The following is a 93,504-nucleotide window of genomic DNA, read 5'->3' as shown; positions in this document are numbered from 1 at the left end:
CTTACTGCATTTCCTCGCCCCGTCAAATTCCCTTTTCGTGGAATCTTCGGAGTTGAGGACCCTCCTATCCTAGGCACATTTCGGAGGCGGTTTAAACCGCCTTCTTGTGAGCCCGGGATCGCTGCTCCCCGTGGGAACGGCCACCGGATTTGACCCGCGGTGTCCGCTGCTCGCTCGGAGGCAACTTCGCAAACTTAGCGGAGGCTTTCTCGCCCGTCAAACCCGCTCTCACGGGATCTGGGCTTCTGCCACCTCCCCAGGCGCGACGAGTCGACGGCAAGCCGTCGATGTGTCTGTCTGGGGTGCTCCTCCGTGGGACCGGCCACCGGGTCTTCGACCTGCGGTGTCCGTTGCTCGCTCGGAGGCGGCTGGAATAACTTAGCCCACCGGTCGGGCCTCGTCAAAAGCCCTGGAGAGGCCCACCCCGGCGCCCGATACGCGGGTTTTGCGGCCCTTTCCCGCGCGACTCTGCGCCGGCGCCTCAGCCGCGCACGGGCATCGGGCCCGAGCGAAGCCGCGCGACCGCCGTCACGAAGGTGATGACCACAGCCGCGGCTGCCGCCGCGACGGCTGTCGCATCGGAGGCCGGCGGCCCGTCGAACCGCGCGGCGGCGATCCACCCGAGCCCCCACACGATGGAGGACGCGACAGCGAGGCGGCCGCGGCCGTAGACCGCAAGGGCGACCCCCAGCACGGCCACGAGCGTCAGGACAGCCACGGCCCACCCGGTCGCGGCACTCCCCCCGTCGACTCCTGCGCCGCGCAGTGCCGCGGCCACGTTGGCGCACACCGCCACGCACACCCACCCCAGGTAGAGGCCCAACGTGCCGTCGGCGACGACGGCCTCGACCCGCCCCCGCGGCCGGGTGGTGACGAGCCGCCGGAAGGCCTCCGCGAGGACCGCGAGGAGCACCACGATCACCACGACGCTCAGCGGCACCGCGCCTGCCTGCACCACGGCGATCCACGCGGCGTTGAGCACCAGCGAGGCCGCCACGAGCCAGGCGATGCGCCGGGAGTCGCTGGCGTCGAACCACTGCCACACCGTGTACGCGCCGAGCCCCGCGTAGATGAGGCTCCAGATCGAGAAGGCGCCGGGCCCCGGGGCCAGCAGTGTGGCCTCGCTGGAGAGCAGGCCATCGGCGGCCTCCGCGATGGGCGTTCCGCCGAAGGCGCCCGAGCCGATGAACGAGCCCAGCACGCACAAGGCGAAGACGGCACTGACCACGATCTGGCGCACGCGTGCGGAGCGGGCCGGCGCCTTGGCCCCACCAGGCGCCACCACCTCATCTGCCGAGCTCGGCATGCCGTCCTCCCCTGGTTGGGCTCCCGACTTTCTGACCCTGCCGCCTCACCGCCGGCGCGCCGCGGGTCCAGCATCCCGGCGTTCGGCCGTCGACGCGCGCTGGGCCGTGGCACGGCGTCGTGCCCCTTACGGTCATCGGGTGCCTCACCACGACCTCACCGAGTCCGCACACGCCCAGCTCGCCGAGTGGCAGCCGCCCGACGACCGCCAGGAGCGCCTGCGCGTCCAGTACCTCGCACACCTCGAGTCCCACGGCAGGGCCGCGCTGTCGAAGGGCGGCCCGCCTGAGCACCTGACAGCCAGTTGCGTGGTGCTCTCCGAGGACCTCGCCGAGACGCTGCTGTGCTTCCACCGGAAGGGCAAGTTCTGGGTGCAGTTCGGGGGGCACCTCGAGGAGTCCGACGCCTCGTTGGCCGACGGCGCCCGGCGCGAGGCCCGCGAGGAGAGCCAGGTCGCGGCTCTGGAGCTGCTCGGCGACGTGCCGTTCGACCTCGACAGGCACGCGCTCTCCGGCGGGTGGACGTGCGCGGAGCACCTGGACGTCGGGTTCGTGGCCGTGCTCCCCCGCGCGGCGGCCTTCGCCGTCACCGACGAGAGCGAGGCGCTCGCGTGGTGGCCCGTGTCGGCGATCCCGGAGGACTCCGCGGATGGGCTGGCTGATCGCGTCGCTCGTGCGCGCCGGCATGCCGCACTGCTCCTCGAAGGGCGGGCGTCGCACGAGCAGGCGTCCCGGTAGGCATCCCCGCACGCGTCCCACCTGGCGTCTCACCGGGCTGAGCCTGCTCCACCTGCCCATGGGCCCGCCGCCGCCTACCGTGGACTGATGGCGATGCTCGCGTCAGCGCTTGTGCAGGCGGCGACCACCCGCACCGGGCATGCGTGCGAGGAGGGCTCCGGGCTGCTGCACGAGCCGGTGTCCACCGTGACCAGCCTGGCGTTCGTGGTGGCCGGCGGGCTCATCCTGGCGGGCGGCCGCCGGGCCAGGCAGGCGGCACCTGAGGGGCCCGCCGCGCCGGTGCCCACGGCGGCGCCCCACCGGACGGGAACACCGCCGGACCCGACAGGCTCACCGCAGGCGGCGCGGCAACGGTCGACGGCCGCGTACGCGGCGCTGGTCGCCTCGATCGGGGTGGGCTCAGTGGTGCAGCACGGCCCCGACCCGGCCTGGTCGGATGTCGCCCACGACCTGCCGCTGCTCGCCACCCTCGCCTTCGTCGCCGCCGACTCGGTGGCCGACCTGACCGGCCGGCGCCGGGCCTGGTGGTGGTGGGCGGCGCCCAGTGTCGCGCTCGTCCCGCTGATCGCCGCCGCACCGGTGTCCGGTGATGTGGCGCAGGGCGTGGCGGCGACTGCGGCCGTGGGGCTCACCCTCGCCCGGGCCGTGGCAGTCCCCCGACGGCGCGCGCGCATCGCCTGGAGCATCGGGCTGTTGGGGGTCGGTGGCGTGATCGGCGTGCTGACCCGTGCGGGCGGGCCCTGGTGCGCGCCGGGCTCACTGTGGCAGGGGCACGGCGCCTGGCATCTGCTGGCGGCGACGGCGCTAGTCGTCCTGGCCCCCGTCATCGGCGACCGGGAGCCACCCGGCACCGGTCAGCGGCGTGCGGCGCCGTCGTCCACGCGCGACGCCGCCTGACGCGCGGCGGCCTCGACCCGGGCGTGGTGCTGCGCCCACCCGTCGGCGCCGCGTCCCGCCACGTTCGCGTCGCCGGCGCGCAGTCCCGCCGCGCCGTCGATGAGCTCGCGGATGATGTCGGCGTGGCCGGCGTGACGGCTCGTCTCCGTGCCCATGTGCACGAGGATCCGGTGCAGGGTGACCGCCCGGTTCTCGGGCCGCCACCACGACACCTCGCCCACGGCGTCCAGGGGCAGGGCCCGGATGGTCGCGTCGCTGTGCTCGGCCGAGTAGTGGTGCAGGTCGACGATGTCCGCGCGGGACTCGTCGGCGGCGGCCCACATGTCCGCCTCGGGATCGGAGCCCTCGGCGTACCACGGGAGGTCGCGGTCGGCGGGGCGGCCGAACACCTCGCCGAAGTAGCCGAGCTGCACGCTGGCCACGTGCTTGACCAGGCCGAGCAGGCTGGTGCCCGTCGGGGTCATCGGACGGCGGATGTCGTACTCGCCGAGCCCGTCGAGCTTGCCGAGCAGGTCGGCGCGGCTGCTCTGCAGTGACCGGAGCAGGGTCTCCTTCTCATCCATCCCGACACTATGGCGGAGGCGGGGCTCCCCCGTCTGCGCCAGAGCTGTGCGAATGCGACGGCTGCGAGCCCCGCGGCCAGCGCCGCCGCGAGCGTGGAGGTGGCCGTGGTGGCCAGCGTGTTTCCATGTCCTGACGCCCCACGTCCAGGGGCGCGGAACAGGAACAGGCGCAGATGACCACCACCCTCATTCAGGACGTCCGCCCGTGGGGCGGGGCGCCGAGTGACGTCACCCTCCAGGACGGCGTCATCACCGCCGTCTCCCCCGCCGGCGACGGCGCGACGACGCCCGGCGCGACTGTCGTCGCGGGCGCGGGACGACTGCTGCTGCCGTCGTTCACCGACACGCACGTGCACCTCGACTCGACCCGGATCGGCCTGCCGTTCCGCCCGCACAGCGCCCAGCCCGGCGGGCTGTGGAACCTGATCGACAACGACCGTCAGAACTGGCGCCAGGCCGAGAAGTCGGTGGCCGAGCGCGCCACCCTGACGCTCGGCGGCGCCATCGAGCACGGGATGACCCGGGCCCGCGCGTTCGCGCAGGTCGACGCCGACTGCGGCCTGGAGCGCCTCGAGGGGGTCGTCGCCGCGCGCGAGGCCCATCGCGACCGCGCCGACGTGCAGATCGTCGCGTTCCCGCAGGCCGGCATCCTGCTCGAGCCCGGAGTGCCCGACCTGCTCGACGCGGCGCTGCGCAACGGCGCGGACGCGATCGGCGGCCTCGACCCGTGCGGGCTCGACCGCGACCCGGTGCGCCACCTCGACGTGGTGTTCGGCCTCGCCGAGAAGCACGGCGTGCCGATCGACATCCACCTGCACGAGGGCGGGACGCTCGGCGCGTTCACCATCGACCTGATCCTGGAGCGCGTCGCGGCACTCGACATGCGCGGCCAGGTGACGATCTCGCACGCCTTCGCCCTGGCGGACCTCGACGCGCAGGCCGCCGATGCCATGGCCGCCGCGCTCGCCGCGCACGACGTCGCCGTGGCGACCATCGCCCCCGGCGGCAACCGGGTGCTGCCGATCCCGGCCCTCGCCGCGCATGGCGTGCGGATCGGGCTGGGCCAGGACGGCCAGCGCGACTACTGGTCGCCCTACGGCAACACCGACATGCTCGACCGCACCTGGCAGCTCGCGTTCACGCGCAACCTGCGCCACGACGAGCTCATCGAGCACTGCGTCGCCATCGCGACGGTGGGCGGCGCGAGCCTGGTCGACCCGTCCGCGACCCGCCTCGGCGGCGTCGCGGACCGCCCCGGGCTGGCCGTCGGCGACCCGGCCGAGCTCGTGCTCGTGCCGGGAGAGACCGTCACCTCGGCCGTCATGGACCGTCCGGCGGGGCGCACCACGATCCACGCCGGCCGCGTCGTCGCGCACGACGGGACGCTCGTCTAGCACGAGCGCGAACGCCACACAGGCCGGCCGGCCGTGCCGGAGCACGGACGGCCGGCCTGGCGGGGCGCAGTGCCGGGGCGGGGCTCAGATCCGCCCGAGGCCCTGCCCGTCCAGCACGCGGTGCACGGCAGCGCGCTCCGCGTCGTCGAGCGACTGCAGGGGCGCCTGCAGCAGATCGTGGTCGATGATGCCGCGGTAGGCCTGCGCCGCCTTGAACGCCCCGATGGTGGCGCTGAACCCGCTGATGCGCCCGGCGGCGATCTTCGCGATGAGCCGCAGCGCGTGCAGCCGCTCCTGCACGATGCGGGCGGCCTGCCAGTCGCCGCGCACCGCCGCGTCGTACATCTCCACGAAGCCGTGCGGGTCGATGTTCGCGACGCCGACGATCAGGCCGTGCGCGCCCTGCAGGATCGCGGCGTCACCGGTGATGTCGGATCCCGTGATGACGGAGAAGCCGGGCAGGTCCCGCGTGTTCTCGATGATGAAGCGGAACCCGTCCTCCTCCCCGCTGGTGTCCTTGACGCCCGCGATCACACCGTCGTGGGCCAGCTCGACGGTGAGGTCGGCGGGGAGCTTGACGCCCGTGAACAGCGGGATGTCGTACGCGTACAGCGGCAGCTCGGAGGAGGCGGCGATGGCCCGGAAGTGGGCGTCGAGCTCGACGCGCGACACCGAGCCGTAGAACGCGGCGGTGGAGACGAGGGCGTCCACGGGGTACTGGGTGGCGATCTCGACGTTGGCGAGCACCTTGGCGGTGCCGATGTCGCTGACTCCGGCCAGCACGGGGATGCGCCCGGCGACGGTGTCGGTGACGGTCCGCAGCACGGTGTGCTGCTGGTCGTCGGTGAGGTAGGGCCCCTCGCCGCCGGTGCCGAGCGCGAAGATCGCGTGCACGCCGGCGTCGACCTCGAAGTTCACGAGGCGCTCGAGCGAGGGGACGTCCACTGTCCCGGTGGGGGTCAGGGGCGTGATGATCGGGGGGATGACGCCGCGGAGCGGCTGCGTGGAGGACAGGGCAGTCATGGTGCTCACTTCTTCTGGGTGGTGATCAGACCGGCACTTCTGGGTGGGGATCAGGGCGCGCCGCAGGGGCACGTCAGCCCCACTGGGCCTCGGTGACGGGGCGCAGGGCGGTCTCGAGGATCCGGAAGTGACGCGGGCGGGTCAGCACGAAGCCGATGAGCTCGGCCACGTCGTCGGGCCGCATCATGCCCTGGAGCTGGTCGGAGCCGTCGACCCGGCCCCGCTCGTCGTCGATCGCGAAGTTGGTCCACACGCCGCCGGGGGCGATGTTGGACGCGCGGATGCCGGACTCGCGCAGCTCGTTGTCGAGCGCGCGCGTCAGGCCCACCTGCGCGAACTTGCTCGCCGAGTACACGGCCTCGCCCGGCAGCCCGCGCCGGCCGGCCTCACTGGCCACGGTGATGAGGTCGCCCCCGCCACGGGCCACCAGGTGCGGCACCGCAGCCCGGTAGAGGTGGATCGTGCCGAGCACGTTCGTCGCGATCATCTCGTCCTCGTGCTCCTCGGGGACGTCGAGGAACTCGCCGTAGGAGCCGACGCCCGCGTTCGCGACGGCGATGTCCAGCCCGCCGAACTCCGCGACGGTCCGCTCGACGAAGGCCGCCACGGCGGCGCGGTCGGCGACGTCCACGGCGCCGGTGATCGACTCGGGCAGGCCCAGGTCCTTGCCGGAGCGCGACAGCAGGCCGAGCTTGACGCCCTGGGCGCTGAGCAGCCGGGCGAGGGACTCGCCGATGCCGGAGGAGGCGCCGGTGATGATCGCGACCTGGCCGCGGAGGTCGTTGATGGCGTACGTCATGGTGTGTCCGTCCTGTTCAGTGAGGGGGTTGAGGGGTTCAGAGGGCGATCGCGTGGCGGTCGAGGTACTCGCGGTCGAACACCAGGCCGTTGCCCGGGCGGTCCGACGGCACGTAGAACCCGTCCACCTCCGTGCCGGCCTCGGAGACGATGCCGAGCTCCTGCCAGCGGCCGCCGTCGGTCACCTCGGCGTAGGAGATGTTGGGGACCGCGGCGAGCAGCGACGCGCTGAGCTCGAGCACGAAGTGCGGGGTCATCGGCAGGTTGTGGGCCCGCGCCACCGTCGCGATGTCGAGGTAGCCGGTGATGCCGCCCACCCGCCCGAGGTCCGCCTGCACGAAGTCCACGGCGCCGCGCTCGATGTACTCGGTGAACTGCGGGAGGTTGTAGACGTTCTCCCCCAGCCCGATCGGCGTGCTCGTGCGCTCGCGCAGCCGCACGTGGCCGGTGATGTCGTCCGAGGGCAGCGGCTCCTCGATCCACAGCAGGTCCAGGTGCTCGAAGCGCTTGAACGCCCGCAGCGCCTCGGGGAAGCTCCAGCCCTGGTTCGCGTCCACGGCCAGCGGGAACGCGCCGATGGCCTCGCGGATCTTCGTGAGGCGCTCGACGTCCTCCTCGAGGTCCGGCTTGCCGACCTTCACCTTGCCGGCGGCGTAGCCGAGCGCCTGCCAGCGGCGGGCCTGGTCCACGACCTCCTCGACGCTGCGGTTGAGGTTGATGCCGCTGCCGTACAGCGGCACCCGGTCGCGCACCCGGCCGATGAGGTCCACCAGCGGCACGCCCAGGCTCTTGCCGAGCAGGTCCCAGCACGCGATGTCGATCGCCGAGAGCGCGTGGGTCGTGACGCCGGCGCCGCCGATGTCGTGCACGTAGCGGTAGCTCGAGTGCCAGATGCCCTGCGGGGACAGCGGGCGTCCAACGACGTTCGGGATCATCTCGCCCACCAGCGCGGCGATCGTCGCCCCGCCCATGCCCGACGTGTGGCTGAAGCCCGTGCCGACGAGCCCGTTGTCGCCGTGCACGTCGACGAGGGTCACCTCGATGTCGGTGACGTGGTGGATCTGGTCGCCCCACGGCCCGTCGGGCAACGGCACGCGGGAGGCGCTCAGCTCGATGGACTCGATGCGCGGGATGCGCGAGCCGGTGATGGTCATGGCGTTCGTTCCGATCTGTGAGGTGCTGTGGTTCGAGGTGGGGCGGGCTCAGCCCTTGACGGCGCCGGCGGTCAGCCCGCTGATGAGCTGGCGCTGCACGACCATGAAGCCCGCGAGCACCGGGATGGCGGCCAGGACGCCGCCAGCGGTGAGCAGGTCCCACCGGATCTGGTACTCGCCGATGAAGAGCTGCAGCCCGACGGGGATGGTCTGGGCGGCGGGCGTCGAGGTGAAGGTCAACGCGTAGAGCAGCTCGTTCCACGCGAAGATGAAGATGTACGTCCCGGCGGCGGTGAGGCCCGGGCGCATGAGCGGCAGCAACACGTGCCGCACCATCTGCCACGGCGAGCAGCCGTCGATCGACGCCGCCTCGTCGAGCTCCAAGGGCAGGCCGTCGAGGAAGTTCTTCAGCAGGAACGTCGCGAACGGGGTGGCGAACGTCGAGTAGACGAGGATCAGGCCCCAGCGGGAGTCGAGCAGCCCGACGGTGCGCAACTCGGCCTGCAGCGGGATGACCAGCAGCACGGCCGGGAAGAGCTGGGCGATGAGCAGCGCGGTCAGCATCGAGGTGCGGCCCCGGAACCGGAACCGCGACAGGCAGATGGCCGACGCCATCGCCACGAGCAGCGAGAACGCCACGGTGCCGAACGCCGTGAACACCGAGTTGCCCAGGTAGCTGAGGAACTGCGTGGTGCGGAACAGCTCGACGTACGCGTCGAGGGTGAACGTCTCGGGGATCGGGTTGACCCCCGGGGTGAGCAGCTCCCGCTCGGAGGTGAGCGACGTCAGCAGCATCACCAGGTACGGGCCGAGCGTCGCCGCCAGCCACAGGGCGACGGCGCCGTGGACCAGCGAGCTGCCCAGCCGCACACGGGGGCGGCGCGGAATCGGGACCGGGGCGGGCGCCGGGGCCGCCGCAGGCGCCAGGGGACGATCGAGCACAGCGGACATCACGCGCTCCTGTCTCTCGTGAGGCGGATGTACATCACGACCAGGACGGAGAGGATCGCCGCCTGCACCATCGCGTAGGCCGCGCCCTGCCCGAAGTCCCCGCCCTTGTACGCCGTCAGGTACGACAGCAGCGGCAGGGTGGTGGTGGCGCGAGCCGGCCCGCCGCCGGTCAGCACGTAGGCGAGGTCGATGTAGTTCGCCGTCCAGATGAGCCGCAGCACCAGGGTGATGAGCACCGTGGGCAGGATGTGCGGGACGACGACGTTGCGGAAGACGCCCATCGGGCCGCAGCCATCAGTGCGCGCGGAGTCCTTGAGCTCCTGCGGCACGCTCTGCAGCGCGGCCAGGATCATCACCGCGAAGAACGGGATGCCCTGCCAGGCGTCGATCGCGATGAGGGTGGGCATCGCCGTCTCCGACGTGCTGAGGAACGCCACCGGCTTGTCGAGGATGCCGAGCCCCACCAGGACGCCGTTGACGATGCCGCGGTTCGGGTCGAGCATCCACAGCCAGATCAGGGCGACGAGCACGCTCGGGGTGGCCCACGGGACCATCGCGAGCCCCCGGGCCAGGCCGCGCAGCGCGAACCGCTGGTTGAGCAGGAACGCCCCCGCGGTGCCGAGCACGAGCTGCAGCCCCACCGCCCCGAACGTCCACGCCGCCGAGTTGCGCAGCGCGTTCACGAAGTGCGGGTCGGAGAGGATCGCCTGGTAGTTCTCGATCCCCGTGAAGCCGATGATGCCGCCGAGGAAGCTCGTCTCGTTGAACGAGAACCAGATGGCCCGCAGGAACGGGTAGACGATGAACGCCGCGAACAGCGCCAGGCTCGGAGCGAGGTACACCAGCGGCATCAGGTTGACGCGGCGCCGCGGCGCCCGCTGTGCTGCCCGACCTGCCGGGAGTTGCTCCCGGCGCGGCAGCGCGGTCAGAGGTCCGGCTGTCATCTCACTTCCCCGCCAGCACGGTCGACAGCTCCTCAAGCGCCTCGGCGCTGGTGACCTTGCCCTCGAAGGCCGACTGGAGCGTGGGCACCCAGTCCTTGTTGACCACCGTCGACGTGCCCGGCAGCAGGGGCCACGTCCGCGCGGTGGCCTGCGCGTCGAGCGCCACCCGCAGGCCCTCGTCGTCGCTGAACGGCGAGCCCTCGGCGACGGACGTGAGGACGGGGAGCTGGCCCTGCGGCGAGGTGCTCATCGTGAGCATCGGGTCGTGGGTCAGCAGCCAGGACACCCACTCCCAGGCGAGGTCCTGCTTGTCGGAGGCCCCGAACACCACGTTGCCGCTCATCGAGCCGAGCGTCGTGGGCTTCGCGGGATCGGCCGACGGCATCGGGATGACGCCGACGTCGTCGCCGAGGCCCTCGCGCACAGCGGCCAGCGAGCCCGCGTGGTGGATCATCATGGCCGTCGTGCCGTTGAGGAAGTTGCCGCGCACCGCGGCGAAGTCCGCGGTGATCGAGCCCGGCGGCGTGGCCTCGAGCTCGCGCAGCAGGTCGAGGTAGTCCTGGTTCGCCGCGACGCCCACCGGGTCCGCCAGGGTGACCTTGCCGGACTCGTCGACGAACTGCGCGCCGGCCGAGTACATCCAGGCGGCCCACTGGTCCTGACCGCCCACGCCACCACGGACGTCGATCGCGAACTGCCCCGCGTCCGCCAGCGTCTTCGCGGCGGCCATGACGTCCTCATGCGTGCGAGGCGCCTCGAGCCCATGCGCCGCGAAGATGGCCTTGTTGTAGTACATGTACAGCGTCGTGTACTGGTGCGGCATCAGGTAGATCTCGTCGTCGCCCGGCACCTTGCCCGCGTCCAGCAGGGCCGGGACCACGTCGTCCTTGCCCTCCCAGCCGGCGATCCGCTCGCTCAGCGGCGCGAGCGCCTTGGCCTGCACGAACTCGCCCAGCCACACGTCCTTGAACCGGGCCGCGTCGGGGCCGCCACCGCTGCTGAGCGCGTTGAGCAGCTTGTCCTCGTACTGCGCGAGCGGGATGACCTGCACCTCGACGGTGCCGCTCGTGCTCTGCTCGTTGAACTCCGCGACCAGGTTGGTCCACGTCGGGTCCGTCGAGTCGTCCTGCCACAGCCAGTACGTGAGCGTGGCGTCTCCGTCGTCGGCCGCGGCGCTGCCGCCTCCGCAGGCGGAGAGCAGCAGGGCGCCGGCGAACAGCCCGGCCGCGACGGGGGCGAAGCGCGTGCGCGAACGTTGCCTCATTGCAATGTCCTTTCTGGTGGCCCGGGGGCCGGTGGGGGGATGCGGTGGCTCTAACCGGCTGGGGTGGGCGCCGGCGTGGTGCGGGACGCGGCGCGCTGATGGGTCAGCCGGGTCCGGACGTCGAAGAAGTGCACGTTGAGCTGGTGCACCGCGAGCTGGGTGTCGCCGGCGCGGAGCGCGTCGACGATGCGCGAGTGGCTGCGGGCCGACTCGACGAGGTCGCGGCCCGTGGTGGTCTCGGGCGACATCCGCTCGAACATCTGCCAGAACGCGGTGAGCAGGCTCTCCAGCGTCGCGTTGTCCAGATGGGCGTAGATGGCGTGGTGGAACGCCTGGTCGTCCTCGATGAACGCCCGGCCCTGCTCGGCCTTGGCGTGCATGCGGTTGGTGACCTCGCGCAGCTCGCCGATCTTCTTGGCGGACATGTTCGCGACGGCGGTGGGGAAGAACGCCACCTCCAGCACGCGCCGCACGTCGAGCAGCTCGATCAGGGCGTCGGTGGTCGGCTCCATCATCTCGGTGAGCCGCAGCACCACGGCCGTCATGTCGAAGCGCCCCAGGCTGCGGCGCGCGCCCTGCCGGGAGACGACGATGCCGAACCCGTCGAGCACCGCGAGCGCCTCCCGCAGCGCGGCGCGGCTGACGTCGAGCCGCGCGGCGAGCTCCTGCTCGGTGGGGAGGTCGTCGCCCGGCTCCAGGCCGAGCTCGCGGCACACGTCGAGGATGCGGTCCTGCAGGTTCGCTGGCTTCATTGCCACCTCACATTTGTCGGACAACATTGACCGGGAAACGTTGGGGTCTTGTCGCGAACGTACGTTCTGCCAGTTCAGGCGGCAACAGTTCGGACAACTTTGGGGTCACTTGTCAGACAACCGAGCGCTGCGCCCGCACAGGCCCGCACAGCAAGAAGCGGCCATGCTCGGGCATGGCCGCTTCTCGCGGATCAGTCGCTGCTCTCAGGCTGAGGTCAGAGCGTGACCGTCACGCCGCTGGAGAAGGGCGAGTCGTGCAGTTCCAGCGATGTGATGGCCACATCCACCGGCATGTCGAACACGATCGTGCCGTTGACGGTGTTGCCAGGGTTGATCTCGTTGAGGAACGAGTTCGCGTCCTCGAGATAGATCGGCGCGGTCGCGTCGGGTGAGAACTCGCGCCCCTGGGCGTCGAACGCCTTCTGCGACCCGCCGTGGAAGAAGACCGCCTCGTCCCCGATGTTCTGCACGGTGACTCGGACAAGGACGAACTGGCCCTGTGCCTTCTGCCCGAACGCGTCCGACCCGAGCGAGGCCACCCCCGGCTCGACGGCTGTCACGGTGAACTCGAGCTTGCCGTCCCGAACCGGCGCCCCAATCCCCGCGGCTGCCGGCTGCTCGACGGGCGCGTCGGCAGCCTCGGGCTCGGCGACGGGCGCCGGGGCCACGTCTCCCGCCGCCTGGCCGGCGTCGCCAGAGGGCTCGTCCGCCCCACCCCCGCCGATCGCCGAGACGACGATGACGAAGACGACGAACGCCCCCAGCCCGGTCAGGATCTTGTGCCGGGCGAACCAGCTGCGCCGGACAGGCTCAGGCCGTCGCGGCGACCCGGTCCGGTCGCTGCGACGGCCTGAGCCTGTCCGGCGGCGCGCCCACGCGGCATCCGCCGACCGGCCACACCGTCATGCCCGATCGGGCATAGCCGCTGGCCGGATCGTGCCTGATCAGCCGACGAGGAATGTCGGCGGCTGCTCCTACCCTCAGAGACATGCCAGCCGCCGGAACGCAGAGGGTCGCGGGCCCCACCAGGCCGGCGCATCCCCTCCCTTCCACCACACCGCCGTACGCCCACCCCCCGTTCGGCCAGGGCCCTGTCCCGGTGGTGTTCGACGCGACCCGTCGTGGCCGCCGCCAGGCGGGGACGGTCGGGGCCGTCGTGGTCGCGGCGTTCTCCGCGCTGGTCGCCTCCTCCTTCGACTCGAACGCGCGTGACGCCAGCGGGGAGCCCATGCTCGGGCTCACCCTGGTGGCGATGCTGGCCGGCCTGGGCATCGCCGGGCTCCTCGTCTGGCGCCGCAATCAGCCCGTGCGGGTCTGCCTCGTCGCGAGCGCGGCGGCGGTCATCCTCCCGCTGGACTCCTTCGCCGCGCTGCTGTCGCTCACCTGGGTCATCGCGAGCGCCCCGCGCCGCACCGCCTGGCTCTGCGGCGCCGCGACGACTGCGGCCACTGCCATCGCCCTGGGTCGCGACGCGCTGCGCGACCCCGCGTACATGGTGATGTCGTCGACTAGCTCTGCCACGGGCCAGTTGTCGTACTTGACCACCGAGGGGTTCTGGGTCATCGGAGCCCTCTGCGTGGCAGTGGCTGTCGGCGTGGGCCTAGCCCGGCGCTGGCAGAGAGTCGCGGCGGCTGCCGTTGCGGACAAGGACGCCCAGTCCGCCACGACCAACCAACTTCGCGACAAGATGACCCGGCAGGAAGAGCGCGACCTCATCGCACGCGAGGTCCACGACACCGTCGCCCACCACATCTCCCTCATCTCCCTGCAGGCGTCGGCCCTCGAGGTCGATCGGGCGGCCTCGTCGGCCGAAGTGCGAGCAGCCACCCAGCAGATGCGCACCTCCGCCCAGCAGGCACTCGCAGAGATGCGAGGCCTGGTCGCGACGCTGCGCACCGGCGCAGATGACGACCATTCCCCGGGGGCCACCCTCGAAGACCTCGCTGGCCTGCTCGACAACGCACGCCTGCACGGGAGTTGGGTCGCCAGTGCCGTCTACGTCGCAGACGCCCATCTGGCGGCGCCGGCACTGAACCGCGCGGCGTTCCGCATCGTGCAAGAGTCCCTCACCAATGCGCTCAAGCATGCGCCAGGGCATCCCGTGGAGGTCGATGTGCGCGCCGGTCGGCAGATCGGCGTCACGATCCGGGTCGCCAATCCTCTCGGCTCGCTCGACCGTCCCCCGCCGGCTCGCTCCGGCTCCGGGATCCTCGGCATGCGGGAGCGTGCCGAGCGGGTCGGCGGATGGCTGGACGTCCAGGTCGACGGCGGTTGGCACACCGTCACAGCCCATCTGCCCTGGGCGCAGGCCGACTGACGTCATGGCGTGTGGGCGCAGGCCCGTACGCTCACCGCGTGACCAGAGTCCTCGTCGTCGACGACGACGCGCTCGTGCGCCAGCTGCTGACCAAGATCCTCACTGACCAGGGCATCGAGGTCGTCGGTGACGCCGCGGACGGAGACGAGGTGGTCGCCGCGATCCACGCCCATCGCCCCGATGTCGTGCTCATGGACCTGCACATGGCGCGGGTCGGCGGAGTCGCCGCCATCACGGAGGTCCGTCGCCTTCCCCACCCCCCAGCCGTCATCGCGCTCACCTCGTTCGGCACTGATGAGACCGTCCTCGAGGCGCTCCGTGCTGGCGCACAGGGCTTCCTGACCAAGGACGCCGACCCCGGGCAGATCGCCGACAGCATCGAGAAGGTCGCAGGCGGTGGCGGTGCGCTCGACCCCAGTTCTGCTCGTGTGGCGATCCGCCATGTGGCCGACGGCCGTGACAGTCGCAGGTCCACCGCGCGGCTGGCGCTCGCCCGGCTCACAGAACGCGAGCTCGAACTCGCCCAACATCTTCCGTCTGGACTGACGAATGCCGAGATCGGCGTGGTGGCCTTCTGCTCCGAGTCGACAGTGAAAGCCCACCTCTCCCGAGCGATGGGCAAGCTCGGAGTCGCCACACGCACAGAGCTCGGTGTGATCGTGGACCGTGCGGACCTCTCTCTGCGCCAGCCGGAGGCCTGAGCGGGTTGCGCCGTCAGCGCGGCCTGACGGTGGGGAGCCACACCCGCATCGTCGAGGGGCCGCGCTCGGCCCACGAGTGGTACGGCGTGAGCCGCAGCTCGACGGACTCGCGCGCGGGCGCCGACGCCTGCCGCCGGCTGTAGGGCAGCGCCCCGGCGCCGTCGGTGTGCGTCACCACCTGGGCCCGGACCACGGCGCCCGAGAGACCCCCGGAAGCGGCGACTGGCGCTATCGACGCGTCGAGCCGCACGTCGTCGAGGTCCACCCCCACCGGCAGGTCGACGGATTCCAGGCAGAGCACCCGGGGTCCGGCCTCGACGGCCACGCAGCCGCGCACGGCGTCGATGCGCTCGTCGGGCCAGGTCAGGCGTGGCTCCATGGGCAGCGTGAGACGGACCTCCTCCCCCACTGCGAGCAGGCGCTCGACGTCCACCAGGCCCGGCTCGACGGGCCGCTCGCCGCCGCCCTCGGAGAGCACTGCGCCGTGCGCCCACTCGGGCACGCGCAGCCGCAGCCGCACCGGGCGGTCGGGGGCCTCGGTGACGCGCACCGTCACGGTCCCCGCGTCGGGGTAGGCGGTGCTGACGTCGAAGCCGAGCACGCCGCCACCGTCGAGCTCGACGCGCAGGGCGCCCGACGCGTACTGCAGCAGCGTCAGCCCGTCCGGCTCCGCGACGGCGGCGTAGGACTGCCAGGTCGCGAGGGTCCGCGCGAGGTTGGTCGGGCAGCAGGAGACGTCGAACCAGGGCGCCCGCTGGCCGCCCTCGGCGCGCGGGTTGACCTCGTCGGCCACGGAGCCCTCGGCGGGGGTGCGCTGCTGCAGCGGGTTCGCGTAGAAGAAGGCCTTGCCGTCGGCGCGCGGGGAGGTCGCGATCACGTTGTAGAACGTGCGCTCCATCAGGTCCGCGTACCGCTCGTCCCCGGTGGCCAGGAACAGCCGCCAGGAGACCATGTTCGACGCGATGCCCGCGCACGTCTCGCAGTAGGCGCGGTCGGGCGGCAGCACCCAGTCGTCGCCGAAGCCCTCGTCCTGATGGTGGGACCCCATGCCGCCGGTCAGGTAGGTGCGCCGTGCCACGGTGGCGGTCCACTGCCGCTCGAGCACCGCGAGCAGGTCGGCGTCGTCGCGGTCCACGGCGAGGTCCACGGCGGCGGCGGCGAGGTACAGCGCGCGCACGGCGTGGCCGCGCCACACCGTCGCCTCGCGCACCGGCACGTCGTCCTGGAAGTACGCGGGCCCGAATTGGACGGGCCCGAGCAGCCCTCGCCCGCGGCGGTCCACGAACAGCTCCGCCTGCGCCAGGTACCGGGGCTCGTCGAGCGCGCGGCCCAGCTCGGTGAGCCCGACCTCGATCTCCGGGTGCCCGCAGATCGCCTCCCGTCCCCCGGGGCCGAACTCGCGGCACACGTGGTCGGCGGCGCGGCGCGCGACCTCGACGAACGCGTCGACGCCCACCGTGCGCACCCGGGCCACAGCAGCCTGCAGCAGGTGGCCGGTGTTGTAGAGCTCGTGGCCCATCTCCAGGTCCGAGTACCGCGGCTGCTGCGTGCCGTGGCCGAAGCAGGTGTTGAGGTACCCGTCCGGGTCCTGCGCGCGGGCGACCCGCTCGGCTAGCCGAGTGAAGGTCTCGTCCACGTCCGTCGAGCCCGTGCGGCCGTGCTCCCAGGCCAGCGCCTCGAGGAGCTTGTAGAGCTCCGAGTCGGCGAACGACCAGCCCGGGCGATCGGGCCCGATCGTCCCGTCGGCCACCCGGTCGAAGCTCGCGATCCAGCCGAGCCGCTCCATCCACTCCTCGCAGTGCGCGAGGGTGGCCGCCGCGTTGGTCTGCTGGAGCGTGGCCCAGAAGCCGTCGGTGAGCGCGATCTCGGCGAGCCCGAGCGGGCGCCTGGACCCCCGCGCGGGCGACACGGGCACGCCGCCTGCGCGGTCGCTGCCAGGTCCTCGGCGGACGTCGATGATGGTGGGGAGCACGGCGTCTACTTTCTTCGTCTGCGAATCACGAGCGGGGCCTTCAGGCCGTCAGGGGCGCAGCGGGACGCTGGACCCCTCGCGGGTGAACACCGGGATGCGCTCGAGGGGCGCGTCGGCCTCGATCGTCTGGCCGCCCTCGTGCACGTCGCCCGTGGCGGCGTCGACCCAGCGGGCCCCACGCGGCAGGTACACGGCCCGCGAGCGCTGGCCCGCACGGGAGATGGGCGCGACGAGGATGTCGGGGCCGAACAGGAACTCGTCCTCGACCTCCCAGGCGCCCGGGTCGTCCGGGTGGTCGACGAACAGCGGGCGCATGGGCGGCAGGCCGTCCGACGAGGCGAGGCTCATCTGCTCGTGGATGTACGGGCGCAGGCGCTCGCGCAGGTGCAGCAGGTCCGCGATGATCTCGTAAGCCTCGTCGCCGAACGACCACACCTCGTTGGGCCCGCCGGTCTGGGCGTACGACGTGGGGGTGCGGGGGTCGCGGTCGCCGTGCAGGCGGAACAACGGGCAGAACACGCCGTACTGGAACCAGCGGATCATCAGCTCGCGGTACGCCGGGTCTCGGGAGTCGCCGCCGTGGAAGCCGCCGATGTCGGTGGTCCACCACGGGATGCCGGAGATGGCGATGTTGAGGCCCGCGCGGATCTGCTGCTCGAGCGAGAGCCACGTCGCCGGGATGTCCCCCGACCACACGGCCGCGCCGTGCTTCTGCGCGCCGGCCCACGCGGAGCGGCACAGCAGCACCGTGGGCTCCTGGCCCGCGGCCGCCATGCCCTCGGCGAAGAGCCGGGCGTTGTCACGCGGGTAGATGTTCGCGACCTCGGCGCCCGGGCCGGCGTACAACGTCAGGTTGCCGGGGTGCGCGGGGTTGAGCTCGGGCTCCGACGCGTCCAGCCAGAACACCTTGATGCCCAGGTCCAGGTAGTTGCGCCGCACCAGGTCCCACACGTACTCCCGGGTGCGGGGGTTCGTCGGGTCGTAGAACGCCAGCGGCATGGGCGTGGTCATGCCCTTGTCCTGGATGGTCTGGTGGAACTCGACGCCCTGGTCCGAGCCGACCAGCAGCCCCTGGTCGCGGTAGTCCGCGAAGTTCTCCGACAGCGGGGAGATCGTGGGCCAGATGGACACCATGAGCTCGATGCCCAGATCGTGCAGCTCGTCGACCATGGCCTGCGGGTCGGGCCACTCGGCCTCGTCGAAGCGGAAGTCCCCCATCGCCGACCAGTGGAAGTAGTCCGTCACGATCACGGACATGGGCAGCCCGCGCCGCTTGTGCTCGCGGGCGACGCCCAGCAGCTCGTCCTGGTCGAGGTAGCGCAGCTTGCACTGCCAGAACCCCGACGCCCACTGCGGCAACTCGGGCACGTGCCCGGTCGCGTCGGCGTACCGCGCCATGATGTCGGCGGGCGTCGGCGCGGCCGTGAACCAGTAGTCGATCTCCCGCGCTTGGCCCACGCTCCACCGCGTCGCGTTCTGCGCGAACTCCACACGCCCCACCGCCGGCACGTTCCACAGCAGGCCATAGCCCCGGTTGGACAGCACGAATGGGATGTTGACCTCGGCGTTGCGCTGCACCAGGTCGAGCGACAGGCCCTTGATGTCGAGCCGGCCGTGCGTGCGCTGGCCCAGGCCGTACAACTTCTCGCCGTCGTACGCCGCGAACTGCTGGTGGATCTCGTAGGCCCCCGCGCGGTTGCCCTGGTACGAGCGCGCGCCCGGCATCCAGAAGTGCTCGCGGCTCTCCGTGAGCAGTTCCTCCCCCGTGCTGGTGCGGCGGAACGTCAACAGCGGCTCCGGGTAGGCGGCGCCCAGGTCGAAGTCGACCTCGACGGTCAACTCGCCATGCCGGAACGTCGCCTGCGCGTCGCCTGCCTCGATCGACGGGGCCGGCGAGGCGGGCGCCTCGTCGAGCGCGCCCTGGCTCTCGGCGGGGATGCGGTACTGCGCCGCGCGGACGCGGACGCTGTCGACCCCCCACGCCTCGATGGTCAGCACCTCATGGCGGTGGCGGATCTCGAGGGACGTGGCGGACGGGTGGAAGGTCACCATGGTGCTGGCACTCCGGTCTTGCGGAAATGGACGGTCGGGGGTGGGGCTCAGTCCTTGACTGCCCCTGCGGTGACACCGGCGGCGACGTACCGCTGGGCCACGACGAGCAGCACCGCGGCGGGGATCGACGCGACCACGGCGGTCGCCATGATCGAGTTCCACTGCGTGGTGTTGTTGCCGATGTACTTGTAGATGCCGAGCGTGATGGGGATCAGGTCCCCGTTGCGGTTGAGGGTCGAGGCGAAGATGAAGTCCGACCACGACCACAGGAACGCGAACAGCGACGCGGTGATCATCGAGTTGCGGCTCACCGGCAGCACCACCGACCAGAACGTGCGCCAGGTGCCCGCGCCGTCGACGGTGGCGGCCTGGATCAGCTCGCGTGGGATGCCCTGCATGAACGTGGTCAGCAAGAGCACCGCGAACGGCACCGCGACGGTGGAGTCCGCGACGATCAGGCCCCACACCGTGTTGAGCAGGCCGAGCTTGATGTAGATGGCGTAGAAGCCCATCGCCATGATCACGCCGGGGATCATCTGCGCCACGAGCAGCACGAAGTTCAACGTCTTGCCGCCGCGCAGGTTGAGCTGCGCCAGCGAGTACGCCGCGGGGGCCGCGACGACGAGCGTGAGCACCACGGTGCCGAGCCCGATGAGCATGCTCGTGCCCAGGTGCGGCAGCTGGTGGTCGAGGACGTTGCGGTAGCCCTCGAGCGTGGGGTTCCACGGGAACCAGTGCGGGGGGTCCGAGCGCATGTCGCTGGTCTTGGTGAGCGAGACGTTCACCATCCAGTAGACGGGGAACAGCATCAGGGCGGTGAAGAAGACGCCCAGGGCTGTCTTCCACCAGGGACGGTGGCCGGTCATGACTGCTCCTGTCGGCGCTGGAGGTGCAGGTACACGAACCCGAAGGCGAGCGCGATGAGGATCAGCAGGTTGCCGACCGCCGCAGCGGGCGAGAAGTCGGGCTGGCCGGTGCCGAACGCCTCCCGGTAGGACCACACGGCGAGGGTCGTCGACGAGCTGCCGGGGCCGCCGGTCGTCATGATCCAGATGATGTCGACGACCTTGAGCGTGTAGATCAGCCCGAGCAGCAGCGTGATGATCGAGACGGGCCGCAGCAGCGGGAACGTGATCTTGCGGAACTGCTGCCAGGCGCTCGCGCCGTCGAGGCTCGCGGCCTCGTACACGTCGCCCGGGATGTTCTGCAGCCCCGAGTAGAGGATCACCAGGTTGAACGGGATGCCCAGCCAGATGTTGGCGAAAATCACCGACACCAGGGCCCACTCGGGCGAGGTCAGCCAGTTGACCTGGCCGACGCCGAAGGCGCCCAGCACCGAGTTGATGATGCCGTTGTCGCTGTTGAGCATCCACGACCACGTGGACGCGGACACGATCAGCGGCAGCAGCCACGGGATCAGGAACATCCCCCGCAGCACCCCCGAGAGCCGGAAGTTCTGCCGGAAGAAGACCGCCAACGCCAGGCCCAGCACGTACTGGAACGCGATGGACACCACCACGAACAGCGCGGTGTTGCGCAACGCGGGCCAGAACGTCCGCGAGCTGAGCACGTCGGAGTAGTTGTCCAGCCCCACGAACTCCGCGTTGCCCTGCACGAACGCGCGTGGCGTGTAGTCGTGCAGGCTCAGCTCGATGTTCCGCCAGAGCGGGAACGCGTAGAACGCCACCAGGTAGACCACGAGCGGGGCGGCGAATCCGACTGCCGCCCATCGGGTGGATCGCGACCGGCGGCTCGTGGTGCGGCCGGACGGGGCGGCGACGGCACGCGCCGCCACCCCTTCCGGCGCCGCCGCGCCGGCCCCGACCGATCTGGTCTGGGTCATCTTCATCAGGTCAGTTCCTCAATGCTCGGTGCAGCGGCGGTGCCAGGTCAGCCGATCGCGGCTTCAGCGGCCTCCTGGGCCTGCTGCAGCGCGACCTCGGGCGTCTCGACGCCGGAGAGCGCCTCCTGCACTGCGGTCCAGAGCTGCTCCGAGACCTTCGGGTAGTCGGTGCCGAGGTCGTCGCTGGTCCGGCCCTTGGCGGCGTTGACGGCGTCGACCCACGGCTCCAGGTCGGCGTTCTCCGCGAGGATCGCGGCCTGGCCGTCGGCCGTCGGCGGGATGTAGTACGCGAACGTGGTGCCGGTCTCGACGAACCCGTCAGTGGTCGTCATGCACTCGACGATCTTGCGGGTCGTGTCGTAGCGGGCCTCGTCCTTCTGCACGGGCATCGTCACGAACTCGCCGCCCGTGGGGGCCGCTGCCGAGCCGCCCTTCTGGCCGGGGATCGGGATGACGCCGGTGGCGAAGTCGGCCTCCGCGGCGCTGTTGATCTGCCACGTGCCGTTGACCACGAACCCGAAGTCACCGGTGAGGAACTCCTCCCAGGTGGTGTTCTGGGAGTTGCTGATGACCGAGTTCGGCGCGTACCCGTCGGCCAGCCAGCCCGTCCACAGCTCGAGCGCCGCGACGGCCTGCGGCGAGTCCAGCTCGCGCAGGTCGGCGCCTGCGCCCCAGAACCACGGCAGGAACTGGAACGAGCCCTCCTCGGTGCCGATCCCGGCGAAGGTGATGCCCTTCTTGCCCGACGAGGTGACCTTGGCCAGCGCGTCCGTGAGGGAAGCCCAGTCGGTGATGCTCGCGGTGTCGACGCCCGCGGCCGTCAGCACGTCCTGGTTGTAGAACAGCGCGAGGGTGTTCGCGCCGATCGGGATGCCGAACGTGTCGCCGTCGATCTGGCCCGCGGCGATGAGGTTCTCGTCGATCGCGGAGGTGTCGAAGCCGAACTCCTCCATCGTGTTGAGCATGCCGGTGTCGGCGAGCGTGGACACGGCGGGGTTGTCGAGCAGGATCACGTCGGGCGACGTGCCCTCCTGCGCCGAGAGCATCGCCTGGTTGGTCAGGGCCGTGGTGTCGTACGCGGTGCGCTGGACCGTGACGCCTGCCTCGACGCCGCACGCCTCGACGCGCTTGCCCCAGTCGGACGCCGCGTCGTGCTGGGGGTACGGGTCCCACCAGGTGTAGGAGCTGCCGGCGTCGCCGCCAGCCTCGCCGTCCGACGAGCAGGCCGTCAGGCTCACAGCAGCGAGCGTGACCGCCCCCAGCACGCCCATGCTGCGGATGGTTGTCTTGCGCATCACGTCATTCCTCCTTGAACAGGTGATTGCGGGGCGGCAGTGCCCCAGGGAGCGGTGTTGCTAGGGCCGGACGTCCGGCGGGGACACGGGCGGCGCCGTGCTCCCCCGGTCGACCAACTCGGGTGACACGAACCGCACGACGTGCGGGTCGGTCGGGTCCTGCTGCTCGATTCGACGCACGAGCTGGCGCACCGCCATCCGGCCGAGCCGGTCGGGTGCGCTCTCGATCGAGGAGAACGGCAGGGAGAAGGTGCGGGCGAACTCGTCGGAGTACTGCCCGATCACGGAGAGGTCGCGGGGCGACTGGATGCCGCGCGCGTGCAGCACGGAAGGCAGCGCGGCCGCGGCGGCCTCGTTGTGCAGGAGCAGGCCGGTGGCCTGCGGGTGGCGGTCGAGCAGGTCGTCGAGGAACCGCCCGACGGCGGGCTGCTGCGACTCGCCGTACTCGGCGTGCAGCGTGATCCCCCGCGCCTTGGCCTGCGCGAGGGCGGCGTCCCGCAGCCGCCAGACGTACGCGCCGCCACGCTCGACGACGTGCTCGGGCTGGGAGACGAGCACCAAGTCGCGGTGCCCCAAGTCGGCGAGGTGGTCGACCATCGTGCGGCCGGCCTCCTCGAAGTCGAGGTCGAAGACATCCAGGCCAGCGCAGTCGCCGGGGAGCCCGACGAGCGCGCCGGGGACGCCCGAGGCCCGCAGCACCGGCAGGCGCTCGTCGTCGTCGGCGACGTTCATCAGCACCACGCCATCGACCATGCGGGAGTCGGTGATCCGCTTCAGGGCCTGGGAGCCGTCGGGCTCGGTGACCATGAGGATGTCGTAGCCGAGCTCACGGGCGACGTTCGAGACGCCGAGCATGTACTGCAGCATCGCCGGGGCGAACTCGTCCTCGAGGAACTGGACGAGCAGGCCGAGCACCTTGCTCTGCGACGTCGCCAGCGCGCGGGCGCCGGCGTTCGGCGTGTAGCCGAGGTCGCGGACGGCCTGCTCGACGCGCCGACGCACCTCGAGCGAGGTGGTGCGCTTCCCGGTGAGCACGTAGGACGCCGTGCTGCGGGAGACTCCCGCAGCCTTGGCCACATCGCCGATCGTCGCCATTGTCGCCTCTCCGGATTGTCGCTGTGCCCTGTCCCCCGCGAAGTGGTGGGACTGACAACTAGCGAACCGGTTCGCAACATATAGGCACTGTTCAGCGCAGCGCAAGGCGGATTCATGGGCCAGCATACGAACCGGTTCGCAAGATGGGATCAGATCACCGCGAAGCGCCCCTCCGGCGCGCCACCACATCCCTCGCATGGGCGACCACGGGATCGATCCGCGCCGCATGCGCCCCGTGCCAGTACACGTGCCCGCACTCCACGCACCGGGCGAACTCCGCGTACGTCCGGGACGTGCCCGGACGCACCTCGGCCGCCACCTCCCGGGCGTCCACCACCGCGAGCGCTCCCCCGCACGCGGTGCACCGCGTCCACGGCGCCAAGGGCGGGGCGAACCTGTCGAGCACATCGTCGAGCTGGTCGCCCGTGGCCGACCCGCGCACCAGCGCGCCCTGCGGCAGGCTCCGGCGACGCAACAGCCCGCGATCCCGCGTGAGCAGCACCCGGCCCTCCGCCGCGGCGATGCGCACCAGCTCCGGGTCGTCCGCCTCGGGGCGGTAGGCGGCGGCCACTCCCAGCAGCCGCAGGCGGCGCACCAAGCCGCCCAGGTGCACGTCGAGCAGGAAGCGCGGCGGCCAGGCAGCCGTGGCCTGCGGCCGCGCGACAGGCGCCACGTGGAGCAGCCCGTCAGCAGCCTGCGCCGACGTCGCGACGGTGGCGTCGCCCACCGTGAGCGCCCCGACCTCCGTGAGCGGCACACCCACCGACTCGACGACATGCCCCCACGTGTCGGTGTCCGCGGCAGCCGCCGTGAAGTGCCCACCCCGACGCCCCGGCCGCAGCAGGAACCGCAGCGCGGGGTCGATGTCCAGCCGGACTGCGCGCACCCTCCCAGGATGCGCGCCCCTGGGGGTGATGCCCCACCCCGCATGCTTGCGGACCCCCGGCATGTCAGGCTCGGCAGACCAGACGAGGGGACGTATGGACACCGATGACGTCATGGCTTGGGCCGCCCGCTACGAGCAGGCCTGGCGCGCGCAGGACACTGCCGCCGTCGAGGACTTGTTCACCGAGCAGGCGGTCTACCGGCGCGGCGCATACGACGACGGCCTGCGCGGGCACGCCGCCATCGCCGAGTTCTGGCCAGACCCCACGCCGTTCACAATGCGCGCAGAGCCTGTCGCCGTCGCGCCGCCCACGGCGGTGCTGCGCGTCGAGGTGCAGTACCTCGGCGACCTCGGAGACCAGCCCCGTGAGTTCCGCGACCTGTGGATCGTGCGGTTCGCGCCCGACGGGCGCGCCGAGCACTTCGAGGAATGGGCGCACTGGCCCGGACTGGACTACGGGGGCTCCACCACGGACTGAGCGCGCCTGCCCCGTCCCAGGGGCGGCGCGGCGCCCGCGAGGCCAGGATGGCAGGGTGCTCCTCGCCGACGTCGCCGCCACCTCGGCCGCTCTGGCCGACACGCGCTCGCGCCTGGCGAAGCGCGCGCTGCTCGTCGACCTGCTGCGCCGCACAGCGCCCGACGAGGCGCCCGTGGTCGCCCGCTACCTCGCCGGGGAACTGCGGCAACGCCGCACCGGCCTGGGCTGGCGCTCACTCGCCGCGATGCCCGATCCGGCCACCGAGCCCACCCTCGACGTGCTGGCCGTCAACGCCGCCTTCGAGCAGATGTCGCGACTCTCCGGCCCCGGCTCCTCCACCCAGCGGACCGCGCTCGCCACTGACCTGTTCGCCGCCGCCACCGCCGCCGAACAGCGCCTGTTGCGCGGGCTCGTCACCGGGGACCTGCGCCAGGGCGCCCTCGACGCGCTGCTGCTGGACGCCGTGGCAGAGGCGGCCGGCGTGCCCCCGGACGCGGTGCGCCGGGCCGCGATGCTCGCCGGGGCGACAGAGCCGGTCGCCTCGGCGGCCCTCGGCGCCGGGTCCCCCGACGAGGCCCTGGCCGCCCTCGCCGAGTTCGGCCTGGCCGTCGGGCGGCCCGTCCGCCCCATGCTCGCCGCGTCCGCCCCCGACATCGCCACCGCTGTCGCGGGCTTCGCCGGGCGGCCCGTCGTCGTCGACGCGAAACTCGACGGCATCCGCGTGCAGGCCCACCGCGACGGGGACGACGTGCGGATCTTCACCCGGAGCCTCGACGACGTCACCGCCCGCGTGCCCGAGATCGTCGCCGTGGTCCGCTCACTGCCCGTCCACACCGCCGTGCTCGACGGCGAGGCGCTCGCCCTCGGCCCCGACGGCCAACCCCGGCCCTTCCAGGAGACCTCCGCGCGCAGCGCCACCCAGGACGCCGAGCTCGCAGCCGTCACCACCCTCAGCCCGTTCTTCTTCGACGTGCTGCACGCAGACGGCCGCGACCTCCTCGACGCGCCGCTGCTCGAACGCCTCGCCGTGCTCGACGCCGTCGCCGGCGGGCACGTCGTCGAGCGGATCGTCACCGACGACGCCGACGCCGCGCAGGCCGCCTTCGCCCGATGGGTGGCCGCCGGCCAAGAGGGCGCCCTCGTCAAAGACGCCGCCGCGCCCTACGAGGCGGGCCGACGCGGCTCCGCGTGGGTCAAGGTCAAACCCCGGCACACCCTCGACCTCGTGGTGCTCGCCGTCGAGCGCGGCTCCGGGCGGCGTGAGGGGCTGCTGTCGAACATCCACCTCGGAGCCCGCGACCCCGCAGGCGGCTTCGTCATGCTCGGCAAGACGTTCAAGGGCATGACCGACGAGATGCTCGCGTGGCAGACCCAGCGATTCCGCGAGCTCGAGGTCGCCGACGACGGCTGGACCGTCACGGTCCGGCCCGAGCAGGTCGTCGAGATCGCGTTCGACGGGCTGCAGCGCTCGACCCGCTACCCGGGAGGGCTGGCGCTCCGGTTCGCCCGCGTCCTGCGGTACCGCGACGACAAGTCCGCCGCCGAGGCGGACACGATCGATACCGTCCGCGCGTTGGTGGCCCCGACGTGACGACGTCTGCCAGGCTCGGCGCATGTCAGACGACGTCCTCCGCGTCGCGGACCTCCGCGCCGCGCTCGCTCTCGCCCTAGACGCCTTCGTGGCAGAGTTCGGGCCCGAGGTGCCGCTCGACCACGACCACTACTGGCACCTGCCGGTCGACGCCTCGTTCGACCTCTCGCGAGAGCCGCAGGAGCGCACGGTCGGCCAGATCACCGACGACCTCATCGAAGCCCGAGGCATGCTCGCGGACGGCGACGCGTTCCCGGCGTGGCACGCGCTCAACCATGCCATCGGGCTGCTCCGCCTCGTGGAGCACGCTGCGCGTCCCTGAGGGTCGCCCGTCATCGCCTTGCCGGCAAAACGTGAAAGGCATGACCGACGGGATGATCGCCTAGCAGACCCAGCGGTTCTGCGAACGCGACGCTCCCACGCTTCCTGGACGCCTGGCGGCTGTGGCCTCTTCGCGCGTGCAGGGTGGAGGCGGCGACCAGGAGAGCGCGACATGGAGGCTCTTCGCGGAGTTGATCGTCGCGGCGACGGGATACGAGTGAGGCGCCGCCCCGACAAGACCGCCGCCCAGGCCGACACCGTGGACAGGGCCCGGGCCGTGGCGGCCTGGGCCTGAGCGATGTCGGGCTGGACGGCGGGTGAGATCGCGCCGGGTCAGGCCTGGACGGCGACGGGGTCGGTCTCCTCGCCGCGGACTGCAGTGTCGACGAGCCGGTCGACCTCCGCGTCGCCGAGCGACAGGGATAGCGCCAGCTCCGCGAGGACGGGCTGGCGGGCGCTCTGGAGCATCTCCTTCTCGCCCGTGGACAGCCCTCGCTCCTCCTGGCGGCGGGTGAGGTCGCGGACCACTTCGGCGGTCATGGCGAGCTCGCCGACGCGCAGCTTCTCCTGGTTCGCCTTGAAGCGCCGCGACCAGTTCTCCTCCTGCTCGCCGGAGGGCGCCCGCAGCACGTCGAGCAGCTGCTGCGCCTGCGCCTCGGCGAACACCGGCCGCAGGCCGACCTCCTCGGCGGTGTCGAGGGGCACTGCGACCTCGAGGCTGGTCTGATGCACCTGCAGGTGCACGTACTGCCTGCTCGTTCCGTTGATCGTGCGCTCGACCATCTGCGTGATGGTGGCCGGTCCGTGGTGAGGGTGGATGACCGTCTGACCCTCAGAGAACTGCATCCTGAGCTGTGTCCTTCGCTTGCGATCGGCACCGCACCCGATCGCGCCGGAGGCTGAGCCCCAGAGCGCCTGATCGCCCCGTCGTCCGAGCCGCGCCCGTGGGTGGGGCAGTGGGCGGCGAGGACGCCGGGAGCACAGAGGTCGGCCTGGCCATGCGGATGGGCGGGCCCTCGCTCTGCGAGCCGGTCCTTCCATTGTCCCACTCGTCGCCTGCGCGTCCGGGCAGTGAGACCCGTCACACGATCGGGGGCCTGTGTCAGCCGTCGGCCGGCACGAGCCGGAGGGTCACCGCCTCCGCGTCGGGCCCTGTCACGGTGCCGACGATCGCGGGGCCGAACTGGTCGTACTTCTCGTGGTAAGCGGCGGTGATGGCCGCGGCCTCGTCGGGCGCCGCGTCCTCGAAGACGACGTCCCGCTCCACCCCGCCGGACCGGATACGGCCTGTGCCGCTGGCCTTCGCCCGGACGTACCACCCGTTGTCCGGCCCGTAGGCCGACCGGACGTAGACGTCGTTCCCGACGCGCACGTCCCACATCGTCACGTACGGCCGCAAGGTCCCGTCCGGGCGCCTCGACGCCAGGTGCATGAGCTCCGTGCCGCCGATCCTCGACAGCTCGTCCTCGGTCCAGCCCGCCATCGCGCTCCTCCTTCTCAGGTCTGAGGTCCCGCCTGGAGCCCAGCCTGTGCCGCCGCGCCGCCGCCGGTCAGGCGTCGTACTGCGCGTCGGTGACCGCCTCGCCCCACTCGGTGTCCGGGCCGCCGTCGGCCGCGCCGATCTCCCACATCGCCAGGTGCGTCATGAACGCCCCGGGCGCCGCGCCGTGCCAGTGCCACTCCCCCGGCGGCGTCCACACTGTCTGCCCGGGGCGCACCTCCAGCACCGCGCCGTCGCGGGTCCCGATCCGGGCGACACCCTCGGTGACGTGCAATGTCTGGCCGTTGGCGTGCCGGTGCCAGTGGGTGCGGGCGCCGGGGGTGAAGTGCACGGCGTTGACCCGCAGCCGGGACGGATCGGGCGGCACCGCCACCACGTCGATCCACACCTCGCCGGTGAACCACTCAGCGGGCCCCTGGGCGCTAGGAGCCTCGGGCGCGGTGGGCAGGATCTGCATGCGGCTGCGCTCCTCGTCGGACGCTTCGCTGGGGGCGGCGCCCCGCGGTCGCCCTCCCACTCTGCGACCCGGCAGGCGATCCGGCAAGGGATGGGCCCGCGCACGGCGGCCTCGATGCGAGGACCGGACGGTCCTGCCCGACAGGGGTGGGGCAGGACCGCCCGGCCGTCTGAGCCGCGCCCGCTCGCTCACAGAGGCGGGGGCGCGGGCAGTGCTAGACGCGCACAGCGCCTTGCCACACGGCCTCGAACGGCGCACGGCCTCCGACGCGCCCTTCGATGCCGGCGGTGACGAAGCTCTTCGCGTGCGCGACGGCCTCGGCCACGTCGACGCCCTTGGCGAGTTCGGCCGTGATGGCGGCGGCGAGCGTGCAGCCGGCGCCGGAGACCCGCTCCTGGCCGATCTTGGGCGTGGACAGGATGGTCACGTCGTCTCCGTCGACCAGCACGTCCACGGCGTCGTCGCCGGGCAGGTCGACCCCGCCCTTCGCGACGACGTAGCGCGGACCCAGCTCTTGGATGCGGCGCGCGGCCTCGGTGAGCTGCTCGACCGTCTCGATGACGTCCATGCCGGACAGCGTGCGGGCCTCGAACAGGTTGGGCGTGACGACTGTCGCCAGCGGCAGCACCTGCTCGCGCAGGGCGTTGTCGGTGTCGAGCGCGGCGCCGGCTTCCTGGCCCTTGCAGATCAGCACCGGGTCGAGCACCACGTGCCGCCACGGCTGGCGGCGCAGCCCCTCGGCGACGACGTCGATCGTCGCGGGCGTGCCGAGCATGCCGACCTTGACGACGTCCAGCGCGTAGGCGGCGGTGGCGGCCTCCATCTGCGCGGCGATGACCTCGGCGGGCACCGGGAAGAACCTGTGGCCCCAGCCGTTGGCCGGGTCGAACGAGACGATGCACGTCACCGTCCCGAGCCCGAAGACCCCCAGCTCCTGGAAGGTCTTCAGGTCCACCTGGAGGCCGGCGCCGCCGGTGGCCTCCGATCCGGCGATGACGTACGCAAGGTCGACCACGTCAGTGCTCCTCTGGATGTCCGCGTGCATACCGCAGAGCCTTTCATGACCTGATGGGGACGATGCGCGGACCTGCCGTCCGAGTGCTGGGCAGGCCCGCGATCGCCGCGTTGTCAGCCGCGGGTGAGGTCCACGCCGGAGCGCGCGGCGATGACTCGCACAAGCGCCGACGCGTTGAGGTTCCCGAACCCGGCGAGCATCGCCGCGTCGAGGTTGCGCGCCACGGCGTCGGTGGCGGGCAGGTGCACGCCGAGCTGCCCGGCGAGCTGTCCGATCAAGCCGACGTCCTTGCGCATGAGGTGCAGCGCGAACGCCTTCGAGTAGTCGCCGGCGAGCACCGCCGGGCCGACACCCGTGTAGATCGGGGTGCGGAAATCGGTCACGGCGACGACGTCGAGCACCTTGTGCAGGTCGAGCCCGGCCGCCCCGGCGAGGGTCAGCGCCTCCCCGAGGGACTGGAGCTGCGCCGCCACGAGCAGGTTGCCGACGAGCTTGGTGCGCGCCCCGGAGCCGGCGGGCCCCATGTGGTGCACCGACTCGCTCACGGCGTCGAGCATTGGGCGCACCCGCTCGACCGTCGCGTCGTCCCCGCCGACGACGACCCACAGGCCACCGGCCTCCGCCTCGCCCTTCGAGCCGAAGACGGGGGCGTCGAGCATCGCGACCCCGCGGGCGGCGAAGGCGGCGTGCTCCTCGTCGCTCAGCGCGACGCTGATGGTCGACATGTCGACCACGACCGTGGAGTCCTCGACGTGCTCGAGCACACCGCCGTCGCCGAGGGCCACGGCCCGCACGGCCGCATCGTCAGACAGGCAGTACAGGACCACGTCGCGGCCGCGCACGGCGTCGTCGATCGACGACGCCGTGCGCGCGCCCGCGACCTCGGCGGTTGGGCCGCCGGTGCGGTTCCACACCGTCACCTCGAACCCGGCACGGATGAGGTTGGCGGCCATGCCGCGCCCCATCGTGCCGAGCCCGAGGACGGCGACGGAGGCCACGTGGGTCACGCGTTGGCCTTCTGCCAGGACTGCAGGAACCGCCACATCGCGGTGGCGCCCGGGTCCTGCAGGCCGATGCTGCGCTCCTGCAGCCAGGACGCGCGGCCCCGGCGGGACTGCAGGTCACGGGTCTCCACGACGGCCTTCTCGGCGGCGTCGATCGCCGAGGCCAGCCCGGCGGTCCCGTCGGGAGCCGCGGCGAACGCGTCGGCGGCCGGCATGATCGCGTCGAGGATCGTCTTGTCCCCAAGCTGCGTCTTGCCACGCTGGGCGATGTTGTCGCCCGCCGCCTGCACGAAGCGCGCCACGGCCGAGACGTCGACGTCCTCCACGTCGGCCCAGGACTTCGAGCCGGCGAGCAGGCCGCCCGCGACGAGCGCCGCCATGGTGGACGGGTTCGCGTTGGCGAAGGCCTTGGCCGCGGCCCGGGCGATCTCGGCGGGGGTGGACTCCGCCGGGATCGCGTCGAGGGCCTCGATCACGGCGTTCGCGCCGAGGGAGACCGTGATGCCGAGGTCGCCGTCACCGAGCGCCTGGTCGAGGTCGCGCAGCTCGTCCGCGTGCGTGACGAGCTCCGAGAGTCCGCGCTGGATCGCGCCGACAAGCTCTGCTGAGTGCATGGGTCAGACCTCCTGGAAGAACGGGGACACGGCGGGCGCGTCGAGCAGGGCGAGGCGGGCGTCGTCGAGCTTGAGCAGCGAGATCGAGGCCCCGGCCATCTCCAGGCTCGTCGCGTACTCGCCGATGTACTTGCGCTCGATGCTCACGCCGATCTCCGCGAGGAGCTGGTGGACACGGCGGTACATGACGTACAGCTCCTCGAGCGGCGTGGCGCCCATGCTGTTGACCAGCACCGCGACGCGGTCGCCATCGACGAGGCCCAGGTCCTCGACGAGCGCGCCCACGAGCCGCTCGGTGATCTTGTCGGCCGGCTCGAGCGGGCCGCGGTGGATCCCCGGCTCGCCGTGGATGCCGATGCCGATCTCCATCTCGCCGTCGGGCAGGTCGAAGCTCAGCGCGCCGGTGGTCGGCAGGATCGTCGGCGCGAGGCCGATGCCCATCGTCGCCGTGTGCTCCACGACGTCCTCGGCCACGGCCGCGACCTCGTCGAGGTTGTCCCCGCGCTCGGACGCAGCACCGGCCGCCTTGTACGCGAAGAAGATGCCCGCGACGCCGCGACGGTCGAGCTTGCGCTCGTTCGGCTGGCTCGCGACGTCGTCGCGGCCCAGCACCGTGCGGGTCTCGATGTCCTCGAGCTCGGCCAGGTCGGCCGCGAGGTCGAAGTTGAAGACGTCGCCGCCGTAGTTGCCGTACAGGTACAGCACGCCCGCGCCGCCATCGACGGCCTTGGTCGCCTCGAAGCACTGCTGCGAGCTCGGCGAGCTGAAGACGTTGCCGATCGCGACGCCCGAGCACAGGCCCTGGCCCACGTAGCCCTTGAACAGGGGCAGGTGGCCCGAGCCGCCGCCCGTCACGATGCCGACCTTGCCCGCCACCGGCGCGTCAGCGCGCACGAGGATGCGGGGGTCGTCACCGGGGGTCTTCACCTTGTCGGGGTGAGCGAGGAGGATGCCCTCGATCATCTCGTCGACGAAGTCAGCGGGGTCGTTGATGATCTTCTTCATGACGTTCCTTTCGTGAAAATCCAGGGGGTGGGCGTCAGGAGCTCACGGCGGCGGCACGCCGCGCCCGAGGTCGCCATCGCCACTGGACCTGGTCGATGACCATGACCGCGATGAGGATGACCCCCTGTGCGATCGAGTACTGGAAGGCCGACAGCCGCAGGGCTGTGAAGCCGCTGGAGACGATCTGCAGCGTCAGCGTCGCGAGCACCACGCCGAACACCGTCGCGAACCCGCCGTTGGGGTTGGTGCCGCCGAGGACGGCGATGACGATGACGAGCAGCACGTACGAGGCGCCGTAGTCCGCCGAGGCGGTGGGGTTCCGGGCCAGGAACAGCACACCGGCGATGCCGCCGAGCGTGCCCGTCAGCAGGTAGGTGCTCATGAGCACCGCGCGGCTGTTGATCCCCGAGTAGCGGGCGGCCGTGGGGTTGGCGCCCTGCAGCGTGACCTTCAGGCCCAGCGGGGTGCGCTTGACGACGATGCCCACCAGGACCGCCACGATGACGAACAGGACGAACAGCGTGGGCACTCCCCCGACGGTCGACTGGCCGATCGAGGTCAGCGCCGCCGGCGAGCCGTACAGCGTCTTGCCGCCCGTCCACGCCACGGCGATGCCGTTGTAGATCTGCATGGTGCCGAGGGTCGCGAGGATCGGCGTGATGCCGAGCCGGGAGACGAGCAGCCCGTTCACCGCGCCGCCCAGCAGGCCCACCACGAGCCCGACGAGGACGATCAGCGGGAAGAGCTGCTCGGCCTGGTCCGGGTTGTTCACCGCGATGGCCGTGAACATCGTCGACATGGTGATCGCCGACAGGTTCGCGATCGACACCAGCGACAGGTCGATGCCGCCGGTCAGCATCGCGAGCATCATGGCGATGGCGATGACGCCGATCTCCGGCGAGGAGATCGCGATGTTCTGCAGGTTGATGCCGCTCAGGAACACCGACGGCTTGAGCGCCGCGAAGATCGCGAACGCCACCACGACGAGCAGCAGCATGCGGCGCGCGCTGCGGTCCACGTGCAGCCGCTCGACGAGCCCCGTCCAGCGCGAGTCGACCTCGGCGTTGACGCGCTTCAGCGGGTTCTTCTCCTGGACGGCGTTCATGCCGTCACCTCCTGCGCGTCATGGACGAGCGCGGCTCGTCCGGAGCCACGGGCCGTCACCGCCTGGATGCCGACACCGACGAGCAGGAGCACGCCGACGGCGGCCCGCTGCCACGCGCTGGGGACGCCGGCGAGGATGAGGCTGTTGTTGATGACCTGGACGAGGAAGACGCCGAGGACGGTCCCGAGGACCGAGCCGCGCCCGCCGAAGATCGACGCGCCGCCGAGGACGACGGCCGCGATGATGTCGAGCTCGCCGCCGACGAGCTCCTGGGGGCTCGCGGACCGGCCCATGATCATGTAGATCATTCCGCCGATGGACGCCATCATCCCGACGATCACGTACAGCCAGACCTGGGTCCGCACCACGCGGATGCCGGCCCGACGGGCCGCCTCGGCGTCGCCGCCGATCGCGTAGATGCTGCGCCCGAACATCGTGCGGCGCAGCACCCAGGCGAGCAGCAGGGTCAGCGCGATCGCGGGCACCACCATGACGTGCAGGTACGCGCGCCCGGTGTCGGTGGTGACCTCGATGAGGTTGGTGGTGGAGACCCACGACATCGCGTCGGGCAGGTCGGCGATGTACCGCGAGCCGACGTACGTGAGCAGCACGCCCTTGAAGATGCCCTGCGTGCCGAGCGTGACGATCAGCGTCGGCAGCCGGAACCTGGCGATCAGGAACCCGTTGATGGCCCCGAGCAGCGCGCCGATGACCAGCGCCATCACGAACGCCCCGATGAGGCCGAGGTCGATCGCCCCGCTTCCGTACACCCGCACTGTGGTGTAGGCGGCGAACACCGCGATCGCGGCGAACGACACGTCGATCCCGCCGGAGATGATCACCAGCAGCACGCCGAGCGCGAAGATCAGCGGCACGATCGCGCTGCGCATGATGCTGAACGCCGTTGGGAGCGTGAAGAACACGGGGTTGGCGATCGACATCCCGATGATCAGGACCAGCAGGATGAGGGCGAGCACCCCCTCGTTGTTGGGCCCGCGCAGGCGGCGGAGCCGGTCTGCGAGGTCCGAGCGACCCGCGCTCATGCGGCCACCTTCTTCCGGATGTTGTCGACGTCGACGTCGTCACCCTCGAGGACGTCGACGACGCGGCCGTGCCGCACGACGAGGACCCGGTGGCAGCAGGCGACGAGCTCGGGGGCGTCGTCGGAGATGACGAGGATGCCCATGCCGTCGGCGGCCTCTGCCCGCAGGATGTCGAGGATCTCCGACTTGGAGCCGACGTCCACCCCGACGGTCGGGCCGTTGAGCATGAGGACCTTGGGGCGGCGGGCCAGCCACTTGGCGAGCACCACGCGCTGGGCGTTGCCGCCCGACAGCGAGCGCACGGGCGCCTGGACGTTCGGGGCCTTGACCCGCAGCCGCGCGAACAGCCGCTGGATGGTCTCCCGGACGGCGTTCTTGTCGAGCGTGCCCAGGCGTGCGCGGTGCCCGTCCATCGAGGCCGCGATCATGTTGTCGGCGATCGACTTCTCCAGGAACAGGCCCTGGGTCAGGCGGTCCTCGGGGACGTACCCGATGCCGGCGGCGATCGCGTCGCCGATGCTGCGGAGCCGCACGGGCTTGCCGTCGACCTTGACCGTGCCGCTCTGGGGCGGCAGGACGCCGAACAGCGACTCGGCGATCTCGGTGCGGCCCGAGCCGAGCAGGCCCGTGACGCCGACGATCTCGCCGCGGCGCACCGTGAACGAGACGTCGTGGTAGGCGCCGGGGAGGTCCATCTGCTCGACCTCGAGGACGGCGGGGCTGTCCGGGTCGAGGGGCGCGACGTGGCGCGACTCGTCGAGGACCTTGCCGGTCATGTGCTCGGCGATGGATCGGGGGTCGAGCTCGGAGGCCGGGCTCGTCACGACGTTCTTGCCGGAGCGCAGGATCGCCACGCGCTGCGAGATCGTCAGGACCTCGTCGAGCTTGTGGGACACGAAGATGAGGCCGACGCCGCGGGCTCGCAGGCGTTCGACGATGATGAAGAGGCGGTCGACCTCGGTGCGGGTCAGCGCCGTGGTCGGCTCGTCCATGATGATGACGCGCGCGTCGTCGACCAGGGCCCGGCAGATCGCGGTGAGCTGCTTGTCGGCGACCGAGAGGTTCTCGACGCGGGCGTCCACGTCGAGCGTGAGGCCGAGGTCGTCGATGATCGCCTGCGCGGCGGGCCGGGCGGCGCCCTGGTCGTAGAGCTTGCGCCGGGAGGCGATGGCGGAGGTGAGGACCACGTTCTCGGCGACCGTGAGGTTCGGGAAGAGCGAGAAGTCCTGGTAGATGACCTGGATGCCGCTCTTGATGGCATCGGTCGTGTTCATGGAGGTGAACGGCTGGCCGTCGACCAGGATCGTGCCCGAGTCGGGCTTCTCCGCTCCGGAGATGATCTTGATCAGCGTGGACTTGCCGCAGCCGTTCTCACCCGCGAGGCAGAGCACTTCGCCGGGGAGCAGGTTGAGCGAGACGCCCCCGAGAGCGGTGACGCCGCCGAACCGCTTGACGATGTCGCGCACCTCGAGGAGAGGAGCAGGGGTGCCCACAGGGGCAGGGTGTGTCATGTCGGGCGCCTTTCAGCGCCGGTGCGGGGCGGGCTCAACGCGCCGCCCCGCACCGGGACCGGTCAGAAGTCGTACGAGCTGGCGGCCTTGGCGTCCGCTGCGATGGCGGCGTTGCCCGCGTAGACGTTGTCGTAACCGTCGACCTTGACGAGGCTGTTGTAGCCCTCGATGCCGAGGTCGGTGCCCGCCTCGATCTTGCCGCCGTCCGCGAGGATGCGGGCGATCTCGAGCTGGGCCTCACCCGCGAGGGCCGGGTCCCAGAAGAAGATCTTGTCGATCGAGCCGGTCGCGAGGTACTTCGCGGCGGCCGACGGGATCGAGGTGCCCATGACGCACACCTGGTCCTCGAGGCCTGCCTCCTCGATGGCCCGCGCGATGCCCGGGACGTCGTTGCCGGCCGAGCCCTGGAAGCCCTTGATGTTGGGGTGCTTCGCGAGGATCTCCTTGGCCTTCTCGTAGGCCGCGGTCTCGTTGTCGGTGCTCTCGATCGGGTCCTCGACCCGCTTCATGTTCGGGAACTCCGCCGTCTGGAACTCGTGGGCCGCCTCGACCCACTCCATGTGCGTCTTGGCCGTGAGGCCGCCGACGAACTGCACGTAGTCGCCCTCGCCGCCCATGCACTCGCCGAGGTTCTCCATGATGGAGACGCCGTAGTCGGCGTTGTCGAAGGCCTCGATGTCGATGTCGACGTTCTCGATGCCGGTGGCCTCGTGAGCGACGACGATGATGCCCTGCGCCTTGGCCTGCGCCAGCACGGCGGAGAGGGCCTTCGGCGAGTTCGGGACGACGGTGATCGCGGTCGGCTTCTGCGCGATGAGGTCCTGGATGATTTGGATCTGCTTCTCGGGCGAGACGTCGTCGCCGCCCTCGGTGCGGGTGTCGATGCCGGTGCGCTCGCCGTAGGCGACGACGCCGACGTCCATGCGGTCGAACCAGGCGATGCCCTTGACCTTGACGACCGTCACCATCGTGCGGTCGGACGAGGACGAGCCACCTGCGGTGCTCTCGCCTCCGGCGGCCGAGCCGCCGTCATTGACCGAGCCACAGCCAGCCAAGAGCAGCGCTGCCAGGCCCGAGGCCACGACCGCCGCTGCACGCGTGTTCTTCATACGTCACTCCCTCGTGATCGTGCGCCAAGACGCCTGGTTATGTGCATCGGACTCCCACGTCCGTGCGTCAGTGTCTCTGGCTGCGCACACACTAGGGCGCGAACGCGCGAATGTCTAGCGAACCGTGCAACAATCTGCCTGCGATAAGGCACATCGATGCACGTTTTCGCGCATGAACCCCTGCTAGCCTTGCCCAGAATCAGCGGAAGGGTCCCGGATGTCGCGACACCAGCAGATCGTCAAGCTCATAGAGCAGCGTGGATTCAGCAGCGTGGCCGCTCTCGCGCGCCACTTCGCCGTCGACGCCTCCACGATCCGCCGTGACCTGGACAAACTCGCCGCCGAGGGCCAGGTGGTCCGCACGCATGGCGGCGCCGCCGCCGTGGTCGCCGACAGGCACGCCGAGTCGGCCGTGGGCCCGGACACGAACGACCCCCGCCTGCCCGAGAAGCGCGCCATCGGCGCCGCGATGGCCGAGCGCATCCACGAGGGCCAGACGATCCTCATCGACGGCGGCACCACCTGCCTCGAAGTCGCCCGCCACCTCGACCACTCACGCCTGACGGTCGTCACCCACGACCTGCACGTGGGCCTCGAGATCTCGACGAAGCCGCAGATCAACCTCGTGTTCATCGGCGGCGAGCTGCTCCCCACCAGCACGTCCATGTGGGGGCCCACGTCGATCCAGCAGCTCGAGAACATGCGGGTCAACGTCGCCGTCTTCGGCGTCGGCACCGTCATGGACGACGGCATCTACGCGAGCTCGAGCTACTCGATCGAGCTCAAGCGCAAGATGCGCTCGATCGCCTCCGAGGCGTTCTTCGTCGCCGACAGCACCAAGTTCGGACGCGAGGCGCTGTTCCGCGTCTTCGGCTTCGAGGACTTCACCGCCGGCATCACCGACGCGACGCTCGACCCGATCCGCGCGGCCCGGTTCCCGGTCCCCGTCATCCGCGCCACACCCGTCGACGCCTGACGGGGCGCGGGCCGCTCACGACGCGGCGGCCTCCACATCCGACGCGGTGTGCGGCGCCGGGCGCCCGGTGCGCGGCATCGCCAGCGAGACGAACGCCATCGCCAGGGCCGCGATCGCGACTGCGGCGAACACCGCCGTCGACGCGCCGCCGAACGCCTGCGGGTCGGCTGACGCGTCAGCCCCGCCCATGCGGGAGTTGACCAGCGCGCCGAGCGCGGCCACGCCCACGGCGCTGCCCATCGACCGGGCGAACATGTTGGCGCCGGTCACCACGCCGCGCTCCCCCCACCCGACGCTGGCCTGCGCCGCGATGAGGCTCGGCGCCGCGACCAGGCCCAGGCCCAGGCCGATGAAGAAGCACGACAACCCGACGGCCAGGACGGACGGAGTCGTCGAGGTCCACGCCAGCGCCGCCGTGGAGAGCACGACGATCACCACGCCGATCAGCACCGTGGTGCGGAACCCCCACCGCAGGTAGAGCCGCCCGGCCTGCGAGGCCGAGATGGGCCAGCCGATCGTCAGCATGGCGAGTGTGAGCCCGGAGACCAGCGGCGACGTGCCGAGCAGCGCCTCCAGGAACGTCGGCACATACGTCGTCACACCCATGAGGATGACGCCGACCCCCACGGCGATGAGCGCTGTGACGCCCAGCAGCCGGCGGGACAGCACCCAGGGCGCCAGCACCGGCTCGGCGGCCCGCCGCTCCACCGCCACGAACACCGCGAGCAGGGCCACTCCGAGCCCGAGCGCGCCGAGGCTCTGCGGCGACGCCCACGCCCACGCGTTCCCACCCTCGAGCAGCGCCAGGATGATCAGGCTCGTGGAGACGGTGAGCAGCGCGCCGCCCGCCCAGTCGATGCGGTGCGAGTGACTGGGCACCGTCTCGTGGAAGTGCCGCACCAGCAGCCAGCCGGCGGCGATGCTCAGCGGGATGTTGACGAAGAAGATCCAGTTCCAGGTCAGGTACTCGGCGAACAGGCCGCCGAGCGTCGGCCCCACCACCGCCGACACCGCCCACACGCTCGCGAGGTAGCCCTGCACCTTGGCCCGCTCGGCCAGGGTGTAGATGTCACCGACGATGGTGATGGCCATGGGCTGCACGGCGCCCGCGCCGAGGCCTTGGACGGCTCGGAACGCGATGAGCGCGGGCATCGACCAGGCCAGCCCGCACAGCACCGAGCCGAGCAGGAACAGCCCGACGCCGATCAGGATGATGGGCTTGCGGCCCACGGTGTCCGCGAGCTTGGAGTAGATCGGGACGCTCACAGCCTGGGTGAGCAGGTAGATGGAGAACAGCCACGGGAAGCTCGAGAAGCCGCCCAGGTCGGCGACGATGGTCGGGATGGCCGTCGCCAGGATCGTCGAGTCGATCGCGACGAGCCCGGTGGTGACCATGACCGCGATGAGGACGGGTCCGCGCTCGGAGCGGAAGCCGATGCTCGCCCGGGTGGGTGATGTGGCGCTCAGGGTCGGGCCTTTCCTCGCATCGGGATGTCAGCAGGGCCAACCCGCCGGGGGCCGCGGGCATTCCTGGGCGCCGGCTGGGCGCGTCGGGCTGCTACGCCTGCAGCACCGACAGCATCGTGCGCGCGATCACGTCCGGGGCCTCGGCGGCGTCGAGCCGCCCGTTGTCGATCTCGTTGGCGGCGGCGTGCAGCACGGCGTGGAAGACGGTCATGAGCCATGCGGCGGAGAGGTCACGGCGGAAGGCGCCCTGATCCTGCGCGGTGGCGATGAAGTCGCGGACCCGCTCCTCCAGGCGGCCCGTGTGGGCCTGGAGGACCGTCTCCGCGGGCAGCGCCCGCTCGGCGGCGACGAGCAGCCGGCCGGATCGCATGGTCACCTGCCACGTCGCCTGGACGAGCCGGGTGAACGCGGGCGCGGCGTCGCCGCTGAGGTTGACGGCCTCGAGCGCCGCGTCGGCCTTGGCGAGCACGCGCCGGACCACGGCCTCCACCAGCGCGGGACGTGAGGCGAAGTGCCCGTACACGGTGACGCGCCCGAGCCCGGCCGCCGCCGCGATGTCCGCCATGCTCGCGTCGGGGTCGCGCGCCAGGCACGCCTCGGCGGCGTCGAGGATCCGCTCGACGTTGCGCCGGGCGTCGGCCCGCTGTGCCCGCTCGATCCCCGCGTCGCTGGTCATCGACCCTCCTCGTCGTTCACAGACACCGTAGTACGACTTGATTGACCCGCTCATCTTGAACAGCAGTGTTCAGGATGCTAACTTCCATAAGTCAGACACCCATGTATGGGTTCAGGTGAGGACCGCCCCGAGGGAGCTGGACATGCCGGAGATGACTGCCACACCCCCACCGAGGACCGCGACGCCGCTCGAGGTGGCGCGCCGCCACTGGGGAGCGCTGGTCGGGGTCGGCTTCGCCGCCCTCGTCGCCGCCGACCTGATGCACGGGGTCGACCTGGCCCCCATGCTGGCGGCCTTGGCGGTGATCTACCTCGGCTCCGCGGCGCTGCGGAGCCGGGCCGCCGCATGGCCCCTGTTCTTCGTCATGTTCGTGGTGGTCTTCCTGGTCAGGCTCCTCTTCGACGGCGTCGACCCGACGTGGGTCCTGATCGGCGTCGGGGCCCTGCTCGCCGCCTACGGCCTGGCCTTCCGCGACGCCCAGCGCCCGGCGCACGGACTGCCGCTGCAGGGCCTCGCCCTGCTGGTGCTCGGGGCCGTCGCCGCCGTCGCACCGTCCCTGCCGAACGACCCCGCCGGGTACCTGGTCGCCGCCGGACTGCTCGCCCACTCAGCCTGGGACTGGCATCACTACCGCACCGAGCGTGTCGTCTCCCGCTCGCTCGCCGAGTTCTGCATGGTGCTGGACGCGCTGCTGGCGGTCGCGATCGTCCTCGTCACGGCGATCCCCTGAGCCCACCCCTGGCCGCCCCCGGCACCGCGGTTGACTTGCCCCGCGAGGTGGGCCATGGTCGAAGTCAACAGCGTTGACTTGGTACGCGGCGGGCAAGGGAGCCCGTCACGCCCGCCCCGCCACCGGCCAGACGCTGACCCGGCGGGCGCCCGCCCGCCGGAGCCGTTGACACGGTCTGGAGGCACAGGCGATGAAGGCAGTCATGGTGACAGGTCCCGGTCAGGTGGAGATCGCGGACGTCCCCGAGCCGACAGCGGGCCCCCGCGACATCCTCGTCCGACCCCGGGCGTGCGGCGTGTGCGGATCCGACGGGTTCTACATCTCCATCGGCGGGATCCCACCGCGCCAGGGCGCCACGATCCTCGGCCATGAGGCGGCCGGCGAGGTCGTGGAGGTCGGCGCCGAGGTCGAGGGCGTGTCCGTCGGCGACCACGTCGTCGTCAACCCGATGGCCGAGCCCACCGGGATCATCGGCAACGGAGGCGCCAGTGGCGCGCTCGCCGAGCTGCTCGTGCTGCACGACGCCGTCGCCGGCAAGAGCTTCGCCGTCGTCCCGAAGGACCTGCCATGGGAGGTCGCCGCGCTCAACGAGCCGATGGCCGTCGCCCGGCACGCCGTCAACCGCGCCAACCCGAAGGCCGGCGACAAGGTCGTCGTCTTCGGCGCCGGACCCATCGGGCTGGGGGCCGCGATCGGCTTCAAGTCCCTCGGCGCCTCGCATGTCGTCGTCGTGGACGTCGTCGCCTCCCGGCTCGAGCGGGCCCTGGCCATCGGCGCGGACGCCGTCATCAACTCCGCCGAGGAGGACGTCCGCGAGCGCCTGCTCGAGCTGCACGGCGAGACCGGCGGCGGGTACCACGGCACCAAGCCCGGCACCGACATCTACCTCGACGCCGCGGGCGTCCCGTCGGTCATCGACACCGTGCTCGCCAACGCCAAGCACGGCGCGACGCTCAGCATCCCGGCCGTGCACAAGAAGCCCGTGGAGGTGGACTTCGGGGCCCTGCTGACCTCGGAGATCACCATCGTCATGGCGATGGGCTACCCCACCGAGATCTTCGAGGTCACCGAGGACATCATCGCCAACCAGGACAAGTACGCGAAGATCATCAGCCACCCGGTGCCCTTCGAGGACGTGCTCGAGGGCATCAAACTCGCCTCCACCCCGGGGGCGGCCGACAAGGTCGTCATCACCATGGGCTGAGGCCATGACCCCGCAGGAGGCGTGATGGCCGCCAGACGTTCCGCCGCGGCGACCCGCGAGGAGATCCGCGCCGCCGCGACGCGCCTGTTCCGCGAGCGCGGGTTCACCGGCTCGTCGGTGCGGGACATCGCCGCGGCGGCGTCGAGCGACCCGGCGCTGGTGATCCGCCACTTCGGCTCCAAGGAGCTGCTGTTCCTGGAGACGATGCAGTTGTCCTTCGACGACGATCGCCTGCGCGACGTCCCGCTCGGCGCCCTCGGGGAGCGGTTCGTCGAGGCGCTCCTGGCGACGGATGACGACACCCGGCGGGTGTTCCTGGCCCTCATCCAGGCGAGCGGCGAGCCCGCGGTCGCCGCCCGCCTGGCCGAGCTCCACGACGCGAATTTCGTCGCGCCCTTGCGTGCCCGGCTCACCGGGACGGAGGTCGACGCGCGCGCCCGGACGGCGGGAGCGCTGCTCGCCGGGCTGCTCTACTCGCTGTGGGTCGTCGACGACGGCGCCGCTCTCACCGCCGACCGCGACGGCCTGGTGCGCCGGTATGGCGCGCTGCTCCAGGCAGTGATCGACGGCTGAGCGGCACTCACGCCGCGGATCAGCGCGAACGGGTGGCGGCTGGCTGCGCGACGCTGTCGTACCAGACCACCAGCGCGGGTCCCGGGTCGCTGATCCGCCGACGAAGGGCCGAGCGTCGCAGCAGGATCGGCCGGAGCCGGATCCAGCTCGCCTTCCCCATCCCGGGCACTCCGCTCGGGAGGCGCACGTGGTCACGTCGCGCGCTGCGGTCCTGCGAGGTGAACGCGGCCACCGTGCACGTGCGCCCCGCGACGGCGAGGACCAGCACGGGCCGGTCCTTGCTCCCGGGACGGTCCTCGAACGGCACGTCTGCGAACCAGACCTCGCCGGGACGGGGCCGTGGGCCGGGGCGCAGCCACCGGCGGAGGCCTGCCAGGATCGCGCCGGCGATGACGACGAGGCCCACCACCGCTGCCTCGGGCTGCGCGTCCAGCAGCGCGTTCACGACGTCCATCATCGAGCCCTCCGTCACTGCCAGTGGTTCGCGCAGACCGCAGGGCCCGCTGGGGCACCATGAACGCTCCAGGCTAGCCGCGGGGGCCAGTGCGGACGACCATCTTGCCGGTGCTCGCCCCGCGCATGAGGTCGAGGAACGCGTCGACGGCGTGGTCGATGCCGTCCACCACCGTCTCGTCGTGGTCGATCTGTCCGGCGGCGAACCACTCCCCCATGTCGCGCGCGAAGTCCGCGTAATGCCGCATGTGGTCGCCGAGCGTGAACCCGCGCAGCGTGAGGCCCTGCGTGATGACCTTCGCCATGTTGTCGGGGCCGGGGACCCGGTCGGTGGTGTTGTACCCGGCGATCGCGCCGCACAGGGCGATGCGCCCGCCGCGGTTCATCACGTCGAGGGCGGCCTCGAGGTGGTCGCCGCCCACGTTGTCGAAGTAGACGTCCACGCCGTCGGGCACCAGGGCGGGAAGTTGCTCGCGGACGGGGGCGTCCTTGTAGCAGAGCGCCGCGTCGTAGCCGAAACGCTGGGTGACCAGGGCGACCTTCTCGGCGGAGCCGGCCGATCCGACGACCCGGCCGGCGCCCTTGAGCCGGGCGATCTGCCCGGCGGCCGTGCCGACGGCGCCCGCGGCGCCCGAGATGAGCACGGTGTCGCCGGGCTGCATCTGCGCGATCTCGAGCAGGCCCACGTACGCGGTGAAGCCCGTCATGCCGAGGATGCCGAGGTGCGCCGACAGCGGCACGCCGGGGAGCTCGGGCACGACGCGGAACGCGGCGGCCGGCCCCTGGGCGACGTCGCGCCAGCCGAGCTGGTGCAGCACCACGTCGCCGACCGCGATGCCCTCGGCCGTCGAGGCGACGACGCGGCCGACGGCGCCGCCGGCCATGGTCTCGCCGAGGGGGTACGGCGGGGTGTAGCTCTTCACGTCATTCATGCGTCCGCGCATGTACGGGTCGACGGAGACGAACTCGTTCTGGACGCGCACCTCGCCTGGGCCAAGCTCCGGCAGGTCGACGATGACGGTGCGGAAGTCGTCGTGGGTGGGCCAGCCCTGCGGCCGGGCGACGAGCTGGACCTGGGTGCTGCGCGTGGGGGTGGTGCGAGTGGTCATGGGGGGTCTCCGATTCAGGTGGTGCAGGGGGGGTGCCGGCTGGGCCTAGGCGATGAGCGCGGCCACGATCGCCACGACCGCGAGCGCGGGTGGGATGAGCTGGATGAGCGCGGAACGCGCCTTGTCGGGTGAGGACGCCAGCAGGACGACGCCGGCCAGGGCCATGGACCCCGTGCCAGTCAGGACGAGCGTCAGGCCGACCGTCGGGGCGCCGGCGGCGGTCACGACGATGCCGACGATCACCGCCACCGCGAGGAACAGGTTGTAGAAGCCCTGGTTGAAGGCCATCTCCCGCGTGGCGGCCGCCTCCTGGGGTGAGGCGCCGAACGTCCGGCGCGTGCGCTCAGACGTCCAGGTGAGCGACTCCATCGTGAAGATGTAGACGTGGATGAGGGCGGCCACTGCCGCCAGCACGAGCCCTGCCACTGTCATGCCACTGCCCCTCGCCGATGCCCAGATTTTCTGGACCAGTCGTTCCACTATAGGGTGGAAGCCTCAACGCACACGATCGGCGGTGGTCATGGGACGGCATCCGGGCTTCGATACCACACAGGTGGTCCAGGCCGCCCGCGACGTCTTCTGGGACAAGGGCTACGACGGCGCCTCGGTGCCCGACCTCGAGCAGGCGACAGGCCTTGCCCGCTCGAGCCTGTACCACGCGTTCGAGAACAAGCGCGGGGTGTTCGACGCGGCGGTGCGCGACTACCTCGACACCGTCGTCCGGCCACGCCTGCGGGTCCTCACCGCCGAGCCCGGCAACCCTGACGCCGTGCTCGTCTACCTGCGCGGGCTCGCCGACGCGCTCGCGCGGCGCACCGAGGACGCCGCGCGGCGCGGCTGCCTGCTGATCGACAGCACCGCGGGCCTCGCGGCGCGCGACGACGCGCAGCGGGCGGTCGTCGACGCCTACCGCGCGGAGCTCGTCGACGCGTTCCGGCACGGCCTCTCCACGCGCTACCCCGCGCTCGACGGCGCCGAGGCGCTGCGGCGCGCGCGGGTCCTCACGTCACTGAGCGTCACAGCGCTCGTCGTGGCGCGCACCAGCACGTCCGGCGCCGTCGAGACGCTCGAGGCGGCGCTCGGCCAGGTCGCCGAGTGGGACGGGGCCGCTCCGCGCGCCGACTAATGTGGGGGGCGTGACGACGCGCGAGCCCGAGGACGACGCCGCCGCCGCACCCCCTCGACGCCGAGGGCGCCCCCGCGACCCAGAGCTCGAGGACCGCGCGCTGCGCGCCACCCTCGACGTGTACGGCGAGAAGGGCTGGTCGGGCCTCACGATCGACGAGGTGGCCAGCCGCTCGCGGGTCGGCAAGTCGTCGGTGTACCTGCGGTGGCCCGACAAGGAGAAGCTCCTCACCTCAGCCCTGCGTCGCATTCAGGGCGGCGACGAGCTGACCGCGCCGACAGCCGCCCCCGACGACCAGGACGCCGAGCCGAGCCCGCCCCCGTCGCTGCGCGACTACCTCATCACGCACGCCAATGAGCGCGCCGAGCTCTACCTCGGCCCGTACGGGCTGGCCATGCTCCGCCTGTACGTCGAGTCGCGGGCCTACCCCGAGGTGTTCTCGGACATCCGGCGGGAGGCCATCACCGACTTCGTGCTCTCGCAGCGTCGGCGCGTGGAGGCGGCGGTGCAGTCCGGCGAGCTCCCCCCGGGGGCGTCGGCGATCCAGCTCCTGGACGCGGTCGAGGGCTCGGTGCTCATGCACGTGCTGGTCACGCCCCCGCACCTGGTGGACCGGGTACGCCAGACGGTGCCCCGGTACATCGAGGAGATGGTCGACCGCCAGCTCGCGGCCGAGGGCTACGCCCGCCGGGCGCCCGAGTCACCCGGGGCGCCCGTCGAGCCCGATCTCACCCCTCCCGGAAGCTGACGCCGAACCCGCCGCGCGGGTAGCGCCACGTCAGGGCGCCGGGCGGGGCGACCGCCAGGCAGGTGCCGCACTCCAGGCACGCGGCGTAGTCGGCCAAGATCTCGCCGTCCTGCTCGCGGTACACCCCGGCGGGGCACACCGCGATCAGCGCCTTGCCGGCGCCTGTCGCCCGGCAGGCCTCCTGGTCGATGACGATGTGCGACTCCTCCTCGTCGAGGACGAACCGATTGCGGGCCAGCCGCTCGGGAACCGTGGTGCTCACAGCGCTCTCACTCCCGCCCATCCATCACTGACCAGCTGGCGGATGCCCACCGGGGACTTCTTCAGCGCGGCCCGGGCCGTCGAGACCAGGTGCCGCCGAGGGGCGCCGTCGAGGGAGAAGACGTCGTGGAACACGCTCGCGGCGAGCTCCCCGTACGCCCCGTACATGCCCGTCCGCTCCAGGAACCTCGGCGCGCGGGCGTAGGTCTTCATGTCCTGCAAGACGAAGCCCTCCTCGAGCCGCCGCCGGTACCCGGCGAGCCCCGCGCGGGACAGGTCGCCCGCCGCCACGGCCTCGACGATGGCGTCCGCCGCCGCGATGCCCGATCCGATCGCCAGGTCCATGCCGCGCACCGTCAGGCCGCTGTTGATGGTCAGGCCCGCGGCCTCGCCCACCACGACCAGCCCGTCGGTGGCGACCTCGCCGAACATGTCGTAGCCACCCTCGGCGACCAGGTGGGAGCCGTACTCGATGACCTTCGCGTCCCGCAGGTAGGGCGCAAGCCCGGGGTGCGCGAGGTAGCGCTCGAACACGTCGGCGGCCGTGCGCCCCGAGCGCAGCAGGTCGTCGAGCCGCAGCACGACGCCCACGGAGAGCGACTCGGTGTTGGTGTACAGGAAGCCGCCTCCGCCGATGCCCGCGGTGCAGTCGCCGACGATCGCGTGGGCCGCGCCCTGGTCGCCGCTCACCCCGAACCGGTCCTCGATCACCGTGCGCGGCAGGGCCATGACGGCCTTGACCCCCACGGCCATGTGGTTCGTGGGCTCCTGGTGGCGCAGGCCGATGCTGCGCGCCAGGAACGAGTTCACGCCGTCGGCCGCGACCACCACGCGCGCCCGGAGCTGGTCCTCGCCCGCCTGCACGCCGACCACCCGCGTCCTGCCGTCCGGGCCGGGCTCGGTGAGGAGCCCGTCCACGCGCACGCCGGCCATCAGGTAGGCCCCGGCCTCCTCGGCCTGCGCGGCCAGCCACGGGTCGAACTTCGCCCGCAGCACTGTCACGGCGTTGACCGGGTCGGCCAGACCCCGGCCGGAGTAGTCGATGCCGACGGCCGAGTCGGCGGTGAGGAAGGTCGTGACGTGCCGGGTGATGCGGCGCTCCACCGGCGCCTGGTCGGCGAAGCCGGGGAAGAGGCCGTCGAGCACCCGCCCGTACAGGACGCCGCCCGAGAGGTTCTTGGTCCCGGGCGCCTCCCCGCGCTCGATCATCGCCACCGACAGCCCGGCCCGGGCCAGCCGGTACGCGGTCACCGCGCCCGCCGGGCCGGCCCCGACGACGACAACGTCGAAGTCCGGCTCGACGGCCTCGGCGCTCATGCCCCGGCCCGCAGCGCGGCGGCGAGCGCCGGCACCACGTCGTACAAGTCGCCGACGATGCCGTAGTCGCACTGGGCGAACACGGGCGCCGCCGCGTCGCTGTTGATCGCGACCACAGTCGTGGCGTCCCGGACGCCGACCATGTGCTGCAGCTGGCCGGAGATGCCGATGGCGACGTAGAGCGCGGGGGCGATGTGCTGGCCCGAGATGCCGATGTAGCGCTCCTTCGGCACCCAGTCGACCCCTTCGGCGAGGGGCCGCGAGCAGGCGACCTCTCCCCCGACGGCGCGGGCCAGGTCCTCGATGAGGGCCAGGTCCTCGCGCGCCTTGAGCCCGCGCCCGATGCCGACCACCGTCGAAGCCTCGCCCAGGTCGACACCGACCTGCTCCTTGGCGCGCACCTCGGTGGTCCGGGCGCCCGGCAATGGCTGGGACAGGACCTCCTCGATCGCGCATCCGGCGCCGGCGGGGACGCTCGCACCCGGCAGCACCGCGAGGACCGCCGGCCCGCCGCTCACGGCGGTCCGGTGCTCGGCGATGCCGCCCAGGACGCCGTGCGTGACCACGACGGCCCCGCCGTCGAGCTCCACGGCGGCGATCCCGCCGAGCACCGGGGCGCCGAGCCGTGCGGCCACGGCCCCGAGCAGGGCGCGGCCAGCGGCTGTCGTGGCGCCCACGACGGCCCGGGGAGCAGCATCGGCGACGAGCCGCGCGACGTCGGGCGCGAACGCCTCGACCGGGTTCTCGCCCGGGTCGCCGAGCCACAGCACCCGGTCGACGGCCGGGGCGACGGCAGCGGCCACGCCCTGGCCTCCCGCGACGACTGCCACGACCTCCGTGCCGAGCGCCCGGGCCACGTCGACCAGCCCGCTGACAGCCGGGTCGCCGGCGACCAGGACGAAGGCCTGGGTTGAGACGTCCATGGTTCCTTCTCTCTACAGAACGCCGGCCAGGCGCAGCGCGCCCACCAGCTCGGTTGCGGCGGTGGCGGCGTCCCCGTCGAACAGGACGGCGCCACGGGTGGGCTCGGCCGGACGCGATGTGCCCAGCGTGCTGAGGGCGACCCCGGCGGGCTCGACGGCGAGGTCGGCCAGGGCCAGCACCTCGACCGGCTTCTTCGCGGCGCCCAGGATGTCCTTCATCCCGGGCACCCGCGGCACGGCGGCGTCGCTGGTGGCGGCGAGCACCGCGGGGCCGGTGAGCAGCAGGGTGGTCATGCCGGTCGGCAGGTCCCGCTCGACGACGAGCCCGCCCTCGGCGGGCGCCACGGACGAGACGGCGCCGAGCGCGAGCCAGCCGAGCCGGCCCGCGAGGGTCATCGACACCTGGCCCTGCGCCACGTCGACCGACGAGTCGCCGGTGAGCACCAGTCCCACGTCGCCGATCGCGGTGACCGCCGCGGCGAGCACTGCCGCGAGACGGGTCCCGTCGGCGCCGGCCAGGGCGTCGTCGGCCACCATCACCAGCCGGTCCAGGCCCCGCGACAGCGCGGCCTTGCGGGCCAGGGGCGTGTCGATCGAGCGGTCGCCGACAGTGAGGCCGACCACCTCCCCGCCCGTGGCGTCGGCGAGCCGGCGGGCCAGCTCGAACGCGACCGGGTCGTACTCGCTGACGGCTGCCTTGGCGCGGGACAGGTCGACGGTTCCGTCGGGGCGGACCTCCGCGTCCTGGGGGTTCGCTGCCCACTTGTAGGCGACGACGATCTTCATCGGGGGTTCTCCTTCTCCGGACGGACGGCTCAGCTGTGGTCCTTGACGATCTGGCGCCCCGCGATGTGGACCATGATCTCGTCGGTCCCCCCGCCGAACCGGTGGCCGCGCAGGTCGCGCCAGAGCCGTGAGACGCGGGTGCCGACGGTCACGCCGACGCCGCCGAAGATCTGCATGGCCTCGTCCGCGACCTCGAAGGCCGCCATCGCGGAGTAGCGCTTGCACAGCGCGCCCTGGCTCTTGAGCGGCAGGTCCTGGTCGACCATCCACGCCGTCTTGTAGACGAAGTTGCGGATGTTCTCGAGCTTGATCGCCATGTCGGTGAGCTTGAGCTGGATGAGCTGGAACGAGCCGATCGGCTTGCCGAACTGGACCCGCTGGGCGGCGTACGTGGCCGCGTCGTCGAAGGCGCACTGGGCCATGCCCAGGCAGTTGGCGGCGATGACCAGGCGCTCGAGCTCGAAGTTGCGCATGAGCTGCTTGAAGCCGTTGCCCTGGACGCCGACCAGGCAGCTCTCGGGGAGCGTGACGTCGTCGAGGAAGATCTCGCAGGAGTCGGAGATGTGCCACACGATCTTGTCGAGCCGGTTGGTGGTGACCCCCGGCGCGTCCATCGGCACCAGGTACATCGAGATGGCCCGGCGCGGGTCGTCGCCGCCGGGGTTCTTCGCCATGAGCAGCAGGTACTTCGACTGGAGCGCGTTCGTGATGAGCGTCTTGGTGCCGTTGAACGTCACCATCCCGTCGTGGTGGACGGCGGTGGTCGCCATGGCCGCGTTGTCGGAGCCGGCCCCGGGCTCGGTGAAGCCGAGGGCGAAGGGCACCTCGCCGGCCGCGAGCAGGCCGAGGATCTCCTGCTTCTGCTCGTCGGAGCCGAACTCGAGGATGTCCATGGCCTGGAGGAGCTCGAGCCCGTAGCCGTTGTTGAGGCCCTGGCGGGCGACGCGCTCGGCCAGCATCACGAGGGTCAGGGCGTCGCTGGGCGTGCCGCCGAACTCCTCGGGGAATCCGAGCGACCCGAAGCCGGCCTCGTTCATGGCCTTGCGGAACGTCGTGGGCGGCTGGTGGGTCAGGTCGAGCTCGGCGATGTACGACTCGGGACAGTCGCGCTCGAGCAGCTCGTCAAGGCTCTCGAGCAGGAGCTGCTGCTCGTCGGTCAGTCCGAAGTCCATGGTCGTACGCCTCTCCATCGGGGCTCGCCACCACCTGCGTGAGGTGTGTGCGACGGCGGCTCTGCTGGCCGCTGCGCACCATCGTGGGGGCTGGGCACCGCCCGGATCTCAGGACGATGGTCCTGATTCCCGACGCATGCCGTCCGCAATCGTTGCGGTTGTTCGGCGGACCAGCCGACAGTTGCGTCGAGGGAGACCAGCAGATGGCCCACGTGATCACCGCGGCCCAGGCCGCAGAACTCGTCAAGGACGGTGACGCGGTCGCCCTGAGCGGATTCGGGCTGTCCTGCGTCAACGAGGAGGCTCTCGCTGCGATCGAGCGGCGGTTCCTCGAGCACGGCGCCCCGCGCGACCTCACGGTCATGCACGCCAGCGCCGTCGGCAACCGCCGCGACAAGGGCATGAGCCACCTCGGGCACGAGGGCCTGATCAAGCGCTGGATCGGCGGCATCGCCATCGCCTCCCCCGCCCTGGCCAAGCTCATCGAGGCCGACGGCTGCGAGGCGTACAACCTGCCGCAGGGCGTCATCACCCAGCTCTACCGCGAGATCGCCGCCAAGCGACCCGGCGTCATCACCAAGGTCGGCCTCGGCACGTTCGTCGACCCACGCGTCGAGGGCGCCCGGATGTCGCCGTCCTCGGTGGACGACATCGTGCAGGTCGTCGAGCTCGCCGGGCAGGAGTGGCTGTTCTACCCCTCATTCCCGCTCAACGTCGCGCTGATCCGCGGCACCGTCGCCGACGAGGACGGCAACCTCACCCTCACCCACGAGGGCCTCAAGATGGAGGTGCTGCCCATCGCGCAGGCCGTCCACAACTGCGGCGGCATTGTCATCGCCCAGGTCGAGTCCATCGCCGCCCGCGGCACGCTGGACCCCAACGACGTCAAGGTCCCCGGCATCCTCGTGGACTACCTGGTGGTCTCCGAGCCCGAGAACCACTTCCAGACGGAGAACACCCACTACAACCCGTCGTTCTCCGGCCAGCTGCGGATCCCGCTCTCCGACGTCGCGCCCATCCCGCTCAGCGAGCGCAAGATCATCGCCCGGCGCTGCGCGATGGAGCTCGCCCTGCACACGGTGCTGAACCTGGGCGTCGGCATCCCCGCCGACGTGGGCACCGTCGTCGCTGAGGAGGGCGTGAGCGACCAGATCATGCTCACCACCGAGGCGGGCGCCATCGGCGGCGTCCCGGCCGGGCTCAAGGACTTCGGGCACGCCTACAACCCGCAAGCCCTGATGGACATGCACGCGCAGTTCGACTTCTACGACGGCGGCGGCCTGGACGTGGCGGTGCTGGGCCTGGCCCAGACCGACGCCGCCGGCAACGTCAACGTGTCGAAGTTCGGCTCACGGGTCGCCGGCTGCGGCGGGTTCATCAACATCTGCCAGTCCGCCAAGACGCTGGTCTTCGCGGGCACCTTCACCGCTGGCGGCCTCGAGGTCGAGGTCGTCGACGGGGCGCTGCGGATCACCAACGAGGGCCGCGCGCGCAAGTTCCTCGACCAGGTCCAGCAGATCACCTTCAGCGGCCCGTTCTCCGCCGCGCGCGGGCAGCGGGTCCTGTACGTCACCGAGCGGGCCGTGTTCGAGCTCAGCCCGGACGCCATGACCCTCATCGAGATCGCGCCCGGGATCGACTTGCAGGCCGACGTCCTGGACCAGATGGACTTCACCCCCGCCATCTCCCCCGACCTGCGGCTCATGCCCGCGGGGATCTTCCGTCAGACCTGGGGCGAGCTCGCCTCGCACCTGAGCACCACCCACACCCCCACCGCGCGGACGACGACGCCCGCGCCTGTCGGAAAGGCCTGACCATGTCCACACCGAGCACGACGATCAACAGGTGGGCGGTGCTGTGGGGGTCCGTCGCGATCCTCATGTGCACGGGCGCGATCTACTCGTTCTCCGTCTTCGCGGGCCCGCTCAGCGGGCTGCGCGGCTGGACGATGCCCGAGGTCATGATGGCGTTCACCATCAACGCGGCCATCGGGCCGATCCCGATGATCCTGGGCGGCTGGATCGTCGACAAGGGCGGCGCGCGGATCTCCATCCTCGTCGGCGGCCTCATGTTCGCCGGCGGCTTCGTGCTCGCCGGGGTCGCGACCAGCACGACCATGCTGTACCTGAGCTACGGCCTGCTGGCCGGCCTCGGGCAGGGCCTGGCGTACTCCGGCTGCCTCAACAACACGATGAAGCTGTTCCCGGACAAGCGGGGCATGGCCGCGGGCCTGATCACAGGTGGCATGGGCGCCGCCTCGGTCATCGCCGCGCCTGTCGCGCAGGCGCTCATCAAGAGCTCGGGCGTCGACCGCGCGTTCCTGACCATGGGCGCCGTCTACGCGGGCGTCGTGGTCGTCGCGTCGCTCTTCCTGCGCGCCGCGCCGGTCGGCTTCACGCCCGCCGGCTGGACCCCGCCCGCGGGCGCGGGCCCGGCGGTCAACCTGCCCTGGACGGGCATGGTCAAGACCCCGCAGTTCTTCCTCATCTTCCTGATGATGGGCGTCGGCGCGTTCTCGGGCCTCATGATCGCCTCGCAGGCCTCCGGCATCGGGCAGAGCGCCATGTTCGGCCTCAGCGCCGGAACCGCGGCGGTGTTCGTCTCGATCTACGCCGCGTGCAACATGCTGGGCCGCATCGTGTGGGGCGCGGTCTCCGACCGGCTTGGCTACACCAACGCGCTGATGATGATCTACGGCACCGTCGCGCTGTCGATGCTCGTGCTGGTGCTCGTCTCGTCGACGGTGGGCTTCGCCATCGGCATCATCGGCCTGGGCCTGTGCTTCGGCGGCGTCATGGGCATCTTCCCGGCGCTGACGATGAAGAACTTCGGTCCCAGGTTCCAGGGCATCAACTACGGCATCGTGTTCACCGCGTACTCGATCGCTGCGTTCTTCGCCCCCCGGATCGCCGCCAGCATGGGCGCCGAGGGCGACTACACCAAGCCGTTCGTCATCGCGATCGGCGCCGCCGTCGTCGGTCTCGTGCTGACGCTCGGCTTCACCCGGCTTCCCGCCAAGCACACGGGCAGCCGCGTCCCCGCGGAGGCGCCGGTCGCCGCGGACTCGAAGGCCTGACCTTCCGCTCGACAGCCGTGGTGCGCGGCAGGCCCCTGCCGCCGCGCACCACGGCCCACCACCCGGGTGGCGCCGCCACCCGCGGCCCCACACGAGGGGTGAGGCATTGATGGGACCGGACCTGAGCCCGGCCAGCGCCTTCTGGCACCTGGTGCGCCGCGATCCGCAGGCCACCTCGATCGTCGACGAGCGCACCGCGCACACGTCTGCCGAGGTGCAGCGCGCCGCGTCGGACCTCGCCGTCCGGCTCCTCGCCGACGGCGTCCGCCCCGGCGACCGGGTGGCCTTCGCCGGCCGCAACAGCGCGGCGTTCCTGGTCACCCTGCTCGGCGCCGCGTGCGTGGGCGCGGTCTTCGTTCCCGTGAGCTTCCGGCTCGCGCCCGCCGAGGTGCGCACGCTGCTGGGCCACTGCGACCCGCACACCGTCGTGGTCGACAGCGAGCTCGCGGCCGCCTACGCCCGCCTCGTGGCCGACCATGCCCATCGGAACTGGCTCGACGCGCGCATCGCCATGCCGCTGGCCGACCCGACCGGTGCCGAGCGGTCCGGGGACCTGGAGCCCGTCCGGCTCTCCGCCGACGACCTCGCCGTCATCATGTACACCTCCGGCACCTCCGGAACCCCCAAGGGCGTCATGCTGACCCACGGCAACCTGTGGTGGAGCGCCCGCAACATCGACCAGGTGCTCGACACGCGCGACGACGACGTCGCCCTGGCCGTCGCGCCGATGTCCCACATCGGCGGCCTGAACGCCTTCACCCTCCGCACGCTGCTCCGCGGCGGCACCGTGCTGTCACGGCGGGCGTTCGACGCCGCGCGCACCCTCACCGACCTGTCCGCCGGCGTGACCTGCCTGTTCGGCGTCCCCGCCATGTTCGCGGCCATCGCACGCTGCCCGGGGTTCGCCACCGCTGACCTGTCGGGCGTGCGGGCCGCGACCATCGCCGGATCAGCCGCTCCCCCATCGCTGCTGCGGGCCTATGTCGAGCGGGGCCTGCACCTGCAGCAGTCCTGGGGCATGACCGAGACCGCGCCGAGCGCCACCTACCTGCCGCGCCGCTGGACCGTGGAGAAGGCCGGCTCCTGCGGCCTGCCGCTCCCGTGGACCGACATCCGGCTGGACGACCCCGCGACAGGCGCCAGCGTGACAATTCCCGGCGCACCCGGCGAGATCGTCGTCCGTGGCCCCCATGTGACCCCGGGCTACTGGCGCGCCCCGGAACTGACGCGCGCCGCCACCACCCCCGACGGCTGGCTGCGCACCGGCGACCTCGCCGTCCGGGACGAGGACGGCTGCCTCACGGTGGTCGGACGGTTGACGCAGATGATCAACACCGGCGGGGAGAAGGTCTTCCCCTGCGAGGTCGAGCGCGCGCTGTCCGAGCTGCTGGGCCCCGACGTGCACGATCTCGCGGTGCTCGGCCTGCCGGACCCGGAGTGGGGCGAGACGGTCGTCGCGGTGCTCGAGACCACCGGCGCATGCCCCCCGCTCGATCAGGTGCGCGAGCTCGCCGCCCGCGCCATCGCGCGGTTCAAGCTGCCGACCCGTGTCGTGGCCGTCGCCGAGCTGCCCCGCAACGCGACCGGGAAGATCGACCGGGCGGCCCTGCGCGCGCTTGTCGAGTCCACGCCAGAATGCCCGCGCGTGGAGCGCGGCGCCGCTGCGCGGTGACGCCCGGCCGACCGTCCGCGGCCACCGCCCACCGACAATGCGCGGATCGCGGTGGAAACACTGGACGCGTGCACGGGATGGGACTGCGCCTCGATAGGATTTGTCGAGACAAAGCCACATCGGGCACTTTTCCTCGTAGGGACATCCATGCTGGTCACACCCCCCATCGCCCGAGCCGCGACATCGCCGCGCGGAACCTCGCGCGTGGTCCCCACCGGCGTGGAACGCCCCTACGGGCGCGAGGAGATCATCGTCTCCAAGACCGACACCAAAGGGGTGATCCGGTACGCCAACGACATATTCCTGCGGGTGGCCGGATATGACGAGTCCGAGATCATCGGAATGCCCCACAACGTGATTCGGCATCCCGGGATGCCGCGCGCCGTCTTCCAGGTCATGTGGAACACCATCAGCGCCGGCGAGGAGCTGTTCGCCTATGTCGTCAACCTCGCCGCCGACGGCGGGCACTACTGGGTGCTCGCACACGTCACCCCGACGTTCGACACGACGGGCGCCATCGTCGGCTACCACTCGAACCGCCGCTGGGTCGAGCCGGAGATCCGCGACGAGGTCGCCGCCGTGTACGCGCGGGTCCTGCACACCGAAGCCGCGCAGCGGAGGACGTCGGACGCGATCGCCGCCGGGGTGGCGGCGCTCACCGACGAGCTGGCCTCGGCGGGCCACACCCTCGACACGTGGGTGTGGGCACTGGCTGGCAGGGACATGGCCGGGAACCAGACGGCCGGGCGCCAGATGGCCGGCGCTCGGTGAGGCGCCGCCCGCGCCCCGAGCCGACCGTCGAGACCGCAACCGAGCAGGTGCCCGCGGGCACCCTCGAGTCGCTCACCACCATCGCCGCCTTCCTCGACGGCGTCGCCGAGGGCAACTTGGAGGACCGCCTGCCCGCCCTGGCTGGCGCCCCGCAGGCCGTGGCCCTGCGCACGTCGATCAACCGCACCGTCGATGTCATGGACGCCTACGTGCGGGAGGCGACCGGCGTGCTGGCCGCGGCCGAGCAGCAGCGCTTCCACCGCCGGTTCCTGGTGCGGGGCATGCCGGGGCGGCTGCGCGGAGACGCCGGGCGGATCGACGCCGCGCGCGAGGCCCTGGCAGCCTCAGCCGCGCGCGTCGCCCAGGAGCAGTCGGCCCGCGAGTCGCTCGGCGACCGGATCACCGAGGTGGCCACGAGCGTCGCCAGCGAGTCGGGCGGCCTCGCCGACGCCGCCGGCGCGCTCACCGCGGCATCGCGCGAGACTGCGACGGCCGCGCAGAACTCGATGGAGATCGTCGCCTCACTCGAACGCTCGTCGGTCGAGATCCAGCACGCGGTCGAGGTCATCACGCGGATCGCGTCGCAGACTCGGCTGCTCGCGCTCAACGCGACGATCGAGGCCGCGCGCGCCGGGGCCGCCGGCAAGGGCTTCGCCGTCGTGGCGAACGAGGTCAAGAACCTCGCGGACGAGTCGGCGGCAAGCTCGGAGCTGATCAGCGTGCAGGTCGAGGCCGTGCAGGCCGCGGCGGCGCAGTCGGTGGCCGCGCTCGAGCAGATCAGGGCGCGCACCGCCGAGATGGACGAGCAGGTCGCCCGGATCTACGCGGCGGCCGGCGGGAACGGGCGGCATGACGGCGGGCTGGCCGCGCTCGCCGGCGAGCTCCGCCAGGAGATCCAGGCGTTCGTCCGCGCCTGAGCCGCGCGGAAGTCGCCCACCGGGTGTTCTGACTCCCGCTCGAAGCCATCGACTGCCACGTCAGGGCTCCGCGAGAATCGCCTCACACCGTGCCCGCAACCGCGCGACGGGGTGGCCCATGGTCGCGCGCACGATCTGTGGGTCGAGCTTGTCGTAGTGATGGCCGATCAAGTCACGCATTCGCGCGACATCAGACCAGGGGACGTCACGATGACGCCCAGGGGCCTCGGCTGCGGGGCCGGAGGTCGCCTACCGGGTGTTCTGACGGCGTCCGCCCGACGGGGCGGGGCGTGCTCGGGCGTAGCGGTCGGCGAGCACCGTGAACGCGTCGGCGAGCTCAGCCGGCGCGACGTCCTCGATGTCGGCGTCGAACCTGCCGAGGGAGGCGGCGAGCGCCACCCACGACCACGACCCGGCCGTGAGCCGGCAGCGGCCGTGGCCCAGGTCGGTCACGACGCCGTCTCCGATGAACGGCGCCACGTCGCCGACGGGCAGGGCCAGTGTCGCCTCGCCGACGCACGGCCACGTGTTCGCCTGGTCGGAGCCCTTGAACCTGGCGGCCACGTACTCGGCGACGTCGCCGCCCGGCACTTCCCGCCGTCGAGGCGGAAGATCCGCCACTCGTCCTTGCCCAGGTCCCAGGCCACGAGGTGCCACCGCCCCGACGAGGTCACCACGTGGTGCGGCTCGACCCGCCGCCCGGGATGGTCGTCAGCGTCAGACGCGTAGTCGAAGGCGAGGACCTCCTGCTGGCGGATGGCGGTGCTGACGGCCACCAGCACGTCCGGGGAGACCGTCGGGGTCGGCGCCGCCCCGGTGGCGGGCACCGCTGTGACGTCGAGGGAGTCGATGCGCCGCCGCAGCCTGGCCGGCATCACCTGCCGCACGGTGGCCAGCGCCCGGGCGGCCGCCTCGTCGACGCCGATCCCACTGACCGAGGTCGCCTGGAGCGCCACCGCCAGGGCGACGGCCTGCTCGTCGTCGAACAGCATCGGGGGCAGCTCCGAGCCCGCGTCGAGCCGGTACCCGCCGTCGGGCCCCTTGACGGCGGTGACCCGGTAGCCCAGCTCGCGCAGGTGCTCGACGTCCCGGCGCACGGTGCGCGGGCTGATCTCCAGGCGCTCTGCCAGCACCTGGCCGGGCCAGTCGCGCCGGGTCTGCAGCAGCGACAGCAGTCGCAGCAGCCGGGAGGTGGGCGTCGTCATGGTCGCCAAAGTAGTCGAAGTAGAGGCCACGATCTGGCCGCTACTCCTGGAAGTCTCGGTGGCATGCCCCGAGAGCCTCGGAGGCCATCAGCCCATCCACCGAAGGAGCCACCCATGTCCGTCAACGTCACGCCGCACCTGAACTTCCGCGGCCAGGCCCGTGCCGCGCTGGAGTTCTACCAGTCCGTCTTCGGCGGCGACCTGGCCGCCGTCACCTACGCCGACACGGGGGCCGTCACCGCAGCCGAGGAGGCCGACCAGGTCATGTGGGGCCAGGTCGCCTCCGACGCCGGCGTCCGCGTCATGGCCTACGACGTGCCCTCCCACACCGCCTGGGAGCCCGGCACCATCCCGTTCTTCGTCTCCGTCCGGGGCGCCGACGCCGAGGAGGTCACCGGCTACTGGAAGAAGCTCGCCGAGGGCTCGACCATCGCCGTGCCGCTCGCCCCGGCCGCGTGGGCGCCGCTGTACGGGATGCTCACCGACCGCTTCGGGGTCACGTGGGTCCTCGACGTCGAGGCCCAGTGGGACGCGAGCTGACCAAGGCCAACGGCAGAGGCCCTCTCGATCTGATGATCGAGAGGGCCTCTGTACTGCCACTTCACAAGTAGCGGGGGCAGGATTTGAACCTGCGACCTCTGGGTTATGAGCCCAGCGAGCTACCGAGCTGCTCCACCCCGCGTCGGTGTCTTCACAGTACGGCACAGGTGGGACGACAGCCAAATCGGGCTCTGCGCCCCTGCCTCGGACGCACCGCACCCGGACGCACCGCGGGGCGGTGGCTCATATGTCCACCGCCCCGCGCCGCCCATCGTTCGGGCCTTAGCCCTGGTCGAGCTGCTGCTCTGCGGCGATGGCCGCCGAGAGCGCGGTGTCGAGCCGCTTCTGCGCCTCACCGTATGCCGCGAAGTCGCCTGCGGCCAGAGCCGCCTGACCGTCCTTCATGGCCTGGCTCGCGTCGGCGAGCGCCTTGTCGAGCGCCGCCCGCGCATCCCCGGTCGGAGCGTCCGTCGGCTCGGGCGCCGGGGTGTCCGTCGGCGCCGGGGCCGGAGCCTCGGTGGCGCCGTCGTCGGGCACGGGCTGCTCGACGCCGGCCTCGGGGTCGGTGCCCACGTCGCCGGCGTTGGTGCCGGAGTCGCCGCCGAACACCTGGTCCAGCGCCTCGTCGAGCGTCGGGGCGAACCCGATCTGGTCGCCGAAGGCCACGAGCACCCGCTGCAGCAGCGGGAACTGCGTGCCGCTGGAGGACTGCACGTACACGGGCTGCACGTACAGCAGGCCGCCACCGACGGGCAGGGTCAGCAGGTTGCCGCGCACCACTGCGGAGTTCGCCTGCTGCAGCAGGTTGAGCTCGCGGGAGACGGTCGGGTCGGAGTTGAAGTTGTTGTTCACCTGACCGGGGCCCGGGACCGTCGAGTCACGCGGCAGCTCAAGGAGCCGCAGCTTGCCGTAGCCCTCCGCGACCTTCCCGGCCTCGGATCCCGCCTCCGCGTCGACCGCCAAGAAGCCGGTGAGCACGTTGCGCTGGTTGGTGCCGGCCGGGATGAACGTGGACATCAGCGAGAACGTCGCCTCGTCCTGGTCCGGCATCTTCAGCGTCAGGTAGTACGGCGGCTGGGCGACCTGCTGGTCGCCCAGCGTCGGGTCGTTCGGGTTGGCCCAGAAGTCGCCACCGGAGAAGAACTGCGTGGCGTCCTGCACGTGGTACCGGGTGAGCAGGTTCCGCTGCACCTTGAACAGGTCCTCGGGGTACCGGATGTGACTCATCAGCTGGCTGCTGATGTCCTCGACGGAGGACAGCGACGTCGGGAACACCTTGTTCCAGGCCTGCAGCACCGGGTCCTCGGTGTCCCACGCGTACAGCTTCACCGAGCCGTCGTAGGCGTCGACGGTGGCCTTCACCGAGTTGCGGATGTAGTTGACCTTGGCCGGCTCGAGCGCCTCGATGGACGCGGAGCGCGCGGTCAGCGAGTCCGTGGTCGCGTCCTCGAGGGAGCGCGACGCGGCATACGGATACTGGTCGGAGGTCGTGTAGCCGTCCACGATCCACACCACGCGCCCGTCGACCACGGCGGGGTACACCCGGCCGTCGATCGTCAGGTACGGGGCGACCTTCTCCACACGGGTGCGCGGGTCACGGTCGTAGAGGATCTGCGACTCGTCGGTCACTCGGTCGGAGAAGACGATCTGCTCGGAACCGAACTTGATCGCGTACAGGAGCTGGTTGAGCGGGGTGCCGATGCTCGGGCCGGCGTCGACCTCATCCGTCGGGAAGCTGGTGTTCACCTGGCCGCCGGGCGCCGAGTCGTCCGGGTAGTCGAGCTCCCACTCCTGGTTGTCGGGCGAGCCGACGATGGAGTAGTCGGGCGACTTCGGGCTGAAGTAGATCCGCTCCTCGTACTCCCCCATCTCGCCGGAGGACGGGATGCCGCCCTCCCAGAACGCGGGGGCGCCACGGGCGCCGGTCGTGTTGCCGTAGGCGGCCACCACGCCGAAGCCGTGCGTGTACACGGTGTGGTCGTTGATCCAGTTGCGCTGCGCGTCGTTGATGCCGCTGAGCTCGAGCTCGCGGACGGCGATCACGGTGTCGCGGCTCTCGTCGTTGATCGTGTAGCGGTCCACGGACAGCGTGTCCGCGAAGGAGTAGTAGCCCTTGTTCTGCTGGAGCTGCTTGAACGACGGGCTGACGATCTGCGGGTCCAGGAGTCGGATGGACGCCGTCGTGTCCGCGTCGGAGCGCAGCGCGCCCTTCTCGGCGGTGACCTCGGCGTCGTACTCCGCGACCTCCACGCCGTCGAGCGCGAAGGCGTCGAGCGTCGCGTCGATGTTGCGCTGGATGAACTCCGCCTCGGCGTCCTGCTGGTTCGGGGTCACCTGGAAGCGCTGGACGATGGCCGGGTAGACGCCGCCCACGGCGATCGCGGACACGACCATCAGCCCGACGCCGATCGCCGGCAGGCGCCACGTGCCGCGCACCGCCGTCACGATGAACAGGATCGCCACGAACACGGCGACGCCCGCGAGGATGCCCTTAGCGGGGATGACGGCGTTGACGTCCGTGAACGACGCGCCCTCGAACTTGTCGCCCTCACGGGTCAGCACGGAGTACCGGTCGAGCCAGTAGTTCGCGGCGATGAGCAGCATGAGCGCCGCGCCGGTCACCGAGACCTGGATGCGCGCCGCGCGCGTGGTGCGGGCGCCGTGCCCCGCCCCGCCGATGCGCAGGCCGCCGTAGAGGTACTGCGTGGCGACGCCCGCGATGCCGGACAGGATGACCACGGCCATCAGGAACGACACGATGAACCGCAGGCCCGGCAGCGTGAACAGGTAGAACGACAGGTCCATCCCGTACTGCGGGTCCGACTTGCCGACGTGGACGCTGTTCATCCAGAGCTGGATGGTGGCCCACTGCTGCGAGGCGGCGCCGCCCGCGAACAGCCCGAGCACGGCGGGCGCGGCGATCATCACGACGCGGCGCAGCGGCTCGATGGCCTCGCGGTACTGGTCGAGGTTCGCCTGCTCCTGCGTGGACGGCGCGTACACCGGGCGCGAGCGGTAGGCGAACCGCAGGCTCGCGAAGACCGCTCCGCCCATCACCAGGAAGCCGAGCAGGAACAGCACCAGGCGCGAGCCCCACTCGGTGCGGATGACCTCGACGTACCCGAGCTGCTGGAACCAGAGGAACTCGGTCCAGACGTTGGCGGCGATCAGCAGGAGGACCACCAGAACAGCCAGCACGATGATCGTGGGCACCAGCGGCCCACGGCGTTCCCGTGGTGGTTGAGGTCGGCCCGGACGGGTGGGCGGATGAGCGAAAGTCACTGGATCAGGGTCCTCGTCGTCAGCTGAGTCGGGTGTGCACGTTGCTCCGTGAACGACCCAGGCGGCCCACAGGTTCCCATGGGCCCGCTCCTAGGCTCCCACGCGAAGATGGGACGATGGCGGTATGACTGACGCCTCTCCCGTCGCTGCCCAGCTCGCGCTCGCCGACGCCGTCCGCGAGATCGAGCGCCACGTCGCCACCGGTGGGTGGGACGGGCCCGCCCGCGTCTTCGCGCTCGTTCGCACGGCCCGGGCCCTGGAGGCGGAGCCGGGCCTCGCGGAGCAGCTCCCCGCCGAGGTCGTGGCCCGTGCGGCCGACGAGCCGCAGCACCTGACGTCGGTGGAGCAGGAGGGCCTGCCCGCCGCCGAGGACCTCGAGGAGCTGCTCGGCGGGATCACCTGGCCGCCGACGGTGGACGGCGCCGCGGTGACCGTCGAGCGCGTCGTGCTGCCCCCGGCGGCCGAGGAGGGCATGCCCGCAGACCCCGACGAGGCGCTCGCCTACCTGATGGGCCACCCGGACCGCCAGGACGTGCGCATCGCCGTGGGCGTGCTGCGCGACGGCCCGTCCTGGTGCGCGGTGCGCACCCGCGCGAACGACTCCGATGACGCGGTCGGCGAGGGCTCCGACGTGGTGCCCGGCCTGGTGGAGGCGCTGCGCTCCACGCTGGAGTGAGCTAGCCGCCCGCGCGCGTGGGCCGCGGCCTCAGCTCAGGAGCCGCACGTCGGCAGGTCGTCGCCCTGCCCGGCGCCGATGGCGACGACCGCCTCGCGCGCCTCGTGCAGGGTCTCGACCTTGACCACCCGCAGGCCGTCCGGCACATGCCCGACCACCTCGTCGCAGTTCGCGGCGGGCGCCAGGAACCACTCCGCGCCGTCGCGGCGGGCGCCCGCGAGCTTCTGCTGGATCCCGCCGATGGCGCCGACCCGGCCCACCGCGTCCATGGTGCCGGTGCCCGCGATCACGGCGCCGTTCGCCTCGTCCTCGGGCGTGAGCTTGTCGATGATCCCCAGCGCGAACATCATGCCGGCGCTCGATCCGCCGATGTCGTCGATCTTGATGGACACGTCCACCGGCAGGTCGAACTGCGGGTCGATGTACACCCCGAGCTGGCTGCCGCCGCCCTCGCGCTCCGAGGTGACGACGTCGAGGTCGAGCGGCTGGCCGTCGCGCAGCACGCCGAGCCGCACCGTGGAGCCCGGCTCCGTCTCGAAGAGCCGGTCCACGAGCTGCGAGTACGTGGTCAGCGGCTCGCCGTCCATCGAGACCAGCACGTCGCCCTCCTGCACGATCCCCGCGGCGCCGCTGTCCTCCGTGGCGCCGGCGATCGTCATGGTGGCGGGCACCTCGTAGCCGAGCTCCTCGAGGGCGGAGACCGTGGCGTTCTCCTGGGAGGAGACCATCGCGGCCTCGTTGCTCTGGTCGAACTCGTCCTGGGTGATGTCGGGCGGGAACACCAGCTCGGCGGGGCGCACCGCCGTCGCGCCCTGGAACCACCCCGTGATGACGCTCAACAGGTTGGACGGGTAGTCCGGCCGGCCCGTGGTGGACACGGTCGTCAGCAGCAGCTCGCCGGTCGCGTCGTAGGTCTGCGCGCCCGTGATGGTGATGAGCGGCTCGCCCGCGTGCTCGCCCAGCGTGTCGCGGGTGGGCCCGGGCGAGCTCACGGCGTAGGGCGCGGGCAGCAGGGCCAGCACCGCCAGCAGGACAGCGGAGGCCAGCATCGCCACCGACAAGGTGAGCGATCGGTTGCTGGGCGCGGCCGGAGCGTTGATCGCCGGGTCGGTCAGGCCGTCCGATGCGGGAGTGGGCTCGTCGTGCACCGGCACATCATCCCCCACGCTCCCGAGAGCCGGGGTGCTGGCCGCGATCTGGCTCAGGGGCGGCGGCGCGCACGGGCCCTGCGCCAGACCGCCGCAGTGCCGATCATGGCGACGGCTGCCCCCGCCGCGCCGACGGCCGCCGCGTCCCGGGCGCCGAGCCTGCGGCCCGCGAGCGCGGTGCGGCCCTGCACCCCCTCGAGCAGCACGTCGAGGCACTGCGTCGCCGACCAGCGGGGCTCCCACCCGGCGGCGAGCAGGCCGGCGCCGGTGACGGTCCACGGGTAGACGGTGTAGGCGAGCTCGGAGGCGGGCGCCGGCAGCGCGCCCACCCGGTGCAGCCGCTCGGCGGCGCCGAAGGCTGTGACCGCGGCCAGCTCGATGCGGCGCATCCCGGCGGCGGCCTCGACCTCACGCGCGGTGAGCACGTCGGGGTGTCCGACGGTGAACTGCCCGCGCAGTCGCTGATCGAGCACCAGCGCCACCGCCGATCCCACGTCGTCCACATGCGTGAACTGCCACTCGCGCTCGACGCCGCGCACCGTCAGCAGCCGGGGCGCCTCGAAGTGGCGGGTGAGCATGGTGTCGACCGCGGGCCCGACGACCGCCGCCGGGCGCAGCACCGTCACCAGCGGCCCGCTGCGGCGCCGCGCAGCCCGGCCCAGCAGCGCCTCGACGGCCAGCAGATCGCCCACCACGCCGTCACCGGCCTCGGCCGCGCTGATCAGCGGCGCGTCATCCGCCAGGGGCGCCTGCCGCGGGGCGGCGCCGTGGACCATCGCGGAGGTGATCGCCACGACGTGCGGGACGCGGGCGGCACGGGCGCCGGCCAGCACCCGCTCGACATCGGCACGGCGGCGGCGCGACGCCGTGCCGGCGGCTGGGCCAGCACCGCGCCGAAATCGCCCGTGTGCGCGACCAGGACGACCGCGTCCGCGCCCTCGAACGCGTCGCCGGGATCCCTCTCGGGGGCGGCGTCGAGCATCCGGACCACACCGCCCGAGCGCGCCGAGAGCCGCTCCGAGAGCACCGCTGCGACACCGACGGCCACCGGTCCCTGGCCCACGACGACGACGTCGCGCGGCCCCTGCCGATCCTCGCCGGCGAGGCTGCGCCCTGAGCGAACCTGTGCCTGCACCGTCCCTCGATCCCTGCGGGGTGTGGTTACCGTTGACGGACACCTCGGCCTATCGTCCCAGGAGCACGCCGATGAGCAGCGAACGCCCCGCCGGTCCCTTCCCCGAAGGCGAGGGCGCGCCCGAGTGGGAACAGCTCCTGCGCCAGATGTTCGGGTCCGACTCCGAGGAGGCCCTGCGCCAACTCCGCGCCCAGGGCATGGACCCGGCCGCGCTGGCCGCCGCCTCCGGGCTGCCGAACGACCCACAGCTCCTCGGCCAGGTCCTCGCCCAGGTGCAGCGCCTGCTCGCCGCGTCCGGCGACGGCCCGGTGAACTGGGACCTCGCGCATGACGTCGCCCGCCAGGCGGCCGTCGCGGAGGGCGACCCGTCGCTGACCACGCAGCAGACCCGGCAGGCCACGGAGGCCCTGTCCGTCGCCGAGCTGTGGCTCGACGCGGCCACCGAGCTGCCGCCCTCCGGCGGCCCGGCCCGCGCCCTGAGCCGCTCCGAGTGGGTCGAGCTGACCCTGCCGGCGTGGCGCAACCTCACCGAGCCCATCGCGTCCTCGCTGACCGAGGCCCTCGTCGGCGCGCTGGCGGACTCGCTGCCCGAGGACCCTGAGCCGGGCATGCCCCGCGCCCTCGGCCCGCTCGGCGACGCCGCCGGACCGCGCCAGATCATCCACCAGCTCGGCTCGGCGGTGTTCGGCATGCAGGTCGGCCAGGCCTCCGGCACGCTCTCCCGCGAGGTCTTCGGGCTGACCGACATCGGCGTGCCGCTGGTGCGCGAGCCCTCCACAGCGCTCGTCCCCAGCAACGTGGACGCCTTCGCGGAGGGGCTCGACGCCCCCGTGGAGGAGGTGCGGCTGTTCCTCGCGCTGCGCGAGGCCGCCCACGCCCGGCTGTTCACGCACGTCTCCTGGCTGCGCGGCCACCTGCTCAGCGCCGTCGAGGCCTACGCGCGCGGCATCAGCATCGACGTGGAGAGCCTCGACGAGGCCGTCCGCTCGATCGACCCCACCGACCCCGCCGCGCTGCAGGCCGCGATCTCACGCGGCGTGTTCGCCCCGCAGACCACCCCCGAGCAGCAGGCCGCCCTGGCCCGCCTCGAGACGGCGCTCGCGCTCGTCGAGGGCTGGGTCGACGAGGTGACGTCCGTCGCCGCCCTGCCGCACCTGCCCCACGCGATGGCGCTGCGCGAGATGATCCGCCGCCGCCGCGCCGCGGGCGGCCCCGCCGAGCAGACCTTCGCGACGCTGGTCGGCCTCGAGCTGCGCCCCCGTCGCTCGCGGGACGCGGCAGCGCTGTGGGCCGCGATCTCCGCCGACGGCGGCCCCGAGGCACGTGACGCGGTCTGGGAGCACCCGGACCTGATGCCGACCACCGACGACCTCGACGACCCGCAGGGGTACACCCGGCGCCGGGCCGAGCGCACCGACGAGCACGCCGACGTGGACCGCGCGCTCGCGGAGATCTTCGGGGAGGCCGCCGCCCAGTCGGAGGCCGCCTCCGACGCGGAGCCCGACGCAGACGACACCCAGGACCCGGACGCGCGGGACGACCGGGGACCGCAGGGCGCCTGAGCGGCGCGTCAGCCCTGGCGCGTCAGTTCTGGCGCGTCAGTTCTGCTCGTGCGGCCCGACGTCGGCGGGCGCCTCGTCGTCCACGACCGGCACCGCCGTGGGCCGCCCCTCGCGGAGGTCCTCGGCGTGCTCCTCGCCGAACGAGTACCCCTCCAGGAACCCACGCGCCCGAGCCGTCCGCGGGTAGGCGTCGAGCTCGGCCCAGAACTCCGGCCCGTGACCGGCATGCAGCAGATGCGCCAGCTCGTGCAGCAGCACGTAGTCGAGCACCCAGCTCGGCATGCCGCGCAGCCGGTCGGAGATCCGGATCGACCTGTCGGACGGCGTGCACGAGCCCCATCGGCGGCCCTGGTTCGAGGACCACACGACGCTGGCCGGCTCCGCGAGCCCGGACAGGTAGCGGGTGGACAGCTCGACGGCGCGCTGCATCAGCTCCTCGTCCGACGGCCGGCGGCGGCGCTCCTGGTTCGCCAACCGGGCGAGCATCCGCCCGACCCACTCCCGCTCCTGCGCGCGCGTGAACCGCGCCGGGATCGCCACGATGGTGCGGTCGCCCTCCCGGTACGCGGTGACCGTCCGCAGCCGCTTGCGCGAGCGCCGCACCTCCACCGGGCCGTGGGCGTCGAAGAGCGCGGCCGCTGCAGGCCCGACATCGGGTGCGCGGCCGGCGCGGGGACGCACCTGCTCTGCGGGGTGCTCGCTGGACGGCTGCACGACCAGCACCGTAGCCGTTGCGACGCCCCGGGCGCCCTTACTCACCATGTTCTGCCCGTTGCGGGCACTGATAGGCGGTTCGTCACACTCCAGGTGGGCGATGCGCGCGGCGCGCCTCCGGGAACAGCCTTTCTGGGGCAACGTGACGGTTTACTGTGGCCCTGCTCGCGCCGAGGGTTCCCCCAAGTACCGGCCGGGCCGCCGGGCCTGCGCCTACCGCCACCGGTGACCAGACATCGCGAGGAGACCTGTCATGGCCGAGAAGTACACGGGCGAGTTCTACTGCGTGAAGTGCAAGGAGAAGCGCGAGACCGAGGGGGACGTCGTCGTCTCCGAGTCGGGCCGCAAGATGGCCAAGGGCATCTGCCCGGTGTGCGGCACCAAGCTGAACCGGATCCTCGGCAAGGCCTGAGCACCACCCCTGCGCCTTCACGGGGCGCCGTCCTTCGGGACGGCGCCCCGTTCGCGTCCGGGCCCGGGCGGCAGTCCCTGTGGATGACGGTTGCGGGGCCGTCCCCCATGCCAGGGTGGGCCCGGCCCGACGGCGGGCCCGGCGCGGGCCACGCCCGCCGGCAGGGGACGACATCTGAGGAGAGCGCATGCGGCTGCGTCCCGGACTGCGGGTGCTGCGCCGCGGCCCCTCCGAGGTGCAGGTGGGCGCCGACCCGCGTTGGGCGGTGCGGCTGGTGGACCTCCGCGCGGGCGAGGCAGACCTGCTCCTCGAGCTGGACCACGGCGGGGACCTGGACGTGTTGGCCCGCGAGGCGAGCCGGCACGGGGTCACCGCCGCGCGGGCGGGCGAGCTGGCGGCCGCGCTGCGATCCGCCCGAGTCGCCTGCGACGGCGCGCGCCGCAACGGTCCGCCGCTGCGCCCCGGGGCCGGCGCGGAGGTGGAAGCGTGGACGCTGCTGCGGGACGACGGCGACGGCGCGGCACAGGTGCGGGCTCGCGCGAACCGGTCGGTGGGCATCGTCGGCTTGGGGCGCACCGGGCTGGGCGCGGCCCTGACGCTCGCTGCCTCCGGGGTGGGGACGATCCTGCTCGACGACGACACCTGGGTGACGTCGCTGGACGTCGGCGCCTCCGGGTACCGGGTCGGCGACGTCGGCGGTCCCCGCTTGGCCGCCGCCGCCCGCGCGCTCCGCGACATCGCCCCCGAGGTCGAGGTGTCACTGCCGCCCGGGCACCGGCCGGACGTCATCCTGCATGTGGAGCGCGGCGCCGCCGATCCCGCGACAGGTGTGGCGCTCGTCGCGAGCGGCGCCGCCCACCTGTCGGTGGTGCTCCGCGAGGCGGACGCCTGCGTCGGGCCGTTCGTCGTGCCCGGCTCCGGCCCGTGCCTGCGCTGCCTGGACCTGCACCGCACCGACCTGGACGACGCCTGGCCCACAGTGGCCGCGCAACTCGTCACCGCGCCGCCGCTCGGCGCCACACCACGCCGAGGGACGCTGCCGACGGGCGAGCCCGGGGTGCTGGCCGGAGTCTGCGCCGCGCTCGCCGCCGCCGAGGTGCTGGCCCACCTCGATGGGCGGACACCGCGCACCCGTGGGACCACCATTGAGATCGCGATGCCCGATGTGCTGCCGCAGACTCGCAGATGGGAGGTGCACCCGCACTGCGGATGCACCTCCCTGCCCCCTGCGTCGCCCCCTGCGTCGCCCCCTGCGCCCGCCTCCGCGCGGAGCCCGGTGGCTGACCGCCACTGAGGGGGACAGGCCGGGCACTGCGCAGTGCGGGAGTCGTGGTGTCAGGCGGCCGGGGCCGCGTCCTTGCGCGGGCGCCCCCGGCCACGCTTGACCGCGACCACTGCCCCCGCGACGAAGACCTCCCCGCCCCAAACGCCCCACGGCTCCCCGCGCTCAAGGGCGCCGGCGAGACAGCCCTCGATGATCGGGCAGCCGCGGCACATGGCCTTGGCCTGCTCGACCTGGGCGGTCTGCTCGGCGAACCAGAGCTCGGGGTCGTTGGAGCGGCACGGGATGAGGCCCGCGACCATCTGGTCGAACTGCTGCTGGTCGTCGGCGGTGGTGGGCGCGGGTGCGAGGGGCCAAGGGCCGGATCCGCCCTGGTTCACCGTGTCGAGCAGCGTCGTGAGCCGCACGATGTCCTCCTGAAGTGTCGAGCTGGTGAGCGTGATGCGAGGTTCCGGAGCTTCCGGGACCTACGCCGCTCCCCTGTGACTTCAGGTGGAAAGACGAAGGCCGCGGTGTCCGAGTGAGGACTCCGCGGCCTGGATTCGGTCGGTCAGACCGTCAGGTGTGATGCGGAGTCGGGTGGGCCGCCGACAGCAGCCGCGAGAGCCCCAAGGCGGAGCCGAGCGCCACGGGCAGCAGGCGCCGGGAAGCCGCCTGCCGTCTTGCCGGCCGCCGGAATGACGGACGTCGTGGCGCCAAACACCGACCAGCCCTGGCGCATGCCGGAGATGGGCGCAGCGGGACGCGGCGTGTACGCGATCGTGCTGATCACGTTGCGCTTCTTGGTCTCCATCAGTGCACCCACCTCCTCTCAACTCGGGCCAGCGCCTCTTCGGCACGGCCCTCCTACAGGGACGACAGACAGGTTATGCGTCGCTCATCAAGCGGCACAACTCTTTTATTCGCGAATTCTTGGACGAGTTTCTCATCGCGGCTCCGCTGCCTCCGCCCGGCCGGGAGGAAGGCGTCCTCACCCGGGCGAATCACCCGCGACGATGGCCAGGAGCGTCGCCCCGAACCTGTCGATCTTCGCTGGCCCGATGCCATTGACCCGTGCGAGCTCGGCCACCGTCGACGGCCGTTGGGCGGCGATGCCCATCAGCGCGGCCTCGTTCAGCACCGTGTACGTGGGCTTCGAGGTCTCCGTGGCGACCTGCGCGCGCCACTCCATCAGCCGGGACAGCAGCTCGGGGTCGACGTCGGCGGGGACGGCCGTGCCGCGCGAGGGCCGGCCCGTCCGCGTCGCAGGCCGGTCGTCCTGCGGCCACAGCCCGTCCAGGAATCGGGTGCGCCGACGGGACGCGCGCCCGCCGGGGTTCCGGGCACGGGCATAGGACAGCTCGAGGTGCTCGCGGGCCCGGGTGATGCCGACGTACAGCAGGCGGCGCTCCTCGGCGATCGCGGCGTCCGTCTCCGCGAGCGAGATCGGCATGAGCCCCTCGCTCATGCCCGCGAGGAACACCGCGTCCCACTCCAACCCCTTGGCGGCGTGCAACGAGGCCAGGGTGACGCCCTCGACGGTGGGCGCGTGCTGCGTCGCCGCGCGCTCGTCGAGCTCAGCGACGAGGTCGGGCAGCATCGCCTGCCGGCCCTCCCGCTCAGCGGTGGCCGCGAGGTCGTCCGCGAGCGCCACGAGCGCCTGCATCGCGTCCCACCGCTCGCGGGCGGCGCCGCGGGCCGCCGGTGGCTCAGGCGCCCAGCCGACGGCGAGCAGCACATCCCGCACGAGCTGCGGCATCGGCTCGTCGGCCCCGGCCGCGCGCCCCGCGCCGCGCAGCAGCAGGATCGCGTCCCGCACGTCGCGGCGGGCGAAGAACCTGTCGCCGCCGCGCACCAGGTAGCCGATGCCGGCGGACGCGAGCGCCTGCTCGAAGGGCTCCGACTGGGCGTTCGTGCGGTACAGCACAGCGATCTCGCTCGGGCGCGTGCCCGCGGCGATCAACCGTCCGATCCGGGCGGCGATCCCCGCGGCCTCGGCGTCGTCATCGTCGTACGCCGTGTACCCCACAGGCGGGCCCGCGGGGCGGTGCGCCACCAGCTCGAGCGGCGCGTGGACGCCCGACTGGCCGCGTGACGCCTTGGACAGGAGCCGGTTCGCGAGCCCGACGACCTGCGGCGTGGAGCGGTAGTCGCGCACGAGCCGCACGACCTGCGCCGTGGGCCGGGTGTGGGAGAACGTGAGCAGGTGGTGGGGCGTGGCGCCGGTGAACGAGTAGATGGTCTGGCTGGGGTCGCCCACGACGCAGATCTCCTGGCGCCCGCCCAGCCACTGGTCGAGCAGGAACTGCTGCAGCGGCGAGACGTCCTGGTACTCGTCGACCACGAAGTGCTTGTACTGGGCCCGGACCTCGGCGGCCACGTCGCCCCGGCTCTCCAACAGGGCGGCGAGCAGCAGCAGCACGTCCTCGAAGTCGATGACGCCACGCTCGGTCTTGACCTGCTCGTAGACGTCCAGCAGCCGCGCCACGGCCTGCCGGTCGAAGCCCGCCGGGGCCGGGCGGTCCAGCGCCGTCGCGGCGCGCACGTAGTCGTCCTGCGTGACGAGGGAGACCTTCGACCACTCGATCTCGGAGGCGAGGTCGCGCACGCCGATCCGGTCGACGGACAGGTTGAGGCGCTGCGCGGCCTCCGCCACCACCGGCGCCTTGTGCTCCAGGATGCGCGGCGGAGCCCCGCCGACGACCTTCGGCCAGAAGAACCCGAGCTGCCGCAGCGCCGCGGCGTGGAAGGTGCGGGCCTGCACCCCCGCCACGCCGAGCTCGCGCAGCCGCGTCCGCATCTCCCCCGCTGCCCGGGCCGTGAACGTGACGGCCAGCACCGACGTCGGCTTGTACACGCCGGTGCGCACGCCGTATGCGATGCGGTGGGTGATGGCGCGGGTCTTCCCGGTGCCCGCGCCCGCGAGCACGCACACGGGCCCGGTCAGGGCGAGGGCCACCTCACGCTGTTCGGGGTCGAGGGCTTCGAGGAGTTCATCAGCAGACATCGCTGCCGATTGTCTCAGCCCCCGCCGACGCTCCGGCCCGTGCCCACAGCCCCCGGCTCCGGGCGCGGGAAGAGAACGGGCAGCCCCGGGCGTTCATCTGCGGCAGGCTTGGCCGCGCCAAGCGGGCCGTCACCCGAGGCCGTCACCCGAGAGAGAGCAGAGGACGCATGAGCACGCAGACCCCCGACGCCGGGACGATCACCATGTACTCGACCACCTGGTGCGGGTACTGCCGGCGGCTCAAGTCGCAGCTCGACTCCGTCGGGATCGGCTACACGGAGGTCAACATCGAGGAGCACCCCGACGCCGCGGCGTTCGTCGAGCAGGCCAACGGCGGCAACCAGACGGTCCCGACGGTGCTGTTCCCCGACGGCACCTCGGCGACGAACCCGTCGCTGGCCGAGGTGCAGGCGCGGCTCAGCAACTGACGGCTCAGCAACTGAGGCACGTCGAGGTCACAGCGGCTCGGGCAGCTCCGAGCCGTACCACTCCTCGATCAGGGCGCGGGCGATCGAGGTGCGGCTCGGGAGCTGCACGGCGCCCGAGCGCACCGCGGCGCGCAGCTCCAGGCGGGCGAACCAGCGCGCCTCGGTGACCTCCAGGCCGTCCACGGTGATGTCCGTCGACAGCGCCGTGGCCCGGAACCCGAGCATGAGCGAGGCGGGGAACGGCCACGGCTGGCTGCCCCGGTACTCCACGGCGCCCACGACCACGCCCGTCTCCTCGCGGACCTCGCGGCGCACCGCGTGCTCGATCGACTCCCCCGGCTCGACGAAGCCGGCCAGCGTCGAGAACCGGTTCTCGGGCCACAGCGCCCCGTGGCCCAGCAGCAGCCGGTCCTGCTCGTCGACCACGGCCATGATCACCGCGGGGTCGGTGCGCGGGTAGTGCTCGCTGCCGTCCTCCACGCATCGGCGCACCCAGCCGCCGCTCTCCGACTGCGTGGGAGCCCCGCAGCGCGGGCAGCGGGGATGGCGCGAGTGCCACCCCTCGAGGGCGACGGCGGCGGTGGCCAGCCCCGCGTCGCGGGCCGACAACTCGACGCCCACATCGCGTAGCGGCGTCCAGCGGTCGCCGCGGAGCAGCACAGCGGTCTCGCGATCAGGGACCAGCCGGGCCAGGTAGGGCGTGGCCCCCTCTGGCCGGGTCTCATGCGGGGCGAGGCCCGGCAGGCCGTCGGCGTCGTCATACCCGAGGAACACCCAGCCCTCCGGCAGGCGGCCTCCCGGGGCCAGCAGCGCCGCCTCGCCGGCGCCGAACAACGTCAGCTCGGGCCGGCCGTCAGAGCCGGTGCGCGTCGCCACCGAGCCGGCGTGCACCAACAGCACGCGGGTGGCCGGATCGGTCAACAACGAGGCCATCAGACCGGGGCGCGACCTGACGTCGGCTGCCCGGTCAGTGCGGATCCGGGCCAGGGGGAGCTCGGCGGAATTCACCCCGTCACGGTACGCGGACCTCGCAGGAGGTTCACGACACGTCCACCGAGTCACCACATTCGGGACATCCCAGACACGCCAGTGGTCGTGCCAGCACCCGGCCGGGCCGCCGCCTAGGCTGAGCGGGTGCCACGCTCACCCCTTGCCCTCGCCGCCCTGGCAACGGTCGCAGTGCCCGGTCTCGACGCCTTCGACGCCCGCAGGGCCGCAGGCTCAGGCGGCGACTACGACTCCGCCATCGTCATCGACTCGACCCAGCGCCGCTGGGTCGTCCGCGCGCCCGTGCACCCCGCCGCGGGCGCCGCCCTCGAGGCGGAGGTGGAGCTGCTCGAAGGCCTCGCCGCCGAGGCCGACGCCGAGCGCCTGCCGTTCGACGTGCCGCGCACCACCGGGTTCGCGCACCTGCCCGAGGGTGGCAGGGCCGTCGTCTACCCCGAGGTGCCCGGCGTCCCCCTGCGCCTCGAGACGCTCGGTCCCGGCCCCGGGCTCGCGGCGTCGCTCGGGCGGGCCATCGCCGCCCTGCACGAGCTGCCGACGTCGCTCGTGGAGAACGCCGGCCTGCCCGTCTACGACGCCGAGGCGTACCGCCGCCGCCGCCAGTCAGAGGTCGACGAGGCTGCCCGCACCGGCAAGGTGCCGCCGACGCTGCTGCGCCGGTGGGAGGAGCGCCTCGAGGACGTGGCCCTGTGGCGCTTCCGGCCGACGATCGTGCACGGGGACCTCACCACCGAGCACGTGCTCACCGCCGGTGGCGCGGTGACCGGGATCCTCGACTGGAGCGACGCGAAGGTCGCCGACCCCGCCGACGACCTCTCCTGGCTGCTCGTCGCGGCCCCGCAGGAGGCGGTGGACTCGATCATGGAGGCCTACCAGCTGCGGCGCACCGAGCTCATCGACCCGCACCTGGCCGAGCGCGCGCTGCTCGCCGGGGAGCTGGCCCTCGCCCGCTGGCTGCTCTACGGCGTGCGGTCCGGCCAGGACGACGTGGTGGCCGACGCGGTGCAGATGCTCGTCGAGCTCGACGAGCACACCCAGGCCGCCGACGAGGCCGACGCCGTCACCTGACGTCCTGCCCGCTCGCCGCGACCGCCACCGGGGTCGGCGCCGGTCCCGGCGCGTCGGCGGCAGCGTCGCGGCGCGCGGCGGCGGCCTCGAGCAGAGCGGTGATCTCCGCCTCGTCGAGCAGCCGCTCGGGTCGCACCGTGCGGCCCGCGCCCACGTAGCAGAAGGCCGCGCTGACCCGGTCCAGCGGCGTGCCCTTCCAGCGCGACCACGCCAGCCGGTACACGGCCAGCTGCAGCTCCCGTGCGGCGGCGGCGAGCGGGTCGGTGGGCGGGGCGCCGGTCTTCCAGTCGACGACCACCACCGCGTCCTCCGCGTCGGGCCGCTCGGGGTCGCGGAACACGGCGTCCACGCGGGAGCGGAGCACGTACCCGGCGACCACCGTCTCGATGTCGACCTCCACCTCGAGCGGGGTGCGCTGCGCCCACTCGGTGGCGAGGAACGCCTCGCGCAGCGCGCGCTGGTCGGCGTCCACGGCCACGGAGTCGTCGTCGGCGCCGGGCAGGTCGTCCAGGTCGACAAGGCTCGACGCGCCGAACCAGCCCTCCACCCACGCGTGGAACGCGGTGCCCCGGCGGGCCTGCGGCGACGGCTCGAGCGGCACGGGCCGACGCAGCGCGCGTGCGAACTCCTGCGGGTCGGAGGCCAGGCGCACCACGGCGGACGCGGACAGGTGCGCGGGCAGCTCGACGTCCGTCGACGGCCGCGACGTGCGCTCGCGCTCGCGCAGCAGCAACTCGGCGGTGCGGTCCCAGCGGGTCCCGAGGTCGATCTTCACGCCGGCGCCAGCCTCCGTGGCAGCCGTCGCGGGGTCGACGGCGAGGCCGCCAGCGCGCATGCCTGCGGGGTCGGAGCCGCCAGCCGCCGGAGCCACGGGCGAGGCCGCCATCGCGGCGCGCACCGCGTCGGCGGCGGACTCCACAGCGGCCCGCCGGGACCCGGCATGGGCGCTGCCGCGCGTGAACGGGTCGGCGGGCCACACCGGCGGCTCCTCGCCGACCTCGCGCGGGCTCACGGCGCCGGCCTCGGGCTCGGCGGCCCAGTGGGCGTCCTCGACCAAGCCCGCCTCGGCGAGCTCGGTCAGGAAGAGCGACGGTGGCCGGGGGCGCTGCGCCTCGCCCCACCAGGCTCCGGTGAGCAGCAGCGCGGACCGCGCACGGGTGAGGGCCACATAGGCCAGGCGGCGCTCCTCGGCGACCTGGTGGTCACCGGAGGCCTGCTCGAACAGGCGTCGGCGCGACTCGAGGTCCTTCGGGTCGGCGGCGCCGGCGCAGTCCAGCGCCGGCAGGTCCGCGCGGTCGCCGCGCAACGGGTAGGGCAGCGTGCCCAGGCCGGTCAGCCACCCCGAGTCACGGGGGCCGTCCTTGCCCTGGGTCCGGATCGCGGGCAAGCCGCCGTCGACCATCCCGGCGACGGCCACCACATCCCACTCCAGGCCCTTGGCGGCGTGGATCGTGATGAGCTGCACGGCGTCGGGGTCGGGCTCGGCCACCGGCATGTCCAGGCCGCGCTCATGCGACTCCGCGGCGGCGAGCCAGGCGAGGAACGCGCCGAGGGTGGGGGTGTCGGCGCTGTCGGAGAACCGGACCGCGACGTCGCGGAACGCGTCCAGGTGCGCGCGCGCCCGCCCTGCGGACACCCCCGCCCGGGAGGCGACCTCGATGTCCAGGCCGAGCAGCCGCTCGGCCTCGCCCACGAGCTCCGGCAGGGAGAGGTAGGTGTGCGCGCGGAGCACCCGCAGCAGTTGGCCGAGCTCGACCAGCCGACCGCGGGCGGTGTCGGTGAGCGAGCGGCCGGAGGCGCTGCGCCAGCCCGGCGGTGGGAGCTGGTCGAGGGCGTCGACGATGCTCCGCTCGTCCACCACGTCGCCCTCGAGCACTGCCTGGTCGTCGGCCACAGGCCCGTGGCGGCGACCGAGGCCGGCGGCGAGCTCGGCGGACCACGCCGCCAGGGCGTGCAGGTCTGCGGCGCCGAGCCGGGTGCGGGCGCCGGTCAGCAGCCGCATCAGGGCGTCGCCGCGCGAGGGGTCGTGCGCGACCTGCAGCGCGGCGACGAGGTCGACCACCTCGGGGGCCGAGAGCAGCCCGCCGAGCCCCACGACCTCGACCGGCAGGCCCTCCTCGCGCAGCGCACGGCGCAGGGCCGTGAACTGCGAGCGCTTGCGGCACAGCACCGCGGCGGTCACCCGTGCCGTGCCGGGCCCGGCGGGCCGCCAGCGCTGGGCGAGGAACCGGGCGACGGTGGCTGCCTCCTCCTCGACGGTCGCCGCGACGTGGGCCAGCACCTGGCCGGGCCCGGCGCCGGGGCGGACCGCGAGCTGCGGGACCTCCACACGGGTGCTCGCCCTGCGCAGCGGGCTGGCCACATGGTTCGCCGCCGCGAGGATCGCCGTGTCGTTGCGCCATGACGTCGAGAGCTGGTGGACGTCGGCGGGCCGCCGCGAGACCACGCCGGCCTCGTGCTCGACGACCTCGACGACAGGGAACGTCTCGGGGAACCGCTCGAGGCCCCCGGCGCTGGCGCCCCGCCAGCCGTAGATCGACTGGTGCGGGTCGCCGACGGCCGTGACGGGGTGCCCGTCGCCGAACAACGCCGCCAGCAGGCTGAGCTGGGCGTAGGACGTGTCCTGGTACTCGTCGAGGAGCACCACCGCGAACCGGGCCCGCTCCCCCGCGCCCACCTCGGGCACGTCACGGGCCAGGCGCGCCGCCAGCGCCACCTGGTCGCCGAAGTCGAGCGCGTCGGCGGCGCGCTTTCGACGGCGGTAGTCCTCGACCAGGTCGAGTATCCGCACCCGCTGGCCCAGCGAGCCGAGCAGCGTCTGCACGGCGGCGTAGTGCGCGCGGGGCGGCTCGCCGGAGGGCGTCGCCTGGATCGCCTCGATGATGTCCTCGATGCCGGCCTGCGCCTGGGCGGGGGTCAGCAGGTGCTCGTCGAGGGCCCCGGACAGCGTGAGGACGGCCTCCACCACCGTGGAGACGGCGGCCTCGGTGTCGAGGTCCCCGGTCCAGGACTCCACCACCTCGGAGGCGAGCTGCCACTGGGCGGCCTCGCCGAGCAGCCGCGACGTGGGCTCGATGCCGAGCCGCATCGCATGGTCGGTGACCAGGGACGCGGCGTAGGAGTTGTACGTCGAGATGGTGGGTCGGGCCAGGTCGAGCAGCCCGGCGCCCTGCTCCGCGGCCGTCAGACCGGGCAGGGTGAGTCCGGCCTGGGCGGCGGCCCGGGCGAGGTGGCGCAGCCGGTGGCGGACCCGGTCGCCGAGCTCGCCGGCGGCCTTGCGGGTGAACGTCAGGCCCAGCACCTGCTCGGGCGCGACGACGCCGTTGGCGATCAGCCAGACGACGCGCCCGGCCATCGTCTCCGTCTTGCCGGAGCCCGCGCCGGCGACGACGAGCGAGGGGCGCAGCGGCGCCTCGATGACGGCCGTCTGCTCGTCCGTGGGCGCGGGCTTGCCGAGCAGCTCGGCGATGGCGGCGGCGGAGAGCCGGGGGTCTGCGGGTGGCACGGTGCTCATTCGACCACCTGCGCGCCCTCGTCCTGCGCGGGGCAGCTGCGGCGCACCGGGCACCGCGAGCACAGGTCGTTCGGAGACGCGGTGAACGTCGATCCGGCCATCTGCCCGGCCACGTCCTCGATGAGCGTGCGCGCCCAGGTGGACCCGTCGTCCTCGCGTTCGAGCGGCGGCTGCACACGCAGCGTGGGCCCCTTGCCGACGTCGGACACGAAGACGAGCTGCGCGCCTGCGCTGCGGGCCCCGGGCGGCAGCCCGTCGAAGGCGCCCTCGTCGACGGCGAGCTGGTACGCGCCGAGCTGCGCGTTCTCTGTGGCCTTGGCCACCGACGGCGCGCTGCGCCCCGTCTTGAGGTCGCTCACCCGCACCAGCGGCGGCTCGTCCGACGACCCGTCGGACGCGAGCTCGACCCGGTCCACGCTGCCGCGCACGACGGCGCGGTCCAGCTCGAGCTCGAACCTGCCCTCGACCAGCAGCGGCTCCCCGGAGGAGCGGACGTACTGCGCCAGTCGCCGCACCATGCCCTCGGCGCGGCGGCGCTGCACCATCGCGGGCCAGCCCTCGCCGAGGCCCAGCTCGGGCCAACGGCGGTCCAGCTCGGCGAGCAGCTCGTCGTGGGAGCCGTGCGGGTAGGTCTGCGCGATGGCGTGCACCAGGGTGCCGAGCGACTGCCCCGAGCTCTCGGCGGCCGTCCCGCCCGCCGCCTCGAGCGCCCACCGCAGCGCGCACGTCGACGCCGTCTCGACCTTGGACGGGGACACGGGCACCTTCTCGCCCTCCGCCCACAGCACGGCGTCGCTCGACGGCTCGGCCAGGCCATGCCACTGCGCGGGGTCCGCCCCCTCCACGCCCTCGCGCGCGAGCCGGGACAGGAGCGCGGCGGCGCCCGCGTCCGGCCTGCCGCCCACCGCGGTGGCCTCGAGGTGCGAGCGGAGCTGGGCGACGAGGCCGCGCAGGTCGAGCGGCGCCGGGCTCATCACCTTGCGCGGGTCCACATCGGCCTCACACGGCTCGATGAGCTCGACGAACGGCGACGGCTGCGTGTCCGCGTCGGCGACGGCCGTGACGAGCAGCGCCCGGCGTGCCCGGGACACGGACACGGCGAACGAGCGCAGCTCGTCGGCGAGCACCGCGGCACGGGCCCCCGCGCCGAGCTGCCCGGCGTCGGGCTCGCGCCCGGCGAGGATCTCCACGAGCGTCTGCGCCCCGAGCAGCGAGTCGCGCAGGCGCAGGTCGGGCCAGACGCCGTCCTGCACGCCGGCGACGACCACCACGTCCCACTCGCGCCCGGCGGCGCCCGCCGGGGTGAGCACCGCGACGGCGTCCCGGTGGGCGCGCGCGGCGATGGTGTCGGCGGGCAGGTCCTGGGACAGCACCCAGTCGACGAACGCGGCGGGCGGCGCTTGCGGCAGCCGGTCCACGAACGTCTCCGCGGCCCGGAACAGGGCGAGCACGGCGTCGAGGTCGCGGTCGGCGCGCGCGCTCCCGGGGCCGCCCGCGAGCGCGGACCGGCGCCACGTCTCGGACAGGCCCGTGGCGTGCCACAGCGCCCACAGCACGGTCTGCGGGTCGGCGGTCGGCGCGAGCGCTGCCGCCCGGCCCGCCGCGAGCACCTCGGCGAGCCGCAGCACCGGCCGCCGCACCGTGGTGGGCAAGGCGCTGGCGTGCGCGGGGTCGGCCAGCACCTCGGCGAGCAGCGCGTCGCTGCTGCGCCCGCCGCCGCCGTCGATCTCCTCGGCGCGCAGCGCGCGGCGGACCCGGCGCAGCCCCACGGCGTCGAGGCCGCCCAACGGGGAGCACAGCAGGCGCGCGGCGACCTCCGGGTCGAGTGGCGCCGCCGACCCGTCCGGGGCGGGCAGCACACAGCGCACCGCCTCGAGCAGCGGGCGCACCGCAGGCTCCTCGCGCAGCGGCACATCGCTGCCCAGCACCGCCACCGGGACCGCCGCGCCCGCGAGCGCGCGTCGCAGCGCGGTGACCTGCGCCCCCGACCGCGCGATCACGGCCATGCGCTCCCACGCGATGCCGTGCTCGAGGTGCGCGCTGCGCAGCGCGTGCGCGACGTACGCCGACTCCTGGGCCGCGCTCGGCAGCAGGGCGACGCGCGCCGTCCCCGGCTCGACGCCCTCCACGGCGGCGGCGCGCCGATGGGCGACGGCGCCGAGCGCCCCCACCCGCGAGGCCACGTCGGAGGCGGCCTGCCGCAGTCGCGCGCCGTGGCGCCACACCGTGCCCAGGACGAGCCGGCGCGCCCCGAACTCGCCCAACCCGCCGCCGTCGGCCTCGGCCCGGGCGACCAGCGCGGGGCTCGCGCCGCGGAAGCCCTGCACGGCGACGTCGGGGTCGGCGAGCAGCAGCAGCCGGGCGCCGTCGTCGGCGAGCACGCGCAGCAGCCGCGCCGTCGCCGCGGTGCTCTCCTGGTGGTCGTCCACGACGACCACCCGCCACCGCGGGCGCGGGGCGGCGGCGACCTCCTCGTCCCAAGCGAGCAGAGCCTCGGCGGCCTCGTCGACCACCACCGCCGGGTCGTGGCGGGCGCCCATGTCCGGTGTGCCGGCCCGCAGCAGCGTGACGTCGAGGTACTCCTGGTACAGGCCAGCAGCGGCGGCCCACGCGGGACGGTCGTGCCGGGCGCCCAGCTCGGCCAGGTCGACGGGGGTCAGGCCACGCTCGGCGGCCCGCATCAGCAGGTCGCGCAGCTCGTCGCGGAACGCCCGCAGGCCCAGCGCCTCGGCCGGGACCGCCGCAGGCCACTCCAGGCGGGCGCCCTCCCCCTCGGCGTGGCCGGCGAGCAGCTCGGCGAGCAGCAGGTCCTGCTCGGGGCCGGAGATCAGGGTGGGAGGCGGGTCGCCGAGCAGCGCGGCCCGGGCGCGCAGCACCGCGAACGCCGCGGCGGGGGCGGTCCGCACCATCGCCTGGCCGGAGGTGAGCCGCAGTCGAGCCGAGAGCCGGTCCCGCAGCTCGGCGGCGGCGCGGCGGCTCGCGGCGAGCACCAGCACGTCCTCGGGGGCGAGGCCGCCGGCCGCCATCGCTGCCACCACCGCCTCGACCGCCGCTGTCGTCTTGCCCGTCCCGGGCGCCCCGAGCACGAGCAGCGCAGGGTCCTGTCCAGCGGCGACGGAGTCGACCACGGCCTGCTGGTCGGCGTCGAGCCGGGGGCCCGCCGACGCCTCGGCCTCGGCGAGCACCGGCCGCACGAGCCGCAGCACGGTGGAGGCGGGACGGGGGTTCACCGGGCGATCACATCACGAGCCGCTGACACCCGGGGCCGCACGCGGCTCGGCACGCCTAGACGTCCTGTGCGGGCCACGGGTTGGGCTTGCACGGCGCCATCGAGCCGGTCTGCTGCTGCATGAGCGGGGCGAGCTCGCCGGCGCCGCCGCAGTACTCATGCCGATGCCCCAGCACGTGGCCCACCTCGTGGTTCACCAGGTACTGGCGGTAGCCGACCTTGTCGCCGGCCCACGCCTGCGAGCCGTCGACCCAGCGCAGGTAGTTCAGGACGGCGTGGCCCTTGATCCCGCAGGACACCTTGCCGACCGTCTCGAGGGGCGCGCACATCTGGTCGACGAGGGCAGGCGAGGCGAGGACGACCCGCAGGTCCGCGTCGCCGTCGGTGCGCGCGAAGCTGATCGTGCCGTCGGCGCCCCAGCCGCGCGGGTCGTTGAGCGTGCTCATCACGGTGTGCGCGAACAGCCCGAGGTCGACGTCCAGCCCGGCCTCGACCTCGATGCGGATGGTCTTGACCGCGCCTGGCCCAGGCGCCGCCTGCGAGCCGGGCACGACGACCAGCGAGCCGCCCGCCGAGCGGGGCACGTCGAGTGAGAGCAGCCCGGCGGCGATGTCCGTGTCGGCGAGCCCCAGGTTGGGCTGCGGCAGCGCCACGGCGCCCTCGCCGAGCACCTCCTCGGCGACGAGCGCCTCCCCCTCGTCGGCGATCGCCGCCACGTCCTCCGCGGCCATCCCGTCCACAGTCAGGTCGGCGCGCTCGTCGCCGCGCGAGGCGGACTTGTCGCGCACCAGGTCAGACCAGTCGGCGGCAGCGGGGACGGGCGCCTCCTGCGTCGGGCGGATCAGGTCCAGCCCTCCAGCGGGCCCGAGCCAACCGCCCAGCCCGCCGAGCATGAGGGCCACCCCTCCGACGGCGAACGCCGTGCGCCTGCGGCGGCGACGTGCGCGCGCGGCGGCGCGACGGGTCTGCGCCCGGCTCGTCCCGGACTCCACACGCGCGGCCATCGACCCATCCTCGCACCTCGGGAGGGGCCCCGTGGCTACGATCGACGAGTGATGGACGCCACCACCGGAAAGCCCCGGAATGCCCGGATGCCCCGCGACGCCCGCCGCGCCCAGGTGCTCCGCATCGCCCAGGGCCTCTTCGCGACGGAGGGGTACCACCACGTCTCGATGGATGACATCGCCGACCACGCCGAGGTCAGCAAGCCGGTCCTGTACCGCCACTTCCCGTCCAAGCTCGACCTGTACCTCGCCGTCGTGGACCAGCGCGGCGAGGACCTGCTGGCCGCCGTCGAGTTGGCCGTCGCTCCCGTGGTCAGCGGGCCGGTGCGCCCCGGCGAGGGCCGCACGGTGGTCGCCGACATCGTGCGGGCCTACGTCGACTTCGTGGAGGTGGCCGGCGAGTCGTCCTCCTTGCTCTTCGAGTCGGACGTCACCCGCGACGCCGGGGTGCGCGAGCACGTCGAGCGCGTGACGTCCGAGGCGGCACGGCGCATCGCCGAGGTGCTGGTCGACGTCACAGGGGTGCCGGCCGCGAGCGCCGCGATGCTGGCCGCGTCCATGATCGCCATGACGCAGGCCGCCGCGACCCACCGCTACCGCTCCCCGGACGGGCCCGGGCCCGCTGAGGCCGCCGATCTGATCTCACGGCTCGCGTGGGGCGGGGTGGCCGGGCTCATCCGAAGCGACTTCGAGTACGAGGACCGACCTAGGATGGTGGACGGTCCCACTGCCTGACCGGCCAGGGCACCCACGGCGGACCGACCAGAGCTGCGAGGAGACGTTGTCAGTGGACATCACGATCGGTGTACAGAACCAGACGCGCGAGCTGGTGCTCGAGTCCGACCAGAGCGCCGACGAGGTCGCCGCCCTGGTCACGGAGGCCCTCGCCGGCAAGCCGGCGCTGGAGCTGCTCGACTCCCGCGGCCGTCGCGTCATCATCCCGACGTCGTCGATCGGGTACGTGGAGATCGGCTCGGAGGCCAAGGGGCGCGTGGGCTTCGGCAACATCTGAAACGCGATCTGACCTAGCGCGCGACGGGCGCGGCACGCCGGTGGGAACACCCGCGCGCCGCGCCCGTCGCCCGTCTAGCCCGGGCCGCGCGTCGTGCCCGGGGAGCGTCCTCGCTCAGGCGGTGAGGCCCAGCCGTCCCATCCGCCGCGTGTGCTGCGCCGTGAGCTCGCCGAAGAGCTTGGCCGACGCGTCAGCCTCCGCGGACCCCTGCTCGACGAGCCGCACCAGGCCCGGGCGTGAGACCAGCAGGGCCTGCACGACCCCGAGCGCCTCGCCGACGAGCCGCCGCCCCCACAGCGCGAGCCGGGACACCAGCACCTCGTCGTCGGATCCCGCGGCGCCCAGGGCGGCGACGGCCAGCTCCGCGTGCTCGGAGTCGCGGAGCAGCTCCACGACGAGCTCGCGGGACTCGGCGTCCAGCCCGGCCGCGGCGATGCGGCAGAAGTCGTCAGCCACGCCGTAGCCCACATAAGTCGTGAGCAGCCGCTCCCACCAGGAGCTGGGCGCGGTGCGGGCATCGAAGTCGTCGAGGACGCCGTCGAACTGGGCGACCGCCTGGAGGGGGTCGCCGCCGAGCTCGGCGATCCGGCCCAGCACCCGGTCGCGGCGTGTCACCGCCGCCGCGGCGAGCCGGCTGAGCCGCAGGCGCTGCTCCAGGTCGGGGGCGGCGGCGGAGTCGGCGGCCAGCCGCGCGAAGGACTGCAGCTCGAACTGCGCCACGAGGCCGAGCAGGTCGATCGTGTCCGCGCCGGGTTCGACCTGGTGGGCGTCCATGCGCAGCGTCGGAGTCATCGGAGGATCTTATCTCCGCGCTGAGCCGCGTCCGATAGGATGGCCCAGTACATCGGTTGCCCGGTCGTCTCGACCGCCTCGCGCCGGCAGCGCCTTGGCGCCCCGCGCGACTGAACCTTCACGATCGGCTGCCGGCCAACTCGCGTGGCGATGCCCGCTCCCGACGGCGACGAGCCTCGGGAAGCGTGCGGCTTGCCACCCCAGCAGTGAAGAGTCACACATATGACCACCACCGAGCCGGAGATCGCCGGCGCTGCGGCGGCTGACCCCAGCCACGCCAGCGTGCAGGCCACCGACCCGTCCTTCGCGGACTTCGACGTCCGCCCCGAGATCGTCGCGGCGCTCGCGGCGTCCGGGATCACCCACCCCTTCCCGATCCAGGCGATGACGCTGCCGGTCGCGCTGTCGGGCCACGACATCATCGGCCAGGCGAAGACCGGCACCGGCAAGACGCTGGGCTTCGGCGTCCCACTGCTGCACCGCGTCGTGGCTCCGGGCGAGCCGGGCTACGACGAGCTGCCCGCGCCGGGCAAGCCGCAGGCCCTCGTCGTGGTGCCCACCCGTGAGCTCGCCGTGCAGGTGGCCGGCGACCTGCAGACCGCGTCGTCGCTGCGCTCGGTGCGCATCGTGCAGCTCTACGGCGGCCGCGCCTACGAGCCGCAGGTCGACGCGTTGAAGAACGGCGTCGAGGTCGTCGTCGGCACCCCGGGCCGCATGATCGACCTGCTCAACCAGGGCTACCTCGACCTGTCCCGCGTGCGCTGCGTCGTGCTCGACGAGGCCGACGAGATGCTCGACCTGGGCTTCCTGCCCGACGTCGAGAAGCTGTTGTCGCGCACGCCCGCCTCGCGCCACACCATGCTGTTCTCCGCGACCATGCCCGGCGCCGTCGTCGCGATGGCCCGCCGCTACATGACGCAGCCGACGCACATCCGCGCGAACGACCCGGATGACGGCGGCCAGACCGTCAAGAACATCAAGCAGGTCGTCTACCGCGCGCACGCGCTCGACAAGGTCGAGGTGCTCGCGCGGCTGCTGCAGGCCGAGGGCCGTGGGCTGACCATCGTCTTCGCCCGCACCAAGCGCACCGCCGCCAAGGTGGCCGACGACCTGATCGAGCGCGGGTTCGCCGCCGGCGCGATCCACGGCGACCTGGGCCAGGGCGCCCGCGAGCAGGCGCTGCGCGCGTTCCGCAACGGCAAGGTCGACGTGCTGGTCGCCACCGACGTCGCCGCGCGCGGCATCGACGTGGACGACGTGACGCACGTCGTCAACTACCAGTGCCCCGAGGACGAGAAGACGTACCTGCACCGCACCGGCCGCACCGGCCGCGCGGGGCACAAGGGCACCGCCGTGACGTTCGTCGACTGGGACGACGTGCCGCGCTGGGGCCTGATCAACAAGGCGCTGGACCTGGGCATCCCGGAGCCCGTCGAGACGTACTCCAGCTCCCCGCACCTGTACACGGACCTGGGCATCCCCGAGGGCACCAAGGGCCGCCTGCCGCGCTCGGCGCGCACGCGTGCCGGGCTCGACGCCGAGGTGCTCGAGGACCTCGGCGAGACGGGCAAGCGCACCGGGCGCCCCGCGCGCACGGGTGGTGCTGACGACCGCGGACGGTCTGAGCGCGGCTCGGGTCGCGGCGAGTCCGGCCGCACGGGCGGTCGCGCTGGCGGCGCTGGTGGCGAGGGCCGCACGCGGGGTCCGCGTTCCGACGACTCGGCGCCTGCCGACGGCGAGGGCCGCACGCGTCAGCGCCGGCGTCGCAGCGGCGGCTCCACGGAGTCCGCTGCCGCCACCGCCCCCACCACCGAGGCTCCCGCCGCCGAGGCGGGCACGTCAGCCCCGGCCGCGCCCGCAGAGGGCGGCGCCCGGCGCCCGCGCCGTCGCACCCGTCGTCGCCCGGACGGCGGCGCAGCGCCCGCGGCCGAGTGACCCGGAGCGCATGAGCGCATGACAAAGGCGAGCCGTCCTCGGACGGCTCGCCTTTGTCATGCTGCGAGGGGGCCGGCTAGGCGTTCTGCACGAACGCGATGACCGCGTCCGCCACGAGCTGCACGGCGATGGCCGCGAGCAGCAGGCCCGCGATCCGCGAGATGAGGATCGTGCCGGAGTCACCGAGCACGCGGTGCACGACGTTCGCGAACCGCATCGCCAGGAACAGGCACACGTGCACGGCGAGCAGCGCGAGGACGATCGACGTCCACGCCGCGGTGTCCCCGTCGCTGCCCTGCACGAACACCATCGTGGCGACGATGGCGCCCGGCCCGGCGAGCAGCGGGGTGCCGAGCGGCACGATCGCCGCGTTCACGCCCTTCGCGCCCGAGGGCTGCGGCTCCTCCATCTTCCCGGTGAGGAGCTCCATCGCCACGAGCAGCAGCAGCAGGCCGCCGGACGCCTGCAGCGCCGGCAGCGAGATGTGCATGTAGGACAGGAGCTGCTGGCCGAACACCGCGAAGCCGATGATCACGCCGAGCGCCACCAGCACCGCCTGGCGCGCCGCGCGATTGCGCTGGGCGCGCGTCGAGGTGCTGGTCAGCGCCAGGAAGATCGGCACGGCCCCGGGCGGGTCCATGATCACGAACAGGGTGATGAAGACCTCGCTGAACAGCCGAGGGTCGAAGAACTCGCTCACGGGCGCACCACCTCGATGTGTCCCTGCTCCTCGATGGCGTCGAGCACTGCCTCGGGGGTCATGTGCTCCCCGAGCCGGTTGAGCTTGCCGGCGCCGTGGTAGTCGCTGGACCCCGTGACGAGCATGCCCAGCCGCGCGGCGATGCCCAGCAGCCGCACTGCCTGCTCCTTGGAGTGGTCCCGGTGGCCGATCTCCATGCCCGCCAGGCCGGCCTCGGCCAGCTCGTCGAACACCTCGTCGGGCACGATCCGGCCACGGCCCGTGGCTCCGGGGTGGGCGAAGACGGGCACGCCGCCCGCCGCGCGGATCGCGCGCACCGCCACCACCGCGTCGGGCGCGTGGTGCGGGACGTAGTAACGGCTGTCCGCGGTGAGCAGGTCGGCGAAGGCGGCGTCGCGGCTCGGCACCACGCCGAGCGCCACGAGCGCGTCGGCGATGTGCGGGCGGCCCACGACGGTGTCGGGGCCGGACTGGGCGACGACGTGCTCCCAGGTCAGCGGGTAGTCCTCGGCGAGCAGCTCGACCATCTGCTGGGCGCGGCTGAGCCGGGCCGATCGAGTCTGCCCGATCTCGGCCATCAGGTCGGGGTGGGTGGGGTCGTGCAGGTAGGACAACAGGTGGACGCTCGTCCCGTGGGAGCGCGCCGAGATCTCGGCGCCGCGCACCAGGGCGATGCCGTGCTGTTGGGCGGCGGCTGCCGCCTCGTCCCAGCCGGAGGTCGTGTCGTGGTCGGTGAGGGCGACGACGTCAAGGCCTGCGCTGGTGGCTGCGGCGATGACGTCGGACGGGCTCTCGGTTCCGTCCGAGGCCGTGGAGTGGGTATGCAGATCGATGCGCACCGCACAACTTTAGTTGCCCGGGCTCGGGCCGCCCTGCCGACCGTCCTGTCAGGCACTGGTGCGAGGATGGGACCATGAGCGAGGACGTGACCCCCGAGACCGTGCCGTCGAGCGACCAGCCACTGGAGAGCCGCGGCGAGAACCGCTCCCAGCGCCCCTCCTCGGCGGCGTTCAAGGAGTTCATGGCCTCCGGATGGGGGCCCCGCCCGGGCGTGTCCACCGAGCCGGGCGCCGCCGTGCCGCACACGGCCGTGCGCCGTGAGCGGCTGGGCGCGCAGTTCCCCGGCCAGAGGCTCGTCATCCCCGCGGGCGCCTTCAAGGTCCGCTCGAACGACACCGACTACCGGTTCCGCCCGCACTCGGCGTTCGCGCACCTGACCGGCCTCGGGGTCGAGCAGGAGCCCGACGCGGTGCTCGTGCTGCACCCTGATGACGAGGCCGCGGGCGGCGCCACGCACCAGGCGGTGCTCTACGTGCGCCCGCCGGCCGGCCGCGACAGCGAGGAGTTCTTCTCCGACGCGCGTTACGGCGAGTTCTGGGTCGGCGCGCGGCCCACGTTCGCGGACTTGGAGACGCTCACGGGCATCCGCACCGCCCACCTCGACGACCTGCGCGACGCCCTCGCGAAGGATGTCGGCCCGGACGGCGTCCAGCTCGTCGCGGTCTCCGGTGTGGACGAGGCCGTCGACGCCGTCGTCGAGGAGATCCGCGCCGCCGAGGACGCGGGCGAGGCCGACGCGCGCCTGGCCGAGGCGTTGTCCGAGCTGCGGCTCGTGAAGGACGCCTACGAGGTCGAGCAGATGCGCGAGGCCGTCGCCACCACCATCGCCGGGTTCGAGAAGATCGTCTCCGAGCTGCCCGCCGCCGTGGCGCACCGGCGCGGCGAGCGCGTGATCGAGGGCACGTTCCTCGGGCACGCCCGCCTGGAGGGCAACTACGTCGGCTACGAGACGATCGCCGCCGCGGGCGACCACGCCACCACGCTGCACTGGACCGACAACGACGGCCAGGTGCGGCGCGGCGAGCTCGTGCTGATCGACGCGGGCGTGGAGGTCGACTCCCTGTACACCGCCGACATCACCCGCACCCTGCCGGTGGACGGCGTCTTCACCGACGTGCAGCGCCGCGTGTACCAGGCGGTGCTCGACGCCGCCGACGCCGCGTTCGCGGTGGCCGTCCCGGGCGCCAAGTTCCGCGACGTGCACGCCGCCGCGATGGAGGTCATCGCCGCCCGCCTGGGCGAGTGGGGCCTGCTGCCCGTCTCCGTCGAGGAGTCGCTCTCCCCCGAGGGCCAGCAGCACCGCCGCTGGATGGTGCACGGCACCAGCCACCACCTGGGCCTCGACGTGCACGACTGCGCGCTGGCCCGCCGCGAGCTGTACCTCGACGCGACCCTCGAGCCCGGCATGGTGTTCACCATCGAGCCCGGGCTGTACTTCAAGAGCGACGACCTGCTGGTCCCCGAGGAGTACCGCGGGATCGGGGTGCGCATCGAGGACGACGTGCTGGTCACCGCCGACGGGAACGAGAACCTCTCGGCTGCGCTGCCGCGCGACCCCGACGAGATCGAAGCGTGGATGGCGCGGATCTCCGGCCGCTCCGCCTGAGGGCGGGCTCGCCGCTGACGCCCGCCTGACCTGAGGGCGGGCGTCAGGCCGACGGCTACTGCGGGTTCGTGGGCGGGGCTGCGGGCGGGGACGTCGGCGGCTGCACCGGGGGCGCGGTGGGCGAGCCACTGGGCGGCTGCTGGGCCGGCGGTGTGGGGTAGGCGGCCGACGGGTCGGACGGCGGCTGGGCGGGGCTCGCCGGCGCTGGCCGGGCCGGCCAGCCGGACTGCACGCCGCCGATCTCCTGCAGCAGCGCGCGCGCCTTATGCGCGTGCTGGGCCGCGCACAGCACCGCGTACTGCGCGGCGACGATCTGCGAGGACGAGGTGAAGTCCCGCTTGCCGCCGGTGAACGCGTAGGTGATGACGGAGAACAGCACGCCGAACGCGGCGCCGATGAGGATCGCGGCGAGCAGCGGCGGAGTGGAGCCCGACCCGGACGAGAACCAGGTCAGCAGCAGGCCGACGAACAGCCCGAACCACATGCCGGACGCGAGCCCGGCGAGGGCGACGCGCGGGTAGGACAGCCGGCCGGTGACCCGCTCCACCATGCGCAGGTCCGTGCCGACGATCGTCACGTGCTGCACGGGGAACTGCTTGTCGGCCAGGTGGTCCACGGCGCGCTGGGCCTCGAGATAGGCGCCGTAGGACGCGACCAGCTCGCCCTGCGGCAGCGTCGGGGCCTGGGGCACACGGGTCTGACGGGTGAACGACATACTCCGATCCTCTCCCACGGCGCCCTAGCACGCCAGGATCAGCGCGCCCAGCGCCTCGACGGGCGCGCACGCCGCGGAGACCGCCCTCCCACCGGCGCCGCGTGTTGGGCGACGATCAAGGCCCAGCGTCTATCCTGACCAGCGTGAGCAGCGCAGGGACCCGGGTCTTCATCGCGCGCCTCGCCGGCACCACCGTCTTCGACCCCCTCGGTGACCAGGTCGGTCGAGTGCGCGATGTCGTCGCGCTCGTCCGGGAGAAGGGCGCGCCACGGGCGGTGGGCCTCGTGGTCGAGGTGCCGGGCCGTCGTCGCGTGTTCCTGCCGCTGACCCGTGTCACCGCCATCGACCCCGGCCAGGTGATCTCCACCGGCCTGGTGAACATGCGGCGCTTCGAGCAGCGCCCCTCCGAGACGCTCGTGGTCGGCGAGCTGCTGGACCGCACGGTGACGTTCAAGGACGGCTCCGGCACGGGCACCATCGAGGATGTCGCGATGGAGCGCCAGCGCGACGGCGACTGGCGGGTCACGCAGCTCTTCGTGCGCCGCGCCTCCCCCACGACGGGCCTGCTGCGCCGGCGCGGGGAGACGGTGCTGGTGCCCGTCGACTCGGTGACCGGCCTGTCCGCCGCCGATGTGGCCCAAGGCGCCGCCTTGATGCTCGCCCGTTATGACGACCTCAAGCCCGCCGACCTCGCCGACGTGCTGCACGACCTGGCGACGACGCGGCGGATGGAGGTCGCCTCCGCGCTGGACAACGAGCGCCTGGCCGACGTCCTCGAGGAGCTGCCCGAGGACGACCAGGTCGCGATCCTGTCCGGCCTGGAGCGGACCCGCGCCGCGGACGTGCTCGAGGCGATGCAGCCCGACGACGCCGCCGACCTGCTGGGCGGCCTGCCGGATGCGCAGCAGGCCGAGCTGCTCGCACTGATGGAGCCCGAGGAGGCCCGCGACGTGCGGCGCCTGCTCGCCTATGAGGAGAACACCGCGGGCGGCATGATGACCACCGAGCCGGTGATCCTCGGCCCGGAGACGCCTGTGGCCGCCGCGCTCGCGCATGTGCGCCGCCAGGACCTGGCGCCCGCGCTGGCCTCGATGGTCTTCGTCGTGCGCCCGCCGTTGGAGACCCCCACGGGGCGGTTCATCGGCGTGGTGCACCTGCAGCGCATGCTGCGCGATCCCCCACACGAGGCGATCGGCGCGCTCGTGGACACGGACATCGAGGCCGTGTCCGCCGACGCGCCGCTGCTGCACGTGACCCGGCTCCTCGCGACGTACAACCTGCTCGCGCTGCCGGTGGTGGACTCCGAGCGCCGCCTGCTGGGCGCGGTGAGCGTCGACGACGTGCTGGACCACCTGCTGCCCGAGGACTGGCGCGAGACGGACGACGAGCACGTGCCGACGCCGCCGAGTGGGACGCGGGCGGCTGCCGCGCGGGATGTGGGGCGTCGTGGCTGACCGGCTCGACACCCCGAAGGTCGCCCGTCGCAGCCTGCTGCCCAAAGTCCGGCTCGACCAGGACGCCTTCGGCAAGGTCTCGGAGGGCATCGCCCGCTTCATGGGCACGCCGCGCTTCCTGGTGTGGCTGTCCTTGTTCTGCCTGGCCTGGATCGCGTGGAACACCTGGGCGCCCACGAGCGTGCAGTTCGACAAGGCGGCGCTCGGGTTCACCGCGCTGACCCTGATGCTGTCTTTGCAGGCGTCGTACGCGGCGCCGCTGATCCTGCTGGCGCAGAACCGGCAGACGGACCGCGACCGCGTGACGTTGGAGCAGGACCGGCAGCGCGCCGAGCGGAACCTCGCCGACACGGAGTACCTGGCGCGGGAGATGGCGGCGCTGCGCATCGCCCTGAACGAGGTCGCGACCCGCGACTTCGTGCGCTCCGAGCTGCGGAACCTGCTCGAGGAGCTGGCTGTGGAGCGCGAGGCGGAGCGGGCCGCAGAGCGGGCCGAGCGGGAGGCTGAGCACGCCGATCCGACGGACGGGCGGGACGTTCCGGACGACGCACGCCGCGACGGAGCCCCCTAGCGACCTTCGGCCCACCGGGCCCAGCCTGGGTCCGACCTACCATGGGTCCATGTCGTCGTCCTCCCTTGATCCTGCTGTCCTCGCCGAAGCCGTGCGGGGCGCCCTCGTCGGGGTGCTGGACCCCGAGATCCGCAAGCCGATCACCGAGCTCGGGATGGTCCGCTCGGTCGACGTGACGCCTGGCGCCGCGACCGACGGCGGCCCGCTCGTGGTGGTGGGCATCGACCTGACGACTGCGGGCTGCCCGCTGAAGGCGACGCTGACCACCGATGTCACGGCGGCGGCGCGCACCGTCGAGGGCGTCACCGATGTGCGGGTCGACATGGGCGTCATGTCGAATGAGCAGCGGTCGGCGCTGCGCACGCTGCTGCGCGGCGACTCGGCGGAGCCGGTCATCCCGTTCGCGCAGCCGACGTCGCTGACCAAGGTGTACGCGATCGCGTCGGGCAAGGGCGGTGTCGGCAAGTCCTCGGTGACGGCGAACCTGGCGGTGGCGATGGCCGCCGACGGGCTGCGGGTCGGCGTGATCGACGCGGACATCTACGGCTTCTCGATCCCCCGCCTGCTGGGTGTCACGCAGCCGCCGACGAAGGTCGACGACATGTTGATGCCGCCGGTGGCCTTCGACGTGAAGGTCGTCTCGATCGGCATGTTCGTGCCGGCGGGGCAGCCGGTGGTGTGGCGTGGCCCGATGCTGCACCGTGCGCTGCAGCAGTTCCTCGCGGACGTGTTCTGGGGCGACCTGGACGTGCTGCTGCTCGACCTGCCGCCCGGCACGGGCGACATCGCGATCTCCGTGGCGCAGTTGCTGCCCTCCTCGGAGGTCGTGGTGGTGACGACTCCGCAGGTCGCGGCGGCCGAGGTCGCGGAGCGCGCGGGCTCGGTGGCGCAGCAGACCCGCCAGAACGTGGTGGGCGTCGTGGAGAACATGTCCTGGCTCGAGCAGCCGGACGGCTCCCGGCTCGAGCTGTTCGGCGCCGGTGGCGGCGCCCGGGTGGCGGAGAACCTCACCCGGACGAATGGCGCCGAGGTCCCGCTGCTGGGCCAGGTGCCGCTGGACGTGACGCTGCGTGAGGACGGGGACTCCGGCACGCCGGTGGTCCTGGCCCACCCCGACTCCCCCGCGGCCGTGGCGCTGCGCGGGGTGGCGCGGACGCTGGCCTCGCGATCGCGTGGGCTCGCGGGCCGCTCGCTCGGCCTGACTCCCGCGGGGCGCTGACGTCGCCGAACAGCAACCGGTTGTTGGTTGTTGTTCGGAAATGGTGAATACTGTTCGGATGCTGGCCTCCCTTCGCCAGGAGCGCATCCTGGCAGCGGTCCACGCGCACGGCGCCGTGCGCGTGGCCGACCTCGTCGACGAGCTCGGCGTCTCCGACATGACGGTCCGCCGCGACATCGCCGAACTCGCCCAAGCCGGGCTGGTCCGGCGGGTGCACGGCGGCGCCGTCGGCGTCGAGACCCTCCACCGGTCCGCCGACGAGCCCGGCTTCGAGGCGAAGCGCGGCTGGGCGGCAGCCGAGAAGGCCGCCGTCGCCCGGCTCGCCGCGAGCCTGATCGAGCCCGGGCAGTCGGTGGCGCTGTCCGCGGGCACCACCACGCACCTGCTGGCCCGGGAGATCGCCGCCGCGACAGCGCTGCGGCCCCTCACCGTCGTCACCAACTCGCTGCCCGTCGCGGAGGCCCTGCACTCCGCGACCTCGCCCGCCGGACTCGACGTGATCCTCACGGGTGGCGTGCGCACGCCGTCCGACGCGCTCGTCGGCCCGGTGGCCGACAACTCGCTGTCGCGCCTGCGCGTGGACACCGCCTACCTCGGGGTGCATGGCCTCGACCAGGACGGCCTCACGACCCCCAACCTGCTCGAGGCCGCCACCAACCAGGCCCTGCTTGCCTGCGCGACGCAGCTCACGGTGCTCGCCGACCACACCAAGTGGGGCGTGGTGGGCCTGGCCCGGATCGCCGCCCTCGACGAGGTCGACGTCCTGGTGACCGACTCGGGCCTGCCCGACGACGCCCGGCGCGCCCTGACCTCGCA

88 protein-coding genes, 1 tRNA gene and 2 pseudogenes are annotated in these 93,504 nt (G+C 72.7%); 34 read left to right on the top strand and 57 right to left on the bottom strand.

Annotated features, from left to right (window positions below; genetic code table 11):
* Nucleotides 1-481: 481 nt before the first annotated feature.
* The gene (locus QUV83_RS15350; RefSeq protein WP_289565795.1) at nucleotides 482-1,306 is read right to left on the bottom strand and encodes a tryptophan-rich sensory protein; all 825 of its coding nucleotides are present in this window, start codon (nucleotides 1,304-1,306) and stop codon (nucleotides 482-484) included.
* 139 nt (nucleotides 1,307-1,445) lie between these two features.
* Here QUV83_RS15350 and QUV83_RS15345 point away from each other — a divergent pair, with 139 nt between their 5' ends.
* Both QUV83_RS15345 and QUV83_RS15340 read left to right on the top strand, forming a co-directional pair.
* Nucleotides 1,446-2,042: an NUDIX hydrolase gene (locus QUV83_RS15345; protein ID WP_289565794.1), complete on the top strand. Its 597-nt coding sequence runs from the start codon at nucleotides 1,446-1,448 to the stop codon at nucleotides 2,040-2,042.
* A gap of 87 nt (nucleotides 2,043-2,129) precedes the next feature.
* Nucleotides 2,130-2,939, top strand: coding sequence for a hypothetical protein (locus tag QUV83_RS15340; RefSeq protein ID WP_289565793.1), 810 nt, complete (start codon nucleotides 2,130-2,132; stop codon nucleotides 2,937-2,939).
* Here the strand turns inward: QUV83_RS15340 and QUV83_RS15335 are convergent.
* Nucleotides 2,897-3,502, bottom strand: coding sequence for a DinB family protein (locus QUV83_RS15335; RefSeq protein ID WP_289565792.1), 606 nt, complete (start codon nucleotides 3,500-3,502; stop codon nucleotides 2,897-2,899). The genes QUV83_RS15340 and QUV83_RS15335 overlap by 43 nt on opposite strands.
* A gap of 173 nt (nucleotides 3,503-3,675) precedes the next feature.
* Between QUV83_RS15335 and QUV83_RS15330 the strand changes: the two genes are divergently transcribed.
* Nucleotides 3,676-4,896, top strand: a complete 1,221-nt coding sequence (locus QUV83_RS15330) for an amidohydrolase (RefSeq protein ID WP_289565791.1) — start codon at nucleotides 3,676-3,678, stop codon at nucleotides 4,894-4,896.
* An 84-nt stretch (nucleotides 4,897-4,980) separates the two neighbouring features.
* Here the strand turns inward: QUV83_RS15330 and QUV83_RS15325 are convergent, their stop codons facing one another.
* The 8 genes from QUV83_RS15325 to QUV83_RS15290 form a co-directional block, all read right to left on the bottom strand.
* Complete coding sequence (locus QUV83_RS15325) at nucleotides 4,981-5,919, bottom strand: dihydrodipicolinate synthase family protein (protein WP_289565790.1); 939 nt, start codon at nucleotides 5,917-5,919, stop codon at nucleotides 4,981-4,983.
* A 73-nt stretch (nucleotides 5,920-5,992) separates the two neighbouring features.
* Nucleotides 5,993-6,718: an SDR family oxidoreductase gene (locus tag QUV83_RS15320; RefSeq protein WP_289565789.1), complete on the bottom strand. Its 726-nt coding sequence runs from the start codon at nucleotides 6,716-6,718 to the stop codon at nucleotides 5,993-5,995.
* A gap of 37 nt (nucleotides 6,719-6,755) precedes the next feature.
* Nucleotides 6,756-7,871, bottom strand: a complete 1,116-nt coding sequence (locus QUV83_RS15315; protein ID WP_289565788.1) for a mandelate racemase/muconate lactonizing enzyme family protein — start codon at nucleotides 7,869-7,871, stop codon at nucleotides 6,756-6,758.
* Nucleotides 7,872-7,919: 48 nt separating this feature from the next.
* Complete coding sequence (locus tag QUV83_RS15310) at nucleotides 7,920-8,822, bottom strand: carbohydrate ABC transporter permease (protein WP_289565787.1); 903 nt, start codon at nucleotides 8,820-8,822, stop codon at nucleotides 7,920-7,922.
* Complete coding sequence (locus tag QUV83_RS15305) at nucleotides 8,822-9,766, bottom strand: carbohydrate ABC transporter permease (RefSeq protein ID WP_289565786.1); 945 nt, start codon at nucleotides 9,764-9,766, stop codon at nucleotides 8,822-8,824. Before QUV83_RS15305 ends, QUV83_RS15310 begins: the two co-directional genes overlap by 1 nt.
* Nucleotide 9,767: 1 nt before the next feature.
* Complete coding sequence (locus QUV83_RS15300) at nucleotides 9,768-11,030, bottom strand: ABC transporter substrate-binding protein (protein WP_289565785.1); 1,263 nt, start codon at nucleotides 11,028-11,030, stop codon at nucleotides 9,768-9,770.
* A gap of 50 nt (nucleotides 11,031-11,080) precedes the next feature.
* Entirely contained in the window at nucleotides 11,081-11,782 is a 702-nt protein-coding gene (locus QUV83_RS15295; RefSeq protein WP_289565798.1) for a FadR/GntR family transcriptional regulator, read from the bottom strand.
* A gap of 215 nt (nucleotides 11,783-11,997) precedes the next feature.
* The gene (locus QUV83_RS15290) at nucleotides 11,998-12,450 is read right to left on the bottom strand and encodes a DUF4352 domain-containing protein (RefSeq protein ID WP_289565784.1); all 453 of its coding nucleotides are present in this window, start codon (nucleotides 12,448-12,450) and stop codon (nucleotides 11,998-12,000) included.
* A gap of 320 nt (nucleotides 12,451-12,770) precedes the next feature.
* Between QUV83_RS15290 and QUV83_RS15285 the strand changes: the two genes are divergently transcribed.
* Together QUV83_RS15285 and QUV83_RS15280 are read left to right on the top strand one after the other, a co-directional pair.
* A complete protein-coding gene (locus QUV83_RS15285) occupies nucleotides 12,771-14,099 on the top strand; it encodes a sensor histidine kinase (RefSeq protein WP_289565783.1) in 1,329 nt (442 codons plus the stop codon).
* A gap of 38 nt (nucleotides 14,100-14,137) precedes the next feature.
* Entirely contained in the window at nucleotides 14,138-14,800 is a 663-nt protein-coding gene (locus QUV83_RS15280) for a response regulator transcription factor (protein WP_289565782.1), read from the top strand.
* A 13-nt stretch (nucleotides 14,801-14,813) separates the two neighbouring features.
* On the opposite strand, the gene QUV83_RS15275 is transcribed toward QUV83_RS15280, so the two are convergent.
* The 7 genes from QUV83_RS15275 to QUV83_RS15245 form a co-directional block, all read right to left on the bottom strand.
* Nucleotides 14,814-16,772, bottom strand: coding sequence for a glycoside hydrolase family 127 protein (locus QUV83_RS15275; protein WP_289565781.1), 1,959 nt, complete (start codon nucleotides 16,770-16,772; stop codon nucleotides 14,814-14,816).
* Between the two features lie 48 nt (nucleotides 16,773-16,820).
* Nucleotides 16,821-18,824 carry a glycoside hydrolase family 31 protein gene (locus tag QUV83_RS15270; RefSeq protein WP_289565780.1) on the bottom strand — a complete coding sequence of 668 codons (2,004 nt, stop codon included), beginning with the start codon at nucleotides 18,822-18,824 and terminating at the stop codon, nucleotides 16,821-16,823.
* A gap of 47 nt (nucleotides 18,825-18,871) precedes the next feature.
* On the bottom strand, nucleotides 18,872-19,690 hold the full coding sequence (locus QUV83_RS15265) for a carbohydrate ABC transporter permease (RefSeq protein ID WP_289565779.1): 819 nt from the start codon (nucleotides 19,688-19,690) through the stop codon (nucleotides 18,872-18,874).
* Nucleotides 19,687-20,667 carry a carbohydrate ABC transporter permease gene (locus tag QUV83_RS15260; protein ID WP_289565778.1) on the bottom strand — a complete coding sequence of 327 codons (981 nt, stop codon included), beginning with the start codon at nucleotides 20,665-20,667 and terminating at the stop codon, nucleotides 19,687-19,689. The genes QUV83_RS15265 and QUV83_RS15260 overlap by 4 nt, the downstream gene beginning before the upstream one ends.
* 47 nt (nucleotides 20,668-20,714) lie before the next feature.
* Nucleotides 20,715-21,962: a sugar ABC transporter substrate-binding protein gene (locus QUV83_RS15255; protein ID WP_289565797.1), complete on the bottom strand. Its 1,248-nt coding sequence runs from the start codon at nucleotides 21,960-21,962 to the stop codon at nucleotides 20,715-20,717.
* A gap of 60 nt (nucleotides 21,963-22,022) precedes the next feature.
* A complete protein-coding gene (locus tag QUV83_RS15250) occupies nucleotides 22,023-23,057 on the bottom strand; it encodes a LacI family DNA-binding transcriptional regulator (protein WP_289565777.1) in 1,035 nt (344 codons plus the stop codon).
* A gap of 154 nt (nucleotides 23,058-23,211) precedes the next feature.
* Complete coding sequence (locus QUV83_RS15245; RefSeq protein WP_289565776.1) at nucleotides 23,212-23,943, bottom strand: Mut7-C RNAse domain-containing protein; 732 nt, start codon at nucleotides 23,941-23,943, stop codon at nucleotides 23,212-23,214.
* 94 nt (nucleotides 23,944-24,037) lie between these two features.
* Between QUV83_RS15245 and QUV83_RS15240 the strand changes: the two genes are divergently transcribed.
* From QUV83_RS15240 to QUV83_RS15230, 3 genes are read left to right on the top strand one after another with little or no spacing between them, the layout of a single operon-like run.
* Nucleotides 24,038-24,421: a nuclear transport factor 2 family protein gene (locus QUV83_RS15240; RefSeq protein ID WP_289565775.1), complete on the top strand. Its 384-nt coding sequence runs from the start codon at nucleotides 24,038-24,040 to the stop codon at nucleotides 24,419-24,421.
* Nucleotides 24,422-24,476: 55 nt separating this feature from the next.
* On the top strand, nucleotides 24,477-26,012 hold the full coding sequence (locus QUV83_RS15235) for an ATP-dependent DNA ligase (protein WP_289565774.1): 1,536 nt from the start codon (nucleotides 24,477-24,479) through the stop codon (nucleotides 26,010-26,012).
* A 22-nt stretch (nucleotides 26,013-26,034) separates the two neighbouring features.
* Nucleotides 26,035-26,334 (top strand): hypothetical protein, encoded by a 300-nt coding sequence (locus tag QUV83_RS15230; protein WP_289565773.1) that lies wholly within the window; start codon nucleotides 26,035-26,037, stop codon nucleotides 26,332-26,334.
* A gap of 332 nt (nucleotides 26,335-26,666) precedes the next feature.
* On the opposite strand, the gene QUV83_RS15225 is transcribed toward QUV83_RS15230, so the two are convergent.
* From QUV83_RS15225 to QUV83_RS15175, 11 genes are all read right to left on the bottom strand, one after another.
* Nucleotides 26,667-27,179, bottom strand: a complete 513-nt coding sequence (locus QUV83_RS15225) for a CarD family transcriptional regulator (protein WP_289565772.1) — start codon at nucleotides 27,177-27,179, stop codon at nucleotides 26,667-26,669.
* Nucleotides 27,180-27,435: 256 nt separating this feature from the next.
* Nucleotides 27,436-27,816 carry a DUF2255 family protein gene (locus tag QUV83_RS15220; protein WP_289565771.1) on the bottom strand — a complete coding sequence of 127 codons (381 nt, stop codon included), beginning with the start codon at nucleotides 27,814-27,816 and terminating at the stop codon, nucleotides 27,436-27,438.
* 67 nt (nucleotides 27,817-27,883) lie between these two features.
* Nucleotides 27,884-28,291 carry a (R)-mandelonitrile lyase gene (locus QUV83_RS15215; RefSeq protein WP_289565770.1) on the bottom strand — a complete coding sequence of 136 codons (408 nt, stop codon included), beginning with the start codon at nucleotides 28,289-28,291 and terminating at the stop codon, nucleotides 27,884-27,886.
* A 214-nt stretch (nucleotides 28,292-28,505) separates the two neighbouring features.
* Entirely contained in the window at nucleotides 28,506-29,306 is an 801-nt protein-coding gene (gene thiD / locus QUV83_RS15210) for a bifunctional hydroxymethylpyrimidine kinase/phosphomethylpyrimidine kinase (protein WP_289565769.1), read from the bottom strand.
* A 113-nt stretch (nucleotides 29,307-29,419) separates the two neighbouring features.
* On the bottom strand, nucleotides 29,420-30,313 hold the full coding sequence (locus tag QUV83_RS15205) for an NAD(P)-dependent oxidoreductase (protein WP_289565768.1): 894 nt from the start codon (nucleotides 30,311-30,313) through the stop codon (nucleotides 29,420-29,422).
* On the bottom strand, nucleotides 30,310-30,924 hold the full coding sequence (locus QUV83_RS15200; protein WP_289565767.1) for a DAK2 domain-containing protein: 615 nt from the start codon (nucleotides 30,922-30,924) through the stop codon (nucleotides 30,310-30,312). Before QUV83_RS15200 ends, QUV83_RS15205 begins: the two co-directional genes overlap by 4 nt.
* A gap of 3 nt (nucleotides 30,925-30,927) precedes the next feature.
* Nucleotides 30,928-31,929 (bottom strand): dihydroxyacetone kinase subunit DhaK, encoded by a 1,002-nt coding sequence (locus tag QUV83_RS15195; RefSeq protein WP_289565766.1) that lies wholly within the window; start codon nucleotides 31,927-31,929, stop codon nucleotides 30,928-30,930.
* A gap of 34 nt (nucleotides 31,930-31,963) precedes the next feature.
* Nucleotides 31,964-33,034, bottom strand: coding sequence for an ABC transporter permease (locus tag QUV83_RS15190; protein WP_289565765.1), 1,071 nt, complete (start codon nucleotides 33,032-33,034; stop codon nucleotides 31,964-31,966).
* A complete protein-coding gene (locus QUV83_RS15185) occupies nucleotides 33,031-34,077 on the bottom strand; it encodes an ABC transporter permease (RefSeq protein WP_289565764.1) in 1,047 nt (348 codons plus the stop codon). The genes QUV83_RS15190 and QUV83_RS15185 overlap by 4 nt, the downstream gene beginning before the upstream one ends.
* Nucleotides 34,074-35,588: a sugar ABC transporter ATP-binding protein gene (locus QUV83_RS15180; protein ID WP_289565763.1), complete on the bottom strand. Its 1,515-nt coding sequence runs from the start codon at nucleotides 35,586-35,588 to the stop codon at nucleotides 34,074-34,076. The genes QUV83_RS15185 and QUV83_RS15180 overlap by 4 nt, the downstream gene beginning before the upstream one ends.
* 62 nt (nucleotides 35,589-35,650) lie before the next feature.
* The gene (locus QUV83_RS15175; protein WP_289565762.1) at nucleotides 35,651-36,697 is read right to left on the bottom strand and encodes a substrate-binding domain-containing protein; all 1,047 of its coding nucleotides are present in this window, start codon (nucleotides 36,695-36,697) and stop codon (nucleotides 35,651-35,653) included.
* A 217-nt stretch (nucleotides 36,698-36,914) separates the two neighbouring features.
* Between QUV83_RS15175 and QUV83_RS15170 the strand changes: the two genes are divergently transcribed.
* Nucleotides 36,915-37,673 (top strand): DeoR/GlpR family DNA-binding transcription regulator, encoded by a 759-nt coding sequence (locus QUV83_RS15170; RefSeq protein WP_289565761.1) that lies wholly within the window; start codon nucleotides 36,915-36,917, stop codon nucleotides 37,671-37,673.
* Nucleotides 37,674-37,688: 15 nt separating this feature from the next.
* Here QUV83_RS15170 and QUV83_RS15165 read toward each other — a convergent pair whose 3' ends face one another.
* Entirely contained in the window at nucleotides 37,689-39,068 is a 1,380-nt protein-coding gene (locus QUV83_RS15165; protein WP_289565760.1) for an MFS transporter, read from the bottom strand.
* A 163-nt stretch (nucleotides 39,069-39,231) separates the two neighbouring features.
* Nucleotides 39,232-39,816 carry a TetR/AcrR family transcriptional regulator gene (locus QUV83_RS15160; protein ID WP_289565759.1) on the bottom strand — a complete coding sequence of 195 codons (585 nt, stop codon included), beginning with the start codon at nucleotides 39,814-39,816 and terminating at the stop codon, nucleotides 39,232-39,234.
* Between the two features lie 142 nt (nucleotides 39,817-39,958).
* Here QUV83_RS15160 and QUV83_RS15155 point away from each other — a divergent pair, with 142 nt between their 5' ends.
* From QUV83_RS15155 to QUV83_RS15145, 3 genes are all read left to right on the top strand, one after another.
* Nucleotides 39,959-40,546, top strand: coding sequence for a hypothetical protein (locus QUV83_RS15155; RefSeq protein WP_289565758.1), 588 nt, complete (start codon nucleotides 39,959-39,961; stop codon nucleotides 40,544-40,546).
* A 202-nt stretch (nucleotides 40,547-40,748) separates the two neighbouring features.
* The gene (locus QUV83_RS15150; RefSeq protein WP_289565757.1) at nucleotides 40,749-41,750 is read left to right on the top strand and encodes a zinc-dependent alcohol dehydrogenase; all 1,002 of its coding nucleotides are present in this window, start codon (nucleotides 40,749-40,751) and stop codon (nucleotides 41,748-41,750) included.
* A 24-nt stretch (nucleotides 41,751-41,774) separates the two neighbouring features.
* A complete protein-coding gene (locus QUV83_RS15145; protein ID WP_289565756.1) occupies nucleotides 41,775-42,323 on the top strand; it encodes a TetR family transcriptional regulator in 549 nt (182 codons plus the stop codon).
* A 19-nt stretch (nucleotides 42,324-42,342) separates the two neighbouring features.
* Here QUV83_RS15145 and QUV83_RS15140 read toward each other — a convergent pair whose 3' ends face one another.
* From QUV83_RS15140 to QUV83_RS15130, 3 genes are all read right to left on the bottom strand, one after another.
* Nucleotides 42,343-42,780 (bottom strand): type II toxin-antitoxin system PemK/MazF family toxin, encoded by a 438-nt coding sequence (locus QUV83_RS15140; RefSeq protein ID WP_289565755.1) that lies wholly within the window; start codon nucleotides 42,778-42,780, stop codon nucleotides 42,343-42,345.
* 70 nt (nucleotides 42,781-42,850) lie between these two features.
* A complete protein-coding gene (locus QUV83_RS15135; RefSeq protein ID WP_289565754.1) occupies nucleotides 42,851-43,885 on the bottom strand; it encodes an NADP-dependent oxidoreductase in 1,035 nt (344 codons plus the stop codon).
* A gap of 45 nt (nucleotides 43,886-43,930) precedes the next feature.
* Nucleotides 43,931-44,317 carry a DUF1304 domain-containing protein gene (locus tag QUV83_RS15130; protein ID WP_289565753.1) on the bottom strand — a complete coding sequence of 129 codons (387 nt, stop codon included), beginning with the start codon at nucleotides 44,315-44,317 and terminating at the stop codon, nucleotides 43,931-43,933.
* A gap of 88 nt (nucleotides 44,318-44,405) precedes the next feature.
* Between QUV83_RS15130 and QUV83_RS15125 the strand changes: the two genes are divergently transcribed.
* Complete coding sequence (locus QUV83_RS15125; protein ID WP_289565752.1) at nucleotides 44,406-45,011, top strand: TetR/AcrR family transcriptional regulator; 606 nt, start codon at nucleotides 44,406-44,408, stop codon at nucleotides 45,009-45,011.
* A gap of 10 nt (nucleotides 45,012-45,021) precedes the next feature.
* Nucleotides 45,022-45,759 carry a TetR/AcrR family transcriptional regulator gene (locus QUV83_RS15120; protein ID WP_289565751.1) on the top strand — a complete coding sequence of 246 codons (738 nt, stop codon included), beginning with the start codon at nucleotides 45,022-45,024 and terminating at the stop codon, nucleotides 45,757-45,759.
* On the opposite strand, the gene QUV83_RS15115 is transcribed toward QUV83_RS15120, so the two are convergent.
* From QUV83_RS15115 to QUV83_RS15095, 5 genes are read right to left on the bottom strand one after another with little or no spacing between them, the layout of a single operon-like run.
* The gene (locus tag QUV83_RS15115) at nucleotides 45,740-46,021 is read right to left on the bottom strand and encodes a ferredoxin family protein (RefSeq protein WP_289565750.1); all 282 of its coding nucleotides are present in this window, start codon (nucleotides 46,019-46,021) and stop codon (nucleotides 45,740-45,742) included. The two genes, QUV83_RS15120 and QUV83_RS15115, sit on opposite strands and share 20 nt — an antisense overlap.
* Nucleotides 46,018-47,337 carry an FAD-dependent oxidoreductase gene (locus QUV83_RS15110; protein WP_289565749.1) on the bottom strand — a complete coding sequence of 440 codons (1,320 nt, stop codon included), beginning with the start codon at nucleotides 47,335-47,337 and terminating at the stop codon, nucleotides 46,018-46,020. Before QUV83_RS15110 ends, QUV83_RS15115 begins: the two co-directional genes overlap by 4 nt.
* Entirely contained in the window at nucleotides 47,334-48,260 is a 927-nt protein-coding gene (locus QUV83_RS15105; protein ID WP_289565748.1) for an electron transfer flavoprotein subunit alpha/FixB family protein, read from the bottom strand. The genes QUV83_RS15110 and QUV83_RS15105 overlap by 4 nt, the downstream gene beginning before the upstream one ends.
* A gap of 12 nt (nucleotides 48,261-48,272) precedes the next feature.
* Nucleotides 48,273-49,046 (bottom strand): electron transfer flavoprotein subunit beta/FixA family protein, encoded by a 774-nt coding sequence (locus tag QUV83_RS15100; protein ID WP_289565747.1) that lies wholly within the window; start codon nucleotides 49,044-49,046, stop codon nucleotides 48,273-48,275.
* A 29-nt stretch (nucleotides 49,047-49,075) separates the two neighbouring features.
* The gene (locus QUV83_RS15095) at nucleotides 49,076-50,218 is read right to left on the bottom strand and encodes an acyl-CoA dehydrogenase family protein (protein ID WP_289565746.1); all 1,143 of its coding nucleotides are present in this window, start codon (nucleotides 50,216-50,218) and stop codon (nucleotides 49,076-49,078) included.
* Nucleotides 50,219-50,421: 203 nt separating this feature from the next.
* Here QUV83_RS15095 and QUV83_RS15090 point away from each other — a divergent pair, with 203 nt between their 5' ends.
* The 5 genes from QUV83_RS15090 to QUV83_RS15070 all read left to right on the top strand — a co-directional run bounded on the left by QUV83_RS15090 (nucleotide 50,422) and on the right by QUV83_RS15070 (nucleotide 56,654).
* Nucleotides 50,422-52,032: an acyl CoA:acetate/3-ketoacid CoA transferase gene (locus QUV83_RS15090; protein ID WP_289565745.1), complete on the top strand. Its 1,611-nt coding sequence runs from the start codon at nucleotides 50,422-50,424 to the stop codon at nucleotides 52,030-52,032.
* 2 nt (nucleotides 52,033-52,034) lie between these two features.
* Nucleotides 52,035-53,294, top strand: coding sequence for an L-lactate MFS transporter (locus QUV83_RS15085; RefSeq protein ID WP_289565744.1), 1,260 nt, complete (start codon nucleotides 52,035-52,037; stop codon nucleotides 53,292-53,294).
* Between the two features lie 109 nt (nucleotides 53,295-53,403).
* The gene (locus QUV83_RS15080; protein WP_289565743.1) at nucleotides 53,404-54,966 is read left to right on the top strand and encodes a class I adenylate-forming enzyme family protein; all 1,563 of its coding nucleotides are present in this window, start codon (nucleotides 53,404-53,406) and stop codon (nucleotides 54,964-54,966) included.
* 147 nt (nucleotides 54,967-55,113) lie between these two features.
* Nucleotides 55,114-55,737 (top strand): PAS domain-containing protein, encoded by a 624-nt coding sequence (locus QUV83_RS15075; RefSeq protein ID WP_289565742.1) that lies wholly within the window; start codon nucleotides 55,114-55,116, stop codon nucleotides 55,735-55,737.
* Entirely contained in the window at nucleotides 55,734-56,654 is a 921-nt protein-coding gene (locus QUV83_RS15070) for a methyl-accepting chemotaxis protein (RefSeq protein WP_289565741.1), read from the top strand. The genes QUV83_RS15075 and QUV83_RS15070 overlap by 4 nt, the downstream gene beginning before the upstream one ends.
* Before the next feature lie 60 nt (nucleotides 56,655-56,714).
* Here the strand turns inward: QUV83_RS15070 and QUV83_RS17680 are convergent.
* Both QUV83_RS17680 and QUV83_RS15065 read right to left on the bottom strand, forming a co-directional pair.
* Nucleotides 56,715-56,858, bottom strand: a pseudogene (locus tag QUV83_RS17680) (HepT-like ribonuclease domain-containing protein); the annotation flags it as partial.
* A gap of 45 nt (nucleotides 56,859-56,903) precedes the next feature.
* Nucleotides 56,904-57,859, bottom strand: a pseudogene (locus QUV83_RS15065) (helix-turn-helix transcriptional regulator).
* 114 nt (nucleotides 57,860-57,973) lie between these two features.
* Here QUV83_RS15065 and QUV83_RS15060 point away from each other — a divergent pair.
* Entirely contained in the window at nucleotides 57,974-58,399 is a 426-nt protein-coding gene (locus QUV83_RS15060) for a VOC family protein (RefSeq protein ID WP_289565740.1), read from the top strand.
* 68 nt (nucleotides 58,400-58,467) lie between these two features.
* On the opposite strand, the gene QUV83_RS15055 is transcribed toward QUV83_RS15060, so the two are convergent.
* Nucleotides 58,468-58,541 (bottom strand) — tRNA-Met (locus tag QUV83_RS15055).
* Between the two features lie 140 nt (nucleotides 58,542-58,681).
* Nucleotides 58,682-61,681, bottom strand: coding sequence for a UPF0182 family membrane protein (locus tag QUV83_RS15050; protein WP_289565739.1), 3,000 nt, complete (start codon nucleotides 61,679-61,681; stop codon nucleotides 58,682-58,684).
* A gap of 124 nt (nucleotides 61,682-61,805) precedes the next feature.
* Between QUV83_RS15050 and QUV83_RS15045 the strand changes: the two genes are divergently transcribed.
* The gene (locus tag QUV83_RS15045; RefSeq protein WP_289565738.1) at nucleotides 61,806-62,357 is read left to right on the top strand and encodes a PPA1309 family protein; all 552 of its coding nucleotides are present in this window, start codon (nucleotides 61,806-61,808) and stop codon (nucleotides 62,355-62,357) included.
* Between the two features lie 35 nt (nucleotides 62,358-62,392).
* On the opposite strand, the gene QUV83_RS15040 is transcribed toward QUV83_RS15045, so the two are convergent.
* Genes QUV83_RS15040 through QUV83_RS15030 form a run of 3 tightly spaced genes read right to left on the bottom strand, consistent with a single transcriptional unit; the run spans nucleotide 62,393 to nucleotide 64,640 of the window.
* On the bottom strand, nucleotides 62,393-63,505 hold the full coding sequence (locus tag QUV83_RS15040; RefSeq protein WP_289565737.1) for a YlbL family protein: 1,113 nt from the start codon (nucleotides 63,503-63,505) through the stop codon (nucleotides 62,393-62,395).
* 53 nt (nucleotides 63,506-63,558) lie between these two features.
* Complete coding sequence (locus QUV83_RS15035; RefSeq protein ID WP_289565736.1) at nucleotides 63,559-64,299, bottom strand: nucleoside-diphosphate sugar epimerase; 741 nt, start codon at nucleotides 64,297-64,299, stop codon at nucleotides 63,559-63,561.
* On the bottom strand, nucleotides 64,227-64,640 hold the full coding sequence (locus QUV83_RS15030) for a hypothetical protein (RefSeq protein WP_289565735.1): 414 nt from the start codon (nucleotides 64,638-64,640) through the stop codon (nucleotides 64,227-64,229). The genes QUV83_RS15035 and QUV83_RS15030 overlap by 73 nt, the downstream gene beginning before the upstream one ends.
* Nucleotides 64,641-64,711: 71 nt before the next feature.
* On the opposite strand from QUV83_RS15030, the gene QUV83_RS15025 reads away from it, so the two are divergent.
* Nucleotides 64,712-66,202: a zinc-dependent metalloprotease gene (locus QUV83_RS15025; RefSeq protein WP_289565734.1), complete on the top strand. Its 1,491-nt coding sequence runs from the start codon at nucleotides 64,712-64,714 to the stop codon at nucleotides 66,200-66,202.
* A gap of 36 nt (nucleotides 66,203-66,238) precedes the next feature.
* Here the strand turns inward: QUV83_RS15025 and QUV83_RS15020 are convergent, their stop codons facing one another.
* Nucleotides 66,239-66,811 (bottom strand): SprT-like domain-containing protein, encoded by a 573-nt coding sequence (locus tag QUV83_RS15020; RefSeq protein ID WP_289565796.1) that lies wholly within the window; start codon nucleotides 66,809-66,811, stop codon nucleotides 66,239-66,241.
* Between the two features lie 358 nt (nucleotides 66,812-67,169).
* Between QUV83_RS15020 and QUV83_RS15015 the strand changes: the two genes are divergently transcribed.
* Both QUV83_RS15015 and QUV83_RS15010 read left to right on the top strand, forming a co-directional pair.
* Complete coding sequence (locus tag QUV83_RS15015; RefSeq protein ID WP_108723739.1) at nucleotides 67,170-67,328, top strand: DUF5679 domain-containing protein; 159 nt, start codon at nucleotides 67,170-67,172, stop codon at nucleotides 67,326-67,328.
* A 187-nt stretch (nucleotides 67,329-67,515) separates the two neighbouring features.
* Complete coding sequence (locus tag QUV83_RS15010; protein WP_289565733.1) at nucleotides 67,516-68,622, top strand: ThiF family adenylyltransferase; 1,107 nt, start codon at nucleotides 67,516-67,518, stop codon at nucleotides 68,620-68,622.
* A 41-nt stretch (nucleotides 68,623-68,663) separates the two neighbouring features.
* On the opposite strand, the gene QUV83_RS15005 is transcribed toward QUV83_RS15010, so the two are convergent.
* The 3 genes from QUV83_RS15005 to QUV83_RS14995 all read right to left on the bottom strand — a co-directional run bounded on the left by QUV83_RS15005 (nucleotide 68,664) and on the right by QUV83_RS14995 (nucleotide 71,596).
* Nucleotides 68,664-69,017, bottom strand: coding sequence for a WhiB family transcriptional regulator (locus tag QUV83_RS15005; RefSeq protein ID WP_289565732.1), 354 nt, complete (start codon nucleotides 69,015-69,017; stop codon nucleotides 68,664-68,666).
* Between the two features lie 143 nt (nucleotides 69,018-69,160).
* A complete protein-coding gene (locus QUV83_RS15000; protein ID WP_289565730.1) occupies nucleotides 69,161-69,403 on the bottom strand; it encodes a hypothetical protein in 243 nt (80 codons plus the stop codon).
* 177 nt (nucleotides 69,404-69,580) lie between these two features.
* A complete protein-coding gene (locus QUV83_RS14995) occupies nucleotides 69,581-71,596 on the bottom strand; it encodes an ATP-dependent helicase (protein WP_289565728.1) in 2,016 nt (671 codons plus the stop codon).
* A gap of 167 nt (nucleotides 71,597-71,763) precedes the next feature.
* Here QUV83_RS14995 and QUV83_RS14990 point away from each other — a divergent pair, with 167 nt between their 5' ends.
* Entirely contained in the window at nucleotides 71,764-72,024 is a 261-nt protein-coding gene (locus QUV83_RS14990; protein WP_289565726.1) for a mycoredoxin, read from the top strand.
* A gap of 27 nt (nucleotides 72,025-72,051) precedes the next feature.
* Here the strand turns inward: QUV83_RS14990 and nudC are convergent, their stop codons facing one another.
* Nucleotides 72,052-73,032: an NAD(+) diphosphatase gene (nudC, locus tag QUV83_RS14985; protein WP_289565724.1), complete on the bottom strand. Its 981-nt coding sequence runs from the start codon at nucleotides 73,030-73,032 to the stop codon at nucleotides 72,052-72,054.
* A gap of 126 nt (nucleotides 73,033-73,158) precedes the next feature.
* Here nudC and QUV83_RS14980 point away from each other — a divergent pair, with 126 nt between their 5' ends.
* On the top strand, nucleotides 73,159-74,097 hold the full coding sequence (locus QUV83_RS14980; RefSeq protein WP_289565722.1) for a macrolide 2'-phosphotransferase: 939 nt from the start codon (nucleotides 73,159-73,161) through the stop codon (nucleotides 74,095-74,097).
* On the opposite strand, the gene QUV83_RS14975 is transcribed toward QUV83_RS14980, so the two are convergent.
* The 3 genes from QUV83_RS14975 to QUV83_RS14965 are packed head-to-tail and all read right to left on the bottom strand — an operon-like array spanning nucleotide 74,090 to nucleotide 81,844.
* A complete protein-coding gene (locus QUV83_RS14975; RefSeq protein ID WP_289565720.1) occupies nucleotides 74,090-77,611 on the bottom strand; it encodes an ATP-dependent DNA helicase in 3,522 nt (1,173 codons plus the stop codon). The two genes, QUV83_RS14980 and QUV83_RS14975, sit on opposite strands and share 8 nt — an antisense overlap.
* Nucleotides 77,608-80,841, bottom strand: a complete 3,234-nt coding sequence (locus tag QUV83_RS14970; RefSeq protein WP_289565718.1) for an ATP-dependent helicase — start codon at nucleotides 80,839-80,841, stop codon at nucleotides 77,608-77,610. The genes QUV83_RS14975 and QUV83_RS14970 overlap by 4 nt, the downstream gene beginning before the upstream one ends.
* 55 nt (nucleotides 80,842-80,896) lie before the next feature.
* A complete protein-coding gene (locus tag QUV83_RS14965) occupies nucleotides 80,897-81,844 on the bottom strand; it encodes a DUF3152 domain-containing protein (protein WP_289565716.1) in 948 nt (315 codons plus the stop codon).
* Nucleotides 81,845-81,931: 87 nt separating this feature from the next.
* On the opposite strand from QUV83_RS14965, the gene QUV83_RS14960 reads away from it, so the two are divergent.
* Together QUV83_RS14960 and QUV83_RS14955 are read left to right on the top strand one after the other, a co-directional pair.
* Nucleotides 81,932-82,579 carry a TetR/AcrR family transcriptional regulator gene (locus QUV83_RS14960; RefSeq protein ID WP_289565714.1) on the top strand — a complete coding sequence of 216 codons (648 nt, stop codon included), beginning with the start codon at nucleotides 81,932-81,934 and terminating at the stop codon, nucleotides 82,577-82,579.
* 52 nt (nucleotides 82,580-82,631) lie between these two features.
* Nucleotides 82,632-82,856, top strand: coding sequence for a DUF3107 domain-containing protein (locus QUV83_RS14955; RefSeq protein WP_289565712.1), 225 nt, complete (start codon nucleotides 82,632-82,634; stop codon nucleotides 82,854-82,856).
* 114 nt (nucleotides 82,857-82,970) lie between these two features.
* On the opposite strand, the gene QUV83_RS14950 is transcribed toward QUV83_RS14955, so the two are convergent.
* Entirely contained in the window at nucleotides 82,971-83,648 is a 678-nt protein-coding gene (locus tag QUV83_RS14950; RefSeq protein WP_289565711.1) for a ferritin-like fold-containing protein, read from the bottom strand.
* Between the two features lie 222 nt (nucleotides 83,649-83,870).
* Between QUV83_RS14950 and QUV83_RS14945 the strand changes: the two genes are divergently transcribed.
* Entirely contained in the window at nucleotides 83,871-85,583 is a 1,713-nt protein-coding gene (locus tag QUV83_RS14945; RefSeq protein WP_289565710.1) for a DEAD/DEAH box helicase, read from the top strand.
* A gap of 76 nt (nucleotides 85,584-85,659) precedes the next feature.
* On the opposite strand, the gene QUV83_RS14940 is transcribed toward QUV83_RS14945, so the two are convergent.
* Nucleotides 85,660-86,283, bottom strand: coding sequence for a MarC family protein (locus QUV83_RS14940; protein ID WP_289565709.1), 624 nt, complete (start codon nucleotides 86,281-86,283; stop codon nucleotides 85,660-85,662).
* Nucleotides 86,280-87,122, bottom strand: coding sequence for a PHP domain-containing protein (locus QUV83_RS14935; protein ID WP_289565708.1), 843 nt, complete (start codon nucleotides 87,120-87,122; stop codon nucleotides 86,280-86,282). The genes QUV83_RS14940 and QUV83_RS14935 overlap by 4 nt, the downstream gene beginning before the upstream one ends.
* 74 nt (nucleotides 87,123-87,196) lie before the next feature.
* On the opposite strand from QUV83_RS14935, the gene QUV83_RS14930 reads away from it, so the two are divergent.
* Nucleotides 87,197-88,729, top strand: coding sequence for an aminopeptidase P family protein (locus QUV83_RS14930; RefSeq protein WP_289565706.1), 1,533 nt, complete (start codon nucleotides 87,197-87,199; stop codon nucleotides 88,727-88,729).
* 55 nt (nucleotides 88,730-88,784) lie between these two features.
* Here the strand turns inward: QUV83_RS14930 and QUV83_RS14925 are convergent, their stop codons facing one another.
* Nucleotides 88,785-89,444, bottom strand: a complete 660-nt coding sequence (locus QUV83_RS14925; protein WP_289565704.1) for a general stress protein — start codon at nucleotides 89,442-89,444, stop codon at nucleotides 88,785-88,787.
* 143 nt (nucleotides 89,445-89,587) lie between these two features.
* On the opposite strand from QUV83_RS14925, the gene QUV83_RS14920 reads away from it, so the two are divergent.
* From QUV83_RS14920 to QUV83_RS14905, 4 genes are all read left to right on the top strand, one after another.
* Nucleotides 89,588-90,898: a magnesium transporter MgtE N-terminal domain-containing protein gene (locus tag QUV83_RS14920; protein WP_289565702.1), complete on the top strand. Its 1,311-nt coding sequence runs from the start codon at nucleotides 89,588-89,590 to the stop codon at nucleotides 90,896-90,898.
* Nucleotides 90,891-91,469: a DUF1003 domain-containing protein gene (locus QUV83_RS14915; protein ID WP_289565700.1), complete on the top strand. Its 579-nt coding sequence runs from the start codon at nucleotides 90,891-90,893 to the stop codon at nucleotides 91,467-91,469. Before QUV83_RS14920 ends, QUV83_RS14915 begins: the two co-directional genes overlap by 8 nt.
* Nucleotides 91,470-91,518: 49 nt before the next feature.
* Nucleotides 91,519-92,688, top strand: coding sequence for an Mrp/NBP35 family ATP-binding protein (locus QUV83_RS14910; RefSeq protein WP_289565698.1), 1,170 nt, complete (start codon nucleotides 91,519-91,521; stop codon nucleotides 92,686-92,688).
* A gap of 58 nt (nucleotides 92,689-92,746) precedes the next feature.
* On the top strand, nucleotides 92,747-93,504 hold a 758-nt coding region (locus QUV83_RS14905; RefSeq protein WP_289565696.1), incomplete at its 3' end, for a DeoR/GlpR family DNA-binding transcription regulator.

It is taken from the genome of Cellulomonas cellasea (assembly GCF_030372105.1).
In the GTDB taxonomy this organism is placed as follows: Bacteria; Actinomycetota; Actinomycetes; order Actinomycetales; family Cellulomonadaceae; genus Cellulomonas_A; species Cellulomonas_A cellasea_A.
This window is presented reverse-complemented; position numbering and strand designations above follow the sequence as displayed.

What these genes read in the sequence shown, in the direction of transcription:
- QUV83_RS15150 (WP_289565757.1), top strand. Translation starts at nt 40,749, where the DNA reads ATGGTGACAGGTCCCGGTCAGGTGGAGATCGCGGACGTCCCCGAGCCG.
- QUV83_RS14990 (WP_289565726.1), top strand. Translation starts at nt 71,764, where the DNA reads ATGAGCACGCAGACCCCCGACGCCGGGACGATCACCATGTACTCGACC.
- QUV83_RS15305 (WP_289565786.1), bottom strand. Translation starts at nt 9,766, where the DNA reads ATGACAGCCGGACCTCTGACCGCGCTGCCGCGCCGGGAGCAACTCCCG.
- QUV83_RS15180 (WP_289565763.1), bottom strand. Translation starts at nt 35,588, where the DNA reads ATGACACACCCTGCCCCTGTGGGCACCCCTGCTCCTCTCCTCGAGGTG.
- QUV83_RS15130 (WP_289565753.1), bottom strand. Translation starts at nt 44,317, where the DNA reads ATGACAGTGGCAGGGCTCGTGCTGGCGGCAGTGGCCGCCCTCATCCAC.
- QUV83_RS15080 (WP_289565743.1), top strand. Translation starts at nt 53,404, where the DNA reads ATGGGACCGGACCTGAGCCCGGCCAGCGCCTTCTGGCACCTGGTGCGC.
- QUV83_RS15220 (WP_289565771.1), bottom strand. Translation starts at nt 27,816, where the DNA reads ATGGCGGGCTGGACCGAGGACGAGCTGTCGAGGATCGGCGGCACGGAG.
- QUV83_RS15200 (WP_289565767.1), bottom strand. Translation starts at nt 30,924, where the DNA reads ATGCACTCAGCAGAGCTTGTCGGCGCGATCCAGCGCGGACTCTCGGAG.
- QUV83_RS15075 (WP_289565742.1), top strand. Translation starts at nt 55,114, where the DNA reads ATGCTGGTCACACCCCCCATCGCCCGAGCCGCGACATCGCCGCGCGGA.
- QUV83_RS15175 (WP_289565762.1), bottom strand. Translation starts at nt 36,697, where the DNA reads ATGAAGAACACGCGTGCAGCGGCGGTCGTGGCCTCGGGCCTGGCAGCG.
- QUV83_RS15230 (WP_289565773.1), top strand. Translation starts at nt 26,035, where the DNA reads ATGTCAGACGACGTCCTCCGCGTCGCGGACCTCCGCGCCGCGCTCGCT.
- QUV83_RS15135 (WP_289565754.1), bottom strand. Translation starts at nt 43,885, where the DNA reads ATGACCACTCGCACCACCCCCACGCGCAGCACCCAGGTCCAGCTCGTC.
- QUV83_RS15155 (WP_289565758.1), top strand. Translation starts at nt 39,959, where the DNA reads ATGCCGGAGATGACTGCCACACCCCCACCGAGGACCGCGACGCCGCTC.
- QUV83_RS15340 (WP_289565793.1), top strand. Translation starts at nt 2,130, where the DNA reads ATGGCGATGCTCGCGTCAGCGCTTGTGCAGGCGGCGACCACCCGCACC.
- QUV83_RS15085 (WP_289565744.1), top strand. Translation starts at nt 52,035, where the DNA reads ATGTCCACACCGAGCACGACGATCAACAGGTGGGCGGTGCTGTGGGGG.
- QUV83_RS14960 (WP_289565714.1), top strand. Translation starts at nt 81,932, where the DNA reads ATGCCCCGCGACGCCCGCCGCGCCCAGGTGCTCCGCATCGCCCAGGGC.
- QUV83_RS15110 (WP_289565749.1), bottom strand. Translation starts at nt 47,337, where the DNA reads ATGAGCGCCGAGGCCGTCGAGCCGGACTTCGACGTTGTCGTCGTCGGG.
- QUV83_RS15320 (WP_289565789.1), bottom strand. Translation starts at nt 6,718, where the DNA reads ATGACGTACGCCATCAACGACCTCCGCGGCCAGGTCGCGATCATCACC.
- QUV83_RS15185 (WP_289565764.1), bottom strand. Translation starts at nt 34,077, where the DNA reads ATGAGCGCGGGTCGCTCGGACCTCGCAGACCGGCTCCGCCGCCTGCGC.
- QUV83_RS15310 (WP_289565787.1), bottom strand. Translation starts at nt 8,822, where the DNA reads ATGTCCGCTGTGCTCGATCGTCCCCTGGCGCCTGCGGCGGCCCCGGCG.
- QUV83_RS15140 (WP_289565755.1), bottom strand. Translation starts at nt 42,780, where the DNA reads ATGATGGACGTCGTGAACGCGCTGCTGGACGCGCAGCCCGAGGCAGCG.
- QUV83_RS15315 (WP_289565788.1), bottom strand. Translation starts at nt 7,871, where the DNA reads ATGACCATCACCGGCTCGCGCATCCCGCGCATCGAGTCCATCGAGCTG.
- QUV83_RS15270 (WP_289565780.1), bottom strand. Translation starts at nt 18,824, where the DNA reads ATGGTGACCTTCCACCCGTCCGCCACGTCCCTCGAGATCCGCCACCGC.
- QUV83_RS15265 (WP_289565779.1), bottom strand. Translation starts at nt 19,690, where the DNA reads ATGACCGGCCACCGTCCCTGGTGGAAGACAGCCCTGGGCGTCTTCTTC.
- QUV83_RS14965 (WP_289565716.1), bottom strand. Translation starts at nt 81,844, where the DNA reads ATGGCCGCGCGTGTGGAGTCCGGGACGAGCCGGGCGCAGACCCGTCGC.
- QUV83_RS15260 (WP_289565778.1), bottom strand. Translation starts at nt 20,667, where the DNA reads ATGACCCAGACCAGATCGGTCGGGGCCGGCGCGGCGGCGCCGGAAGGG.
- QUV83_RS15010 (WP_289565733.1), top strand. Translation starts at nt 67,516, where the DNA reads ATGCGGCTGCGTCCCGGACTGCGGGTGCTGCGCCGCGGCCCCTCCGAG.
- QUV83_RS15285 (WP_289565783.1), top strand. Translation starts at nt 12,771, where the DNA reads ATGCCAGCCGCCGGAACGCAGAGGGTCGCGGGCCCCACCAGGCCGGCG.
- QUV83_RS15225 (WP_289565772.1), bottom strand. Translation starts at nt 27,179, where the DNA reads ATGCAGTTCTCTGAGGGTCAGACGGTCATCCACCCTCACCACGGACCG.
- QUV83_RS15015 (WP_108723739.1), top strand. Translation starts at nt 67,170, where the DNA reads ATGGCCGAGAAGTACACGGGCGAGTTCTACTGCGTGAAGTGCAAGGAG.
- QUV83_RS15160 (WP_289565759.1), bottom strand. Translation starts at nt 39,816, where the DNA reads ATGACCAGCGACGCGGGGATCGAGCGGGCACAGCGGGCCGACGCCCGG.
- QUV83_RS14925 (WP_289565704.1), bottom strand. Translation starts at nt 89,444, where the DNA reads ATGTCGTTCACCCGTCAGACCCGTGTGCCCCAGGCCCCGACGCTGCCG.
- QUV83_RS15125 (WP_289565752.1), top strand. Translation starts at nt 44,406, where the DNA reads ATGGGACGGCATCCGGGCTTCGATACCACACAGGTGGTCCAGGCCGCC.
- QUV83_RS15300 (WP_289565785.1), bottom strand. Translation starts at nt 11,030, where the DNA reads ATGAGGCAACGTTCGCGCACGCGCTTCGCCCCCGTCGCGGCCGGGCTG.
- QUV83_RS15000 (WP_289565730.1), bottom strand. Translation starts at nt 69,403, where the DNA reads ATGGAGACCAAGAAGCGCAACGTGATCAGCACGATCGCGTACACGCCG.
- QUV83_RS15350 (WP_289565795.1), bottom strand. Translation starts at nt 1,306, where the DNA reads ATGCCGAGCTCGGCAGATGAGGTGGTGGCGCCTGGTGGGGCCAAGGCG.
- QUV83_RS15025 (WP_289565734.1), top strand. Translation starts at nt 64,712, where the DNA reads ATGAGCAGCGAACGCCCCGCCGGTCCCTTCCCCGAAGGCGAGGGCGCG.
- QUV83_RS14975 (WP_289565720.1), bottom strand. Translation starts at nt 77,611, where the DNA reads ATGAGCACCGTGCCACCCGCAGACCCCCGGCTCTCCGCCGCCGCCATC.
- QUV83_RS15060 (WP_289565740.1), top strand. Translation starts at nt 57,974, where the DNA reads ATGTCCGTCAACGTCACGCCGCACCTGAACTTCCGCGGCCAGGCCCGT.
- QUV83_RS15090 (WP_289565745.1), top strand. Translation starts at nt 50,422, where the DNA reads ATGGCCCACGTGATCACCGCGGCCCAGGCCGCAGAACTCGTCAAGGAC.
- QUV83_RS15095 (WP_289565746.1), bottom strand. Translation starts at nt 50,218, where the DNA reads ATGGACTTCGGACTGACCGACGAGCAGCAGCTCCTGCTCGAGAGCCTT.
- QUV83_RS14950 (WP_289565711.1), bottom strand. Translation starts at nt 83,648, where the DNA reads ATGACTCCGACGCTGCGCATGGACGCCCACCAGGTCGAACCCGGCGCG.
- QUV83_RS15240 (WP_289565775.1), top strand. Translation starts at nt 24,038, where the DNA reads ATGGACACCGATGACGTCATGGCTTGGGCCGCCCGCTACGAGCAGGCC.
- QUV83_RS15325 (WP_289565790.1), bottom strand. Translation starts at nt 5,919, where the DNA reads ATGACTGCCCTGTCCTCCACGCAGCCGCTCCGCGGCGTCATCCCCCCG.
- QUV83_RS15170 (WP_289565761.1), top strand. Translation starts at nt 36,915, where the DNA reads ATGTCGCGACACCAGCAGATCGTCAAGCTCATAGAGCAGCGTGGATTC.
- QUV83_RS15165 (WP_289565760.1), bottom strand. Translation starts at nt 39,068, where the DNA reads ATGGTCACCACCGGGCTCGTCGCGATCGACTCGACGATCCTGGCGACG.
- QUV83_RS14910 (WP_289565698.1), top strand. Translation starts at nt 91,519, where the DNA reads ATGTCGTCGTCCTCCCTTGATCCTGCTGTCCTCGCCGAAGCCGTGCGG.
- QUV83_RS14930 (WP_289565706.1), top strand. Translation starts at nt 87,197, where the DNA reads ATGAGCGAGGACGTGACCCCCGAGACCGTGCCGTCGAGCGACCAGCCA.
- QUV83_RS15195 (WP_289565766.1), bottom strand. Translation starts at nt 31,929, where the DNA reads ATGAAGAAGATCATCAACGACCCCGCTGACTTCGTCGACGAGATGATC.
- QUV83_RS15250 (WP_289565777.1), bottom strand. Translation starts at nt 23,057, where the DNA reads ATGGCGACGATCGGCGATGTGGCCAAGGCTGCGGGAGTCTCCCGCAGC.
- QUV83_RS15190 (WP_289565765.1), bottom strand. Translation starts at nt 33,034, where the DNA reads ATGAACGCCGTCCAGGAGAAGAACCCGCTGAAGCGCGTCAACGCCGAG.
- QUV83_RS15100 (WP_289565747.1), bottom strand. Translation starts at nt 49,046, where the DNA reads ATGAAGATCGTCGTCGCCTACAAGTGGGCAGCGAACCCCCAGGACGCG.
- QUV83_RS15295 (WP_289565798.1), bottom strand. Translation starts at nt 11,782, where the DNA reads ATGAAGCCAGCGAACCTGCAGGACCGCATCCTCGACGTGTGCCGCGAG.
- QUV83_RS15335 (WP_289565792.1), bottom strand. Translation starts at nt 3,502, where the DNA reads ATGGATGAGAAGGAGACCCTGCTCCGGTCACTGCAGAGCAGCCGCGCC.
- QUV83_RS15255 (WP_289565797.1), bottom strand. Translation starts at nt 21,962, where the DNA reads ATGCGCAAGACAACCATCCGCAGCATGGGCGTGCTGGGGGCGGTCACG.
- QUV83_RS15330 (WP_289565791.1), top strand. Translation starts at nt 3,676, where the DNA reads ATGACCACCACCCTCATTCAGGACGTCCGCCCGTGGGGCGGGGCGCCG.
- QUV83_RS15105 (WP_289565748.1), bottom strand. Translation starts at nt 48,260, where the DNA reads ATGGACGTCTCAACCCAGGCCTTCGTCCTGGTCGCCGGCGACCCGGCT.
- QUV83_RS15145 (WP_289565756.1), top strand. Translation starts at nt 41,775, where the DNA reads ATGGCCGCCAGACGTTCCGCCGCGGCGACCCGCGAGGAGATCCGCGCC.
- QUV83_RS15045 (WP_289565738.1), top strand. Translation starts at nt 61,806, where the DNA reads ATGACTGACGCCTCTCCCGTCGCTGCCCAGCTCGCGCTCGCCGACGCC.
- QUV83_RS15215 (WP_289565770.1), bottom strand. Translation starts at nt 28,291, where the DNA reads ATGCAGATCCTGCCCACCGCGCCCGAGGCTCCTAGCGCCCAGGGGCCC.
- QUV83_RS14945 (WP_289565710.1), top strand. Translation starts at nt 83,871, where the DNA reads ATGACCACCACCGAGCCGGAGATCGCCGGCGCTGCGGCGGCTGACCCC.
- QUV83_RS14995 (WP_289565728.1), bottom strand. Translation starts at nt 71,596, where the DNA reads ATGTCTGCTGATGAACTCCTCGAAGCCCTCGACCCCGAACAGCGTGAG.